The sequence below is a fragment of the Lactiplantibacillus songbeiensis genome (assembly GCF_005405125.1).
In the GTDB taxonomy this organism is placed as follows: Bacteria; Bacillota; Bacilli; order Lactobacillales; family Lactobacillaceae; genus Lactiplantibacillus; species Lactiplantibacillus songbeiensis.
Window position 1 is genome coordinate 1 of the sequence record NZ_BJDL01000017.1, and the last position, 115,343, is coordinate 115,343.

The window sequence follows — 115,343 nt, forward strand, 5'->3', positions numbered from 1 at the left end:
CACAAACGTGGCCACCACGTTCCAGCCGATTCTGGACCAACCAGAGTGGCAATTTAAACCAACTAGCACCAAGCATACTGATTTGGTAAACTTATCGTTAATTATTATTCAGTAGGTACGGAAATCTTTTATACAGGAGAAACAATGTATGAATACAGAACAAGCAATTGAAGTATTAATGGATATTCGTATCAAACCAGATGCAAGACTAAACCAATGGGGATTTCGAATTCAAATTCCCGGAAAAAAAGTTTTTATAAAGACCGGTTCAACTCCAAATGACGGGGTTAACTATACTCCAGGATTGACAACATTAATTGTATTTATCAAGGTTCTTCGGTTACTAAGCAAAAACAAATACAATACCAAGCCGTGTCATTTTATTAGTAATACTAGCGACCTAGAAACCGTTATTAAAGGAAAATCGTTTAAGAAGTATTTAAACGGAACAAAAAAGCTTAAATCCGTTCATTCACCAGAATGGGAAATGATTTTAAATTTATTACGCGACTTTCAGGATTTTACAGTTGACTGGCAATCTAGCAAACATAAGCATGTCGACTGGCTTAATAATCGAGTTGCCACTGACAACTCGATTATTAACGGACCCCACAATAAGAATCAACGAACAAACTTATAAAACCAATAAAAGAGATGAGATTACCCTACTAAGATAAGGCAATCCCATCTCCTTTATTAATCACTCCTCAATATATTGGTAACTCAAACAGATATCACATCAATTGGTTTATCCCAACTTCAACTGCGCCGATGCTAACGCTTGATCAACCACTGCCATAACTTGTTCCGAATGGCGTAATTGCGTCTTTACAAAAGCCATGTCGTGTTCCGTAATCACCCGATTAAAGATGGCGAATTCACTAAACATCCGATGGGGATGCCGATTATGGTTGACCATCTCAGCCATCCCGTCGCGACATTGTTCATCGAAGCTGGGAATCGTATTCGTTGGACCATTGACGACCATCGATCCAGCCGTTCCTTGCAAAGTTGACTTGACCGGTGCTTCGCAATCCTTGGCTCCGATGCAGACGACTTTAGTATTGGGATAATCCATGATCAAAACGCCTGACGTATCAATCTGGCGCTCAATATTGGCTAGATAATGGACCGCAGTTGGCGCACCTAGCAAGCCGACCACAAAATGAATATTATAAATATTCAAATCCATCAAGGCACCGCCGCCCAGCTTAGGATCAAAGGCTGGCAACACGGTGCCTGCTTTAAATTGATCATAACGCGATGAGTATTGTGAGTAGTTACATTCAACCACTTTCAAGTCGCCTAATGCAGGCAAGTCTTGCTTAATGGCTTGGTAGTTCGGTAAATACTGATTGGTAATGGCTTCAACCAACACCAAATCCTGACTTAACGCCAACTGTTTCAACTCGGTTAATTGATGCGCATTCAACGTAAACGGCTTTTCACAAATGACATTCTTACCCTGCTCCAACGCCTGCTTCGTGTAACTGTAATGTAACGAATTCGGCAAAGCGACGTAAATCGTATCAATATTTTGATCGGCCAATAACAAATCATAATCCGTATAGACCTTTTTAATGCCATACTTCGTCTGCAAGCCTTGTGCCTTCGTTAGACTCCGCGGCGTACTCAATATTCCGGCCAAATCAATATCTGGTAAATCACCGACCATCGTTAAAAAGTCAGCCACAATCTTGCCGGTTCCTAAGATTCCTAAGCGCATGCGGTCACACCTCCGTTTAGTGTTTAACTTGCTTGATCCCGGTTTCGAGCATCTCTAATTGTAAAATCGTTTCTTCATCTTTAACCGTCTTCGGCTGACCATTAATAATCGCTTGGTACAGGCCTTCATAAACCCGACTATAATCACCGGGAACCGAGACGACTTTTTCTTCATGATACTGATTATCCGCATCCATGTAGGTTTCCGTCCCATAATTTTCCGGTTGGTCTATCCCAAAATCGGGATGATCTGGCAAGTAGAAATGTTTCAAATCAACTTCTTGCCGATCTTTTTCGGCTTTAACGAACATCCCTTTTTTCCCGTAAACCACAAAGCTAGGTCGTGGCTTAATCCGGAAATAACTAGACTTGACGGAAACTTTCAACGTCCCGTAATACAAATCAATATCAAAGTAATCATTCATCCGGTCTGCCCCTAATAATTGGCGCACATCATAATGCACATCATCTGGCCGCCCAAAATAAGAAATCACTTGGTCCAAGGTGTGGCAGGCGTGCCCATAAAGGTAGCTGGACTCAACGGAGAAGTGATCCACATTGGTTGGCACTTCTGGCCGGAAATAATCAAACGACATCTCAACTTCTAATAAGTCGCCCAATTTACCACTCTCAATCACTTTTTGCACTGTTAAGAAGTCGGAATCATAACGCCGGTTTTGATAGCATTGTACTAATAAGCCTTTCTCTTTGGCTAAAGCAAAAAGCTCGCGAGCTTGTGCCGAAGTTTCAGTAAAGGGCTTTTCAACCAGTGCGTTCTTGCCGTGATTCAACACGTCTTTAGCCAATTGATAATGCGTTGACCCTGGCGTTGAAACGACAACCAACTGAATCTCAGGATCATCGTAAATATCATTGATATCAGTCGTATAATGCACCCCTTCAATGGGCGTCCAGTTCTGACGACCAGAACGTGAATAAATCGTTTTCACCTTGATTTTATCTTTCAACTTTAAAGCAAAAGGCAAGTGATATCTATTGGCACTCTTTCCGTTCCCAATATACGCAATTGTTAACATGTAAATTCCTCCATTTATAATGGGCTTAATTTGCCACTCTGGTTGGACCAGAATTGGCTGGAACGTGGTGGCCACGTTTTTGAGCCACAAAACGGTCTCAAAAGCCGGGCTTTGACTAAGTCGGAAAATCACTGACTAAGTCAAACGACACCACTGAGCCAATTCTAGCCCGCCCGGCGTTAATTCACAGGTACAATGAATTAATGGTTCCTCTAACCCTAAAATTCAACTAATAGGCTGATTAATCAATCTTCAAAAACTAATGTGTATGGTTCCCTTTAGATCGACTTTGGTCCACAATTTGTATTGGCATCGCTAACTCTAGTCGTAGTGACCAGGATGGTCGCCGTGTCGAGTCACTTTGACCGGTGATTTTCCGGTCTTAGTGACTGGGCCGCCTTTTAAGACGCAGGTTACGGCTTGAAAGCGCCCTGCAGACCGTTCTTTGGCTGCAGGTCCGCCCCACAGCGACTGTCCTGGTCAACGAAGACGGCTAACACCCATCCAAACCTGACTTGATGCTTTCATTATACTGAATCCGTTCTCATTTGACAGGGTTAACGGCTAGGTTGGTACGGATGTTCAACATTGTGACCGTCCAACTGAACAATTTGGACATAATATCCAATCTGCAACACTGATTTAGTACCGCAATGATTTATTTTGCGTTAAAATTAGACAAATTAACTAATAAAGGAGGCAACGAACTTGCAAACCGTTTTCTTAGTCTTACTACTGATTGCAGCTGTCGTGGGTGCCAATGCCATTTATGCCCGCTTCAGTCTAATACCAGTTGCTTTTCTCCAAATTGCGGCCGGGTTACTCTTAGCCTTAACGCCGCTCTATCGCCATTTTGAACTGGAACCGGAAGTCTTTTTATTCGCCATCATTTCGGTATTGATGTTTAATGATGGTCAAAATACCAGCATGCGCAAGCTCAGTCACCAGATCAGAACCACCTTATCATTAGCCGTGGTCCTCGCGATTGTGACGATTCTCATTGTGGGAACAGTCACTCATCTGATCATGCCACAATTTTCGCTAGCGCTCGCCTTGGCATTGGGCGCCATCATTACGCCAACCGATGCCGTCGCCGTCTCTTCAATTACCACCAAAGTATCCGTCCCTAAAGACGTGATGGATACTTTGGAAAATGAATCGCTATTTAATGATGCTTCCGGGATCGTCGCCTTTAACTTAGCCATTGCGGCATTGGTCACCGGTAAATTCTCAGTCGTTAGTGGCATTGGTAACTTTTTATACGTCTTTGTCGGCGGCATTCTAGCAGGCGCCATTTTAGGTTATATCATCGTGGCGATTCGTATTATGCTGATTAACATGCGCGTTGACACGCCGTCTGTCATCGTGCCTTATACGTTGCTGACGCCATTCGTCGTTTACTTATTAGCCGAGGCTATTGGTGTTTCCGGTATTTTGGCCGTCGTTGCTACCGGTTTAATTCACGGCTTGCAACAAGAACGGTTACGGTTAACGACCTCGCGGCTGCAAATCGTGATGTCCACGACCTGGTCAATTATTGCCAGCATCTTAAATGGGATCGTCTTTGTCCTCCTAGGCGTTTCATTGCCTAGCGTTATCAGTCATCTACAACAACGAGATACTGGATCCGTCGCCATTTTAGTTGGCGTCGGCATCTTGCTTTACCTCATCATGACGCTAGTCCGCTTCTTGTGGATTCAACTTGGCCTGGCCAACATTCGCGCTTGGACTAATCAGGAAAAAGCTTTAAATAGTCTCGTCGCAGCCTTAAGCGGCGTCCACGGGACCATTACGTTAGCGATGGCCTTTTCACTACCGCTAACCCTAGGCAACCATGCGTTTACGTATCGCAACGACATCATCTTTATTGCGGCCGTGGTCATCTTAGTCAGCTTACTGGTCCCGACCATTCTGCTGCCACTATTCTTGCCAAAGCAAGTTGATAAAGTCGCCGAAGAAGACATCGCCCAAGCCAAGATTGAAATGGTCACCGATGCCATCCACATGATTAATGCCCGCTATGGCGACACACCCAATGCCAGCCAAACGATTATGATTTTGGAAGGTCAACGGACCTTGGAAGGCCGCCCTAAGAAAGCCCGGTTAACGGAACTCTTTGTCAAAGCTTATGATTGTGAAGAACAAACGATTAACCAAATGGTAGCCACCGGTGAACTAACCCCCGACTTAGCAGATCGTTACTTACAGATTGCCGAAAAGACGCAACTTCAAAATCAACGGTCTTTCTGGCAACGACTATGGTTATTCTTTAGATTTGTCGTACTGGGACGTCGGTCAATGAGTAAACGCGCTCGCTTACGGCGTAAAAGGATGCAGGAATTCAAACGCCACGGTATGACCCGTGAACAAGCCCTTGCCAAAAACAAAGCCATCTGGAGTGAAATCCGCAGTACCGAACAAAAGCCGTACAACGCGGTGGTTAAGATGCTCAATGACAGTTACACTAAAGATAATCAACAAGAAGTGCTGATTGTCCGCCGGGCTTACGATGAACGTCATCGGCGCTTATCGGGCACCCGCGACTTCCAGCAAGCTCAAAACGAGCTTTTAATTGAAGCTTTCCAGTGGGAATATAACTTTATCCAAGCCCAATTGACCACTAAAAAGTATAATCGTGAATTAGGAAATGCGCTCTATGAACAAATTTCAACTGATCAATTAGTTTATTTACAATCCATTAATGCCGATTAAGCCTAAACGTCCCATTCAAATGACTCGCAAAGTCATTTGAATGGGGCGTTTTTAGTTTGAAATTTCATGTTCCAATAAAGCTTGTTCGCTTACTGCTCACGAATTATAACCTGTAGATTGAAACGCACTCAGAATTATCCCCTTAGTTAACGCCGGGCGGGCCAGAATGGCAATCTAATCCTAATAAGTCTTAGCTTCCATAAAAGTAAATCAATCCTAAGATAACGCAGATAATCAACCCTAACCCAACTAACAATAGAAAGACTTTTAATAATTTAGTCATCATCATTTCCCCAATAGTTAACCTAACTGAACACCCCAATGATACTTTAGTAACGTCAACGACACTACCAACTGTCACTCGCAGTTTTTTCTGACGACTTCCGGTAAACTGAAAGTAATCAATTAAGCAGTGGGGTGATGAGGTGCTGTTCCAACATTCGAAAGACCGGCTAGTTGCCATTTCCGATGGGGTCTTCGCCGTCGTGTTAACCATTATGGTCTTGGATATCAAGATTCCAACCGGCGCATTATCTCCAGCCGCTACCCACACTTTATTGCAAGAAATCTTCACTTATCTGATTAGCTTTGCGGTGGTTGCGCAATATTGGCAATATCACCAAGAGCTCTTCGGCCCAGGCATCCAAGTCCCGTCGTCTTTGTATATCCTTAATATGGATTACTTGTCGTTACTATGCTTGTTGCCGTTCGTGACCGGCTGGCTAAAAAATAGTCAAACGTCTCGGTACGCGGCATTGGCCTTTGCCGTGGTGATCGCATTGGTTGATCTTTGTCAGTTACTGATGTTCAAATTGATCATTCGGGCCAACTTAAGACCAGATCAATCGCTAGCTAATCATGATCACGAAGAATACCGTTCTGCTAAAGTGATGGTCGTTATTAGCGGCTTGTACTTGCTAGTTAGTCTGACTTACCCCCACCTACTGTTGCTAGTGATCTTTGCTGGCTTGATTTTCCGCGCTGGGACCACTTGGTTACTGCGCCGCATGACCGCTACTGCTTAATTGAGCTTGTGTTACCTCGCTGTGAAAGAGTTTGGAGACAATCCGAACTCTTTTTATGTATTACCTTCAACTGGACGACAAATAAGCAGGTCAGAAATTTTAAACTTTCTGACCTGCTTATTTTGAGTTTTATGCCAAATTATTCTTAGTGAACACGGCAACAAAAACTAGCTTGTTTGCGCCCGACGTGTCTGAATACCAGTAATCACATCTGCCAAGGTTTGTCGTGCCATCTCAGTTTTAGCGGCAGCTTGTATCCGGTCGTAAAGACCATCTAACGTCTGCTGAATATTGGCACCGATTGGACATTGCATATTCGTCCGCGGGTCCACGTGTAACAAGTCCTGATTGGTTTCAACCGCTTCATAAACGTCTTGTACCGTGATTTCATCGGCCGGTTTGGCTAACTGCGGTTGGGCTGATCCAGCTTGACTGATTAACAAGCCCGCTCGTTTCAAATCCGCCATTAGTCGGCGGACAACACTAGCATTAGCTTCAATACTGGCTGCCAGATCATTACTCGTGATCTTTTGATCATCAATAATGGCGACATACGCCAAAATATGAATAGCATCGCTCAATTTATAAGAATACTTCAACTGCCAGCCACCTACCCTTTTGACATCATCGCTGTTTCAAATCTACTTGTTTCATTGTACCCGAAGACCCATGTTAACGCCAAATCATAAGTTACTGCGCCAAAATTTCGTTGATTGCAGTTTCGATTGGGGTTAATGCGTGACCCAAAACTGTTGGCAGATCGTCAGAAGTAACATTTAATTCATTATCCGCCATCATCGTTTGCATGCCAACTAGTACGGGTGCCATCGTCGCATCCACGCCATTCGCAATCAAGTCGGCTTGATAATCAGCTGGGCTAACTGCTTTAAATTGAAAATCAGCGCGGCCCGTTGCCCGTTTGATAGCTTGTTCCAAATCGGCATATGACCGTGGTTGCCCACCGAATTCGTAGACGGCTTTTGGCGTTGACGTCAACAAGACTTTCGCGGCTGCTACCGCATATTCACGTTCCAACGCAAAACTAATTTTACCGTCACCCGCTGCATAAATCGCATCATGTCCAGCTGCCCCAGCTTGCAAGTATGAACTTTCATTTTCCAAATACCAAGCATTACGCAAAAATGAGTAGTCGATACCACTAGCCTTAATCATCTTTTCTGTCGCCACGTGATCAGTAGATAACCACGATTTTGCCGTATCAGCCTTGGCATAACTGGTATAAGCAATGTAACCCACTCCAGAAGCTGTAGCAGCCGTGACCACGTTTTGATGCTGTTGTTCACGGGCTACTTTACCACCCGGAACTGATGAAATAAATAAGAACCGGTCAATGCCAGCCAAGGCTTGTTCTAGCGCAGGTTCATCCGTGTAGTCAGCTTGACGGACTGTAATCGTGGTTGGTAAGACTTTTGCGGCCTTTTGAGGATTCCGAACGATGGCAATCACGTCCGTTGGCGCGACGGTCTTTAAAAGTTCTTGGATAACGATTTGACCAAAGTGACCCGTTGCTGCCGAAATTGCATATTTCATAATTAAACGTCTTCTTTCTTGATCATTTATTAGTTGTTGTCTTATTAAGCACAACTACACTTTAGCTAATTGTTACTTTATTGTCAACAGCTAAAGTCCTTACGCTTAGTGCTAGTTAAAACTGACGTCTGCTAATTAGTTTCTTGACTCAACGCTAACTTATAAATAACCAATAGTTAACGCCGGGCGGACTAGAATTGGCTCAGTGGTATCGTTTATCTTAGTCGTGACTTTTGCGACTTAGATAAAGCCCGGCTTTTGAGACCGCCCTTTGGCTCAAAAACGCGGCCACCACGTTCCAGCCGATTCTGGGCCAACCAGAGTGGCAACCTAATCCAACTAACACCAAACATGTGCTTTATAAAAATAATTTTATTTTTTCAGACAAAACACTTGTCTTCGACCTACTCTAAGCTGGTATCTTAGATAACGTTATCCAGAAACTAGCTGAAAGTGAGCATAAACAAAAAATGAATACACCAATTTTAAATACCATTGAATCACCAACTGATCTCAAAAAATTAACTTTGCCTGAATTAACAGCCTTAGCTGCTGAAATCCGCCAAGTCCTTTTGAACAAAGTTAGCCAAACTGGCGGCCACGTTGGTCCTAACTTGGGCGTCGTTGAATTAACGATTGCTTTTCATTACGTCTTTGATTCCCCAACTGACAAAGTCGTTTGGGATGTTTCTCATCAATCTTATACGCATAAAATCCTAACTGGCCGTAAACAAGCTTGGTTGGATCCTGCCCATTACGATGATGTCAGTGGCTATACCGCCCCTGAAGAAAGTCCACACGACTACTTCAACATCGGCCATACCTCGACTTCAATCGCCTTAGCAACCGGGATGGCCGTTGCGCGGGACTTACAAGCCAAGCAAGGTAACGTCATGGCCGTGATTGGTGATGGCTCGTTATCTGGCGGTCTCGCCTTAGAAGGCTTGAATACGGCCGCAACTTTGAAGTCAAACTTGATTATCTTGGCTAATGATAACGGGATGTCAATCGCCGAAGACCATGGCGGGTTGTATCAAAACCTAAAAGAACTTCGTGAAACCAATGGACAAGCCAGCAATAACTTGTTTAAAGCAATGGGCTTAGACTATCGCTATGTCGATCAAGGTAACGACCTTGCCACGATGATTGAGGCCTTTAAAGCAATCAAGGATATCGATCACCCGATCGTCTTACATGTGCATACTGAAAAGGGCCGTGGTTATGCGCCAGCTTTGGCAAATGAAGAAGCCTTCCACTGGCATGTGCCCTTTGACTTAAAGACTGGTCAAACCTTGCATCCAAATACCAAAGAAAGTTATACCGACACGATTCATGCTGTCTTGGAAGATGAATTAACTAACCAACACACGCCATTAACTGCCATTACAGCGGCGATTCCCGGCATGTATGACTTAAAACGTTTCGGCAACCGCCATCCGGAACGCTACTTCGATGTTGGTATCGCCGAACAAGAATCGATTACCTTTGCGGCTGGTCAAGCCCAACAAGGCTTACGGCCCATCGTCTTCCATTCTGGGACGTTCTTGCAACGAGCTTACGACCAGTTGTCACACGACTTAGGCATCAACAAGTTGCCCGTGACTATCATGGTCGCCGGTGGCAGTATTAGCGCCGGTGACCCGACCCATCAAGGTATCTTCGACGTGGCCATGTTATCCAACATTCCTGGCTTAACGTACTTAGCGCCAACAACTAAAGAAGAATTAGCCGCGATGATGCGCTGGTCCTTACATCAAACGACCGGTCCCGTGGCCATTCGCGTACCAAGCAACGCCGTTCATTCGGCCGACTTAACCGACTTCGACGTTCATCACTTACGGACCGTGCATGCTGGGCAACAAGTCGCGTTATTAGGTGTCGGTAGCTTATTGCCACTCGCTGAACAAGTGCAGGGTCAACTAGCCGAACATCAAATTGATGCGACCGTCATTGACCCGCGGAACTTATCTGATTTAGATGCAGCCGGGTTGACCGCTTTGCAAGCTCATCATCAATTAGTCGTGACTTTAGAAGAGGCCAGCTTAAGTGGTGGCTTTGGTGAAAAAGTCAGTCGCTTCTATGGTGATACGGACATGCACGTCTTAAACTTTGGGGCAGCCAAACGCTTCAATGATCGTGAAACGACCGCCGAACTCTGGCATGAATTTAAGTTAACACCAGATCAAATCGTCACTGCCATTCAAAAAGCCCTCGCTAAATAAGGACCACTCGCTTCAACAGCCGCCAGCAAATCGCTGGCGGCTGTTTGTGTGTTTAGAAAATGTCATTCTTTGACAGGCCGTACTTGAACCGACATACTGAATCCAAGTCAAACTCACGGAGGATTTTTTATGTCAGCTGATCAAGCCTTACTCATCATTGATTACACGAATGATTTTGTCGCCGATGCCGGTGCCTTAACCTGTGGCGAACCCGGCCAAGTCCTCGCACCTAACCTGATTGAACGGGCCAATGCCGTGCAGCAAAATGAAGGTTGGGTCCTACTGCCAACCGATGTGCATACCCCGCACAATCCGTATCATCCTGAAACCAAGCTCTTTCCGCCCCACAACGTTCGTGGGTCTTGGGGTCGTGAACTTTATGGCCCAGTCAAGCACTGGTTCGACCAACACCAAGCCGACGACCGGGTCTGGCTATTCGACAAGACGCGGTATAGCGCCTTTGCCGGGACAGACTTAGACTTGCGCTTGCGCGAACGCCATGTCACCACGCTAGAACTCGCCGGTGTTTGTACTGACATCTGCGTCTTGCACACCGCCGTCGATGCTTATAATCTCGGCTACCAACTCGTGATTCACCGCAACTGTGTGGCCAGCTTCAATCCAACCGGCCACAGTTGGGCGCTGCAACACTTTGCCAATAGTCTCGGTGCCACCGTGATCTAACAAAAATACCTTGTCAATCATTTCAACAATTGACAAGGTGTTTTTTATTTTCGTCGCATTAACTTGCTGTTCGACTAAATTACCAGTTAAAAATAAGTCGCCACTAACTCATCACAATGCTGCTATTTAACGACGAGCAGTCCAGCATTGACTCAGTGGTACCGTTTATCTTAGTCGTGGGTTGTCGACTTAGATAAAGCCCGGCTTGTAAGACCGCACTTTGGCTTGCAAACGCGGCCACCACGTTCCAGCCAATTCTGGGCCAACCAGAGTGGCAAGTTTAATCCTAACTAACTGCCGATTTAATAGCGCGCAACCATAATCAGGCCCCGCTTAACAACTGGCAACTTCAACACTGGACTCGTCTTGCGGTCAGCTTGCTTGGCGGTTGCCGTCACTTGATATTTCTTAGCCGTAATCCCATTCAGATGGAATAACGCTGGGGTACTGCTACAATACTGTTTCACTAACCGATGATCACGTTGATCGATCGTAATCACACTGGCTTTAGGGACATTGAGCGTGACTAATAGCGTATCAGGTACCCCGCTACGGTCAATTTGAACCATCGCCGGCGCTTTCGTAGCATAGCGGCTAGGACCATACGTGTAAACGTTGGTGACGCGTTGCCCTTTCTGGTTAACACCATATAGTTTAAAATCACGATAACCACTGAACGCTTTGGTCACTTTAAACTTCCGGGCCTTAACAGTGGCCGTAACTTTTTTAGTTTTGCCATATTGGAGTACGACTTTTTTCACTTTCGGACTAGCTTTCCCGACAAACGTAGCCGCCTTTTTAGCGGCATAATACGTCACCGCCATGGCCGACAATGCCGGCTTAGCACTGGCAGTCGCAACGGGCGCCCCCACGGCTAAGCCCATCACAATAGCGCCTAATAAACTACTGGTTAAAATCACTTTTTTCATGATAATCCCCCCAATTAATGCGGTACAACTAACTCTGGACGTCATTATAGCGAGCCATTATCCCAAGTACCAGTATTGTTGATCTAAACCAGTAAGTAAGTTAAGTATTAACTGATTCACGCAGTTACATCGCTTAACCTAACTAGTATAATTTTGACTTAGGGGGGGATTCACAATGACCAACACTAATCGCACCACTTTAATGCAAGCCATCGATACGGCTTACAATGGCGCTGAGGTTCAAAAGTTACCGGACTTAACGAAACTTTTATTAAAGTCCGCCCAACAACTTGAAAACGGCCGTGACGACCACAAAGTCGCCGGTGAACTACATCAAGCTTTAAAATATTGGGGGATGGCCCACTTACATGGACCGAAAGCTTTAGATCCATTATCACAACTTTTAACTGATGATAGCCGCGGTTTGGCTTATCAAAAGCCTTATGCACCACAAGATTAATTAAAACCGTCAAAAAAAACGTGTTCGGAAAAATCCGAACACGTTTTTTGACTCACTAATTAGCTGCGGTTTCAACCCACTTCTTCAATAAGAAGACGTTTAAAATGCTTTCAATCAAGATGACAACGGCCATTGCCGCTAGTGCCAACCAGAATTGACCCAAGTCAGTCCCATTAAAGGTAATCCGGGCAAACCAAGCAACCCCATGCACGATGAAGCCAGCAACGCGCATCGTGATGAAGATAACGATGACATATACGACCACGTTTAACGCCCGTTGCCGGAATTTCGGCAAGAAGTTACTGGTGGCACTCGTCACTAAATGCACAAATGAAATCGTGCTCCAAATGAGTAACGCGGTCATTAAGCTAACCAATAGCATCACTAGTACCGGCGTAGCAACATTCGTGTTCACCGCCATCATCGGTGGCAGCATGCCACTAATCCGTGACCAGCCTAACCAGAGTGTCAGGCCATATAGCACCGCCTGGACGATCATGAAATAAACCAATACGGCTAGTGATGACAATAAGTTCATCAGATAAAACCGCGTTTCTTCAATCGGAATCAGTCGGAACGTATCTGCCGTATACGCTTTTTCCGTGCTGACCGCCAGCAGGATAAACCCAACGACATAAGGCAGCATTGACCAGCTCGTGGTTAAGTAAAATAGCGTGGCTAAGTTAAAATGTCCCTTAATGGCCGTCCAAATCCCAGTAACCGCCACCGCAATCAGTTCCAGCAGAATCATTTGATTCATTTGCCGAAACTTCGTCCAGCCCATCGTTTTAAATAAAGCGCTCATCTTAGTCATGGTCGACACCCCCCGCATACAAACTTTCATAATAATCTTCAATATCCATCCCAGACTCACTCCGAATGGTATCGGTCTTTTGGTGTACCGCAATCGTCTGATCCTTAACAACCACGATTTCATCTAAGATTGGCGCGATTTCAGTCACATAATGATCACTGATTAGCATCGTGGCATTATCCGGCTTCCACTGAATAATACTACTAATGATTTTCTTACGACTCATGCTATCAATCCCGCCAAACGGTTCATCCAACAAGTATAAGTCAGTCTGGCGCGCTAACGTCAACGCAATAATTAACTTTTCACGCATTCCTTTAGACAACGCTAATAGCTTCAACTCGCCGTTCAGCTGTAAGAAATCAGCTAATTCATGATAACGGCTCAAATCGAAATCAGAGTAGACGGTTTGGTAGAAGTCAACGACGCGACTAATCTTCGTGTTCTTGTTGAAACCGTGTAACTGTTCAGAAAAGCTAACGTGCGCTTTACGCGCCGTGGCCGTCGTGGTATCACCGACCATTATATCGCCAGACCCTTGGGCACTCCCAGTAATCAAGCGCATCAGCGTGGTTTTACCGGCGCCATTTTCACCAAGTAACCCCACGATTTTCCCGGTCTCCAAAGTTAGATCAATATTTTTTAAAATTAATTTTTGATTGCGCTTATACGTCAATCCTTGAATAGCTAAAACATTAGACATTTTGCCCTGCCCCTTTCTGTTCGATATACCGTTTCAAACTCGCGATAATCTCCTCATCAGTTAAATTCAATGCGTGTAGTTGCTCGTAGACCTGTGCCAATTGCGTCATCACTAACTGCTCCTTTAGTTGGGCTAATCGGGTCGTATCGGCCGTGACAAAGTTACCTTTGCCCCGTTGCGATTCGATTGTTCCCTCCGTAATCATCTCGCTAAGCGCCCGTTGTACGGTATTGACATTGACTGTCAAGTCGACCGCTAATTGGCGGACTGCCGGCAATTTGTCGCCAGGATTCAACGTGCCCGTCAGCATCTCATGATACAGATAATTTTTGATTTGATAGTAAATCGGGATCTTGTCGTCAAATTTCAATTTGTTCTACCTCCCTAGTGTTATATTTTACTATTACACTATAACATCAGAGTGAACCCTTGGCAAGGATAAAGTTGCCGCTACGGTTGGGCTGGATTGACGCTGGAACGTGGCCACCACGTTCCAGCGTCAATCCAGCCCGCCCTGCGCTAATTTTCTTCCTTTAAATTATTTCAGCTAAATAATCTCTTCTCAACCAAAAATAACTGCTAATACTTGAACACAAACTCAAACTTTAGTCACTACCATTGTTATCTATCCTTACAGGACAGCTCCATGTCTCCAGTTAGTCAACGCCGGGCGGGCCAGCATTGGCTCAGTGGTGTCGTTTGACTTAGCCGGTGACTTTTCCGGGTTAGTCAAACGACACCACGTTCCAGCCAATGCTGGCCCAACCAGAGTGGCAAGCAACATCAACAAAAAAAACGAACCAGTTTCACCAACTAGTTCGTCATTAATTAATTCACATATTGGGCCAAAAACGCCCGCACATGCTGTTTATAAGTCTGATACCCATGCGTAATCGCTGTCGTGTGCGCCGCGCCTTTGACTAACCAGAGTTCTTTCGGTTGATGCGCATTGCGATAAAGCGTCTGCCCCATCTTAGTTGGCACAAAGGTATCCTTCGTTCCGCTAATAATCATAATTGGCAGATGGTTCTTGCGAATCTGTGCAACGGCATCGGCTTCACCGAATGTATAGCCAGCCCGTAACTTCGTAATGCCACTCGTCACATCGACCAATGGAAAGGCTGGTAAATGATAGAGTTGACCAGCTTGGTAACTAATGATTGCCTTGGCACTTGTGAACGGACTATCAACCACATAAGCTTTGATCTGCGGTAATTGTGGATCACCGCTCGCCATCGTCATCCCAGCCGCTCCCATACTGATGCCACTCATCACGATCTGCGTTGTCTTAGTCCGTTGAACCACCGTCTTCGCCCATTGCAAATCATCTTGACGTTCTAGCCAGCCATAACCCACGGCCTGACCTTGACTCGCACCGGCCGCGCGGGCATCTGGCACCAGGACATTGTAGCCCAGCTCATGATACATGCCAGCCCACGCGCCCATCAATGATTTATTGCCCGCAAAGCCATGCGCTAACACAACTGTCTTGTTTGACCCGGCCTTGGGAACGTACCAAGCCACTAACTTCAATTGGTCCTTTGAAGTGATGTGCCAAGTCTGCTTCTTAACATGCGCATACCAATACTTTTCCCGATAAACGGGGCTCCGCTTTGATAGCGTCGTACTCTGGGTCACAAAAGCCTTATCCCCGCGCGCAATCGCCACGTGATAAAAATAACTTCCGGCCCCAATCAGACCGCCACCAACAATTAAAATCAAGACGCCCAGCGTTATCCACCATTTTTTCATCATTTCCGCCAACCTTATGTCTTTTTCGATAGAAATATTGCCACTACCAACATGATAACGTTTATAATTGAAGATAACTAGAGGATGTTTGCGGTTAAGCCTTAGTCAACCACAACCATCCCGCATATCGGAGGACAAACGATGCATTATTCAGAAACGTGGGACTTAGACACGATCTTCGCTGGTGGTATCGACTCACCAGCCTTAGTCACTAAGCTGACCACCATTAAACACCAATTACATGATACGCAGACGACCTTAACCAACTGGCGCGCCGACGCTGATACGCCAGCTTACGACTGGTTTTTACAAATCGTGACGGACTTGCAACATATCGAAGCGGGATTACAGCAAAGTGAAGTCTTTGTCGTGGCAATCCAATCCGCCGATGCCAGCAACACCAAAGCGGGAACCGTTTTAAATCAGCTTTACCAACTTGATAATCAGCATGAAAACCTGATGACACAATTCAAGAAGAAGCTCGTTGCGCTATCACAAGAGACTTTCACGAAAATTATCGGCCAACCGGCACTACAACCAATTGCCTTTAACTTAACCGAAATGCGCAAACAAGGCTTGGCCTTACTCGATGACCAGACGGAAGCTTTGATCAACAACTTAGCGGTCGATGGCTTTCAAGGTTGGAGCGACCATTACGATACGTTAGTTAGTCAAATGACCGTTCCTTATAACGATGACGCGGGTCAAGTTCACCAGTTATCCGCGGGCCAAGCACAAAATATGCTGGCAGCCGCCATGCCAAATCAGCAACGCGCTAAGCTGATGGCCAACTGGGAAACGGCTTGGCAACAAAATGCCGCGCCTTTTGCGGATACGTTAAACCATTTAGCCGGCTTTCGACTGCAGAATTATCAAGCCCACGGGACAACCGACTTCTTACGCAAACCGCTTGAACTAAACCGGATGAGTCAAGCAACGTTGGACACAATGTATCAAGTTGTCGCCAACAGTCAGGAGCTATTACTACATTATTTAAAGCGCAAAGTCGCGTTAATGGGCAAGACCCAGCTCGACTGGCAAGATGTGGAAGCCCCGCTGACGCTAGGGACCGCCACTAATACGATGACTTATGATCAAGCGGCCGACTTCGTAATTACCCACTTCCAGACCTTTAGTCCTAAAATGGCTAAGTTAGCTAAGTATGCGCTTGATCATCGCTGGGTCGAAGCTGAGAATCGGCCGAATAAACGTCCGGGCGGTTATATGGATAACTTGCCAGAAACTGGTGAATCACGGATCTTTATGACCTTTACCGGCTCGCCGAACGATACCGCCACGTTAGCGCACGAACTGGGGCATGCCTTCCACGCCGACGTGATTAAAGACTTACCGCTTTGGCGTCAAGACTACGCCATGAACGTCGCTGAGACGGCCTCCACTTTTGCGGAATTAATCGTCGCCGATGCCAACGTTAAGGCCGCTCCCGATACTGCCACCAAGTTGAACTTATTGGATGCTAAGATGCAAAATCCATTAGCGATGTTCTTGGATATTCGGGCCCGTTATTTATTTGAAACCAGCTTTTATCAAGCTCGACAACAGCACGTGGTCACCCCGGCTGAATTGTCAGACCTGATGTTAACGGCACAAAAGACCGCCTATGGCAACGCTTTGACCACCTATCACCCAATGTTTTGGGCCAGCAAGCTGCACTTTTATATCGCCGATGTGCCGTTTTACAACTTCCCATACACCTTTGGCTATCTCTTTAGCCTGGGCTTGTATGCGCAAGCAAAGCAACAGCCGGACTTCGAAGACCGCTATATCGCCTTACTCCGCGACACTGCCAATATGTCAACTGAGGATCTAGCGAAAAAGCACCTCGGCGTCGACTTGACGAAACCGGACTTTTGGCAAGCTGGGGTTGCCTTGATCAAACGTGATATTGATGAATTTATGGCCTTATCCGCGCCATTATTATGATGAAGAAATGGATGTGAGTAGATGTTTCCAGAACGTTTAAGAGCTTTACGCCGCGGGCAAAAGATGACACTCGGCCAATTAGCCGAGGCCCTCAATCATTTGCCGGACACTGAATTAACCCATCGCAAAAACACCGCCGCTCAGATTGGTAATTGGGAACGCAATTTACGGACACCGTCTTACTTAGAAGTCCGTAAACTGGCCGAATTTTTCCACGTCACGACCGATTATTTATCTGGCCGGGCTGACCAAGAAGAATATGACTTAGGCCGGATTTTCTTATCCGGTAAGCCCCTAACCTTTAATCAAGAACGGTTATCGAGTGAAGATCGCTATGAACTCTTCCAATTAATGAACGGTTATCTCCATGGTCGTCAACAACGGGTCACCCCTGACGCTGATGGACAAGAAGAACTAGATTTACATTTTGATAATTAGGAGTTTTCCACATGAAACCCAAGCAACTCAAACAATTAAAAAAGCGACTTAAAAAAACGACCGCTAAAAAAGCCGTCCCTTATATTGCGCAAATGACCAAATACCGAGCGCTTTTTAAAGATGACCCACAAGTCCTCGTCTTAATTAACAACGTCCTCGAAGCAGATCGCTTGTTAGCAGCCGGCTTGGCACCGCAGCCGTTGCCGGTCTTACAAGTGCCAGACGACTTTCAAGATCAATTGATGACACGGATTAACGCCACTTACGCCCCCCACGATCCCGCTGGCGATGCGGAATGGGACCGGCTTTCAGCGGCCTTGCCAAAAGTCGACCAGTTGTTACGTGACTTTCGCGACTATATTGAAGATCAATACGGCATGTGGGCTTACATTAACGCACCGTTCTTAAAAGACCTCGCTGAATTCGTCGGCGACCGGCCTGTCTTGGAAGTCATGGCGGGGAATGGCTATATCTCTAAAGGCCTGCAAAACTTAAACCCGCAACAACGTATTATCACGACTGACTCCAAGGCTTGGACCAAGGAAGCTGATAATCAGACTGGCAAGCATCCGGTCACTACGATTGAAGGCCTTGATGCCGTTAATGCGTTTGAAAAGTATGCTGGCGATATCGATTACGTCATCATGTCGTGGTCACCCGATAAGCTGACCATTGACTGGGACTTACTTCAAGCAATACGTGCCAGTGACCACCAAGTGCCATTGATTTGTATCGGTGAACAGTATGGCGCTACTGGGTCCAAACAGTTCTGGGACCAAGCAATTTATCAAGACGGTGCTGCCGTGGACAAATTGAATGCTCACTACCGGCCATTTGATCTCATTCATGACCAAGTCTATGTCGTACGCTAAACTTTATTAGATTAAACGTCCACTCTGGTTGGTCCAGAATCGGCTGGAACGTGGTGGCCGCGTTTTCGAGCCATAGTGCGGTCTCGAAAGCCGGGCTTTCACTAAGCCGGAAAACCACCGACTAAGTGAAACGACACCACTGAGCCAATTCTGGGCCGCCCGTCGTTAATTAACAGGTGTCTATAATGGAACAATTATTTTTCACCAGTTACCTTACCCGTATTGTCAGTCTTAGCGCACATGGAATAAAACGAACTACTAAACAATGACCCATCTTTACAAGAAACGCTGGTTACGAAAGCTCAATGAGCTACCGTAACCAGCGCTTTTTCTATCTTTAATTCAAATCAAATGATGAGGTGGCCGATGTGCTAACCAGTACGCGTACCCAACTGCGCCCCCACCGGACAGCAATGCCAACCCAACCATCAATACCGGTGTTAAGGCAACATCCAAACTACTTAATGCAATACCTAATAAGCCACCTGCCACAAACAACCAACCGCCCAACGTGTTCGTTTTTCGCCAGATTGCTGGCGATTGATAGGTCCATGGTACCCGAATCCCCAGCGTATGATTGCGTGGCGCATCGACACAAAGTAAACCGGCGACACCAAATACCAAGCCTAGTCCGATCGCCGCCTGATTAGCGGTGCGAAACAAGCCCGGCAATAAAACGACGGCTAAACTATAAGCGGCCCAGCCGATTGCCCAGTGCATCGCCACTTGCCAGCGCTGCCACTGATAACTTTTAGCTAAGACAAACGGCGCAATTAAGGACAACAGATAGACCGTAGTGATTGGTACAAGTAAATGCAAGGTTAACGTCACTTTCGGTAAATGTAACTTTGCTGGCAACCATAACCAACCTAATAACATGATGTTTAAGCCACTTAGTAACACTGTCCATAACCGCCAGCGCGCTGCTTTCAACATATTCATCGCCTACTTTCAATTATGCCCCATCAAGTACAGGGCAACTAAAATCGCGACAATTTCCAGGCCAATTAAATAACCGTAAAACCACTTTTCACTAACTGAATACACCTTATCCCCCGAAACCATCTTAGGGATACCAACCACAAATATAGCAATAACCGGGTACACGCCTAGACTAGCTAAGCTCATCGCAACCAAGGAATCTCCATTAGCTTGACCTTGCAAATGTAACCACCAACCTAAACCCAAGATACCTATTAGCACCCCGGTTGGTAAAACCACCATTAACTTTCCCATGCCATCCTCCAAAGCTTGGCCCAACACCATTGTTACCCAGTGTTCAGCCAAGTAAGCTAAGCAACTAGCGACAATCAGCCAACCCCTAGCTGTGCCGATGCTATCCTAACCAAGTTTCCCCGGAGCATCGTTTAATTGTACACAATTAGATGATAACATAATCACTAATTTATTAACCAACATTTACGGTTACTAGGTCGCACAAATGGGTTTGAGCTTAGTATAAGGGCATTCCCTGATTATCACCCATCAACCGGACTTGTTAATTATCTTAGAATTAAAACCTAGTCTGTTGATAATTAAATTTTTAAGCCTGTATAATAATGGTAACTAAGTCCCAATCAAGGAGGCGTGCAGATGAAAGCAAACCCTGGTTTATGGCTACTACGCGACTATGCTCGTACGCTGCCACTTTTCATCATTCTTTTCTATTTCGTAACGGCTAATCCGGATGGTAGCTTTCACTTAACCTGGAATCTGGCCAATGGCTATCTAACCCTCACCTACCTAATCGCTTATCCGCTCTTAATGCATTGGTTTCCTAAATGGCGCCGTAACCACTTTAAAAGCCAATCATTGGCAACTAAATCTTCAGAACTTGAATTACAAGACAATCACAATAATGAGCTTAATCCCATTAAGAACAAATATGATCTGAACTTTCAAAATGAACGCCGAGATGACCTGATTAATATCTCTTTACGGTTATTTGTACATGGTCTTTTAATGGTGGTCGCCTTACCGCTTGTTTTAGGTATCGGCTTATATCGCGTCATTAAAACAAGTATCCATCATTAAGTTAAATTTAGTCAAAAAAGTCCGACAATTCTCGAAAGTTCAAGAATTGTCGGGCTTAATTATCCACAGTGGATAAGGTTTACTTTTTAACGTACTTGTACAAAAAGTCCACGGCCGCGGCATGCATCTTATGCGGCACATGGTGAACCCCACCATCAGCGTGGTGGAATTCGGTTTGCGCTAACGCTGGGGTATCCCCAAAACGTTGTTCAAAATCATGCACATATTTATAAGGGACCATCTGATCCGCCGTCCCATTAAAGAAAAACATCGGACGACCAGCTAACCGATCGGCATGCGCTGACAAATCAAATTGATCGATTTGCGCATACGTCTTAGTTAATAGCTCCGCTGGTAATTGAGCCAACAGTTCAGCCGGAATCTGCGCGACTTGGTCTTTAGCAAACGCCACCGGTTCCGGGGACCCAATCAATGACACCCCGGCCACAACAGTCGGCTGGGTCGCCATCACGCCTGCAGCGGTAATCCCGCCCATCGAAGTCCCCATGACCCCAATTCGGTCAGGATCGGTTAAGCCGCGACTTACCAGCGAGTCGACTAGTTGCGGGAATTCTGCCACTGAATGGCCAACAATTTCCCAAAAACGTTCGGGATGATGGTCTAAGTTCGTCCCATCAGTCCGACTGCCATGTAAGTAAGCGGTCGGTAAAATGACCCGAAACCCAGCCTGCACTAGTGGATAACTGGCCACTAATTCGGATGAGGTCGGCGTGGTCCAGCCATGATAATCAATAATGGTTGGAAGCTTCGTCTGAGCTTGACTAGCCGCAAACACGTGGAGTACCGGTAAGTCGTCGAGCGTCGTAGCGCGGACGATTACATCTTCAAAACTTGTCGTTGTCATTATTATCACCATTTCTTTGCCAGAATTAATCTTTAATAGTGTATCAGAGAATTTACGACAAACCAATCAAAAAGCGTTAATTGCGGATGAACTTATCCACAATTAACGCTTTCTTTAGTCTTATTTTTCAAGTGAATCTAAGAAATCTTCAACTTGTTTTTGGGTCTTGCGGAACTTATCCACATAACGCCCAGTTTCTTGGCCATCTTCAATCCCGACGAAACTTGGAATGCCCATCACACCCATATCTTGGGCGATATCAATGTTGGCGTCACGGTCAACCGTGATCCAATCATATTGGTCATACTTTGCTTCAATGTCAGGCATAACTGGCTTGATGAATGCACAGTCAGGGCACCAGTCCGCCGTGAAGAATAACATGTGCTTGCCGGTCTTAATGCGTTCGCGAATTTCTTCGTTGCTTAAAGTTGCTGTTGCCATTGTAAATGCCTCCGTATTGTCAATATCGTTTCAATAATCTAAGTTTACCACATACTAAAAGTAAGTAAAGGCTTTTGCCTAACACTTTTAGCTTATTTAGCAGCTTTAGCTAAAGCTTGCGCGATATCGGCCTCTAAGTCAACTGTATTTTCCAAGCCAGTGGATAATCGCAGCAAGTTCGCAGTAATCCCCTTAGCTTGGCGTTCAGCTTCACTCAAGTCCGCGTGTGTTTGCACGGCAGGTACGGTAACTAAACTCTCAACCCCACCTAGACTTTCCGCAAACGACACGATTTGTAAGGCTTGTAAAAACTTATCCACATCCACACCGTCAGCTAAGTAAAAGCTAATCATCCCACCGCGCCCAGGATATAACACTTTATCCACATGGGGATTAGCGGTTAACACGTTGACCAACGTTTGTGCATTAGCTTCATGCTGGCGAATCCGTAACGGCAACGTCTTCAAACTCCGGAGCAATAGCCATGAATCAAACGGATCAAGGACCGCCCCGGTCGTGACCAAGTTAAATTCAAGTTGGTCCGCATCGGCTTGGTGCTTCGCCACTACGGCCCCCGCTAAAATATCATTATGACCAGCTAAATACTTGGTGGCTGAATGCACTACGATGTCCGCTCCCAGATCAAGCGGCTTTTGAATTAACGGGGTATAAAACGTGTTATCCACAATTAACTTAATGCCATGCGCTTTAGTCGTCTTAGCAGTAGCCGCAATGTCGATCACTTTCATCGTCGGATTAGACGGCGTTTCTAGCCAGAGGGCCACCGTTTGCTCATCAATCGCATCGGCCAAGGCTTGTTGGTCTTGCCCATCCCACACGGAAAATTCTAAGTGATAATGGTCATGTAACAAGTCGAAGAACCGATACGACCCACCGTATAAATCATCAGAAATAATAATGCGGTCCCCACTATTAAATAAGGTAAAGACGAGTTGAATCGCTGACATTCCTGACGACAAGGCAAATGCGGCGACCCCATTTTCAAGTTGGGCTAACGTCTTTTCCAAGATACATCGGGTTGGTTGCGCTTCTCGTGGATAGTCAAAGCCCGTTGATTGGCCAAGACCGGCATGACGATATGCTGTGGATAAGTAGATAGGTGCGGAGATGGCGCCGGTCTTTTCATCGTCAGTTCGATTGCCGGCTTGAGCTAGTAAGGTTTCAATGTGCAGTTGATTGTTGGTTGATTTTGTCATAGTTGGGTCCTCTTTCTCTTTTTTGCTGGTTGGTGGGGAATTTGTGGGCTGAAACGTGTTCGCTCGGGCAGTTCCCTCCGCTTAGCTACGCCAGCCAACCATCCGGAAAACCACCGGATAATTGACTAGCTAGGCTAATGCTCAGAAACTCCCGCCCTCGCTCACACTCTATAAAAAAATCCCCAGTCCTAACAATCTAGGACCAGGGACGCACACGCGTGTTACCACCCAAGTTTTATAACCGGTCGCCCGGCTACACTTGTTAAGTTGCTTTCACAACTCGCTGGGGTATCGGCCAGTGCCGCTAGGACAGCATTGCTACCATCACTAGGCATTCCGAGCTCATCTTCATCATCTCTGACAACGCCGCTTCTCAGTTAGTACGGCTTCCTGTTGTTGCTTAACATGACTACTCTTCTCATCAACATGTTTTTTAATTATATTCTCATCTTACTCTAATCGTCAGATTCGTCAAGTTTTACCAATCCAAATCATTATCCGAACCAACTATCATTCAAAAACGACAGCAGCTAACTACTAACCACTGTCCGTCAAAAAAAGCCACACTTTTCATTTTTTCCTAAATAACTATCCTGCTAATTGTCGTTGTACTCGATTTAAGTCAGTTAACAAGGCTGCCAAAAGTTCACGGTTAACCTTAGCTTGACTTTGCAACTGTTGCAACCGCGCCGTTAAGATTAATTGTTGCTGCCGTAAATACGCATCACGACTATCACGCGCAACCATCCGAACTGGCTGCGCTGGCAGTTGCATCTGAATCACGGAACCTGTTTCAAAATTCACGGTAATTCACTCCCTCATCTCAATAATCTAAGTGTACCCCCTTAGACTTACTATAAGACAAGTCCTTTTTAACTTTTATCCTAAAGATCGTTCTAAATAAGCGGCCCGAATTAGGCGGTATGCGACGGGCGTTTGCAACTGTTCAAGCGTAAAAGTCGGACTTTCCACCTGACTGAGCCAGTACGCATCATTCGCTAATTCCCAACCAACCGCTTTTCCAGTAATACAACAATAGTCTAAGTCCGGCGTTTGTTCGATCAAGTGTGTCAAGAGCGTGGCTAACGGTTTATTGGTCGCAATCAATTGTAAATCACTCACCTGTGCCGCCAACAACCAACAGCGGGCTTGATCAGCCAAACCACGTAATTGTGATTGCGCGGCGGTGGCTAATGCTAGCGGTGGCGTTTTTAGTTGCAAAACCGTTAAGCTCAGCAAGGCGGCCGCCGTGTTCAGTAAGGACTGATGGCTAAATGCTGCCACATAGCTAGTCAAATACCACTGTCGCTGCAATGGTACCGTCACGGGTAGGCCTGCTTTGTCCACCATGGTTGCTAATCGTTCTAGCAACCGCGCATAGGCGGTGTGATCAACCTGTGTGACCAAATCGGCCAAGGTATACTGTGGATAAATGTCACTCGCATCCGTGGCCGTATTCCAAACCAATAAATCAACATCACCCCGGGCTTTCAGTTGTGCAATAGCGGCCTGTGCATCGCTAGCCCACTTGCTAATCGGCTCAAAATCATGACCAGTCTTTTGAACGGCATATTGCCACACGTTCATCACCACCCTACCTCAAATTTGATAATCCCAGCTTAGCACCTTAGGACTACTAGAAGGCAACTCGCAAGCTTTATTTCTTAGGAAACCTTAATCCAGTTTGATTAGACTTACTGTAACCAGAGGCTAGTTTTTAGATTACGGCCTAATGCTTGTAATCGTTGTGACGACGCGTTAGAATGATACTTATTGTTACTGTTATTTTTCGAGGAGGGTTCGAGTTGTCCTATTCAATTCAAGAAGTTGCTAAAAAGATGAACGTCTCAACTTACAGTATTCGCTACTATCACGATCACGGCATGTTACCATTCGTCAAACGTGACGCGAACAATAATCGGGTCTTTGAAGACTCCGACTTAGAATGGTTACACTTGATTATCTGCCTACGTTCAACTGGGATGCCCGTGGAACGGATTCAACATTACTTAGACCTTGTTCAAGAAGGCGAAAGTACCGTTCCTGAACGCTATGAAATGATGAAAGCCCAACAATCCCGAACACTAGAAGAAATCAATGATTTACAAAATCATTTGAAGACCATTAATGTCAAAGTTGATCATTACGCCGATGTACTGATCAATCATAAATCCGATGACTTTGTGCCTTCCAATGTTCGTGATGCGGAAGAAGTTCAACCATAGTTAAAACCGTTAGCCCAAGGATTCACGCTGGACTAACGGTTTTTATTTACTCTGCTTGATTAGCTGGATCTAAAACTAATGATTCCGCCAACAAGATTCCACTATACAACTTATAAATCGTCTTCGTATCAAACCGATGCTCCAAGGCTAAATCATACAGGTACTGCCGTTCCGCATCAAAGGCATACATCAACGCACGCCGCTCTTGTAGGGCTTCATCACCGGTAAATAACACCGGCTCCCAACGACTCTATCCCCACTGTTGTAAGAAGCGACTTAACTTATTTTGCCGTAATTGGTCGCATAAGTCATAAGTCACACTCGCCCACACGGCCGCCGTCAAGACCGACACGGATAGTGCCAAGGCTAATGTCACAGTGCCATGCACGCCACCTAGCGCAAAGATCACCGCGTGTGACTGGGCTAGATGAATCAGCCGTGCATAGCCATATCGTAAAACCAATGCCAGTCCATAAATTAATAGGCCTAACCACAGCCAACGCATCGACCCTGCTTGATACCCCATCATAATTCGGGCCAACAAAATCCCTAAAACCACAAAGACAAAACTATTCAAAATTTCAGTACCAAAGTTAATCAGTTGAACTGACAAATGAAATTGACGGGGATCAAAGAAGCGGCTACGTTGGGCCTCGCCATTGTAGACCAATCCCGCACTGACCACCGCAATGATGCCAGACAATTGACCTAGCTCAGCTACCAAATAAATAAGAATTGGTGTCATTAAGTAGGTAATAATTTGTGATGACGCAAAATTCCAGCGCGATCGCAACAACGCCTGTCGCGCTAACATGAGCAAAAAGGCCACGCCAGCGCCAAAGAGCACCCCACCACCAGCTGACCATAAAAAGGCCAACAGATTCTGACCCAATGCCAGATGCCCACTGGTGTACCACAAGACACCGGCCTGTAAGATAATCAAGCCGGTCGCATCATTGAACAATGCTTCCATTCGTAAGACTGTGCCAACGTGAGCAGGCAAGTCACGACCACCCGTAACGGAATCTAACGCGGTGGCATCGGTCGGCGCACTGATAGCCTATCAACGCTAACGGCCACGCAACTGCCGCTAAAACGTGCACGGCTAGTCCAACAATAATCGCAATTGCGACCGCCAAGCCGACTGCCGTACTTAAGATCAACTTTAACTTTCGTCGAACAATTAAAACCCGCGTATTCTGACCTTCAAAGAAAAGTAGCGGTGCAATCACAACCGTCATAAAGATCTCATTATCAAAGTTCAAGACGGTGGCATTCGTAAACGGCAATAAGCTGACCAAGATGCTGACTGCCAGATTGACATAGGTTGACGCTATTTTTTCAGTCCTTGCGCCAATAAATTACTGACAGCGACCGCAATTAAAATCGTAAAAGTCGATAAATATAAATTAGTTTCCATATGGTTATCCTCATCTCAACTAAAACTTAATTTAATTGTACGCGTTTAACGCTTTAATTGGCTAGTAACACCACCGATTAACAAAAGAAGCGAGGTGCCGGTTAAGCACCCTCGCAACTCAAAAGTAATGTTTTCTTTAGAATAATCGCTTAATTTCTTAGTTGATCACCCATCGCAAAGGCCGCTACACAACCAAAACCGGTATGGCTGGCAATCGTCATGCCAATCGGATAAATCTGCACATCCGCCGTACTGATAGTTTCGATAATCCGTGCTTTAACGACTTCGGCCGCCGCATAATCGCCACTAGTCGTTACAATCACTGGTTGATCAGGGTCACTTTGCATCGCCGCTAGCGTTTTATCCGCGAGTTCAAACAAGGATTTCTTCCGCGTTCTTGTCTTAAACACCTGGCGTAACTTACCATCGGGATCAACATCCAAGATGGGTTTAACTTTCAGTAACGTTCCTAACGCAGCGGATGTTCTGGAAATGCGACCACCGTGATACAAATAATTTAAATTATCAACCGTAAACCACGATTGCAGGCGTAGCTTATTCTCATCAAACCAATTGACGAATTGATCTAACGTCGCCCCAGCTTGTTGTAATTTGATGGCTTGTAACACTAACAACCCTTCACCACCACTAGCTGCCAAGGTGTCCACAATCCGAATATCGGCATCCGGATACGTTTCTAATAGCATTGCGCGGGCTTGATGAGCACTCGACATTGAACCACTGAGGCCACCAGAAAAGCCAACGTAGACAATCGGCTGTTGCCGTTCAACATATGGCTTAAAGAAGGCCACGTACTCTCCGATATTAACTTGGGTCGTCGTCGGCATCGTCCCGGTTCGAATCTTTTGATAGAACTCATTGATGTCATAACTTCTCCCAAAATCATTGATTAAATCTTGATTGCCTAGCTTGGTATGAAAACTAATCGCAGCCACATTACCCGCCGCTAAAACTGCCGCTGGTAGATCACACTCTGAATCAGTCAATACTTGATACATGTTTCATCCCCCTATAGTTAGGAAAGTCGTATTTTAATCCCCAAATCATCATACCATGGATTCTAGCACTTGGTCGTTTTTTAAATTAAGGCCGTTTCAATGACGACTGCATTAAAAAAGACGGCTGATTGAAAAAATTCCAATCAGCCGTCTTGATAAATAAAACAATAACGTACGCCCGGTACTGGTTAAAATTGCCGCCAATCCCTGCTTGTTAAAGCTTAGTCACCCACTGGATGCCAGCCATTTTTATCAGTTAATCGATTAAGCATCGTCATATCAGCATCGCTAATCTCAAAATCGAGCTTTGTGTTGGCTTCAACGTGCGCCATTGCCCGTGCTTTTGGTAAAGGCGCCACGCCATTTTGAATAATGAAGCGTAACGCTAATTGTGGCACTGAAACGTGGTACTTGTCAGCGACCCGTTCGAGTTCCGGACTGCTGAGCAAGCCGCCCGTTGCTAACGGCGAATAAGCTTGCACCACGATCTGATTGGCTTTCGCCGTTTCAACGATTGTTTCTTGCGTGTGGCCAACATAGTATTGAATCTGGTCAACAGTCGGCTTAACCGTCATCCCATCCCAAGTCAGTAAGTTTTCTAAATCAGCCGAATTGAAATTCGAAACCCCAATGGCTTTGGCCCGGCCGCTAGCATAAATATCTTGCATCGCCCGCCAGACCTCACGATTCTCCGCATCATGGTTAGACCCCATCTGTGCCCATGGCCATGGCGCGTGGATAATATAAGAGTCAACGTAATCTAAGTTCAATGCCTTTAAACTACTATCGAAATCCGCCAAAGTTTCTTCATAAGTCTTCGTCTCACCAGGTAACTTCGTCTGAACAAAGACATCATGGCGATCAGCATCGGCGTCCGCTAACGCTTCACCGACACTCTGTTCATTTTGATAAGCTTTCGCGGTATCGATAAACCGGTAACCCGCTTTCAAAGCATTGCTAACAGCATCGTAAGTTTCTTTCCCTGGCTTTGTCTGCCAAGTTCCAAAACCAACTTTTGGCATTTTTAAGCCATTATTTAACGTAAATGTTTCTGTAATTGTGGTCATTTAAAGTCCTCCTCTAATTAACTGTCCCTAGCTTAGGCCCTTAGTCCTACTCTAAGGCAACTAATTAGTCTCAATAATGACCAATTCCAGCGACTAGCAAAAAGTAAATGATCTCAATAACTGCTAAGCCAGCCGCCATAACCAACGCTTTCAGTTGCCCCCAGCGCGAAGTCGTCCATTTTAAATCAAAATAAAGCTCACAAGCAATAACACTAAAAATACCGATCACCATGCCGACACCTTGCTGCATAAAAAACATCACCCATGGTCCCAAGACCGCACAAATCAGCGTAACCCAACCAGATACCTGACGTGTCCCTTGAACAAACTTTTGCATCTCGTTCACCCCCAAGCATTCATTATTCACTACTCTGGCAGTAAACACAACCTACTCAGCTAACAACTCATCCTCGATATGCCCTACCAGTCGAAACCCAGCAATCAATTGACTCAAAAAATCAGTCATCACTAAACCTGCATTCAGTGATGACTGATTCTTAGTCTTTAGTAACTAATTTCATTAATTTTGATAAGTCCTTGAAACCACATCCCAATGAACGCCGGCATCACCAGAGTTTTCCAAATATCCCTGCTTACTAATTCGATAGTAAGCAATCATGGGATTAACATGGGGATCAGCACCTTGGGCTTTCATATCTTCAGTGTCATGATTTTCCCGCACATTGATGTAAACTAAGCCGTCATTTCTCATCTCAGTCTCAAATAAGAAGTCGTGGATCGTCATGCCTTTTCCTGCATAGTTTGACTGCAAATCTGACCAGACCCACTCATTCACCTGTTCAGTCGTTAAGTTCTTCGTATCAACTCCAGCCTGCTGAGTCGTGGTCGCCGTCGCCGGTTTATCTTTGGTTGTCCGGACATTGGACTTATCCACCGACTCCGAATGGCTGCTTGAAGATGACTTCATTGCTTTTGAACTGACTGACGATGAACTGCTAGTTGTTGATGACGATGATTTTTTGACTTTCGTGCTAGTCGCAGTCACCGGTTTAGTTGTCGCCGTTTGCCGTGGCCGTAAGATCAACCACCCACCTAAAATAACTAAAATTAATACAATTACGGTTATCCCAGCTTTTTTCAAAATACCGCCCCTTTTCTACTCCAGAACCAATTCAATTAACCCTAATTTTACTATAAGTCAGTCTTAAGTGACTGATTTTTTCGCAAAAAAAACGCGCCAGCTGTATAAATACAGTTGGCACGTTTAATCGCGGTATTGGTAAAAACCAGTAGGAGTGATGTGTTCCACAACATCAGTGACCCAAGCAATCCGAAATACGTCGGAAAAACATGCCCCGCTATCAATTTAGTCACTAGCCGCTCGCGCGGAACCGCCATTACTGACGATCTGACTCTATCGACTCATCGCAGTAGTAACTTTAACACCTTTTCAGAAATACCACAAGTTTTTAAAGTAATTATCAATTCATTTTTTCAATCCGGGGCTAACATAATTTTAATTATATACTAATTGATTTTAATACTTGCTGATTAAATCTATCATTTCAAGATATTAAAACTGATATACAGCTATTATTATCCTGTTTTCATTCATAAATATTAAGTACATACCTTTGGATTGTTTTATATAGTCAATAAGGTAAACTCACTGCAAAGTTTAAAACAAGTTGAATAATATTTATTTTTCAATATGACTTAAACATGGTATATTTAACCGGACACTAACGGGAGGGTATAACAATGACATGGTTGATGACCGTCATCACCATTTTTATGCGACCACTGAACTTTCTCGTCACCATCACGAATCAAATCGGTGGCTGGTCGTACGTGGTTTTATTCATGATTATCTTTTTAGAATCGGGTTTTCTGGCGTTTGCATTTCTACCTGGTCAATCTTTACTCTTTCTCAGTAGTTCGATTGCTGCTAACGCCGATTCAAAACTAAATATTTGGCTATTATTAGTCGTCTTTATCCTGTCAGCTACTGGCGGCGCGATGTTGAAATATCAACTCACTCGGCAAGCTGATCAACGCTATGCCCGTTTGAATCAAAGCCTTAATTCCAGCAAACTGGATACCACTAAAGCACTATTCGACCGCCATGAAAAGCCGTCGTTACTGTGGGGCCGCTTCATCCCATTTGTCGGCTTATTCGTCCCGGTCATTGCCGGCACAACCGACATGGATTGGCATCACTTTGAGATTTGGAACTTTCTTGGTGTCTTGCTCTGGGTCGGTAGTTGTTGTTTCTGCGGCTATTACTTCGGTGATTGGCCGTTTGTTCAAAACAACTTTACTTGGATCATGTTGGTCTTGATCTTCCTACCAATCACTGCGCGCTATGGCTACCAAGCAATCAAGCGTCATCATCTAACCACTAGCAACTCATAAAAAATACCCACCTTAACCAGTCGGCGCTTCACTTCCCTGGTTGGGTGGGTATTTTTTGTTAAATTGTATTGTCTTAGCTCTGACACAACTCATAGCATAACAGCTGATTGTAAAGCTATTATAAAGTTATTGTAAAAGTTTCGTCTATTCAGCCGCATCCATAATCGTATTCAACCGATCAATCTGGGCTTCGAACCACGGGGTCAATAATTTTAAAGCCCCCGCACGGTCCGCCAAGACATCATCGGCACTGCCAAGTTCATCAATTCGTAAGCCAGAACGAAAGGCTTCAGATTCAGCAATCATGTAAAGATTGATTGGCATCGTGTCTTCAGCGACCGTTACTTTTCCAATCTCAGTTAAATTCGCAAGTGGTAAGTTAATCACACTCGTTTCCAACCGAAAGCTGATTGCTGGGTCGTGTTCCGTGGTTAAGTTGGCTTGGACTAATTGATCCTTGGCAACCGCATCTAAAAAGCCGTTCAACCAAGTCGCCAATTGATCAGTTAACTGATCATAATCACCCTTAAGTGATGTCGTTGTTAGCTCTTCAGCAGTAACGGCATCAATAAAATCTTGCACATTGCGTTGCATCGTATCCCCCACTTTATGAATTTGTTTGCTTCCGCCAGCGCGTCAACAAGACAACTGTATAAAAGTTCACAGCCAAGCCAATCGCCGCCACCGCTTCTAGCAATAATTTAATTTCCATACCAGCCATGCTTTGATAGCCGGACACCAATGCACTAATCAACCCTAATGAATAGATCAACAATACTAGTCCCAAGGCATAGAACCCTAACATGCGATTAACATAAACCGCTAAAATGCCGATAAAGTACAGCACTAACGAGATTAGTAATCCTTGCCACATGTGAGCCGTTGAGACGTGCGTTGTCGATAAGTGTAGTTGACCAGCAGACATCAGCCAATTGACGATACCGTAACAAAAAAATGACACAAACGCAAATGCGACTAGCCGAGTTAACTTCACGCAACCACCCTTTCGTTTAGTCGGTGATTAACTTGGTAATATCAGCGGGCGCGATCCCCGTAAAGTACGTATTCAAGTCAAGCGTACCTAGCTTTTCAGCTACCGTATCATGATCATACCGTAGGCCCGTTAAAGCCGTCTCAACATCGTGCACATCACCACTACCAAAGAAATCACCGTAAAATTTAATTTGTTGGATATGACCATCTGCCACCAAGAGTCGCGCATCGATCGTCCCCATATCAAAATGTTGACGCCGTTTGACCGTGAATTCTGGTGACTTTCCGTAAACCCAATCCCAATTAGCATAATAGTCTTCATAGATTTTATCAATGGCTTTTTGTTGTTCTGGCGTGACTTGGTAGGCTTTATCAGCGATTTCTGCTAAATCATCGACCTTAAATAGTTTTTTCAATAAGGTATCTCGGAATTCAGGAACGGTAATCGCTTGATACTCTGGTGCCAGATAAGGCCGTAGATTTGTGACCCGACTGCGCACTGACTTGATCCCTTTAGACGCAATCTTATCAGTCGGCACGGTCAACGCATGCGGCACCACATCTAAGTCAACATTTAGCATTAACGTCCCATGTGAGAACGTCTTGCCGTTCCGTGAATACATGGCATTGCCAGAGAATTTCTTGCCATCGACTAACAAGTCGTTACGCCCGCTAACGGTCGCCGTAGTGGCTCCCATCGCATGCAGCGCGTCAATAATGGGCTTGGTAAACGTCTTAAAATCACCGAACTCTTGACTATCACTGTCGACCACAAAGCTGAAACACAGGTTACCGAGGTCATGATAAACGGCGCCTCCGCCAGATAATCGCCGCGTCACCGTGATGTGGTGTTCACGGACATAATCAGCATTGATTTCTTCCAAGGTATTCTGATTACGGCCAACAATAATGCTTGGTTCTTCATAATAGAACAGGACCAGTGGTTCATCAAAGTCAACATTATTCATCAAATATTGTTCCGTGGCCAAATTCCGACCGATATCATGATCTTTCATTGCAACGTAATACATCAGCTCTCAGCTCCTCAGCTATTTAGATAAGTTCATCATACCCTAAGACTAAAAAAAGGACCCACAAAGTGAGCCCATTTCTTGGAAGAATCACTAAAATTTAGTGTGGATTCTTCATCCCCCAAATATCATTTATCCACAATCCAGATCCTCGAGCGTATTGATTGGCGGCTAACGCTCTCCCCAGATATTTCGTGCCATCAATAGATGGAAGTTGGCCAGTCGGTTATCCGAAAATTAGCGGAAACGCTGTATACTGCACTAGCTATCACTTGACGGGTTTGTTACAACAATTGGGTAACGTTGATACTGACCTTAGATTCTTCCGATAGGTCAAATATAGCATACAATGTAAGCGATTGCAATAATTGTTGGATAATTGCTGGTTTATCGGTTGAGTTAGCTTTAAATACGCTTGATGCTAGATTGGATTAGATTGCCACTCTGGTTGGCCCAGAATCGGCTGGAACGTGGTGGCCGCGTTTGGAAGCCAAAGTTCGGTCTTCCAAGCCGGGCTTTATCTAAGTCGGAAGAACACCGACTAAGATAAACGACACCACTGAGCCAATTCTGGGCCGCCCGACGTTAGCTAACAGAGATTGAAAAATTATCAATTGATTATTTTCAGTTCAGTTATTTAGCCGAGGTGTTGAATTCTAAAATGCTCAGCCGTGTCGTTGTTCTTAACTCAGACTTAGGCCAAGGCCAGTTTTGAAGACCGTTGTTGGCTTCAAAACAGCCCATGGCGTTCCAGTATTTTAGAGTCCAACCGGTAGGCGGCAATTTTAACTAGCACCAAGCGTATTTAAATCAACTTATCGATAACCAAAATAGTTAAACTGATTATTGGCTGTGATACGGCTTTTTCTTCTTTTATTTGGCGAGCCAAAACGTGTTCGGGCCAACTGCTCCCTACGCTTGCTACGCGACTCAATCATACCGGAAAATCACTGGTATCATTGACTCACTAGGCAATGCTCAGGAGCAACTCGTTGGCCCGAACACTCTAAAAAACACCCCAGTCAGCTGACGCCAACCAGGATGCCTAAAATTAATAGCGGTCGTAATCGCTATCTATCTGATACTCATATTATAAGTCGTCGTGATAGCGCTGCCAAGTTTTAAGTTCGGTTAATAACCAAAAGATTCACCCCGCCCTTTACCGGGTTTGCTAAACTAAAAGGCTTACAGGTCACTAATTTAATGCTAAAATAGTGTTATTAATTAGCTACTAAAAACGGGGGTAACCATTATGTTACAACAATATCAAAATATCTTGGTACCAGTTGACGGCTCCAAGGTCACCGAAGAAGTGCTAAAACGCGGCATTGAAGTTGCTAAGCGCAATAACACCCATCTCGATATCTTAAACGTGCTTGAAGTTAACCAGTTCAGTGACACCTATGGCGGGGCAGTCAGTGGCGATGTCATCTACAAACTTTCAGAAGACGTTCAAAAACGCCTCGAGGAATTAAAACAAGAAGCTATTGACGCCGGTGTCAGTGACGTTGAAATGCACGTGCGGTTTGGTAATCCTAAGACCGTCATTGCCCGTGAATTTCCAGCCGACCATCACAACGAATTAATCATGATTGGCTCAACTGGCCTCTCTGCTGTTGAACGCTTAATGGTTGGTTCCGTCACCACTTACGTCAGCCGTAATGCGGTCTGTGACGTTTTAATTGTTAAACCAGACAAATAAGTAACCTCAAAATAACGCGGTGACGCGTTATTTTTTTATGCTACTTGGAAAGGCGGTTCGCTAACATGTACTGGACTAAAACAATCACAATTCCGGCTAACCTCAACCAAGCCACCGTTCGGACTTGTCTACAAACGTGGCTTTTACCTAAGCGGATTCAGGGTCAGTTACGTCAAGGCCGCCGCCTCTGGGTCAATCAGGTGCCCGCATCGGTGGCAACGGTAGTACAGACGGGAGATGCTTTGATGATGCAATTCATCCCAACTGACTTTCGCACGCCAATCTCCAGTTACCAGCCAGATTCTGCGGCGGGTATTGAGATTTTATATCAAAACCAAGACTTATTAGTCGTCAATAAACCGGCTGGCGTGAAGGCTCATCCAAACCAGCCAGCTGAAGTCGGTTCAATTCTAAACCACCTAGCCGCGTTCCTCCAGCCAACTAGGCAAGCGCCTTACATGGTTCATCGGCTTGATCAGCAAACGTCTGGGGCGATGTTAGTTGCCTTAAATCCGGTGGTCGTGCCGATTCTCGACCGGCTCATCAGCAGCAAGCAGATTCACCGAACTTATTATGCTTGGGTCTGGGGCCAGTTCACGACTGCCAGTGGCCAGTTCAACGATCCGATTGGTCATCATCCGACTGATAAGCGCAAACGTTGGATTAACACTGCCGATGCGCAATCGGCACTAACTGAGTACCAAGTTATCCGGCAAACAGCTGGTCAAACCCTAGTCAAGCTTGATTTGCAAACCGGCCGCACCCATCAATTACGAGTCCACTTAGCCGCCAACGGTCACCCTATCATGGGCGATCCACTCTATGACCCGCGCGCGGCTACCGTGCCACGATTAATGTTGTATGCCGTGCAATTACATCTACAGCTGCCATTCAGTACCGAACTCGTTACGGTCAAAGCGCCTTTGCCGAAAATTTTTCAATTAATGACTTAACAAAACTAACAGCCTTACCAATGATTGTTACCTGTTGGCAAGGCTGTTAGTTTTAGAACATTTTATCAATAAGTTTAACGCTGATAATCCATCTGATCGGCAGTCAACGGTCCGACTAATTCATGTGGTTGATAGGGTGCTTCCAAATAGTGAACATCGTCAGCGCTTAGGTGCAGATCTAACGCTTTAACTGCGCCACTCAAATGATGTGCTTTAGTCGCCCCAATAATCGGTGCAGTAACACCAGGCTTTTGCAGCAACCATGCTAAAGCCACTTGAACCCGATCCACGCCATACTTAGCTGCAACGTCACCAACACGCTTGATAATCGGCATATCTAACGCTTTGCTAGCATCATACTTCGAACGGGCAACCGTGTCAGTCGCGTAACGTTTCGTATCGCCAGCCCAATCACGAGTCAAGCGGCCAGACGCTAAGGGACTGTACGGGGTTACTGCAATCTTTTGGTCCAAACATAACGGCAACATTTCCCGTTCTTCTTCTCGATACAACAAATTCAAATGGTTCTGCATCGACACAAACTTCGTCCAACCATGTAATTCCGCGACTGCTTGGGCCTTTTCGAATTGCCAAGCAAACATCGCCGATGCCCCGATATAACGAACTTTACCAGCTTTAACCACATCGTTCAAAGTTGACATTGTCTCTTCAATCGGCGTTCTGTAATCCCAGCGATGAATGACGTATAAATCGACATAATCTGTTTGTAGCCGCTGCAAACTCTGATCAATTTGTGACATGATGGCTTTGCGCGATAGCCCAGCCAAATTTGGCACCTTTTCTGGGGTAAAAAATACTTTCGTTGCGAGTACAATCTGATCGCGGTGCGCTAGCTTTTTCAACGCTTGACCGACAAACCGTTCACTATCACCGTGTGAGTAAATATTAGCCGTATCAAAAAAGTTGATGCCTAAATCCAACGCCTGCTTGATAACTTGCTCACTCTGATCGGCATCAACAGCCCACGGAAACATCCCAGTTGACGGCTTGCCAAACCCCATTGTGCCCAAACACAGCCGTGAAACATCTAATCCCGTACCACCAAACTTCGTATATTCCATCATTAGACTTCTTTCTAATTGGTCAATTTCGACCAACTTACCACGCCAGTTGACCTACTAATGACGTTTAACTAGCTGTTAATACTTAAAGCATAGTGATGACCACTAAAAATGTAAAATGCTTAGTTTTCATGTTCCATCATACATTTTGCGTATAACTATTCAAAAAGGCATCTACAAAACACACGTTAATTAACGTCGGGCGGGCCAGAGTTGGCTCAGTGGTATCGTTTATCTTGGTCGGTGATTTTCCGACTTAGATAACCCCCGGCTTGTAGAAGACCGCACTTGGCTTCCAAACACGGCCACCACGTTCCAGCCGGTTCTCGGCCAACCAGAGTGGCAAGCAAAGCTCAAATTTAGGTCAACGTAAAAAGACGCCCACCAAAGTGAGCGTCTTTAATCAACTCTATTTCAAACCGGTCCATTGCCAATCATTAACTTCTGGCAAATCATCACCGGCATCCCGAATATAAGCAGCATGTTTAGCTAACATATCGTCCATCTGTTGGACGAACGCCGCCCCGATATTTTCCATAGCTGGTTGAGCAGCAATCGCTGCTTTAGCTAAATCGAAACGGTCCATTTGGTTCATCACCCGCACATCAAATGGCGTGGTAATATCCCCATTTTCACGATAACCGTGGACATGTAGATTATGATTGTGACGATCAAAGAAGATGTCACGCACCAAATCTTCATAACCATGGAACGCGAAGACAACTGGTTTGTCCTTAGTAAAGTAGTGGTCAAATTCTTGATCACTCAACCCTCGTGGATCCTTTTCAGGATGACGTAACTTCAATAAATCAACCACGTTGACGAAGCGAATCTTCATTGTTGGGAAGTGCTTGTGCAATAAGTCAATCGCGGCTAACGTTTCCAAGGTTGGTTCAGTCCCAGCCGCAGCGAAGACGATATCGGGTTCACTACCTTGATCAGTACTTGCCCAATCAACAATCCCTAGCCCATTGTCAACTAACTTCTTCGCTTCTTCAATCCCGAACCATTGCTGGCGTGGGTGCTTTGAAGTGACGACATAGTTAATCTTCTCTTGGCTCCGGAAGATCACATCACCAACGGCTAACAAGGTGTTCGCATCAGCTGGTAAATATTCCCGAATGTATTCGGGCTTCTTTTCAGCTAAATGCGTCAACGCCCCCGGATCTTGATGGGTGTACCCATTATGATCTTGTTGGAAAACAGTTGATGACGCAATGATGTTCAATGATGGATACTTTTGACGCCAATCAAGTTCATTGGCCTTCCGTAACCACTTGAAGTGTTGGGTCAACATTGAATCCACAACGCGTAAGAAGGCTTCGTAACTGGCAAACAAACCATGCCGACCAGTTAAGACGTACCCTTCTAACCAACCTTCTGCTTGGTGTTCCGACAATTGGGCATCCAAGACTCGGCCAGCCGGCGCTTCATATTGATCACTATCAGTATGGATGGGTTCCAACCATTGCCGATTAGTGGTTTCAAAGATCCCATACAACCGGTTCGACATCGTTTCATCGGGACCAAACAACCGGAAGTTATCCGGATTCTTTTTAATCACATCGCGCAAATAATCGGACCAAACTAACATATCTTGTTTAACGGTTTCGCCATGTTGCTGGTTATCAACCGCGTAATCCCGGAAGTTTGGTAAGTCCAACGCTTTCGGATTAACCCCACCATTTGTAATTGGGTTAGCCGCCATCCGGGCTTGACCTTGCGGGATAATTTCAGCGATTTCTGGCTTTAATTGCCCGTCTTCGGTAAAGAGTTCGGCTGGACGGTATGATTGTAGCCAATCGGTTAACGCATCGGCGTGTTGCATATCATTTTGGTCGACTGGAATCGGAATCTGATGGGCACGGAACGAGCCTTCGATCTTATCGCCATCCCATGATTTTGGCCCGGTCCAGCCTTTAGGTGCCCGGAAGACAATCATTGGCCAAGTTGGTAAGCTGGCATCATTGGCTTCACGCGCATGCTTTTGAATCGCTTGAATCTTTTCAATCGCGGTATCCATGGCTTTAGCCATTTGTGGATGGACCTTTTCAGGATCAGTCCCTTCAACAAAGATGGGGTCCCAATCGAGGCCTTCAAAGTATTGCGTTAACTTTTCATCAGACATCCGACTGAGTAAGGTTGGGTTAGAAATCTTGAAGCCGTTTAAGTTCAAGATTGGCAAAACCGCCCCGTCATTGATTGGGTTGATGAACTTGTTGGATTGCCAAGAAGTCGCTAATGGCCCTGTTTCAGCTTCCCCATCGCCAACAACTACCGCTGCGATTTGATCAGGGTTATCTAGGATAGCCCCCGTCCCATGCGATAAGGAGTACCCTAGTTCGCCACCTTCATGAATCGAACCCGGCGTTTCTGGGGCAGCATGTGAGGCGACCCCACCTGGGAATGAAAATTGCTTGAAGAGCTTTTGCATCCCAGCTTTGTCTTGGGTGATTTCAGGATAGATGTCCGTATAAGTGCCATCCAAATAAGAGTTGGAGACCATCACTTGGCCGCCATGACCAGGACCTTCAACGTAAAATAGGTTAACGCCATACTTGTTAATAACCCGGTTTAAATGGGCATACACAAAGTTTTGCCCGGCAATCGTCCCCCAATGGCCGATTGGATGAACTTTAACGTCACTGGCCTTTAATGGCCGTTGTAATAATGGATTCGCTTTTAAATATAATTGGCCGACTGATAAATAATTGGCTGCCCGCCAATATTGGTCAACCTTCTGCAAATATGCTGGTGATGAATAATCAGTTGTCATATTGTAATCCGCTCCTTAATTTGCCTAAGTGCCGTCAAGATGAATCTGACATCGTTTACAAGTACCATCTTATCAAGTTATTTTTTAAAGTCAACCTTTTTTATTATTGGAACGGTCCAATTATTAAATTTGGCAAATTGAAAGGACAATAAAACCGGCGATATTCGTACAATTACGCCGGTTAGGAGATACTGATTTTATTTTTTATGAATTGGCAATTTTTGGCAACTTAAGTAAGCTAGTTCAAATTGACGACTAAAGCATTGTCGTCTCGATTTAAAGGCGCCTTAACCCTATCAAACGCCGCTATTTCCAGCTCAACTCAGACTTTGACAAAGGTGGTATATTTCATATACCGATAATGCAGGCGCATGTTTGAGACTTCAAAGGGCGTCCCATCATCTAAGAAGAAGATCCCACTCATCACGCCAACGGGTTCAGTTGGCTTGAGCGCTAATAACTTTTGATCATTTTCATTCGACGCATCAACTGAAATCGATAAGAATGACTTAGTAACCGCAGCATGTTTCGTGGCTTGAACATAGTTAAAGATCGACCCACTAATGACTTCCCGATTCAATTCTGGCACTAACTTAATCGGAATATAGCCCGTCTCAATCATGAACGGTTGGTTATCGAGCAAGCGTAAACGCTTTATCTCATAAACAAACTCATCTGGCCCTAAAAATAGGTCCTGTTGCAACTCTTGACTTGCAGGAATGACCTGAAAGTCTAATAATTGAATACTAGGGTGTGCGCCTTCAGTATTCAGACTGTCGGTAATCCCCAAATTCGTCCCTTCATATTGAAAAGACGATTGGTTTTTAAGATATAATGGATTGATAAACGTTCCGGACCCGCGCTTCTTGAAGATCAAGCCTTGGTTTGCCAACACATTCAATGCACGCTTGATCGAACTGCGGCTCACTTGATATTGGTCACTGAGGCTCCGTTCATCTGGTAGCTTTTTATCAACGAATTCATTGGCCATAATCCGTTTTTTTAAATCGGTCATCACTTGTTGATAAACTAAATCGGCCATCCCGGTCCCTCCTTTATTTAATATAACTGGTTTACTGGGTATTAGAACTAATGCAACATCGTGCTTGTTTTCCGCTACGGTTGGTCTGGATTGATGCTGGAACGTGGTGGCCGCGTTTGTGAGCCAAAATGCGGTCTCACAAGCCGGGCTTTTACTAGGCTGGGGAAAAACCACCCAGCCTAGTAAAATGTCACCACTGAGCATCATCCAGCCCGCCCTACGCTAAACTTGTCGAGCCCCTTAGCTGGGTGAATTATCCCAGGTTAGGGTCTGGGCCGACTTTTAAGACGTGACTTTCGGCTTAAAAGCGCCCTGCAGACCGTCCTATGGCTGCAGGGTTGCCCCACCGCGAACCGGCTGGTCAACGGAGACGGTCATGCTCAGCATATCCATCAGCTGTAATTACTGATGGCTTGATGCATCTAATAGCTAGTAACCCGTTAGGACTAATTATACCTGTAGTATAGCAGAGTTTGGACCATGATGGCAGAATACCCCGGTCCATTTAAACAATTGGAACGCACTTTTATGATTGTGAGGAAGAGATTAGCATGTCAAAGAAGAAGAAAAAAGATCAATTAGGTAAAACTTTAGTTGAAAAGATTTTAGATAAAGCCAATGTCAGCTATCAACAATTCGAATTTCCGACCGAAACGGAAGGCGATGTTGAACAGTTGCAAGTTGACCATTTAGGCGTTGATGAACATCATATCTACAAGACTTTGGCGCTAATTGGTAATAAGACCGGGCCACTAGTTGGCGTCTTGCCTATAGATGAACATCTAAGCTACAAAAAATTAGCTAAATTATCTGGCAATAAAAAAGTCGGCATGATTCCGCTAAAAGACTTGGAACGTACAACCGGCTACCAACATGGGGCCAACACCCCCGTGGGGATTTGGGAAACTAAGAAATTTCCAATTTTTATCAATGATAGTGCTAAAAAGCAAGGTAAAATGCTCGTATCATCCGGCAAAATTGGTCGGTCAATTGAAATTGACGCTGAAGACCTACGCAAACTTGTGCATGGGACTTTTGGCGATTTAACGGAGTGATGCTTTGAAACAGCTCGTCATTAATTACGCGTTAGTCCTAGGCAACTTGCTAGGACTTCCCGCAGTGTTTGCCTGGTTACTCACCGTAGTCAACCGGCAGACTAAACGCAATCTCGTCACTAAATTCGGGATCAATAGTCAAGTTTACCTTGGCTGTTTAGGCATTATCATCCATGAAACGAGTCATTTAATCATGGCCCTCATTTTTCGTCATGGGATTCAGTCCGTCCGCTTACTGAAGTTACCTCATGTGAATCGACGCCACGGCGGTGATGACGACTTAGCACTCGGTTATGTCAATCATACTTGGAATCAACATAGCTTCTACCAAACAATTGGCAATCTATTCATTGGGGTCGCCCCCATCTTTGGTTGTACAGCCAGTTTGCTTGGCTTGGACTATCTCTTATTTCCAGGATTGGCGCACGCCATTTTAAAATTAGCTGCTAAGCCGATGCGTTTGGCCTGGACAGCTAGCTGGTCAGTCTTAACTCAGCAAGTCGGCAATTGGTGGCAATTATTATTACTACTCCTGTTGACCGTCTTAATCGTGATTGGCGGCTTTGACCTCAGTCCGGCCGACTATCAGAACAGCGCGTTAGGCTTATCTAGTACGATTGTTGTGCTAGTTGTCTTCACTACCATTATCACCTTACTAGACGCGCACGCTACGGTTATTCTCCAAGCAGTCACCACCTTTGGGCTAACGATGGCGATTATTCTCAGCTACTCACTGGTTGTATCCCTATTAGTCATGTTGATTACCCGTTTTTTACGGGCTTAAAAAGAATCTGAGACAAAACTCCCAGATCACATCAAAAAAGGTAGTTCTGAGAAATCAAATGATTTCTCAGAACTACCTTTTTAAGCTTATTTATACACAGAGATGACGATTCCTACTATTCTTAAGGCACTGAAACAAAAAAAGAAAAGAGATCGTCAAATAAGTGTCAATTACAATTGGCTATACTTTAAGAATAAAGCTAAAGAACAACTGACCAGTAAAACCGGCCATGATTTGTATGCCCAACACAAAATTGAAATTGAACCAATTTTTGCTGATTTAAAGACTCACTTGAAGTTCAAGCGCTTTTCGGTATGTGGTCTAACAGCCACCAGCAGCGAGATGGGAATAGTTTTAATGGCTGAAAATCTATCAAAATTATCTAAAATCGTTAAGCCACCGGATCTAAGGCCAAAGAAAAGTGGATGATCTAGTATTCGATAGTGAATATTGAAAGAAGTTAGTTTATCTAAAAACTGATTGGTTGTCATTAGCGTGGATTAACAATATCCCAATGTTCAGCGATACGATTGTTTTCTACTCGGAATAAGTCATAGTAAGTTTTTTCAATACCCTCAGCATGACCATCAGAAATAGTTAAAGCAAAGTTGCCATCAGCAATAACGTGGTTGATCTTAGTATAGATAGACTCTTTGCCCGCTGCTTTTAACATCTGAACACCTTTCATGACAGTGTCTAATCCATCAGGAACACCAACATGATGCTGAATGTAATCAGTATTCATATAGTCAGTAGCATGTTCTAAATGAGGGCCGCCCATCAATGTTGCGTTAATGGTTTCCTCAACTAGTTTTCCGGTTTCGTTAGCATTAAAATTTGCGTCAACATGCGTTGGACCGTCTAATTGAGTGTGACCTGATGGAGTGGGTGTTTCTAAATAAGGCGTTTCTGTGTGTAAATGTTGCTTGATGGTATCACCCTCAAATTCAAAAGCATCAAAGGTAACAGTCTTGTTACTTCCTACAGTTGTTAAAGTATGGAGAGCTAACCAGTTATTATCATTCAAAGTGCGGATTACTTCGACTTTAGTATTGTCTTTTTCTAGTTCAGCGAGTGCTAATTTAATTTTATTCATAATAAGTCCTTTCTGGGATTCTGCTTGGTTAAGAATTTGGTCAATCATATCTGCAAGAGTTGTTTCACTAAGTTGCTGTTTGACACCATCAGTAAGATTCTGATAGTAATCACCTAAGATGCTCTGAATATTGCCGCCAATAATGCAATTTAGATTGGTATTGGTATCAACATTCAATATTTGATGACCATCAACAGCAAGATAAATGTCTAGTAGTGAGATATCATGTGGATCTTTTGATAAAGTGATTTTTGATACGCCGCGCTGTGAATTTACTAGCCCAGCACTTTTTAAATCTCCAACTAGTTGACGAATCAAAACAGGATTGGTGTTTACGCTTTGAGCGATTTGTGTACTATTTAAATTCTCGTTATTTCTAACGTACAGCAATGATAAAGTGTGGATTGCATCACTAAGTCGCGTATTTAAGCGCATAAGTCCGCCTTGCCTTCATGTATTTATTGTTATTACATGTAACACTGTACTTCTTATTAGATGTAATGTCAATAAATACATCTAATCATTTTTTAGTTTATAGGTAGAACTACTTAACAAAACATGACATTTTTCCGGATATCAGTGGTGCATCCTTTTCTATTTAGGGTGCAGAAAGCTACTTGCCACGCCCTAATAAAAAGCTTATCTTTTTTGAGAATTAACTTAATTGAACGTGTCCAAAATAATATATGCACTCTTTTATACTTGTATGTACCGTATAATATTGGTATATCAACGTATTAATGTAATGGCATGATGGTAAATGATGGAATTAATCGGACAAATCAGACACCATATGTGAGTGCTGTATCCTGACATTTCTGACGCCCTAAAAAAGCTGAATAGTAATACTATGGGGTATGGGTATCATATAGGGTAGGCCAACCAGCTTAGAATACGTTCGACGAAAGGTAGTTAATCGATGTTAAGTGGAGTTGACTGCCTTTTGACGCACATTTCGACCATGTATAATCGGAGCACAAGAAGGGCCTGAGACGATTTTTGTCCCAGGCCCTTTTAATTATTGATCATCGGCATCCCATTCAGCTTTGAATTGGGTCACAAATTGACGCATCACTTGCGTGCGTTGGTGGGCCAATTGCTTCGCCGCCGCTGTATTCATTAACCCTTCCAGCTTAAACAACTTTTCATAAAAATGATTAATCGCGGTTCCTGGTTGATTCCGGTACTGGGCTTTGGTCATATGTTCACGTGGCGCTACCTTTGGATCATAGATCGCCTCGCCGACATGTCCAGAGTAATACAGGGCCCGCGCAATACCAATCGCCCCAATCGCATCTAAGCGATCCGCATCTTGAACGATCTGTCCCGCTAACGACAACGATTGGGTCCCGTTCAGTGACTTGCTGAATGACATATGGTCAATGATTTCAAAAATGGCTTGTTGGGCTGCTGCACTAACTTGCAAAGCCGTTAATTTGGTTGTCAGTGCGTGATGGGCTTGCTCTGGATCAGCCATTAACTTGTCATCAATCACATCATGTAGCCAAGCTGCTGCCAAAGTTAAGTTCAAATCCGCCTGTTCAGCCATTGCCAATCGGCGCGCTAACTTAACAACCCGGTGAAGATGGTCCGTCCCATGCCCGCTCTTATCTTGGGCTAATCGATCAGTCGCATACGTTGCAATCGCCGCTAATTGAGCATCCGTTATCATTTAATCATCCTATTCCTGAGCTTGATAATATGTGCGCAACTTCTTAATGGTACCACGGCTAAAGGACAAGCGGTCGCCGTTAGCCATGCTAACGAGCCCCTTGTTAAAGTTGACCGTGACAATCTTATCTAAGTTAATCGCATAACTCTGGAACTCGTTAAAGAAGTGAGTCGTCGGCAGTTGCGCCTTGATCGTACTTAAATTCTTATGCACAATATACGCTTGATTATCAGTGACAATCCGCGTGGTCCGCAACCCATGGACTTTCTCACAATACACGATATCCCGAAGCTTTAGCTTTAATAATAACGCGCCGCTCTTTAAAGTTAAAGTCGGTTCTGGTGCTTGCTTCAAGGTCACTAAACGCTGCTTAATGACTTGGAGTACCCGCGTCACCCGTGGCACAAACTTGGCTTCATCAAACATATCGGCTTTCGAAATAAACCCAGTTGGCGTGGTCATGGCACTCAACGTTTCCGGTAACATATCATCACGCACACTAACATAGATGATAAAACCATCTGGATCATAATTCCGAATGGCTGAAGCTAATTCAATCCCATTGGTTGCTTGTTTTAAAACAATATCTAAAAAATAAATATTCGGTCCGTTACTAGCCCGCACCATCCGTAACACATCGGCTGGTTGCCAAACCGGCGCCAATTCATAATCGAATTGCAATTGGTTTAACTGGGCAGTAATGATTTCGGTCAACCAGAGACGTTGTTGGTCATTATCGTCACTGATGAAAACCTGCATATCAATCACTCTTTCTCTTAGTAAAACAACTGTCCTAAAAGACAGCCATTCAACTTGCCTATTTTCTCATTCAATTGTTTACAATTTAGTATGACACCCCATCAATCATACTAGAAGAAATGGCTTCCAGCAACCAAAAAAAGGGCCGTTAACCCAATTAATTTGCGGTTTCACGGTCCTTCGACATAGATTGTTCATTTTTCAATCTGTTTTGGTTTTATGTGTGCTTGATTCAGTCGCATTAATTCATCAGTTCGTAATTTATCAACAATTAATTGGGCAGCAGCGACCGTTAAACTTCCACTTAGATCCTGATCAGAGACCTGGACCGGTTCATCTAAATGATGCAATCGTTTGACCAGTTCCGTGATGAAATTATCATAGGCCCGTTTCGGATAGCCGGTCGCCGTGACCTGATCGATGCCTTCGCGAATCATATCAAGCGGATAGCTAGGCTTTAACAAACTAATCACAATAATATCTGCCAATTGCATAATCTGATATTTCTTTTTGACTGGTGACAAGATCACTTTGTGTTTGACATAATTATTAATCATCGCAGCCGTCACTGGATCAACTCCTAGTGGCTGCAAAGTTTCATTAATCAGTAATAAGACTTGATCCATGTATAGATCAAAGTTCGGTAATTCCGTCCATTTGGGTAAAATGACTTTACTCATGCGTTGTTTCCAATCCGCATAGGTTATAATAGTTGCCATGCAAATTCCTCCTCGATCTTTTATCATCATTATATACAGATTAACTAGTCATGTAAACTAGCTCAGCTTATAAATGGCATTAAATTTACCCTTTGTGGTATCATTTAAATCGTTATGCAACGTTTAGGTTCAATCTAACGATAAATTCAATAGAAACGGTGGTTAGATAAGATGTATGAAATGACAAAGAAACACCGGACTGGTGAAGATGTTAAAGAACGTCTCCCCCAACCGGTGATTGATGGCTTATGGCACCGACTCAACGAGATGCGCAAAGAAAAGTTGCTCATTGATAAATCCATGGCGGTCATGTTCAGTGACGACTACGAAGATGCTAAGATTTTCTTTATGACCTTGCAAAAAGAAGGCGCCTTTGCCAATGAATATAACATGGCATACGATGGGCCTAAAGATTTCTTAGGTAAAGGCACGATCGTTATCTTTAAAGACCGGCCTAAGACGATCACCATGAGTATTTCTGAAGCCAATAAGGAACACGATGCGGCTGAAATCAGTACTGATGATTCTAAATAAGCCACTAAAAAAGCCACTAACCGCGATCAAAATCGTTGTTAGTGGCTTTTGGCTATTTGCATGTTTTGTTGGTTAAGATTAAACGGCTTATTGCACGTCAATCTTTCCCGCGTCATCCGTGACCTTTTTAGGTAGTGTGACCGTTAATAACCCGTCATGATAGTGCGCTTGAATCTGCTGACTGACGACATTCTTAAAGTAAAAACGTCGCGTCAGTGTATTAGTCTGACGTTCACGCCGTAAAACTCGACCGTCATCATCACGTTGACTGGCACCGTTGCCTTGGTCCGCGCTAAGCGTGAGCCAATCATCGGTATACTTAACCGTAATCGCATCCTTATCAAAACCGGGTAATTCAGCGGTTACCGTATAATCATCATCGTGTTCGACCACATCCGTCTTCATGACAAGATGAGCCGTTAAAACGGCTTGAGCTTCATGGTGCGCTCGTTTGAGTAATGCTACTGGTCCTAAGTCATCCAAGTGACTAAATAAATGCTGACGCATGGTCAGACCCCCTGTTAACGGATTGGTTTAGTACGCATTTTGCTTAATTGCTGCGGCTAAAAGATCTAAAGCATGTTCCCGGGTACCGACTTGATCCATATCAAAGATAATGGAGTCAATGTCGCCACCTTTAAAGTCAAATTGTTCAAAGTAAACGTATGGATCTTCGCCTTCAGACTTGATGAAGCCGTCTTCAATCTTCTTATCGAAGCCTTCAGCCCAGTCTACATCATCCATCTTGTTGAAGTCGGCACGAGTAACATACCCCCGACTCCGAATCAAATCCATCGCTTTCTTAACATCACTATCGTCATAGACCAATTTCTTCGAATCCTCATGAATCTTGGTTTTCGTTTCTACTGGCATCACAAAAGATCTCCTTTGACTTAATATACCTTTAGTTTAGCACCAATCTATGAAAACGTTAACCATTCTTTCTTAGATTGCAAATTAACGTGACTATCCTTATAATTGTAGCTACTTCGGTCGGTAGTTATTTTGCCACTCTGGTTGGGTCAGAATCGGCTGGAACGTGGTGGCCGCGTTTGTGAGCCTCAAAAGCGGTCTCACAAGCCGGGCTTTATCTAAGTCGGCAACCCACCGACTAAGATAAACGACACCACTGAGCCAATTCTGACCCGCCCTCCGTTGACTAGCTAATTGATTATAGTTGTTGTTCAGTGACCTAACTCTACTGACGTAACTGCTTTTACATCAGTCTATTAAGTGTCGTATTATTACTGTCACGATCGTTTATCAATCATCCAGTTAAATTTCGACTGACAAATCATGTGCTAATAATTAGCGCAGGGCGGACTGGATGACGCTCAGTGGTGAAATTTTACTTGGTCGAGTGATTTTTGCTCGGCCTAGTAAAAGCCCGGCTTGAAAGACCGCACTTAGGCTTTCAAACGTGGCCACCACGTTCCAGCGTCAATCCAGGCCAACCGGAGCGGCGTCTTTATCCAATCTCGGCCAACAATAACGAATAATCAGTACACCAAACTAAATCAGCGAATTTGAAACCTGACTGGCAACGATGGTCAACTTCGCGTTATAATTTAGGTATCAAATAAATGAAATGAGGAATGTTTCTTTGGACAGTGGCCAGATAATTTTAAATTTAGTCATTATTGTCATTACGTTCTGCGTCGCCGCTTTCTTTGTGGCCTGTGAATTTGCTTTAGTTCAGACCCGACCAAGCGCCCTCGAAGAAGAACAAAAAAAGCGAGATAAGCCTTCCAAACGGATCGCGACCTCCTTGCACATGGTGCAAAACTTAAACGAGTACTTATCAACAACTCAAGTTGGGGTCTCACTGGCTGGGATTATCTTAGGTTGGATTGGGGAACAAACAACTGAACATTTCGTGTTGCAGTTGTTAGATCTGTTCCACCTTTCTATCAGTACCTCGATTCTCCGAGGAATTAGTATTATCCTCGGGGTCTTCTTACTGACCTACTTAGAAGTCGTCTTGACCGAAATCGTCCCGAAGAATATCGCGATTGATATGCCATTGAAAGTTATGGCGGTCATCACGACCCCATTACGGTGGTTCCACGTCATCTTCTACCCATTCGTCTGGTTATTGAATACATCATCAACCGGTGTGGTCAAGATGTTAGGGATTCCCGTGGCTAATGAAGATAACGATGTTTATTCGCAAGCTGAAATCTTAAACTTGTCACGTAATGCCGTTTCCGGTGGTCAATTAGACCGTGACGATTATCTGTATATGGAACGGGCTTTTGAATTTAACGATAAAATTGCTAAAGATATCATGATTGATCGAACCCAATTGGTCGTCATTGATATTAACGATACCGTTAAACAAGCCATTCGCGTTTACTTACAGAAGCGTTTCAGTCGACTACCAGTCGTGGCGAACAACGATAAGGATAAGATTCTCGGTTACGTCTACAACTACGACTTGATTCGTCAAGGTGAAGTTGATGATGAGATCCGGGTCAACAAAGTGTTGCGCAATATCATTACCATTCCCGAAACCACCCCGATTCAAGCCATCTTACAAAAGATGATTGAAAAGCAAACGCCGATCGTGGTCGTCGTTGACGAATACGGTGGGACGAGTGGGATTGTCACGGATAAAGATATTTACGAGGAACTCTTCGGAACGGTCAACGATGAAATCGACAATGTGTCGACCGAATACGTTGAAAAGCAAGACAATGGCACCTATCGCATGAGCGGTAAAATGACTCTATATGATTTTGAACGGTTCTTTAAAACCGACTTGCAGGAATTTGAGGATTCCGATGTGGTCACTTTAACCGGCTACATTTTGGATAACTTTCCGAAAATTCAAGCGGGCGATACGATTCAGATTGCCGACTTCACTTTCAAGGCGCTCGATTTTGAGAATGCCTACATCAATTGGTTTGAAGTTAGTCGTCAATCTCCCGCACCAGCAGTAACTGCCAAAACGGATGATGATCAAGATTAATCATCACGTTAAGCGTCGAACTAACCTGGAAAATTCAGGTTAGCTTGGCGCTTTTTTTAGCGCCAAACGTATAATCTTAAATTATCTCAATTAAAAGTATATGCTTATTCTAAAATATCAAGCTGTACTCAAAACCATCGTTGTTTATGACCCATTAATTGGACCGGTATAAAATTAGTTATCAAGTGGCCATTGACTGTTACCGGTCACATTTTACAGTGGTCCTAGTAGTCAGTATCATAACTGTTGCCATTATCAGGTCAATAACTGTTCATAGTCGAAAAAATTATGAAACCCCTTTAAACTTTTACCTGAAGTTGATTGCAAAATAACCGCGTACAGCGTAAACTAAACGTATGTTAATACAGAAATGAGGAACCGGCCGTGAGTGAAAATGTCATTAATATTATTTATATTTCGATTGAAGGCAATACCCGTTCGTTTGTCACTGGGATGCAAGATTATGCCAAGACCCAACATGCAGCTGACGACAATAACCCTTTGATTACCTTAAAAGAAATTACGGATCAAACTGAGTTTGCGATTGAATCCAAACCGTATTTTGCCTTTGTCCCAACCTATCTAGACGGTGGTAACGGAATCGATACTGGGGTCAAAGAACTCATGACAAATACCTTAGGTGAATACTTAAACTACGACTTAAATCCAAGTCTTTGCCTTGGCGTCGTTGGTAGCGGAAACAAGAACTTTAATGAACAATATTGCTTGACTGCTCGGCGTTACGCGGAACAACTGGATACTGATTTAATCGGTGACTACGAATTACGTGGGACTTCCGTGGATACAGAACGTATCTATAACGTGATGAAAGAACGGTTACATGCCTTTAGTAAGTAAAGAAAACGGATCTGCCCAACCAGTGGGTGATCCGTTTTTTCGTTATAGGTTCACTCAATAACCACGCTTGATGCTAGTTGAAATTGCCGCCTGCCGGTTGGTTCCTAAAATGCTGGAACGCCACACGGCTGAGCATTCTAGGAACCAACGACTCGGCTAAATGAGTGGACTAAGAATAATCAATCGTTAATTTTTTAATCCCCGTAGTTAACGGCGGGCGGGCCAGAATTGGCTCAGTGGTGTCGTTTATCTTGGTCGGCGATTTTCCGACTTAGATAAAGCCCGGCTTTCGAGACCGTTCTGTGGCTCGAAAACGCGGCCACCACGTTCCAGCCGATTCTGGCCCAACCAGAGTGGCAATTTAAACCAACTAGCACCAAGCGTAATAACCAGATAGTTATAAAATGAACGCTATTTTTCAACGCTCATCTTAATCATCAGGCCCCAAACAAAAAGATCTCACAAGTAACGAGCATCACCTGTAAAGACCTTGAATTCATTTACCCATTTAACAACTGTTCCCGCGCGGCCCGCCATAAAACAATACCCAATGTAACCAACATTAAGACGGTTACGGTCATAAATAAAATTGCATATGAGAACTGGGCCACCATCATCCCACCGAATAATGGTCCGACCGCTCGACCTAGTGAGAGCGCCATATTGAAACGTCCTTGATACTTACCGCGCTGATCCACTGCGGCCATATCATCGACCCACGCTGGCACAATTGGCAAGCCAATCACCTCACCAAGTGTTAACACAACCATAATCACAATGAAATCTACATATTGCCGGGCAAAAACCAGGCCTAGAAATGATAAGGCAAATAAGGTAATCCCAAAACCAATCTGCGTGCCAATCTTAAAACGTTCGTTAAATAACGTTACGATTGGCTGACTCAAAATGATTAACAAGCCGTTAATCGTCCAGACTTCACTGTACCGCCGAAATGGAATGCCCAGATTAGTCATATGCACGGACAATAAACTTTCCCACAGGGCATAACTCAAATAAATTGAAAAAATCATCAAACAAATCAACCAGATCAATTGCCGTTTATTATGGGGTGTTTGATCCGTTGTTTTCGCTTTGGCCGTGGTGGTCGTCTTCGCCGCTAATTGAACATTGAACGTACTTAACACAATAATCATCAGCCCGACATAACAAGCCGTCGTCACCATAAAGACCACGTTAATCCCCAAGTCTAACAAGTAACCAACTAGCAGCGTCCCAATCACGACCCCGACATTCAACGCTAAGTACAACATGTTAAAGACATACCGATTGGATTTCGTCGTCACGGTGGCCGCATAAGCATTAACCACCGTCATACTGATGCCATCACCGAACCCGACAATAATCAAACCCAAGGCATACGGCCATAAGCTATGCCAAAAGATCAGCGTTGCTAAGGTCGCCGTCGAAATAATCACGCCTAAAATTGCCGTCCGATAAGGCTGCCAGTGATCAAATAAATGACCACCGACATAGTTTCCCAGAATCATCGCTAGCGACATACAAAATAGCACGACCCCCGAGAACGTCAAGGTCTGCTTCAAATAATTGTGCATATAGACCGTCGTTAACGGCCACATAAAAGCGGCGCCGGCGTTATTCAACAAATTTGCTAAAAACAGCCACCGCAGCCGAACTTCTTTTTGCATTGTCCTCACCTAAATTTTCCATTTTCTTCAGTATACGCGCTCACCTGGCCACCGCCTACTAAAACTTGTGTTGAATCCGCGGATGCCAGATGGTGTAACACGATTCACTGACCAAGACAATCGCCAGTGAACAAAATAAGCTTAACTCCTGAGCTGACTTCGCATTTAATTGGCCCCTAATCGAGCGACCTTGTCGGCTAATCTGATAGACTGACAAGCCTAAGACGCGTAGGTTAAAATGCGTAGCCGGTAATAAATGCGTTAAAAAATAACCGACCACTACCCCAATAAAAATAATCATCATCGCCACTGGTATCCCCGCCAATAGTTCAATACTAAGTCGTAACCACCGATGTGTCATAAGCTGTCCCCTCGCTTTACTTTCATTATCGCGAGTTTCTGGCAGCAACCAAGTCATTTTATCGATGATCAGCACTTTTTTCACCAAACGAACGCGGTCTTTCTTTAGTTAAGTTAACGCAAAAAAGACGGCCACCATCGCCTTTGCGATCGGACCGTCTTTCAACTAATGTCATCTAACTAAACTTAGAAGCTTAAAACACTAGATTTGCTGCTGGTAGCAACTTTCGTATAAGTGAAGTAGTTAGCCCCTTGACCGAGGTTTTCCTTCAAACGAACATTTTTACTGTTAACCACGTAGAATGTCTTGCTGCTCCGGAAACGTAAGTAGAAGTTTTCAGTCTTCTTACCAACCTTGGCATCAACTTTCCAAAGATGCTTGTTGCTAGAACTTGCGGTATAAGTCCCGCTTAACAAGGTCTTGGTCTTAGCACCTGACTTGTAACGTTTAACGGTGATCTTCTTACCACTCGTTAACGTCCATTTCGTGTAGTAGCCTTTGTAGCTAGATGACTTCCAAGTCCCAGCAACGCTGCTGACCGTACCATAGTTTTTCTTAGCCGTGGTCTTTTTAGCAGTCGTCTTCTTGGTCGTAGTGGTCGTCTTTTTAGTCGTCGTGGCTTTCTTAACGGCGGTTACCTTAACAATCCGGTACATGTATGAATACTTACCTTGAGTGGCGTAAACGTATAAATCAGTACCCTTTTTGTAAGTCTTAGGTAATTTAACCGTAAACTTACCAGTCTTTGATGATGCTGTTGCTGAAGCAATCTTGCTCTTTCCAGCGTTGGAATCCTTAGCACCCTTCTTAGCGTAAACCGTTACCTTGGCACCCTTAGTGGCAGTCCCGGTAACGGTTTTAGCGCTACTTGTTACACCGTCGACCGCAATGGTGGTCTTGGCGGCTTTCTTAGTTGCGGCTTGGGCAACTGTTGCTTGACTATTGGTTCCTAATGCTGCTGGGGCAAACAATGAAACGGCCGTAACCGTTGCTAATAAACCTGAGATTAACTTCTTTGAAGTTTGCATCAAAAATAACTCCCTTTCTTATTTCAGTCCATATTATAACCTCTTCGTTAAAATCAAGCTAGCTATCTGAATGAAACGCAACAAAGTTTTTAATAATTTTTCACAACTTAGGTGACTTTCTTAAACTGAATATCGACGATACCTAATAATGATTGTTATAATGTGAGTTAAGCGCAACCATTTAGCGTTAATTTGGAAAAAGGCGAGGCATGTTCATGATGCTTAATCAATACGGCCTAACCGGCTGTTTCTTAATCTTTCTACTTGTATGGGGCTATCAGTGGCGGCACATGCCAAAATTTCGATCCTTATGGGGTTATACCTCACGGCGAGCTGGTCAAAATAAAACGACTTGGCAGTTTGCTCAAAATTTCTACGCCATGCTCGGTGTTGAAATCTTCGGCCTGCTGACCATCGCCTCACTGGTCGGCCTTTTATTGCAGATTGCTTGGCTACAAAGTTCAACGTTACAAGTACTTGGCTTAGCATTAGGTCTGATTATGCAAAACGTGGCGACCGAACGCGAATTACGGCATCAATTTCCTAGTAAGCCTACACCTAAAGTCTAGGACCCTAACCTAAGAACTTAATAATTGACCCGGGTAGTTTATCGCTTAGTATTAGTAATGGTGGCTTTTCGGGTTAGTCAACATCCGGCTTATGCGTAGGCCCTTTGGCTCATAAACGTAGCCACCATGTTCCAGCCGATTCTGGACCAACCAGCGTGATAAAGACTGGCAACATCCAAACTAATGACAGCTGACTATCAGTACCAACTAAAACTAATTTTTATAATTCTAAGTAAAGAAGTGAATTTGATGAGTAAAGAAAAGATTGCCTTGTTCACCATTTTTGGTGGGACCGGCGACTTGGCCCAACGGAAGCTCTACCCCTCATTATTTAAACTATATCAAAAAGGTTATTTACAAGACCATTTTGCGGTGATTGGGACAGCACGGCGGCCTTGGACCGATGATCATTATCATCAAGTTGTCGCCGACGCCCTCGCATCATTACACGCTGACGCTGATCAAGTGACTGCTTTTGCCAGCCATTTTTACTACCAGTCACATGACGTGACGGATGTGCAACATTACATCACCTTAAAGCGACTCTCTGAAAAGCTGGATGCGCAATACGGCTTACAAGGCAACCGGATTTTCTACTTGGCAATGGCACCGAACTTTTTCGGGACGATTGCACGGCATCTCAAATCTGAACACATTTTAACTAAAAACGGCTTTAACCGCGTCATCATCGAAAAGCCATTCGGCCATGATTTTGAAAGCGCCAAGACGTTAAATGATGAATTAGCTGAAACGTTCGACGAAAACCAAATTTATCGCATTGACCATTATCTCGGTAAAGAAATGATTCAAAACATCGCGGCCATTCGTTTCGGCAACAATATCTGGGAATCTTTGTGGAATAATCGTTACATCTCTAACGTGCAGATTACGTTAAGTGAAAAGTTGGGCGTTGAAGAACGTGCCGTTTACTATGACAACAGTGGTGCATTGCGTGACATGGTCCAAAACCACATCATGCAGATTCTAAGTCTGCTCACAATGGATCAACCGGTGGAATTTACCGAAGATGACATCAATATCGAAAAAGTTAAGGCATTACGCAGCTTGCGGCCTTATCAGCCCGATGAAGTTGCCAGGAACTTTGTCCGCGGACAATACGCCCCAACTGAAACGGTCAAGGGCTATCGGCAAGAGGACAAGATCTCGCCAGAATCCAATACAGATACGTTTGTTGCCGGTAAAGTAATGATAGATAACTATCGTTGGTCAGGCGTACCGTTCTACATTCGGACTGGTAAACGCTTAGCTGACAAATTCACACGGATCGATATTGTCTTTAAACGTCCAGTGATCAACATCTTCAATCATGACTTGGCTGATGATAAGACTGCTGATAACGGCTTAGCACCGAATATCTTAACCATCAACGTGGAACCCACGGAAGGCTTTGAATTACGGATGAATGCTAAGAATGTCGGCCAAGGCTTTGCAACGACACCAGTACAATTGAACTTTGACCACGATGCGACCGCTGCGGCTAACAGTCCTGAAGCATATGAACGGCTTCTACACGACATCTTAAACGGCGATGCCACCAACTTCACCCATTGGCAAGAAGTGGCTTACTCGTGGAAGTTTATTGATGTCATCCAACGCTATTGGGACGAGCATCAACCAAGCTTCCCGAACTACAAGCCTGGCACCATGGGGCCACAAGCGGCAGCCGATTTATTGGCAAAAGATGGTCATCGTTGGGTCTATCAAGGCTAGACGACCATTCATTAAAAGAAAACATGGGCCTAAAGTAGCCACCAACCTGCCAGGCCCAACCATACTAAAACGAAAGACATCAAACTGATCGGTACTAACCAGTCAGCTTGATGTCTTTTTCATTGTCCTAAACGTTCACAAATCGCAATCAACCGTGGCAACGCCACCTCTAAGTCCGCTAGACTTACGGCTGTAAAGCCTAACAAATAATAGTCATGGCTCGGCATCGCCTGCCAATTGGACTCTAACGGATAAATCCGAATATCAGCCTTGATTAACGCCGCCAATAAAGCAGGTTGCGAAATTTCAGGAATCCGAATGACCATCTGTAGACCAGCGCCCGTCGCAATTGGCTGAATTCGATCGGTTGTTGCCAACAATTGTGTCAATCGCTGATATTTGCGCCGATTTAAGCCCCGGCTGCGGCTAATATGTCGATAGTAGGCACCACTGTCAAAATAGTTCACCATCGCTTGCTGCAGTAGTCCCGCGACCATGGCCGAGTGATACTGATATTGACGATGATAGGCTGCCACTAAATGGGCCGGTAAGACTAAATACCCCATCCGTAACGTGGGATCGATCCCTTTAGCAAAAGTTCCTAAGTAGGCAACCTGGTCAGCTGTCGCGACCGATTGCAGGGCGGGCAATGGCTGCGTATGGTAGCGATATTCGCTATCGTAATCATCTTCAATAACTAAGCGTGATCCGGTAGCGGCCCACTGCAACAACTCTAATCGCTGGGCAATCGGCAACACATAGCCCAACGGAAACTGATGCGCCGGCGTCGTGTAAACATACTGCGGCTGGGCCGCCTTGATCGCCGCTAACGAAACCCCTTGCGTCGTCACTGGCAGTGCCACCGTCGCCTTACCAGCCGCGGCTGCTAATTCCGTCAGGCCACGATACCCGGGATTTTCAATGCCTAAAGTCCCTGCAGGTAAGATGCTTAACAGTAATGCCAGTCCTTCTTTCGCTCCAGTCGTAATCACAATCTGATCCGGTTGACACTGTACGCCGCGAGTTGTGCGTAAAAAAGTCGTTAACCGTTGGCGTAACGCTGGCAACCCTTGCGCATTCGGATAACTCACCGGGTTCACCTCAGCTTGGCGTAACGCGTCACGAACAGCTTTTTTCCAAGCATTCCAACTGGGCTTCAATAATTTAGTCGCTCCATATCGAAAATCATAAGTCACTGGCTTAGGCGGCGTTGAGACTGGCATCGGTGCTGACTTGGAAACCGGGGTTGGCCAGGTTTTTAGCGTATTAAAAAAATAACCACTCCCCGGGACAGTGTGAACATAGCCTTCTGCCAATAACTGGTCATAAGCTTGCTCAACCGTCGTTTTTGACACATTCATGGTTTGCGCCATGCGCCGAATCGACAACAATTGTTGCTGGTTACCCGACTTGGGCAAATAACTGGCTTTTAATAACTGATAAAGTTGCAAATATAATGGCGTCTTTGAATCCCGGTCTAATGGCATCACACAACTGTCCTTTCATTTTTGATAAAATTGTCACTTTCAAGCCAGACAATTGTTCTTTATTATAACCAATAACTAGAACGAGAGGAAGTTGTTAGCTATGGCTGATACAAATCATATTATTAAAAACATTCAAGTCTCCGGCATTCGCCGTTTTGACGAGGCTATCAGTGATATCCCCGACATCATCAAATTAACGGTCGGCGAACCGGATCTTCCCACACCGGCTCACGTCAAAAAAGCTGGTATTCAAGCCATCCGCGACGACTTCAGCCACTATTCACCCTTAATGGGGTTTCAAAAACTACAAGCCGCAGCCAGTCGCTATTTTAATCAAAAATATCAATTAAATTACGCGCCTAGTGAAATCATTGCCACGGTTGGCGCCACCGAAGCCGTGGCAACGGCCTTAATCACGTTACTCAATCCTGGTGATGCGGTTCTATTACCAACACCTTGCTATACCAGCTACGAACCAGTAATTGCCATGGCCCATGCCAACGTGATTCCCATTGATACGACAACAACCGGTTATAAGTTAACCCCGGCAGGATTGGCGACCGCGATTCAGACGAATCATGACCAGCATTTAAAAGCAATTTTACTCAACTACCCGACTAACCCGACTGGTGTGACTTACACGAAAGCTGAATTAGCAGCCTTAGTCACCGTCATCAAGCAAGCTGGTTTAATCGTTATCAGTGATGAGATTTATAGTGAGATCACCTATGAACAACCACATACTGCGCTAGCAACCTTGTATCCTGAACACACCGTCACGATTAACGGACTATCAAAATCTCATGCTATGACGGGCTGGCGTTTAGGCTTTATTATGGCACCATTGGCATTGATTACTGAGATGAAGAAGACCCATCAGTACCTCGTCACATCGACAAGTTCCATCAGCCAAGTGGCCGGGATTGAAGCCCTGACCCATGGCCTCGATGATGGTCAAAAGATGCGGGCCATCTACCAAGCCCGACGCGATTACTTAGTCACCCGGCTCAGTGAAATTGGCATTAACTATATTTATCCAACCGGCGCTTTTTACTTATTCGCACAAGTCCCTGCTGCATTTAAAGGCACTAGTTGGGCCTTTGCCACGACACTAGCCCAACAAGCCCACGTGGCCGTAATTCCCGGATCAGCTTTTGGTGATGCCGGCGAAGGCTGGTTCCGGATTAGTTATGCCGCCAGTCAAGACGCTTTACGTGACAGCATGAACCGCTTAGCAACTTGGCTGACACAACTACAAGTTTAATTTATGGAGGATTTAAAATGAATTTCGATCAAGCCCACTTAATCACCGCCATGGTCACCCCATTTGATGATGACCAACAACTCGACCTAACCCGGTTAGCCGGTTTAATTGAACATTTGCTGGCCCACCAGACACAGGGAATTTTAGTTGGCGGCACGACTGGTGAAGGCCCCACCTTGAGTACCAATGAAAAGCTAACGTTATTTCAGGCAACTGCTAAGATTGTGGCTGGACGAGTGCCAATAATTGCCAATACCGGTTCGAACAACACCGCCGCAACCATTGCCTTTACGCGCCAAGTCAGTCAGATTGTCGGGATTGACGCTGCTTTAGTGGTTGTACCGCCTTACAACAAGCCTGATCAAGCTGGGATGTTAGCCCACTTTACCGCGATTGCTAATCAAGGTGGGTTACCTATCATGATTTATAATATTCCTGGTCGCGTCGTCGTCAAGATGGCCGTTGAGACGGTCGTTAAGCTCGCCCAACATCCTAATATTATTGGGGTTAAGCAATGCACCTCATTGGAAGAATTGGCAACGATTGTTGAACAAGCGCCAGCTGACTTTTTAGTCTATACCGGTGAAGATAGTCAGACTTTGACTGCTCAGGCTTTAGGCGCTCAAGGCGTTATTTCAGTTGCCAGTCATCTCTTTGGCGATGACATGGCTACGATGCAGCAAGCCCTAGCCACTGGACAAGTACCGGTAGCGGCGAAGCTTCAGCGCCAATTATTGCCTAAAATGGCTGCCCTTTTCAGTTCGCCATCACCGTCCCCAGTAAAGGCCGCTTTAAATACACAGCACCTGCTGGTCGGCGATCCGCGGTTGCCAATCTTGCCGCTAACCAACGCACAAACCATGACTTTAACTAACCAATTAAAATAACTTGCTGGACTGAATCGCGATTGCTATAATGATGGCAAATACTAAGGAAAGCGGTGACGTCAATGTGCGGTGGTTGGGTTAACAGCGGCATGCCCTTCATGTGGATGGGCGGTTCCTTTTGGTTCTTTACGTTACTAGTCATCATTGCCATCGGTGCTTTAGTGGCCGTCAATCGTTCTCAAAACAAAAAATGAAGTCTAAAAGATGGTCCCAGTTTAACAACGACTGGAACCATCTTTTTTAATCCTTATTTAGCTTGTTTAACTGCCGTGGCAATCGGCGTCTCACCATTAATTAACGCAATCGTCTGCCCAATTGTGGTTGGCGTGCTGAGCGCTTGCACGGCAAACGTTGCCACATCGTCACGCGTAATTTCACCGCCGACCTCTGGATTAACGGTTACTTTACCGGTTCCAGCATCGTTCACTAGCGTCCCAGGCTGTAAAATCGTGTAGTCCAACTGGGTGCGTGTCTTCAACCACTCATCTGCATAGTACTTCGCAACGTAATATGGCTTGAGACTATTTGGCCATTTAGCCCGATCAACGGTAAATTCGGCACTAATGATTTCGTAACGTTTGACCCCCGCGATTTCCGCAGCTTGCATCGACTTAACCGCCCCGTCCAAATCAATCATCAACGTCATGTCATACCCGGTCGAGCCACCGGAGCCAGCCGCAAAGACGACCGCATCCATACCTTTAAATGCCAAGGCCAATTCTGATGGTTGGTCTAACAAGTTAAAGGCTACCGGTTCCGCCCCGGCATCTTCAAAGGCTTCCGCCTGATCCGGACGCCGAATCCCGGCAAAGACCTGATCGCCTTGTGCGACTAACTTTGAAACGATTTTCTTACCGATTTGACCATGTGCACCAATTACAAATACTTTCATCGTCTTCAACTCCCACTGTTTGTTAAATCATATTATAAAGCTAATCATGTGTGCACTCTACCAATCTGTTTTACAAGTTGTCGCTAGCATCAAAACCGCCTATAATAATAACCATTCTACGTTTGGTGCTAGTTGAAATTGCCGCCTGCCGGTTGGTTCCTAAAACGCTGGAACGCCATGGGCCATTTTGAAGCCAAAACCCGGTCTTCAAAACTGGCCTTGGCCTAAGTCCGAGCAAACCACTCGCACTAAGACCAACGACACGGCTGAGCATTTTAGGAACCGACCTCTCGGCTAAATGACTGAACTGAAAATAACCAATCGTTAATTTCTTAATACTCATTATTTAACGGCGGGCGGCCCAGAATTGGCTCAGTGGTGCCGTTTATCTTGGTCGGTGATCTTCCGACTTAGATAAAGCCCGGCTTTCGAGACCGCACTTCGGCTCGAAAACGTGGCCACCACGTTCCGGCCGATTCTGGACCAACCAAAGTGGCAATTTAAACCAATTAGCATCAAGCATAACTATTCTTATAAGAGAGCTGTGATTTGAATGTCTAAATATGTTCGTGCGGCCACCAGTGCCGATCTGCCAGCCATGCTGGCCACTATCGATGCTGGTCGCCAAGCCCTAGCCGCTGATCAGATTCCGCAATGGCAAGGCACTTACCCCGCTACGCCTGATTTACAAGCCGACCTAGACGCTGACCGGGCCTGGGTTCTAATCGTCGACGGCCAAATTGCTGGTACTGCAGCCTTGCTGACGACTCCTGATCCTAACTATGCCCAAATCTATCAAGGCAGTTGGGCGCCACATACCGATGATCACTACGCCTCCATTCATCGGATTGCCATTGCCAGTGGGTTTCATGGTCAACATTTAGCAGATTTTTTCTTCAGTAACTTGATGACTATCAGTTACCAACAAGGGTTTCACCAATTACGGATTGATACACATCGTTTAAACCAACGAATGCAACACGTGATTACGAAAGCGGGCTTCACCTATCGTGGCATCGTTTATATGGCTGGCGATGCTCAAGATCAACGTAACGCCTATCAAATTTTACTTTAAGCAATCAAAAACGCGACGCTCATTTTTGAGAATCGCGTTTTTTGATGGCTTAACTAATTAACCAATACCAACTCCTGATGCACTAACGAATACAAATACTGTTGCGCAATGGGCTGTTGATACATTGACGCTAAGGCTTGCCCATATAACTTCACTTGGCCAGCGTACTTAGTCAATAAATCAGTGGCTTTAGCAACATGATCCGTCTTGTAATCGAATAAAATCAATCCTTGTTCAGTCGCCAAATACCCATCGATAATCCCATGAATCAAGATTTTGCTATATGGGTCAGCTTCAAAGCCTTTAAACAACCGCTGCGCTGGTAGTAACAGTGAAAACGGTACTTCCCGATGAACCTGGGCTGGCGCTGCCAAAATCCGTTGCCCCAGTGAACTGGCATAAAATCCAACCACCTGATCGATTTGAATCCGTTGGGCTACGGCTGGTATCAACACGTGCTTGGCTACCAAATCATCAATAGTTGCTTGAACGGTGGCAGCGGTCACTGCTTGCGTGACATCCAATTGTTCTAAGACCAAATGCGTGGCACTACCGACTTCGGCACCAGTTGGCGCTTGAATCGTCTGCAAGAACTGTGGACCGTCTAAGCGATCACTCACATAACGACTATGCACGCGAGCTTGTTGATCACTGATCGTTGGGTTCGCATTCATCAATGGTGTATCTGGATCTTCAAAGACCCGTTTCACTTCCGAAACCGATTGGTACGCAGTAGTTGTCGTGGCAACTTGTTGCGGATATTTGAAATTCAAGATGCGCGTGATTGCTTGCTGAGTCAACTCATCAACATCGATGCTGACCCCAGCTTCAACGCGTTCTAACGCAGTTGGCTGCTCATCTTCATCGGTCCCAGCAGTCTCAGTCTGACCAATCGAGGATGCATCCCCTAATTCAACAGTCAGTTTCGTCTGATCAGCCTTAAACGAATACAAAGGTCGCTCGCCATCCCAATAAGCTGCTAAATCAGGATGCCGAATCAGACTCATTCCAACCCAGTCAAGCTCACTTTTTGCAGCCGTTCTGGCTGTTGCTGGCAGTAGTCGTTGGTCATCAGTAAAGACTTGCCGCCACTGCTTACTGGCCGTGTCAATATCTTCAATCGTCCCGACTAAGTACAACTGTTGTTCTGCCCGCGTAATGGCCACGTAAAGCTTTCGCATTTCTTCAGCGCGTAATTTTTGACTAACCACTTGACGCGTGACTAGGCGTGGCAAAGTTGGATATTTGATCCGCGTTTCTGGATCAAGATACGTAATGCCAATCCCAGCTTCACGATCTAATAAAGCCGACTGACTCGTATCGGTTTGATTGAAACGTTTACTCATATCCATAATGAAGACGACCGGATATTCCAGTCCTTTACTCCCATGAATGGTCATCACGCTCACCGCTTCGGTCTCAGTCTCGGCGACCGCCTCAGCCAAATCTTGATCTTTTTCCTGCATTCGCTTGATGAACCGGACAAACTGGAACAAGCCTTTAAAGCTACCTTCTTCATACGTATGGGCCCGCTCGTATAACGCATGCAGGTTAGCTTGACGTTGCGGTCCAGCTGGCATCCCACCCACGTAATCCAAGAAACCGGTGCGCTCATAGATTCGCCAAATCAGCGTCACTAATTGGTTACGCCGCGCTAAATCACGAAATTCAGTTAATTCAGTCATAAACTGCGTTACTTTTTCATACACTGCCGCACCATAATCATCCGTTGGCACTGGCCGATTGTAAAAGTCGCGTAGTGCTTGGAAATAGTCACTCGTCTTATTTTGAATTCGTAAATAAACCAGCTGATTTTCATCTAAGCCAACCATCGGCGACCGTAACACAGCCACTAACGGAATATCCTGATACGGATTATCAATAACACTCAACATTGACATCATGATTCGAATTTCAGTCGTCTGAAAATAATTCTGGGCATCATTGACCACAATTGGAATATGCAAGCGTTTAAAGATATCAATAATTGTTAAATTATGATTCCGCGTTGGCACTAGTAGCGCCACATCGCTATAACGAAATGGCCGATACGTCTTCGTAGCCCGATCATAGATGGGCCTATCCTGCGCCTTTAATTCGAGAATCTTTTGTGCAACCATCGTAATACTACCTTCGGCGGGATCATCGATGGCAAAGCCAGCGTCATCTTCCGTATCTGCAGCTGCTTCTTTTTGTCCAGTCTGATACAGCAATAGACTCGTTGTCTGTGGCATATCAGCCGGATAGTCCTTGGGTCCATACTTCAAATACGCCGCCTGATCATACTCAATCTGACCCACAGGTGCATCCATTAGCTGACTAAAAATTAAGTTGGTTAACTGGTCCACATTCTCAACGGACCGGAAGTTTTCCGCTAAAACGATCCGGTCCCCATGTTCGGGATGCTCGCCAAAATCTTGATATTTATGCAAGAACAAGAATGGATCAGCTAGTCGGAATTGGTAGATTGATTGCTTCACATCGCCGACCATAAACATGTTGCCAGGCTTGTTTTGAGCTAGTAATTGTAGGATGGTCTCTTGCAAACTATTAATATCTTGATATTCATCGACCATCACTTCCGCAAACTGAGCTTGCAGTTGGGTTAACGCCGCCTGCCCGCTTTCATTTTCACTCGTCAAAATGGCTAAACTCAAATGTTCCAAATCATTAAAGTCCAATACATGGCGACGCCGTTTTTCTGCCGTAAAGGCTTGTTTGAAGGCTAGCGTGGCATGAACCAACTCACGTACCAAAGCCGATGCCCCCGCCATAATATCCAATACCGCTTGTTCATCACTCACAAAAACATCCACGTTTAGGGCGGTAATCTGATCGCGAACGGCCTTAACTTGACCATTAACAGCCGTGCCAATCGCAGTCCGCACCTCATCATCTTTATAGGTTTTCTTAATCGCCTTAATCTTAAAAGTCTGACAAAAGGCCCGCAACTCATTCCAGGCAATCGAATCTAATCGGCTCGTCATATCAGTCAACGTCGCCTGCGCGGCCTGCAATGCGGTCAACGTTTTCGGATCCAGATCACTATTAGTAGCTTGTTCAAGCGCTTGCGTAATCGTCGTGGTCATCTGTGTAAAGGTCGTCCGCAATTGTGGTAACAATTGTTGTTGGTAAAAATCAGACGCAGTCAGGTGATCCGTCCCCAACTCATAGCTCGCTGGCAATTGTTCCAGCCAAGCTGTCGGGTCCGGGGTTGATTGCGCAAAGTCATAAAGCCGCATAATCAAACGACTAAGACCGTCATCACTGCGGTCATTGGAGAAATTTGCCGTTAATGCCGCAAATAACTCACCATCGTCACCATACAAGTCTTCACGAACAGTATCCCAAACTTGATCACGAATCAATAACCCTTCCGTATTGTCCGTCAATAATCTAAAAACCGGGTCCAAATCAATGACATAGTAATAACGTTGAATCAGGCGTAAACAAAAGGCATCCAATGTACTGATATTGGCAACGCCCAACAGCGTCAACTGCTGACGTAGCCGCTGAACTGCTGGACTAGTTGTCGTCGCTTTCGGATTCGCTGCTAACTGGTCTGAAATCCGTTGATTAAGCTGTTTTTCCAGCTTTTGCTTCATGTGCTTAGCGGCCAAATTCGTAAAGGTCACGACTAACAATTGATCAATATTCAACCCAGCATCTAATTTGCGCATAATGCGTTCAATCAGGACCGTAGTCTTACCGGAACCAGCTGAAGCTGAAACTAATAAGTTATTACCGTGCTGATCAATCGCGGCTTGTTGACTGGCTGTAAATTGCGTACTCATGCTTGTTCATCTCCTAACTGCGCTTTAATCCGATCTAAGACTTCACTGGGTGTCAACGGCGGTAAATCGCGATAATTATTTTCTGGCAGCATCGCATCAAACGCCATAATCGCAAGATACGGTGAATATTGCAATGCCGTGGTTTTATCATTAAGTCGTACCGGATTTAAAGCCAATGCCCCGGCAAAAATCGCCTGTGCGGCATCAACAATCAATTTTCGATTATTCGCCAATAGCTGATCCAGCTCTTTTTCAGTGACTAACGGCGCCGTCTTACGACTGTGGTACTCGCCCGACTTCACCCGTGAAAATGGATAGATTTTAGAATCACCACTTTGCTTTTGTAGTTCCGTATCTAGATGCGTCAATAACTGCGGATCATCAACAATGACCCCGCGATACTTATTCGCTTTTAATAACGCATCCTCAAAGCCAGCCCGTGCATCTTTAGGTTTTAAAGTCGGATTTTGAATATGCATATACAAGGCACCCGCTAATTTCACTTTGTCGGTTCCAGCTGGAACTAACGCGTCTTCGTTAACCAGCACCGCATTTAGATAGGTCAGCATCTGCATCGCCAACCCATAATAAGCTTGTTGAAAATCAAAGCGATGTTGCGAGGATTTGTAATCGACAATTCCTAAATAGCTTTGGTCAGCAACCTGAATTCGATCTAAACGATCAATCTTTCCCCGAACATGAACACTATGCTGCGGATCAACTTGGAAATCCAAGGCTTTTAGCCCATGGTCTTTACCGACATTGCCGAATAGCAATTCCGTTTGTTGTGGCGTCGCATCCGAGCGTTGGCTCTGCTTTTGAATGGCAAAGGCAATCTGACGCACCGTATTAATTAACTGTTGCCGCAAATAGCCCATCCGATTGGAACTTGATAGAATCATAAACTGCGGCTGTTCTAGGACTTGCAACGTGACTTGATCTAATAAAGTCCCCAAGTCAGCTTGATCAATCGTTGCTAAGCTCAAATGCTGCGCTTGCAAGGCTTTGATCATCCCATCTAGGACCGCATGGAAGAATTCCCCGGTGCTGGCCGCTGACAATTCAAACACATCGCGTTCCCGCAACCGTAAGCCGTATTTTAAAAAGTACGCATATTGATTTCGATAAAACTCTTCCAGCTTTGAGATTGAGGTGTAAATCTGCTTGCCATATAACGCTTGCACACTTTTAGGTGACAATGCAACCGGCACATTGCGATAACTCAAGCTGGCTAATAATTGTTGGGCCAGCTGACCAAACTGCGGATCGGCAGTTAATTGCCGTCGCAACCAGACCCAAATTGGGGCTGGGCGTAGTGGCGCGCCCACTCGATTACGGTCTGCATTAGCGGTCAACACATCTCGATAGACTTGAACCACATGCGTAATGGTCCGCCGTTTAGACCCAATAAAAGGAGCCACTTTGGGTTGCGTCGGGTCAGGCGTTGCCAAATACGTCGCCATTGGCAAGTTAAAGTGTTGTTGAATCTGTTGAACATAATTTGATAATTTTAAATCAGCTTCCTGATCATCTTTTAATGGTGCGCTCAGGTACAACTGATCAGTCGCATTCAAGAAGGCCAAGTAGTTTAGATACCGCTCATCACCTAATTGCACCACGGCTGAGTCAGCCAAATAATGGTCACCATCCAATTGTTGCAATTCTGGTTGCAATGCATTCTTATCCACATCACTAAGGAGATCATTCGTCATAATTCGGTCTGGCATCACCAGATCCGTTGCACCAATTAACATCACAACTTTTCGATTCTGGCTCTGTTCACGGCCACTCTCGGAAATCGTGACCTGATCTAAGGTCGACGGAATCTGAGCATAGCCTGCACCTTCGAACCCGGCTTGCAAGAGCGCTAAGAAATCATCGGTCACAAACGGGCCATCACCTAGCATTGTGACAAAGTCATCAAGCATTTCACAAAAAGTCTGCCACGTCTGTTCCGGTTCACTGGCTGCCGTCATATCGCCTTGCTCAATTGCTTGGTCCCGCCAAGCTAGCAGCTGCGTATCCACCCCATGCGTCATTAAAAAGTTGACCAAAATTGTCGCCGCCGCCCGGCCATCTTTAGCTGCCGCTAACTTTTTAAAGAATGGTGGCAATAAAGTTGCGATAAAGTGATGAATCAGATTAATTTGCTTAGTAATCGCAATATTTTCGTCAGTCTCAATGCCAGCATCGCCAGCAGTAAATTGAAAGTATTGCCAATCCTCTGCTTGCGTCCAACGCCGACCACTATAACCACTCTTTAAAATAAAGTTTTCCGTTAAATCGACCGCTTGGCGATACGCTTGCCGCCCCATTGGTTGCCCATTCACTTGTGGTAACAATAATTCAGTCTTTAATAACCGCATCACATCACGGTATTGATACTGTTTCGTATTCAAATCAAAGAGCGCACTGATCAATTCTACCAGCGGATGATCCGCCATTGATCGCCGTAAATCCAAGAAATACGGAATTTCCATCGCATGAAAAATTGGGGCAATCATGGTTTGATAGCTTGCTAAATGACGGGTCACAATCAAGAAGTCACGATAGTCATAGCCCTTTTCGGCGACTAGATAACGAATCTGACGGGCGACTTGCGCCAACTCGGTCTGCCGGGTATCTGTTCGGAATAGATGCAACTCCGATTTCAACACCTCAGCAGTCGGTGATTGTTGAACCCGATCACGCCATAAATCGTCCAATGCCGCTAAGCTCGGACTTACTCGCAGCGAGGTTGCGAACTGGTCTGGCAAACACTTAATCTGACGAATCTTGGCATACTGAACCAATCGATAATAAAGGCGACCCGTCTGATAAAACAACGTTCCGTTCAACGGCGGCTTATCGGTGTAAGCCTGATCTAAAATCAAACTAATCGTTATTTCTGCCCCACGTTCCAGCATCGTTGTGATAACGCCTTGTTCCTGCGATGACAACTGTGAAAACAATTCCAAGTAAATATGCGTGCCATGCAGATCTTGCTGCTGCAAATAGTGACTTAACTGCGCCAAAACGTCCGCATTTTTTAAATATTGACCATCAGTTGCTGCCGCAAAGTCTGTATACACAATTGCTAAATCATGCAGCTTGGCTTTTAAATCACCTGCAGGGGTCTGTTCAGCCAGTTGCAGGACATCTTCTGGTGCCAAATTAGCTAATTGCAATTCATTGATCTCTTTAGCTAACTGCGTCACAAAACCAGTCTGTGAAATTTCGCCACCAAATAATCGTAATTCATCTGCGTGCGCTTGCAAGATTTTAAACAGTAACATATTAATCCCAGCCGCTGACAACCGTGGGACCTGATAGGCCGCTTCATTCTTCATCAAATACCAAGCCAAGCGAGTAAATGAAAAGATCTGCACTTGGCTTTGGGCATACAGCCCCGGCTGATTGAATGCCCGTGCTAGCCGATTTAAGACATCAACTTCGGTATCAAACTTCACATGGTTCGGGACCAAATAAAAGAATTGATCATGCGGATTGGCTTGCAAACTGGTGACTAAATTGGCCACCAACTTTTGTCGATGGTCTCGCTTAGCGGCACCCAAAATAAACTGTAGACTCACACTAGTTCCTCCTCTTCAGCTGAACAAACGTTCTGATTTCGATACTTAATTATCGCATACTTAAAGTCGCAAAAAAAGAGCGCCAACTGGAAAGTCGCACCCTTTACAATAACTTTATATTTCAATTTTTACCGCTTCGAATTGTCACGTTAGTTGCTTTTTTAGTCCCCGTCAGGCAACTAATTATCTGAAAACCTAATCGTTACAATGAGCATGCTTGGTGCTAGTTAAAATTGTCGCCTGCCGGTTGGTTTCTAAAACACTGGAACGCCATGGGTTATTTTGAAGCCAAAGTCCGGTCTACAAAGTTGACCTTGCCCTAAGTCCGAGCAGACTACTCGTACAAAGGCCAACGACACGGCTGAGCATTTTAGCAACCAACGGCTCGGCTAAATTTATGGTCGATAATAGATAGTCATTAATTCCCGTTAATTAACGACGGGCGGGTCAGAATTGGCTCAGTGGTGTCGTTTATCTTAGTCGGTGCTTTGCCGGCTTAGATAAAGCCCGGCTTGGAAGACCGAACTTTGGCTTCCAAACGCGGCCACCACGTTCCAGCCAGTTCTGGCCCAACCAGAGTGGCAAATTTAAGCTGACTACTACTAGAGCTATTTCAATGATTATCTGTGTTGTTGACCCCAAGTCGCTGGATTCTGTCGCCAAGCATGTAAGGACGCCAAGTCGGCATCGTTAATGTAGTCAGCTTGCCGGGCCACTTCAATTAAAGTCGAGTAATTCGATAAACTGAATAGTGGTAACTTGGCCGCTGCAAAGTTCGTCGTGGCTGCCGCTAATTGATAGCTGAAGACGGACCCAACTGCCAGAATATCACCACCTGCAGCTTGGACTGCTTTGGCCGCTTGCAACACGCTGCCACCAGTTGAAATCAAGTCATCTAACATCACCACTTTTTGCCCTGGCTTTAAGACGCCTTCGATTTGACGACCAGCCCCATGATCCTTTGGTTTCGAGCGGACATAAATCAAAGGCAAATCTAATAATTCAGCGACCCAAGCTGCATGCGGAATTCCCGCTGTAGCCACGCCAGCAATGACTGCTGTCGTTGGATATTGCTCACGAATAATAGCCGCAATCCCGTTCGCGATATCACGTCGAACTTGTGGATATGAAATTGTTAAACGATTATCTGTATAGATGGGACTGTGAATCCCGCTGGCCCAAGTAAACGGTTCATTCGGTCGTAAAGTGACTGCTTCAATCGATAATAAATCTTTCGCAATTGTTGCTGCAATTTCAGTCATTAGCGTTACTCCATTCTTTGACAATTTCAGTATAGGCAGCGACTGGATCATTAGCTTGGGTAATTGGTCGGCCAACGACTAAGCCATTACTACCGGCTTGGGCGGCCGCTGTAGGCGTCATCACCCGTTGTTGGTCATCAGTTGCCGCCGACAATGGCCGAATGCCCGGCGTAATTCCAAGAAAGTCCGCCCCCACCGCCTGGTGAATAGCGGCGACCTCTTGCGCTGAACAAATCACGCCATCACAATCACTAGCTTGCGCTAACTGGGCGTAATGGACGACGCTGGCCTGCACACTACCCGGAATCTGCTGATCCGTATTTAACATGGCTTGATCCGTTGACGTTAACTGGGTAATCGCCAGTAATTTAGGTGCTGGCAAACTGGCTGCGGTTGCACCAGCCACCAAGCCACGTTTGGCCGCAGCCAACATGACGTGACCACCGGCGGCATGTACCGTTGTGTAGCGAACGCCTAATCGACCGATAACACGCATCGCTGATTCAACCGTATTCGGAATATCATGTAATTTTAAATCTAAGAAGACTGCATGGCCCCGCGCCTGTACCGCTTTAACAATCGCGGGTCCAGCCGCATAAAATAGTTCCATCCCAATCTTAACAGTGACCGGAGTCGTCTGTGGAAATTGATCCAGAAACGTTAATGCTTGGTCGCTGGTTGGAAAGTCCAAGGCAATAATGACTGGTCGACTCATCCTTGCACCTCCGTAATTAATTGTTGCAAACTAGTAATCCCATATTTATCCATTTCGGCTGGTAGCCCGGTAATAATATCGGTACAAGCAGTCGGATTACCGTAAGTCGCGGCGCCGACTTCGACCGCATTGGCACCGGCTAAGTAGAATTCCAACACGTCCGCCGGGGTGAAGACCCCGCCGACGCCAATAATGGGCAGCTTAGTCTGCTGCCGGACTTGATGAATCATCCGAACCGCTAACGGATGGATGGCTTTACCGGATAGACCGCCCGTGCCATGCGCCAAGATTGGCTGCCGTGTCTTTAAATCAATGCCCATTCCAGTTAACGTATTAATCATCGTTAACCCCGCTGCACCACCAGCTTCCGCAGCCGCGGCAATCGGAACAATATCAGTCACATTGGGCGTTAACTTCATAAAGACTGGCTTATCAACGGCCATCACGATCTCACGCGTTAAGTTCTCCACCATCGCAGGATCCGTTCCAAAAGCCAATCCGCCTTTTTCAACATTCGGACAAGAGATATTGATTTCTAATAAGTTAACATTGGGAGCGGTCGCCATTTGAGTCGCGACCGTGACATATTCATCAAAAGTGGTGCCCGCGACACTACCCACAATCGGTAATTCTGGATAATTCGTCGCTAACCATGGTAACTTATCTGCTAAAACCACATCGATGCCAGGATTCTTCAACCCGATGGCATTCAACCACCCGGCCGTGGTCGCCGCCGTCGTAGGCCGCGGATTGCCGACTTTGGGAGCCGCAGTCGTCGATTTGATGACCAAGCCACCTAACGCACTTAAATCTAATTGTTGGGCCATTTGTTGCCCATAAGCTGCCGTGCCGCTCGCTGGCATGACGGGATTTTGTAACGTCACCCCTGCTAATTCAACCGTTAACCGTCCCATACTTGACCCTCCTACAATGCTTGTGTGACAAACGACTGTGATTCTAAGACTTGTAAAATTGCGGCGACCGTATCAAGCGCCGTAAATAATGGCACGCCATGAGCAATCGAGGTATTTCGAATCAAAGTACCATCATCGGCCGCTTGTTCTTCATCTGAAACCGTATTGATGACCACTTGAACTTGTCCGGCTTCCATCTGATGTAGCAAATCATGTTCGCCGGCGTCAATCTTATCGACCACTTGCACATCCAATGCATGTTGCGTCAAATAAGTCGCCGTCCCGCTCGTCGCCATTAACTGATAGCCAAGTGCGTGGAACCGTTGCGCCAGCTTTAACGCTTCCGGCTTATCATCATCCCGCACCGTAATTAACACATTACCATGCGCTGGTACGTGTAATTTAGCTGCTTCAAACGCTTTATAAAGTGCTTTAGCCATCGTTTGATCACTGCCCATGACTTCCCCAGTTGACTTCATTTCTGGTCCTAACAAACTGTCAACTCGATTCAACTTCGAGAAGGAGAAGACGGGCGCTTTCACATGAACTAATGGCCCAGCCTTAACTAAGCCCGTCTGATAACCTTGGTCACTTAACGATTGACCTAAGATAACCCGGGTGGCAACTTGCGCCATGGGAATCCCAGTGACTTTACTTAAGAATGGCACCGTCCGGCTCGCCCGTGGATTAACTTCAATCACATAGACTTGTTCTTCATGAATGACGAATTGAATATTCATCATCCCGATACAATTCAAGGCAATCGCCAATTGTTCCGTATAATCAACAATCTTTTGTTGAACATTGGTCGATAGCGATTGTGGCGGGTACACCGCCATTGAATCACCCGAGTGAACTCCCGCGCGTTCAATATGTTCCATAATGCCTGGAATAACGACCGTTTTACCGTCACAGATGGCATCGACTTCACATTCCTTACCCACTAAATAGCTATCGATTAACACCGGATGGTCATGTGAAACTTTAACAGCATTGTGCATGTAATAATCTAAGTCGGCCGGTTGCTTCACGATTTCCATGGCACGGCCACCCAAGACATAACTTGGCCGGACTAAGACCGGATAACCGATCTTGTCAGCAATTCGCATCGCCGTAGCTTCATCGCTAGCCGTATCACCAGCGGGTTGTGGAATTTGTAACTGTTTGATAACTTTATCGAATTCATCACGATCTTCAGCGCGGTCGACATCAGTCACACTCGTCCCGAGGATCTTGACACCATGGGCCGCTAACGGTGCCGCTAAGTTAATTGCCGTTTGACCACCGAACTGTACGATGACCCCCATCGGCTGTTCCAAATCAATCACATTCATGACATCTTCAATCGTCAATGGCTCAAAGTAAAGCTTGTCAGAAATTGAGAAGTCCGTTGAGACCGTTTCTGGATTACTATTCATGATAATGGCTTCGTAACCCGCCTTTTGAATCGCTTTAACCGAATGCACGGTGGCGTAATCAAATTCAACCCCTTGTCCAATCCGAATCGGCCCAGAACCTAAAACTAATACGGATGGACGATCACTAACCACACTTTCATTTTCCGTCTCATACGTTCCGTAATAATACGGCGTGGTCGAAGCGAACTCGCCAGCACAGGTATCGACCATCTTATAGACTGGCGTCAACTGATGTTGCTGCCGGAAGTGACGCACCTCATCAATGGTTTCATCCCAGAATTCAGCGATGGTTTGATCCGCAAAACCGTTCCGTTTAGCCGTGGTTAGCAAGTCTAAATCATCAACGTGAGTCTTGAGCGCCGTTTCAATTTCGATTAAATGTAATAACTTATCCAAGAAGAACACATTAATCTTCGTGATTTCGGCTAGTTCTTCAATCGTAAAGCCGCGCCGGATCGCTTCCGCTAAGTAGAAGAGGCGGTCGTCTTGGGCATGAATCAGCTTGTCGCTCAAGGTATCATCATCAACTTGTGCCAACGCCGGTTCATCAATATAAGTCACCCCAATTTCGAGTGACCGGACCGCTTTTAACGTGGCTTCTTCGATATTGCGCCCAATCGCCATTACTTCACCGGTCGCCTTCATCTGGGTTCCTAAACGACGATCGGCATGGGTGAACTTGTCAAATGGCCAGCGTGGAATCTTGCAAACAACATAATCTAAGGCTGGTTCAAATTCAGCGTAAGTCGTGCCGGTCACTGGGTTTTTAATCTCATCCAGATGCAATCCAACCGCAATCTTAGCCGCCATCTTGGCAATCGGATAACCAGTCGCTTTAGAAGCTAAGGCTGATGATCGACTGACCCGCGGATTAACTTCAATAATATAATAGTTGAAACTATTCGGATCTAAAGCTAACTGTACGTTACAGCCACCTTCAATTTTCAAAGCACGAATAATCTTTAAAGCAGCGTCGCGTAGCATTTGGACTTCGCGATCCGCTAACGTTTGGACCGGCGCATAGACGATTGAATCCCCTGTATGAATCCCCACCGGGTCGAAGTTTTCCATGTTGCAAACGACCATCGCATTATCAGCGGCATCGCGCATCACTTCAAATTCGATTTCTTTATAGCCGGCAATACTTTGTTCAATCAAGACTTGGGTCACTGGTGACAAAGCCAAGCCATTCTCCGCAATCGTCCGTAATTCCTTAGCTGTCTCAGCAATTCCGCCGCCGGTGCCGCCCATGGTAAAGGCGGGCCGCACGATCACTGGATAACCAGTCTTTTCGGCAAAGGCTAAGGCTTCTTCGGTCGTATGAGCGATTCCAGAAGCGGGCACTGGTTCACCAAGCTTTTCCATTAAGTCTTTAAATTGCTCCCGATCTTCCGCCTGGTCAATGGCACTTAACTTTGTCCCAAGTAGTTCTATCTTTAATTCTTTTAAGATACCTGAATCGGCTAATTCCATCGCCATGTTCAAGCCTTGTTGCCCACCTAATGTTGGTAAAATGGCATCAGGATGTTCTTTACGCAGAATCTGCGACACAAATTCTAACGTAATAGGTTCTAAATATACTTGATCGGCGATTTCTTTATCGGTCATGATTGTCGCGGGATTCGAATTGACCAGGACCACTTCATAGCCTAACTCTTTGAGGGCTAAGCAAGCTTGGGTCCCGGAATAATCAAATTCGGCCGCCTGACCAATGATAATGGGACCAGAACCGATGACCATGATTTTATGAATATCTGTGCGTTTAGGCATTGAAGTGGCTTCCTTTCCGGGCGACTTGGTGGGCCGCCATTAAGTCAATGAATTCGTCAAAAATATGATCCGCATCGTGAGGACCTGGCGCCGCATCTGGATGATATTGCACCGAGAAAGCTGGGTAGTTGCGGTGCCGAACCCCTTCGACCGTGCCATCATTAATTTCTTCATGAGTGATCATCAAGTCCGTCTTCGCGAGCGACTCACGATCAACAGCGTAGCCATGATTTTGTGAGGTAAAGTCAATCCGACCAGTCGCAATTTCACGGACTGGATGGTTGAAACCACGATGACCAAACTTCATCTTAAAAGTATCGGCGCCATTAGCTAGTGAGAAGAGTTGATGACCGAGACAAATCCCGAATAACGGCACCTGTTGTTCAACTTCACGAATCATCGTTAAGGCCTCTGGCACATCTTTGGGATCACCAGGGCCATTTGTTAACATCACGCCATCTGGATTTAAAGCCAAGATTTGGCCCGCCGTGGCATTGTATGGCAAGACGGTCACGTTACATTGACGCTTAGCCAATTCGCGCAAGATAGAATGTTTCAAGCCGAAATCTACGACGACCACATTGGGGCCAGTTGCTGGATTAGGATAAGCATTCGTGGTTGAGCTTTCTGCGACGACCGCCGGATTTAAGACTGTCGCCTGTAGCTGACTCACTGTATCCGGCTTAACTTCATCAACAATCGTCGCTTTGAGTGCGCCCTTGGTCCGAATATGTTTCGTCACTGCCCGCGTATCGATATCGGCGATGCCCGGAATCTGATTTTGCTTCAAATAATCATCTAAGGACATCTCACTACGCCAATTACTGGCGCGCCGAGCTAATTCGTGCACGACGACCCCTTTACAAGTCGGCGTAATCGATTCATGATCATCACGATTGATGCCGTAATTACCGATTAATGGATACGTAAACATCAAGATTTCACCGTTATAAGATTGATCAGTAATGGATTCTTGGTAGCCGCTCATTCCGGTGCTGAACACCAATTCGCCAACTGCAACGCTGCTGGCACCAAAGGCCGTGCCGGGATAAATCGTGCCATCTGCTAAGACTAAATATCGTTTCATGCGTGCTGATCCTTTCCGTAGACGACTTGGCCGTCAACTAGCGTCATTAAGACATTGCCGTACACTTGCCAACCAACAAACGGCGAGTTATGCCCTTTTGATAACATCTGATTAGCTTTGATTTCATAAGGATGGGTTATATCTAAAATAGTTAAATCTGCGGGGACACCAACTTTTAACTGACCAGCTCCGGTTAACCCGAACAATTCAGCCGGCCGCGTACTCATTAAAGCGACCAATTGACTCAAGGTTAACAAGCGCGTTTTGACTAAAGTCGTATAAAGGGTGGCAAAGGCTGTTTCCAAGCCAGTAATCCCAAAAGCAGCCGTCCGCATTGAGCCCACTTTTTGGGCATCGGTATGAGGCGCATGGTCAGTCGCAATCATATCAATCGTGCCATCCAACAATCCAGCAATTAACGCGGCACGGTCTTTGGGCGACCGCAATGGCGGGTTCATCTTCAACATCGGATTGTCCATCGTGATATCTTCATCCGTTAATAACAAATGATGGGGTGACACTTCACAAGTCACGTTAATCCCAGCCCGTTTGGCATCGCGAACAACCCGGACGCTTTCAGCCGTTGAAATATGACAAACATGATAATGGACCCCACTGGCTTCAGCCAGTAACACATCACGCGCAATTTGGGCGGATTCAGAGATACCAGGAATTCCTGGCAAGCCTAACTTATCGGCAACCGGGCCGGCATTCATGACCCCATCCAGCTTCAAAGATTCGTCTTCAACATGCGCGGCCAGTGGCAACCCCGCTTTAGCCGCGCCGCACATTGCCTGATACATCGTCCCAGCCGTTTGGACGCCCGAACCATCGTTACTGACAGCAAAGGCCCCGGCTTGTTTGACACCCTCAAAATCAACCAGTTCATCGCCGGTGCGATTTTTCGTGATGCTGGCATATTGAGCCACATGGACATGCGCTTTTTGCGTATTTTCAGCAACCATCAAAGCGACCTTGGCCGGCGTATCGGGAACTGGTTCAACGTTTGGCATCGCACCAACCGTCGTAAACCCACCGTGCGCTGCTGCCATCGTCCCCGTATCGATGGTTTCTTTATCCGTCAATCCAGGTTCACGTAAATGCACATGCACATCGACTAGACCAGGAATAACCACATGCTGATCGGCACAAATTACTTGATCAGCGGCCCCGTATTGCTGGTTCAAGTCATGCCCAATAGCCTTAATTCGACCAGCTTGAATTAAAATGTCTTGTGGCGTTAATTGCCCAGCTTGTAGGACCTGAGCGGCTTTAATTAAAGTTGACATGGGCGACCTCCTCGATTGGCTTAGCGTCTAATAGCCCTTTTTGCACCAGTAATTGGGCAATCATGGCCATCCGAATATACATCCCGTTCGTCATTTGTTGAAAGATCCGCGATTGCGGCGCATCCACCAAATCACTGGCAATTTCGACACCGCGATTGACTGGCGCCGGATGCATGATAATGGCTTGGGCTGGCATCTTAGCTGCACGCGCTTCTGTTAACCCGTACTGTTGATGATAGCTAGCCGCATCAAACGTCGCGTCTTTATCAGCCGTCAATCGCTCATGCTGGACCCGCAGTAACATCATGACATCCATCTCACCGACTAACTCATCAATAGGCCGATAATCACCATACTTAGCAAAGTCCGCATTGAACCAAGCTTTAGGCCCACTGAAGTAAACGGTCGCACCTAATTGCGTCAACAACATCATATTGGAACGTGCCACGCGTGAATGCTGCAAATCACCGACAATTGCTATCTTCAACCCGTCAAAATGACCGAATTCTTCATAAATCGTCAACATATCTAGTAAGGATTGCGAAGGGTGCTGCCCGCTACCATCGCCAGCATTGATCAAGCTCATGTCCAGTCCCGCTTCAATCAACGGTTGGTAATATTGATCATGGGGATGCCGAATCACAGCTAGATCCACCCCGATGGCTTGAATCGTTTTTAAAGTATCCAGTAAGCTCTCACCCTTAGTCACGGAACTCGTCTTCGGGTCAAAGGGAATCACTTGCATTCCCAGTTGCCGTTCTGCCATCTCAAAGCTGGTATGCGTTCGGGTACTGTTCTCAAAAAATAAATTCATCGCATACGCCGGTCGCTTTAGCGTGACCGTCAAGCCCTGCTTAAAAGCTTGGGCCAAGTGGATATAATGGGTGACATCGGCGTTACTGAACTGATCAACACTGACTAAATAATTCGTGGTTTGCATGCTCTTTTGCCGTCTCCTTCTGTTTTTTTCCAAAGAAAAAAGTCTAGCTCCTGCAAAATTGCTTGCAAAGAGGCTAGACTCCGATTAAAACGGCCACGCATGGCCAAACCGTTTCGTTCCTCTCTGGAAACAATTAAATGGTTAAAGATTCAATTTATCACTCTAATTTTTCAATACTAATCCCGTCGTGACCATCATGTTCTTCTAAGGCCACGGCAACTTGTTCATCTAATGCAGTTGGAATATTCTTCCCAATAAAGTCTGGGCGAATCGGTAATTCACGGTGACCGCGATCAACTAATACCGCGAGCGAAATCTTCGCTGGCCGACCTTGATCCATCAAAGCATCTAAGGCAGCTCGCACTGTCCGACCGGTAAATAACACGTCATCGACTAAAATAATATGCTTGCCATTAATATCGACTGGAATTTCAGCGCCGTTTAACTCCGCTTGGCCCTCAACATCGATTGCATGGTGATCATCACGATATAATGTAATATCGAGCGACCCAACTGGCACATCGACGCCTTCTAACTGCTTCAACCGTTGTGCTAAACGTTGGGCCAAATAAATGCCTCGGGTTTTGATCCCGATAAAGACCAAATTGCCGACCCCTTTATTCTGTTCGATAATTTCATAAGTGATCCGCGTTAATGCGCGGCGCATTGTCATTGCATCGACGACTTCACGTGCCATGCTAGTCAGCTCCATTTCTGTTTGATTGACCACCTGGGGATGCAAAAAAAGTCCCCCCGTTTTTCCTGCGAAAAAGCGTGGGAGACTCCTAGTTACCGTTCCCCTTGTTAGCCTCACAGGACTAATTTAAAGGTGCTTGTTTAATTGCAATAAGTGTAACTAAATGCTGCCCGCGTGTCAAGCCAAATTCCGATTCAACTGACAATTATATGGAATCAATGGTTATACGGTTAATTTATCCCTAATTGCTGCGATCGACTATCAAGATTCGGTTAAGTTCTTGTAAAGATAAAACTGCCACTCTGGTTGGCCCAAAATCGGCTGGAACGTGGTGGCCACGTTTGGAAGCCAAAGAACGGTTTTCCAAGCCGGGCTTTATCTAAGTCGGAAAACCACCGACTAAGATAAACGACACCACTGAGCCAATTCTGGGCCGCCCGTCGTTAAATAGCCTACTTACTTTAAAACAACCGTCACTTATGATTAATAGCCACGATACCTCACGCTTAGTTAACCTATATAGCTAACTAATGTTTTTTGTGACGATAACAAAGACTAAGCAACACTAACGGTAGAACAACTAACAATGCTCAGTTAAACGCCCCGCACCATCAAATAATTAGTCAGTTGGCAACCATCTCGTTCAACTTGCTGCGCATGTATGACGCGAAAATTTTGGCGTTCAAAAAATGGCCGCGCGGTAATCGACGCTGCCGTCGTATACGTTTTAACCGACACGGCCGCAATCAGCCCATCGACTAACGCCGTTGCCACCCCTTGACGTTGATAAGCTGGCTGAACATATAACCGATCCAAATAGCCAGCATCACTCATATCTGCGAAACCCACAAGCTGCTCATCTTGAATAGCCACGAGCGTTACATGTGCCAATAACGATTGTTGCCAGGCTGTCAACGTCACCTGATCATCATTCCCAATCCAAGCCGCCAATTGTTCAGCCGAATAATCACGCGCATTCGTAACCCGTATCGTGTGTTTGAATAGGGCTCGAATTGCTGGAAAATCAGTTGACATATACTTTCGAATAAACATTTTAATTTACCTCTATCAATTAACGACAACTACATGCATCCATTAGCATACCTGATACCAGCACCATTTTCTATTTAACCGTTAATTAACGCCGGACGGCTCAGAATTGGCTCAGTGGTGTCGTTTCACTTAGTCGGTGCTTTTCCGACTTAGTGAAAGCCCGGCTTTTGAGACCGCCCTATGGCTCAAAAACGTGGTCACCACGTTCCAGCCAATTCTGGGCCAACCAGAGTGGCACCTTAACCACCAACTAGATTTTTATCTCAAAAAACAAATCATTTCATTTTATTTTAATCTATTTTTCATTTAATTATAGTCAAACTGCCAAATTATCGGTATACTACTTGTGAAAGATAACCAAATATTAGGGGGACATTCCATGCGTTTACAAACATTATTACAAACACCGACACTGCAACACATGCGGGTAATTGCGGGTGAACGCGGTCTCAATCGGGAAATCAACAACATTGGGATGATCGAATCACCCGATATCGCGGACTTTTTAAAAGCCCATCAATTTTTAATTACGAATGGCTTTCCCTTCAGCAACGAGACGACTGATCCTAAAGCGCTCATTAAAGCAATGCAACAAGCAAACTGTGCTGGTCTCGGCGTGAAGGATCAACGTTATATCGATCACGTTCCCAGTGACGTACTCGCGTTGGCCGACAAACTCGATTTCCCCATTATCGTGACTCCCGCTGACGAATTAATTTCGGAAACGATGCGCAACATGCTGACGATTATTTTAAAATCGCAAACGGATGAACTCAGCCGAATCGTGCAGGTAAATCAAACTTTGGCTGACCTGCTCCTAAAGGATCCATCGCATGCCACGGTTTTAAACAAATGTACCGAATTAATTGGACATCCACTCTTTCTTATGGATAGTCATTTTCGGGTTGTCAGTGCCGCCCAAAATCTTCCCATGACACGGGCGAGCTTGACGGACTTCCTACGTAACCAAACTCAGATTGACTATTTCAATCTACATACTCGGCTCACAGTACCTTATAACCAGACCCAGCTCACGATTATTCCCTTATTTTCAGCTTACAAAGAAAATAAGGCCTTTGTGGGTGTTTTAGACTTGGATCCAAAGAATTCAACTGATCAAATGTTGGCGCAAGTCGTCATCAACACCCTAAGTTTTGTTAACAGTCGAGTCGACATGTTGAACGAATCAGCCTTTCGTAATCAAAGTGGCTTCTACTTAAATGTGATGGATGGCGGCATCTCTAATGAGTTAGTCAATAAGACCTTAAAAGCCCGCGGCACCGAACCCACGACCAAATTTCACTGTGCGACCATTTTAGTGACCACTCATCATCAGGCTCTGCTCAGTAACCATTTACTCGAACAAGTCCAACAACTGACACTATGGTTTATTAAGGAATATCAAGCTTCCGTCATCGCCTTTTCATTAAAACAACAACTCGTCTTATTAATCAACGATGACCAAAATGCACAAGATTTCTTAACCGCACTCGTGAACTTTATTCAACCAAAATTGGATAAACAAGCCCGCTTAATTGCTGGTTACAGCTATTCGACCTTACCGTTAACCGAACTTGCAACTATTTATAACGAAGCGGCCGAAGCGTTAGCGCTCAGCAAGAATAGTCCACATGCCGTCACAATTTATCGACCAAAATACGTCAAAGAATTGATTTCGCTGATTCCGGATAATGAAGCCAAGTCATTCGTTGAACGGGTCTTAGGCGGCTTAGTCGGTGGCGTTAGTGCCAATGAACAACTCAATTTGCTCAATACGTTGTACGGCTATTTCTATTACCACCAAAATATCGCGGAAGTGGCTGGTCACCTCGCCATTCACCGTAACACCGTGATTTACCGTCTGAAAAAGATTGAAAAAATGCTCACACTCAACCTGGATGACCCCGAACAAACACAAACGCTCGAAATGGCCGTTTTGTTGTGGCATAACCAGCAGCTACAAAAGTGAACGTTTACATTCCTAGTTTTGCTAAAATTCATGTTTTTACGAACATTATTTTGTCCGGTTCTAATTGTATTCGGTTTTCATCTATGTTAAAATTATCCCATTCAAATACGAGTAATTGCCTATATAATGTCATGATATGGATGACGAGTTTCTACCCAGCGCCGTAAACGCTGGACTATAAGCAGACGAGACCATCCCGTTTGCCGGGGTGGTCTCTTTTTTCAGGCATATTCGCAGAATTGAGGAGGACGATTTTTTTGAAGGAAGTAACGCGTACACCAAAAATCTCCAACGTCAAAGCGGCGATTTTAGGGTTTCAGCACTTATTAGCCATGTATTCTGGCGATGTCTTGGTCCCCTTATTAATTGGGGCAGCCTTGCATTTTAGCCAACAACAGATGACTTACTTAGTTTCAATCGATATTTTCATGTGTGGGATTGCCACATTCTTACAATTAAAGCGCACGCCGATGACCGGGATTGGATTACCGGTCGTTCTAGGGTGTGCCGTGCAGGCTGTTAATCCGCTGATTCAAATCGGAAAAACTTACGGCCTAGGCACCATGTATGGCTCAATTATTGGCGCCGGTATTTTTATCTTTTTAATTGCTGGCCTTTTCTCTAAGATTAAAAGTCTCTTTCCGCCCGTTGTTACCGGGTCATTGATTACCATTATCGGTTTCACATTAATTCCAGTCGCCTTTGAAAACTTAGGCGGTGGGAATGCCAGTGCTAAGGACTTTGGTAGTTTACCTGCGTTAGGCATTGGCTTTCTAACTATTGCCATTATTTTATTGATTAACGTTTTCGCCAAGGGCTTTATGAAGTCAGTCGCCATCTTAATCGGGATTCTAGCCGGAACTTTATTAGCTGGGGCTTTTGGTATGGTTTCCTTAGCACCGGTCGCAGCAGCTAGCTGGTTCCACTTACCGACCCTCTTTTACTTTGGCACGCCGAAGTTTGAATGGTCATCGATCTTGACCATGATTCTAGTGTCACTCACCACGATGGTTGAATCAACTGGAGTCTTCTTCGCACTAGGTGATATCACTGGTCGTAAGATTGAAAGTGACGACTTAAAACGCGGCTACCGGTCAGAAGGGATTGCGGTTATTTTAGGTGGTTTGTTTAACACCTTTCCTTACTCAACCTTCTCCGAAAATGTCGGCGTCCTACAATTATCCGGCGTTAAAACCCGTAAACCGATTTACTTTTCAGCCGCTTTTTTAATCGTCTTGGGCTTACTCCCTAAGATTGGCGCCCTCGCCACGGTTATTCCCGACCCTGTTTTAGGCGGTGCTATGGTCGTGATGTTCGGAATTGTCGGCATTCAAGGGATTCGGATGCTCGCCCAAGTTGACTTCCGTAACAATAATAATTTGTTAGTCTCAGCCGTTTCCATTGGGTTAGGCTTGGGGGTCACGGTTCAAACCAACATCTTCCAATTCTTACCTGGCGCCTTACAAATCATGCTCAGCAATGGCGTGGTCGTTGGCAGCTTAGCAGCAGTACTCTTAAACCTACTCTTTAATCGCCATACAGTCGAGAAGACCGTTGACGAAGAATCAGTCGGACTAAACGAAACCGAAAATTAAATTAATTATGATTAAAAGTCACCGGTCTGGTCGCATTACTGCTGCCAGGCCGGTTTTTTTGATTGCTGTTTAATTGTAGACAACTAAAAAAATTTCCACCGCAAAAACCAGTATGTTATACTGAATAATTGTTGAATTGTTAACTTTTTATTATGTTGGGAGCGGGACATTATTATTGAGCATTTATTTCAGTTAAAGCAGCGCCGGACATCTATCCGGGCTGAACTCGTGGGTGGGTTAACAACCTTCTTAGCGATGTCATATATTTTAGCCGTTAATCCCGAACTATTGGGAAGTGCTGGGATGGATAAGCGAGCGGTCTTCACAGCCACCGTTTTAGCAGCTATTGTCGGTTGCCTGTTGATGGGATTAATCGCTAACTTTCCAGTTGCCCTGGCCCCTGGGATGGGTCTGAATGCCTTCTTCACCTACACAGTCGTACAAGAATGGCACATTCCATGGCAAACAGCCCTAGCTGGGGTCTTTGTAGCCGGGTTATTATTTATCTTATTAACATTATCCAAGCTACGTGATACCTTGATTAACTTAATCCCCAGTGCCTTAAAATATGCCGTTTCAGCTGGGATTGGCCTCTTTATTGCCTTTTCCGGATTACAAACGTCTGGGATTATTGTTGCTAACAAGTCCAATGCCGTGGCTTTGGGTAACTTGCACAGTCCAACCGTTTTGTTGGCTATCTTTGGGATTATCATCGGTGTCATCTTAGTAACGGCTAACGTTACCGGGGGCATTTTCTGGGGCATGTTTATTACCGCGGCTGTTGGGATGATTTTCCAAGTCATTCCGTTACCTACTGGGATCGTTAGTGGCGTGCCTAGTGTTCAACCAATTTTCGGTCAAGCGCTAACGCACATAACTGACATTAACTCATTTCAAATGATTATCGTCATTTTAACCTTCTTTATCATCGGCTTGTTCGATACCTCGGGTACGTTGGTCGGGGTAGCGACGGAAGCTGGGATGGTTAATCACGACACTGGTGAAGTCAAAGGCGTCGGTAAGGCCTTATTCAGTGGTGCGTTAGCGACAACTATTGGTGCAATCTTTGGGACCTCACCAACGACGGCTTACGTTGAATCCACGTCTGGCGTCGCAGTTGGCGCACGGACCGGCTTATCATCGGTCGTGGCAGCTATTTTATTCGCCATTGCCGCTTTCTTCTCACCGGTACTAACCGTGATTACCTCGGCTGTAACGGCTTCAGCCTTGATTATCGTCGGAATTTTGATGTTATCAAATGTCCAATATATTGACTGGACGAAGTTTGAAATCGCCGTGCCTGCCTTCTTTACCATGATTATGATGCTGTTAACTTACAGTATCTCAGAAGGGTTAGCAGTCGGTTTCATCTTCTATCCAATCACGATGACGGTCAAAGGTCGCTGGCGTGAAGTCAACGCCTTAATGTGGGCCATGATGATCATCTTCATTCTTTACTTTGCGTTTGTCGCTTAATAGACCAGAAAAAGTGCGTCGATCAACATCCAAATTCACGGATGCTGATCGACGCACTTTTTTATTAACGACTTACCATTAAGCGCCCCAGACTTCAGTTGCAATTGATTTAACGAGGTCAATCTTAGCCCATTGTTGCGCAGGCGTTAAAACATTGCCTTCTTCAGTCGACGCAAACCCACATTGAGTACTCAAGCAGAGCCGGTCCAATGGCACATACTTAGCCGCTTCATGAATACGGTCAATAATCGTTTGGCGTGCTTCCAATTCACCTGACTTGGACGTAATCAAGCCAAGTACGACGAATTTATCATCACTGACCAGCTTCAAGGGTTCAAACCCCCCCGCCCGATCACTATCATATTCTAAGTAATAAGCAGTGACATTTTCTTGATTAAACAACGGATCAGCCACTGAATCATAACCACCAGCTGAGGCCCAAGTAGAATGGTAATTGCCCCGGCAAACATGGGTATTGATCGTTAAATCAGCCGGTAAATCCTTAATGGCTTCATTATTAACCGTTAAATATAGTTGCTTATTCTCATCTAATACCGCATCATTGCGTGCTGAGACATCGCCAGTCTCAGCGCCCTTAGTGTGATTACCAGCTAACATCCCCCAAGTACAATCGTCTAATTGAATCGTCCGTGCCCCAGCTGCATACAGGTCTTCAAGGACCTGGTGATAGGCTGCGGCTAAATCCTTGACGACTGCCGCATCGGTTGCGTAGACCTGCCGTAACGCCGCGACGTTTTCGGGTCGTTGTAATTCAGCTAGACATTGCGCCGGTGCTGGAATCGTTTGTTTAACTTGAATGCCAGCACTAACATGAGCTTGTACAAATTTAAAATGATCGACAAACGGATGATTTTCTCCACTAATTTTACCAGTAACGGTGGCTGATTCCGCCCGGGTTTCTTCAGCATTAAAGACGTAACCTTGAGTTAATTGCTTTTTAGCAATACCTTGTAACCCCCAGAAAAAGTCTAAATGCCACCAACTACGCCGAAATTCACCATCTGTCACGGCCTTTAAGCCAGCCGCTTCTTGTTCTTGAATGAGTTTAATAATTTCGCGATCTTCCACAGCTTTCAGGTCAGCGGTATCCAAAGTACCGGCTACGACTTGCGCCCGCGCTGCCTTTAAGGCTTGTGGTCGTAAGAAACTGCCGACGACATCGTACCGAAATGGTGAAACCGTCCGTTTGGAAAAGCTTGTTTGTGTTGTCATTTAATAAAACCCCCGTCTAATAGTTGTCAGTCTCTTTAATCGCAAAAAAACGTCCCTTCTAATCACCAATGTGATTAAAAGGGACGTTTTTTAAACGCGTTGCCACCCTGCTTCGCTGCTAGCTTACACTAGTAGCCTCAACGGTACCTGTTGATACCGCGCAAGCTAACGGTTGCAACCGCTCAGCCAGCGTGAACCGGCTGAGATGCTCAGAGCTCATCTTCATTAGCAGCAATTAGACCCGTTTTCACTAATCCGGGCTCACTATCACTAACTGCTCATAACTACTCTTCTCTTCAACGCAAATTAGAATACGATTAAATTCAATGGTTAAATCATAAATCGTTCTCTCATAATTGTCAAGCTGACTTTAAACTTTTTTTACGGCTAACCCTTTGGCACCAATATCAGTCCGATAAACCAAGTCCCCCGTTGATAGTTGGGCTAGTTTCGCATACGCGGCCGTTTTAGCTGCCGCCAATGATGCCGCGTGAGCGGTGACCATCATCACACGACCACCTGCACTAACTAATCGGCCCGGTTCACCAGCAACACTGGCATAATCGGCGCCAGCTAGTGTTGGCACAGCGGTGCCTTTAACGGGGTGGTTGGGATAACCAGGCGCCGCCAGCACGATGCCCAAATAAGTCGCTTGCGTTTGCCAGGTTGCGGCTGGTTCGCGATGATGTAATAAATCCACGATTAATTGATAAAAATCACTCTGTAATTGTGGCAACAAAATCTGCGCTTCCGGATCACCTAACCGCAAGTTATATTCAATCACTTGCACCCCTTGCGCCGTTAAAATACCCCCAACGTAAATGACCCCTTCAAAGCTAAGACCATCACTTTGTAAACCGGCCAAAGTTGGTTCAATAATCGTTTTAACAGTTGTCGCAATAATTGCTGGCGTGATCTGCGGTACTGGCGAATACGCCCCCATCCCACCAGTGTTAGGCCCCTGGTCATCATCTAAGAGCCGTTTATGATCTTGGGCAGTCGGCAACAGGCAATACTTATCCCCACCAACCAAAACCATCTGTGAGAATTCAAACCCATCAACATAGACCTCAATTAAAACCGTATCGGTCGCCGCAAACGCTTGGGTCAACGCGGCCACTGCTTGGTCGTGGGTCGTCGCGACCGTGACCCCTTTGCCAGCTGCTAAGCCGTCAACCTTTATCACTTGTGGTAAGGCTGCTTGCGCACTGTAAGTTGACGCAGCTGTTAACTCATGAAACAACTGATAGTCAGCCGTTGGAATCTGATGTCGACGCATAAATTCCTTGGCAAAGACTTTGGAACTCTCCAGTTGAGCCGCCGCTTGATTCGGACCAAAGACTGCTAACCCGGCTGCTTGAAAGTAATCAACAATGCCCGCTGCTAGTGGTACTTCGGGACCAATAAAAGTTAACTCAATTGTATTTTGACGTGCAAAATCAACTAAAGCCGCAAAATCCAATTCATCAATTGCAACCGTCTGAATACCATCTAATTGCATGCCCGGATTTCCCGGGGCACAAGTGACTGTCGTGACTTGGGGACTAGCCAACATGGCCTTAGCAATGGCATGCTCACGACCACCACCACCAACGACTAATACTTTTGCCATTTTCGTACCGTCCTTTCAGCTTAATGCCGGAAATGCCGGACACCAGTTGTCACCATGGCGATGCCATAGCGATCAGCCATATCAATCGAATCTTGATCCTTGATACTGCCACCAGGTTGGATAATTGCTCGAATTCCATGTTGGGCTGCAAACTCGACACAATCATTCATTGGGAAGAATGCATCGGAAGCTAAAATAGCATGTTCATAGCCTGGTTTGCTCATGGCTTTTTCAATCGCAATCTTCGTCGAATCAATACGGTTCATCTGACCAGAGCCAACCCCTAATGTCCGATCAGCAGTTGTCACGACAATCGCATTACTCTTCACGTGTTTCACAACTTGCTGCCCAAAAGCGAGGGCTTTTAATTGTTCAGTCGTTGGTTGTTGCTTCGTGACGACCGTAAAGTCGGCTGGCGCCTCAAAGGCAGCATCGACTTCTTGACGTAATAAGCCGCCGCCAACCGAAATCGTTTCAAACTTATCGGCAGTATGCGCCTGGTCAAAATCAACTGTCAATAACCGTAAATTTTTCTTCTTGGCTAAGACGGCGTAAGCATCATCATCAAAGCTTGGCGCAATGATAATTTCCAAGAATAACTGATGCATCTTCTCAGCGGTTGCCAGATCTACCGGCCGATTAGCCGCAATAATGCCGCCAAAAATGGAAATTGAATCAGCCGCATACGCTTTATCCCACGCTGCTTCCAAATGATCAGCTAAGCCCACCCCACAAGGGTTCATATGCTTCATCGCCACAATCGCTGGTTGATCATATTCACTGACCATCCGTAACGCCGCATCCGCATCTTTAATATTATTGTATGAGAGCTCTTTACCATGCAATTGCTTAGCCGCGGTGATTGAGAATGGCGTTGGCAATGCATTTTCATAGAAGGCCGCTTGTTGATGACTATTTTCACCATAGCGTAAAGCTTGCTTTTTATCATAGGTCAACGTTAACTTCGCTGGGAATTCATCAGTCGTCAAGTATTGCGCAATCAAGGCATCATAAGCCGCCGTATGCTGAAAGACTTTCGCTGCTAGTCGTTGCCGCATCGTTGGTGTCACTTCATCAGCTTGCAAAGCCGTTAAAATAGGCTGGTAGTCGGCAGGATCCACAATGGGTAAAACCGCCGCAAAGTTTTTGGCTGCTGACCGCAACATGGAAGGCCCACCAATGTCAATTTGTTCAATTGCTTCAGCCTGGGTGACATCTGGTTGCTGAATCGTCGCCTTAAAGGGATATAAATTCACCACGACCATATCAATTGGTGTAATCCCAGCTTCCTTTAATTGCGCCATATGGGCTGGCAAGTCCCGCCGCGCTAATAGGCCAGCATGGACTTTTGGATGCAAGGTTTTAACGCGACCATCCAACATTTCAGGAAAGCCAGTCACATCCTCAATCCCAATCACTGGAATTCCCGCAGCTTCTAAGGCCTTTTTGGTCCCACCGGTTGAAACTAATTCATAATCTAATTCCACTAACCCTTTAGCAAAGTCGGTTAATCCTTGTTTATCAGAAACGCTTAATAATGCTCGTTTTGTCATTAGATTGCTCCTTCATTGATGAGTGACTGTAACACGTCTGGATAAAATTGATGTTCTACTTGATGAATCCGTGTCGCTAAAGTCTCAACGGTGTCAGCTGCTTCAACTGGAACCGTTCGCTGGGCAATAATCTGCCCCGTATCGATACCGGCGTCAATATAATGAATCGTGACCCCAGTCTCAGTAACTCCTGCAGCAAAGGCATCTTCAATCCCATGCCGCCCAGGAAACTTCGGTAATAAAGCCGGATGTAAATTAATGATGTGATGCGGATAGGCCGCAAGCAACGTCGGCCCAATAATCCGCATATATCCCGCTAACAAGACCACTTCGACTTGATGAGCCTGTAGTGCCGTCAGAATAATGGCTTCGGCCGCAGCCTTGTTGGCATAATGCTTAAAGTTGACGACCAAAACCGGTATGTTAACGGCTTGTGCGCGTTTTAAGACGGGGGCATCTTCATGATCACAAACCAGTAACACGATTTTGGCCGGTAATGACCGGGTCGCAATCGCTTGTTGCAATGCTGTAAAGTTGGTCCCATTGCCAGAAGCAAAAACTGCTAACTTTTTAAGCATGTTTAGCCTCCTGGAATGCGACCGGCGTGGTCCCTGCAGCCACCCGGCCAACCCGATAAGCTGGCTGATGTTGGGCTGCTAAAACCGCTAACGTTGCATCTACCTGGTCTGGATGGACAATCAACACCAGGCCTAAGCCAAGGTTGAATGTACTGCGAACATCTGCCGCACTTAAACGGCCTAGTCGTGCCAATAATGGCATCACGGCTGGCACTGGCCAACTCCCCAATTCAAACGTAGCACTGAGTTGTGCTGGCAAAGCCCGGGCGACATTTTCAATTAGCCCGCCACCCGTAATATGGGCGATGCTAGCCACTAATTTTTGTTGGAGTAATGGCAGCACACTCGCGGTATAAATCTTGGTTGGTCGCAATAGCTCCGTTTGTAAGTCATGTCCCAATTCTGGAAAAACGGTGCTTAGCTCATAGTCATGTTGTTTGAATAAGATATCGCGAACTAAGCTAAAGCCATTTGAATGTAAGCCATTTGAAGGCAGACCAATCAGAACGTCACCCGCCTGGACATTTTGAGGCGTCAATAAATCTGACCGATTAGCGATGCCCACTGCAAAGCCTGCTAAATCATAATGCTCTTGACCATACATATCTGGCATTTCAGCCGTTTCGCCACCAATTAAGGTCATACCAGCCTGTTCACAACCGGCCACTACGCCTTGTAAAATGGCTTTAACCCGTGCCTGATCAGTATGACCTAAGCCTAAATAATCCAAGAAGAATTGTGGGCGGGCACCTTGGGCTAAAATATCATTCACACACATCGCAACCAAATCAATCCCAATTGTCGTATGCTGATGAGCCGCAATCGCAATTAAAAGTTTGGTCCCCACGCCATCCGTCCCAGCAACGAGGACTGGCTCATTGGCAACCGCTTCGGCTGCTAATGGAAAGGCCCCGCCAAAGCCGCCTAATTGGGCATTGCCACTCAGCTGCTTTACTGCTTTGAGCACTTCGTAACCGGCATTGATATCGACACCGGCTTTTTTATATGCATCGCTCAAGTCCGTCACCCTTTCCTAGTTGGCTTGTCGCTTTAACTGTTGAATTTCCGCATCATACTCAGCTTGATAATCATAGAGTGGTGTTGGATAGTCCCCATTAAAGTACGCCATACATAAACCACCATAAGGCGCATCGCACTTTAATCCGACCGCATCAATGACCCCTTGTTCACTCAAGAATCCTAATGAATCGGCCCCAAATGTTTTGCACATAGTGGGAATCGTTTCTTGCGCAGCAATAAGTTCCCGCGTCGTCTGGATATCGATTCCATAAAAGCAAGGGTAACGTAATGGTGGTGAGGCAATTCGTAAATGTACCGACTTCGCACCGGCATCCTTTAACAACTTAACGATCCGCCGACTCGTTGTACCCCGAACAATCGAATCATCGATCAAGACCACTCGCTTACCAGCAACAACGCCTTTAACGGCCGATAACTTCATCCGAACACCTTGTTCGCGTAACGCTTGGGTTGGCTGAATAAACGTGCGTGAAGAATATTGATTTTTGATTAGGCCCATTTCATAAGGCAACCCGCTAGCTTCCGCATAACCGGTTGCCGCTGATAGTGACGAGTTTGGTACCCCGACCACGATATCGGCATCAACCGGCTGTTCTTTCGCCAACTGGGCGCCCATCCGTTTACGCGCCGAATGGACATTCACGCCATAAATATCTGAGTCGGGCCGAGCAAAGTAAATGAACTCCATCGAACAAATCGCTAGTTGCGTCTGCGTCGTATAATGATCGATCTTAAGTCCCTCATCATCAATCGTCAGTAATTCTCCCGGATGCACGTCTTGGATAAACGTTGCGCCAACGGTATCTAAAGCACAAGTCTCACTACAAACGACGTAACCACCCGCTGGTAATTTACCAACTACTAATGGCCGGAAACCATTCGGATCAAGCGCCGCATACAACCGATCATTCGTTAGTAAAATATAAGCAAACCCACCATGAATCTGGCGCAACGCTGCTTTAACTTGCTCGGTTAACGTTGGGGCTTGGCTCCGCCGAATCAAATGCATCAAGATTTCACTATCCGAACTAGCATGGAAGATGGCGCCATCGGCTTCTAGTTGCCGCCGTAAAGAGACCGCATTGGTTAAATTACCGTTGTGCGCTAAAGCAAATTGGGAATCACTGAAATTAAATTCTAACGGTTGAATATTTTCAACCCCGTGATTACCGGCCGTCGCGTAACGAACATGCCCGATAGCAGCCGTCCCAGTCAACCGGTCTAGCCGGCGTGGATCACGGAAAACATCTGCCAATAGTCCCAAGCCACGTTCAGACTGTAATTGACCGTGGTCGTTAGCTGTAATTCCGGCCCCTTCTTGACCACGATGTTGTAAGGCATGGAGACCAAAATAAGTTAAATTGGCCGCGTCAGGGGTGCCCCAAACGCCGAAAACACCACATTCTTCATTTAAGCCTTTTACTTCAGTAGGCATGGTAGCGCCCCTTCCCATAACCGCTGCGCAAAGCTGACTTTGATGTCGAAGGCTTGATCAGCGGTTTGAATAAACAGCCGGTCATCGGCAGTTGTCGTTCCTAGATAAGTCGCATACGGTTCCATTAAGTTCGCAAACGCCGCTTGCTTATCCGGTGTGACCGAAATCACAAAACGCGATTGGGTCTCAGCAAAGAAGTTCATCGATGGTAAGTCACTCGTCAACTTCACACCAAAGCCCTGTCCAAAGCAAGATTCAGCAATAGTGGTGATTAAGCCACCTTCTGAAACATCATGGGCACTCGCCACTAACCCTTTTTGAATCGCCCGTAACAAGAGCCGCTGATTTTGATTTTCAGTGACTAGATCAAAGTCGAACAGCTCACCACTGATTTTTCCGGTCAGCATCTTTTGAATCTCACTACCGTTAAAGTCGGCACCAGTATTACCTAGCACATAGACAGCATCGCCAGCATGCTTAAAGTCTTGCGTCGTAATATCTCGTTGATGCTTGATCAACCCAACCATCCCAATCATCGGCGTTGGGTAAATAGCTTCACCATTAGACTCATTATTTAACGACACATTACCAGAAATCACTGGCGTGTTAAATAACTGACAGGCCCGCGCAATGCCTTGCGCGGATTCGTCTAAATCATAAAATTGTTCCGGTTTCTCTGGATTGCCATAATTCAAACAATCAGTAATTCCTAACGGTAAACCACCGCTTGCCACAATGTTTCGAGCCGCTTCCGCGACAGCAATTTCGCCGCCAACACGTGGGTTCAAATACAAGTAACGACCATTAACATCGGTCGTTACCGCCAAAGCTTTGTCAGTATGGCGAATCCGAATCACCCCAGCATCTGATCCTGGCTTCACAACCGTATTCGTCTGCACTTGCGAGTCATATGTTTCGAAGATGGCTTTTTTGGATGCAATCGTTGGTTGTTGTAACATCTTTTTAAGGGTGCCCGTTGCATCGACTAAACGTGGCATAAATTGATGATGACTTTGCTTATTCAAACGCGTTGGCCGCTTCTTTTCACGCTGATAGACCGGCGCCTTGGTTGCTAAGGCATCGACTGGTACATCGGCGACCAGTTCCTGATGATGGAATAATTGATACTGATGACCCGCGGTAACTTTCCCAATGGTGACGGCATCTAAACCATACTTTTCAAAGACCGCGTAGATTTCATCTTCGGCCCCTGCCTTCACACAGAGCAACATGCGTTCTTGAGATTCTGACAACATCAATTCAAACGGCGTCATGCCACTTTCACGTTGGGGCACTAAGTCTAAGTTCAATTCCAAACCACTGCCGGCTTTAGAAGCCATTTCTGCTGATGAAGATACTAACCCAGCCGCACCCATATCTTGAATCCCAATCAAGACATCGCGATGATCACGAATGACTTCTAGACACGCTTCCATTAATAGTTTTTCCATAAATGGATCACCGACTTGCACCGCTGAACGTTGTGACGCCTTGGCATCGTTGAATTCAGCGGAAGCAAATGAAGCCCCGTTAATCCCATCACGCCCGGTCTTGGCGCCAACATAAATGACACTATTCCCAATCCCGGTTGCTTGCCCTTTTTGAATATCTGCTTGATCTAGAATACCGACACACATCGCATTCACTAACGGGTTTTTTTGATAACTGGCGTCAAAGACCGTATCGCCACCAATCGTCGGGATCCCGATACAGTTCCCATAACCGCCAATCCCAGCGACGACTTGTGAAATCAAATATTTGGTATGGGTATCATCCGGTTCACCAAATCGCAAACTATCCAATAGTGCAATTGGTCGCGCCCCCATGGAGAAAATGTCTCGAATAATCCCCCCGACCCCAGTCGCTGCCCCTTCATAAGGTTCAACGGCAGACGGATGATTGTGACTTTCAGCTTTAAAGACGACCGCCTGACCATCGCCGATATCAATAATCCCAGCACCTTCACCCGGACCTTCTAGGACTTGTTCACCTTGGGTCCAAAACTTCTTTAAGACCGGTTTAGAGTTCTTATACGAACAATGTTCACTCCACATTCCTGAAAACAACCCAGCTTCAGTATAATTAGGCAACCGACCGAGGACCTCATCCGTTAATAATTGATATTCAGCATCAGTTAAGCCCCAGTCACGGTACGCTTGCGTGTCGCGCAAAGCTTCCGGTGATAATTCAGGATTCTTAAGCATGGGTGACCTCCTGTCCTTGATTAGTGAGTAATGAGTTAAATAAGCCTAAGCCATCGATTGACCCTAAGATGGCTTCAACCGCGCGTTCTGGATGGGGCATCATCCCCAGTACATTACCGGCCCGGTTAATAATACCGGCAATATTGGCGACACTCCCATTCGGGTTATCAGCATATTCGAAAACGATCTGATGATGGGCTTGTAATTCAGCCAAGGTCGCGGCATCGCAATAATAATTACCTTCACCATGTGCAATTGGCAATTGAATGTGTTGATTCTCAGTGTAAGTCGTTGTAAATTGCGTCTGTGTGTTACGGACAATCAATTCACTCGTCTGACAAATAAATTTAGCAGAACGATTGGCTTGCAAGGCACCTGGCAATAACCCCGCTTCCGTTAAGATTTGAAAGCCATTGCAGATTCCCATAACCGGTTTACCGGCGGCTGCAAATGCTTGGACGGCTGTCATTACGGGGGCAAAACGAGCAATCGCGCCACTGCGTAAGTAGTCCCCATATGAAAAGCCACCGGGTAAAATCACCGCGTCATAAGTGGATAAATCACTGGTCGTTGCTGGGACTAACTCAGCTTGAGCGTGCAAAACATCACGCAAAGCATTGACCATATCGTGGTCACAATTGGAACCTGGAAAAACTGGGACGGCAAAAATCATGTTATAACGCCTCCAGCTCAGTGATGTCGTAACGATAAGTTTCCATATTGACATTAGCTAATAAGCGGTCGCACATCTCATCCACTTCGGCTTCGATTGGGCGACTGCTAGCTGTTAATCTCAGTTCAAAATATTTACCTAATTCAACTGATTGCACATTCGTATAGCCGAGTCGATGTAAGGCATCATTCACGGCTTCTCCTTTAGGGTCTAAGATTGATTCTTTGTAGGTCACATACACCTTAACTAAGTACATTATTGTTGGCCTCCTTCGACGCTGGCTAATCGCCGCAATACTTCCTGATAGACCGTCGTTAAATCACCCAGATTCTTCCGAAACACATCTTTATCTAACGATTCATGGGTCGTCAAGTCGACTAAACGACAACTATCTGGCGAAATTTCATCCGCTAGTAAGACTTGTCCAGCCGCCGTCATCCCAAATTCAATCTTGAAATCGACTAACTGAACATTCATTTCTCCAAAGATGGTCTGTAAACGTTGATTAACTAATAAAGCTTGGCGCCGCATTTCAGTTAACGTGGCCGCCGTTGCAACCCCCAGTGCTTCAATCTGCGAATCGTTAATAAAGGGATCATCCAATTGATCACTCTTATAGAAGAATTCCATGACTGGCGTCGCAAATTCGGTTAAATGCGGCACCGCAAATTTACGTTCAAAACTACCAGAAGCCGCATTGCGAACCACGGTTTCTAATGGAATCATGCTGACACGGCGCACTAATTGCACGTGGTCTGAAAGTTGGTCAATAAAGTGGTTCTCAATCCCATGTTGGGCTAAATCCTGAAAAATCAGGCTGGAAATGCGATTATTCAACAAACCTTTTTGGTCAATTGCGACTTTGCGCTTGCCGTTTAAGGCTGTCGCTTGATCTAAATACTCGACCCAGAGCACTTCTGGGTCATTAGTCACATACATTTCCTTCGCTTTACCGGTATATAATAAATCGCCTTTTACAAATTCAGTCATCTTATTGTGCTCCCTTCAAACTTGCCAGCGATGCCATGGCAGTGTTCACGTCGTCAGCTAATACGGTTATGTGTCCCATCTTGCGCTGGGCTTTGATCTCAGCTTTGCCATAATCATGAAAATGCCATTCTGGATGTTCAATTAATTGTTGCCGAGCCAACGTTAAATCAGCACCTAATAAATTACGCATCACTGCTGGCTGATACTGGTGGACTGGTGGAATCGGTAGGCCACAAATACTACGAATATGGGCCTCAAATTGTGAGATATTGCACGCTTCAATCGTATAATGCCCAGAATTGTGGGGTCGTGGTGCAAGTTCATTCACTAATAAGTGATCATCTGGTAACACAAAGAATTCAATGCCGAGAACACCGCGCAAACTTAACGCTTCCGCAATCGAAACGGCGATTTTACGGGCGTCAGCATGGACTGCTGGTCCGACATTCGCCGGGGCAATCGTGGTGTGTAAGATATGATGTTGATGTTGATTTTCAACTAAAGGAAAGGTCGTAATGACGCCAGCAGCACTGCGCGTCACCATCATGGAAACTTCTGCCCGAAAGGTTTGCCGAGCTTCCAAGATGCACGGCTGCGTCAATAATGCCAGACTGGCATCCGTTGGTGTCGTGGTATTTAAATCAGCTTGACCGTGACCATCATAGCCGCCAGCTGCTGTCTTTAAAATGGCCGGCGTGCCGACACGTTGTAACGCATAGTTCAAAGATTGTTGATCTGTGACCGGAGCAAACCCAGTCACGGGAATTCCGTGGTCGTGTAAGAATTGTTTTTCATTTAACCGATTACCGGTGATGTGTAAGAGTTGAGTACCTTGTGGTAATTGGGCATAACGTTGAGCGGCTTGTAGGGCCTGCTCATCAACGTTTTCAAATTCATAAGTCAAGACGTCGCTACGTTGCGCCAAGCTGATTAAGGCTGCTTGATCTTGATAATCTGCGACAATCTGAAAGTCGGCAACTTGGCCGGCCGGGGCTTGTGGCGTCGGGTCTAAGACACCGACCTGATAGCCCATTGACTTCGCACTTAAAGCCATCATCTGACCGAGTTGTCCCCCACCAACAATCCCAATCGTTGCGGGTGGTAAAATTACTTGCTTAGAATTGGCGTTCACTTTGTTCAGCCTCCTGCCGTTGTTGTTGCCGAAAATCAAGTATCGCTTGCTGAATTTTTTGATCATGTAATCCTAATATTTGAGCGGCCATTAAGGCGGCATTCTTGGCGCCAGCTTTACCGATGGCCATCGTTGCCACCGGAACTCCACCAGGCATTTGCACAATTGATAATAGTGAATCTAAGCCATTCAAAGCCCGTGATTGAATCGGTACCCCAATGACTGGAATCACCGTATTCGCTGCCAGCATCCCTGGTAAATGGGCTGCCCCGCCAGCGCCTGCAATAATGACGTCCAAGCCACGTTCCTGAGCTTGTTCACCATATGTTTGTAAAGTTGCCGGCATCCGGTGGGCCGAAATCACCCGCCGTTCATACGTAACTCCTAAATCAGCCAACAATTCAGCCGCTAACTGCATCGTTGGCCAATCAGAAATCGAGCCCATCACCAAACCAACCTTCGCCATCTCAATCCCTCTTTCCTTGTTTTCATGATAAGTTTAGCAACTTAGGTCGTCACTGTCAACGAATTTCTTAACTTTACCGATAAATTAACATTTTAATGTTCGTGTTTATTAAAATAAGCCGTACAAACTAGCCGCCAATTATTAATATATTTTTAGCCGGTTTGACGGACTTTTATTAAGTCACCGAACTAATCCCGGCAGTAAGGTGATATTTCGCAATAAATATATTTATTGTAGAAAAAGCGAACAATCCATTTAAGTCACTATCATCGCAATCGACTGTATAAAAAAACAGCCACTCATCAGAATGACTGTTTCAAAATCTTATTTAGCTGTTAGCAGAAGCGCCGGAAACTTCATCTGGTTTTTCTGGTTCAGCGGTCGCTGGTTTTTCAGGTTCCGTATCAGCCGACGCGCCAGAAACGGCATCCGTCTTTTCTGGCTTCGTATTCGTTGAAGCTCCGGAAACGGCATCGGTATCCGCATCAGGATCTTTAACTAACATTTGACCCGTGTGCTTCAAGTAATATTGAACGATTGGCATAATATCTAAGACCAATTCATTGATCCCTTTGTATTCACCCTTCGCATCATGCATGGCCTTGTAGTAATGCATCACATACTTGTCAGGCCCCATTCCGGGTACAGGTAAGCGGAACATATCCGTCTGACCGGTCCGCAACATATGAATAACTTGTTGAACGTGTGGAATCGCCCGTTTAGGATGGCAATCAGCCATTGGGTTACCCGCTTGGCCTGGTGTCCGTGCAGCCAACATATCTTTAGCTTCCAAGAAATGGTTGTAATAGATAAATTGGTTGTTCGCATCTGCATAGGTCAATTCAATCGGCATTGAATTTAAGAAGTAATTCAATTGATTGACGGTTAAAAGCCCACGATCTAACTTAACGTAGTCGTCACCTTCAGCGGCATTCGTCTTTTCAGCCGCCTTTTCAACCCAATCAGCAGCATGCATATCAACGCCTTCAACGGTCGTTTCAACTTTACCATGCGATTCCAGGTCTTCTGACTGCCAGCCTGGATCTTCTTTCTCATTCATTTTATTGATCACCTTTACAAATTTAGTGAATTTACCAAGGGTTTCTTTTAAGAAGGAAACGGTCCGATCATCTTTTAAGTTATCATTTTCGTCAAAGACCGTCTTAACATTCGCCAATAAGAATTCATTACCAGGCATCACAATCGCATCAACACCAGGTGATTCTAGGATTTGACGTAAGTTTAATTGGGCCCGTGATGAGCCTTGATCATAATATGACGCGCCAACAATCATAACGGGTTTGCCAGACATTGGATGGATATTGAAGGATAACCATTCAATCAAGCTCTTCAAACTAGCTGTGATCGTATGATTATGTTCTGGCGTCGCAATGATGACCCCGTCAGCGGCCAAAATCTTATTGCTGATGGCTTGAACCGCTGGACTATCAGTCTGGTCGTCACTTTGGTTAAACAACGGCACATCATTGATATCCAAGACATCAAGATCAACAACATCTTTAAATTCACGTGCAATATACTTTAATAGTAACCGATTGTAGGATTTATCTGCTACTGAACCGGCAATTCCAACTAATTTCATTTAACTGCTTGCTCCTCTCTAACGGTTCGCCCAATCAATATCATGGATTTCTTGTTTGTTAGCCGCATTAGCATGATTCAATTGCTTGGTAATGTCGACAAATGTCTGGAAATCAGCAAACAAGTCCTCTAACTTAGCTAATTTGGTTTGGTCAACTAAATTGCCGTCATCGTCAAAGGCTTGTAACGAATGGCCTAAGAAGAATTCAGAGCTTGGCATGATCCGCGCACGTAATTCTGGTGAATCCAGGATTTGACGGAGATGTTCTTGCGCCCGTGATGTTCCTAAGGACCCATATGAAGCCCCAGTAATCATCACTGGTTTATCCGCAAAGGGATTCACATAGTAGGATAACCATTCTAAGGCATTCATCAATGCAGCTGGTGCGGAGTGATCATACTCAGGAGTACTAATAATCACACCATCAGCCTGATCGATTTGTTTCGCCATTGCCTGAGCTTGGGCAGGAATCTGCTTGTCTTCAGGCTTATTGAACATCGGTAATCCTTTAATCTCAACGAGTTCAATCGTCGCTTGATCGGCAAAGTGCTTTTGCATAAACTGTAATAACTTTCGATTGGTCGAATTATCTGAATTAGTACCGACAATCGCAACAAACTTGTGCATTTTAAATAACTCCTTTTTATAATTGAATTTTAACAATATATTATGCTTATCGTCCCCTATATTGTAAACGATTTCACGATATAAAGCAAAATAATATTTTTTAGTTATAAGTCGACATTAACTGATTAATCTAGGTAAAGATGCCGTAAATCGGCCAATTCAGTTTTGGTCAATTTCAGTTCCGTCCGTAAGTAGTGTTGCATGTTGCCCGACTGTCGTTTGATCTCAGCTAAAGCAGCATCCAAATAATCACTATTGACTGACCACAAGGCTTTAACACTCGCAATCGTCGCTGCGGAAGCCCCTTGTTTCGTTGCTTCCTTGACCATACTCTCAATCCGTTTAACCGAGGTCTCATTACTCATCAAATAATCCGTCCGAATCGTCTGTGGATCGACACCTAACGCACTCAACAAGTATACCGCGCCCATCCCAGTCCGATCTTTACCAGCCGTACAATGGAACAACAACACTTCATTGGGTTGATCATTAGCTAACAAATTATCAAAGAAACGCCGATATTCCGCTTTAGAATGGTCTTCAGTCGCAATCATCCGATAAACTTTGAGCATGTGCCGATAACCACTGTCTGGATGCTTCTCTAAGTTTGCAGTCATCTTATCCGTTCCATCGGAATTACGGGTTTCATCAACATTGAAGACTGGTGCAAATTGATATTTGGCATTTCCCGGCACCCGGTCTGGTTCGTCTAAAACTTCTTTCGGTGAACGAAAATCAATATCATAGCGCACACCGTAGTCATCTAAGAATTTCAAATCGGTTGCCGTTAATTGGCTCAAGTTCCCCGTCCGAATGACTTTATGCCACTTAAGCGTATGGCCGTCTTCCGTGGCGTAACCGCCCAATTCCCGGAAATTGATTCCTTGTTGCATTGTTAATACCCGTTGATTTGCCATTTTATCGTCCACCTATTCTTTGAGATTATCTACTTGCTATTCTACCATTGTCGGCCACCCTAGCGATTATAAATCTGCGCCATTAATTGACAAAGTTGGTGTCCGTGAGAAAATAGGAAGTAGTTATTTTTGGAGACTAGTACTGATTTCCAACATACTTACCCGTAGCATTTGCGACTGTTTCACCTGAATTACCAAGGCAAGTATTTTAGGACCCAACTGGTAAACACAATCAACACTAGCCTCCAAATACGACATCATTAAATCAAAGAACACCATTAAATAACTATCGGAGGATTTCAAATGACATTAGACTATGCAACTCAATCGACGTGGCAATTCGTTGGTGGTCAACAACAGTCACCGATCGACATTAACACAAAAACGACCGTTGTTTCTCAACTATCAGCTATCAGTTGGCGGGGACTCTACCAAGCTAAAACCATTGCCGGTGAAGCCACCACGCTTAAAGCCAGCGGGACCGGTAAGGCTTACTTAAATGACCGCGACTTCGACTTTCAACAATTACATTTTCATACACCCGCTGAACATTTATTAGATGGCGTGGCCGCACCAATTGAATGGCATTTGGTCCATCGCAGTGCGACTGGCCAATTAGCCGTCGTCGCCGTCTTCGGCCGTATCGGCAAACCCAATGCCAGCTTCCAAGGCTTATTAGACCAAGTCACACCTAATGCGAGTCATGACCTAACGGAACCCGTTGATTTGACTGAACTTTTACCAGATACCGGGACGGTCTACCATTACTTAGGGTCATTAACAACCCCACCATTGACGGAATCGGTCGAATGGTACGTGTGCGCTGACACCGTTATGATTGGTGAACAACAATTAGCTGCTTACCAACAGCGCTATCAGGCCAATCATCGGACAGTACAACCATTAAATGATCGACCAATTATTGCTGAACGCTTTTAATTTCGGCTAATAAGGGGGCATCCACATGTCTAAAAAAGTAAAATGGGGTTTACTAGCTTGTGCCGCTTTTCTCCTATTAATTGTTGGTTTGGGGTTAGCCAATCAGTTACAAAGTGACCGCACCAGCCACGTGATCTTGACCCAGCGGCGACCGCTGATCTTAATTCCCGGTAGTGACAGTTCCCCACATGACTTCGACAACCTAGTCAAACAGCTTAATGCGCAATCACAGCATCCCGTTGTCCGACTGACGATTACTGCCAACCATGCCATTACCTTTAGTGAGACGAGAACCAAAGACTCCCCATTAAATGAAACAGTGGTGGTCATTCATTACGAAAATAGTACGGACACCAATGCCACTATAATTGACCAAACGCAAGGTCTGGCTAAAGCCATGGCTTACCTTAATAAGCGCTTAAAGATGCGAGATGCTAATGCGCTAGGCTATTCAAACGGTGGCTTGATTCTAAGCCGTTACTTAGCGGGCATGGCCACTAGTCAACCCGTTACCGTAAAAAACGTGATGCTTGTTGGCACACCATTTTTAGGTACCAACACCAAACGTCCCGATCGTGAGTTATTTACCCCCTTGCTTGCTAAAAAAGCCCAATTCAAGTCGCTCCATGCCGTCGTCAATGTGGCGGGCGATACTGGTCGTGGCAATGATGATGTCGTCCCAGTCAGCAGTGTGACCGCTGGTGGCCAGCTCTTTATGAACCAAGCTGATCGCTATACACAGATGACGGTTAATCAGGCTGGCATCACCCACGCTAAGCTGATTCAAGAACGCTACGTGGCCCGCCTCGTTCGCCAGAATTTACTGAATCAATAAGGCTAGTTAGCGTAAATTGCCATTCTGGCCCGCCCAGCGTTTTAGGCGCCGCAATTTCATCTAGCACCAAGCGTGGTGACCAGCTCAGGCGCAAACTTGCAGCCACCACGATTCAATTAGCTTAACGAACAAGCTTAATCTCAAAAAACACCAAAGGAGCCAACGACTAATATCAGTCGTCAGCTCCTTTTATGAATGGTCATACATTTAGTCTTAATTAAAATTACCGCTCACCGGTTACAATGAATTGACGTTAGTTTATAAATAGCCGATTCTGGACCAATCAAAGTAGTGGCTTAATCCAATGAATTCCAAATGTATTGATCACGCTATTTTTACTGATTAAGAATTGGCAGTCCCGACAAACCGGGCTAATTCATCGCCGGACATGCCAGCACTAACCCCAACTAATAACTTAATCCGGGCTTTTTGACCGTTCAAGCCTTGGCAGAAGATCACGCCCATTTGTTTCAACTGGACGCCCCCGCCTTCATAATCGTAGACATCTTGGGCAATACCGTTGAAGCAACGTGACACTAAGACAACTGGAATCCCCATATCTAGCAAGGCTTGGACCGCTGGTAAAGTCACCGGTGGTAAGTTGCCGGCACCCAAGGCTTCAATCACGACCCCATTAGTTGACGGTTGCGTGATAGCTTCTAGTAATTCTGGTCCCATCCCAGCGTAAGCTTTCACTAAGAAGACATTATCAGCGACCGTTTGAATAGGACAGACGGTTGAGCGTAATAATGATTCAAAGAAGACCACACCATGCTTTGCCACTAAGCCGATTGGACCAAATGTCGGGGTCCGAAAAGTGGCCACATTGGTCGTGTGGGTCTTTGTCACATAGCGAGCAGAGTGAATTTCGTCGTTCATTACAACCAAGACGCCTTTATCCGCGGCATCCGGCGTGCTAGCCGTCTGGATTGCCGTTTCCAAATTATGCAGACCATCAGAACCAATTTCGTTAGCGGAACGCATTGCTCCAGTAACAACTACTGGTAATTCGTTCGGTAAGGTCAAATCTAAAAAGTACGCCGTTTCTTCCAACGTATCTGTGCCATGTGTCACGACAACCCCATCGATGCCTTCATGAGCAGCCTTAGCAATCCGTTGCTTTAAAGCCAACATTTGCACCGGAGTAATATGTGGTGACGGCAAGTTAAAAATATCTTCAGTCGTTAATTCGATTTCATCCGCAAAGGGATAGTTGTAATCATCCAGTGGATTTTGAGCACCGGGCGCCATATTGCCAGCTTCATCGGCCGACATTGCGATCGTCCCACCCGTATGTAACACTAAAATCTTTTTCAAAACGCGTTTCCTCCTATATTGAGCAACCTAACATCAGTAAGCTTCACTAGTATGCTTCATTTTAGGGTACGGACGAAGTGATTGCAATCACTAAAACCACTTACCCGTTAATTCACCGTAACCCAGCTGTAACATTTGTACATAAATTGTTACCTGCCTGTCGTGGGTCTGCAACTTGTACACGATATACTAGAAACAATTATTAATTCGGCATAACTTACTTTGGAGGAAAACACTTTTTATGAAATCACTCGTTAAAATTTTCGTTATCGCGTTCTTTGCCACGGTTGGTTGCATCACCATCCAGAACTTTTCTAATCAACTAACACCCTCAGTTGCCGCTGCTAGTCGGTTAAAGAAAGGTAAGACTTACCATGTTAAAGCAACCGGCTATGACGCAGTACGCTTAGGCGGGCGGACGGCTTCTGGTTATTTCGTCAATAGTAAAAAGAAAAAAGTGATTGCGGTCGATCCACGCGTGATTAAGCTTGGTTCTAAGGTAAAGGTCAACGGTTACGGGACAGCAATTGCTGCGGATACAGGCGGTTTAATCAAAGGCCGTCGCATTGACCTGAACATGAGTACCACCAAAGCCATTCGCTTTGGGTATCAGACCGTTAAAGTCACGGTTGTTAAATAACGCTCATCAGCATCGGCTAAGCCCCCCGCTTGGCCGATGATTAATCTATTCAAACGGTGTTACCAATTAACTTGGTAGCGCCGTTTTTTGTTTTCAATCCAGCCTTGCCATTCTGGTTGATCCAGCATTTTAGAACTCAACCGGTAGGCGGCAAGCTTAACTAATACCAAGCATTATGCTTATATTTCTGCCTTTTCATGGAAAAGGTCACGAAGGCATCGAAACAACCGGTCAGATTGTTAATCGTTGATAATTATTTTTTAGCGTGTAAAATGCTTTTATTCTATAGTTTGGATTGGAGTTCATTATGGCAGATAAAATCTTGGTAATTGGCGGAACCGGTAATATCGGTTGGCCTTTAATCGAATACTTAACTCATCAACACGTCAAGGTCGTTGCTGGTACACACAACATTGATAAAGCAACGATCAAATTCGCTGGATTTGACAACGTCGAAATTAAATATTTTGATTTCTTAGATCCAAGCTCTTTTGAAGATACGATGACTGGTGTTAATAAAGTCTTTTTTGTTCGACCACCACAATTAGCCAAGCCAAAACAAGATATGTTACCTTTTTTAACTTACATTAAACAAAAACAGATTCAACAATTAGTCTTCATTTCCCTCTTAGGTGTCGAAATACTGCCAATAATGCCACACCATAAGATCGAAAAAATGATTCTTGATCTGGATATTCCTTATACTTTCATCAGACCAAATTATTTCATGCAGAATCTCAATACAACGCATCATGAAGACATCTACAACCATCACGATCTATTCATTCCTGGAGGCAATTCTCGAACTAGTTTTATTGATACACGGGATGTTGGCGAAATCGCGGGAGTGACCTTATTAGACCCCCAATACCTTAATCAAAAAATAGACATCACCGGTCCAGAAGCTTTTTCATATCAGAAAATAGCTCAAACAATGACTGAACTTCTTGATGTTCAGTATACGTACAGTAAGCCTAGCTTGTTGAAATTCCGCAAAACAATGCTACAACGTGGACTCAACAAAACGTTTGCGAATACTTTAGTGCAGATTTATGTTATTGAGCAAGTTGGCACGATTACTGCCAGAAAAGTCAACCACAACGCTGAAAGGCTACTGGGTCACGCCCCTCGCACGATGCAGACTTATATTAAAGACTATCAAAAATATTTCAAATAAGAAGTGAAACCAGCTAACTTTGCTTTACCATCTATGCTTCCTTCGTTATTGTCAAATGACCAATACTCGGTCACCGGACAATAACGAAGGAATTTTTGTATGACATCGCAATTACTGGACGCAGTTGATCAGTATTATTCAACACCCAGCATAGGCCATAACTTAGTTACACGCCCTCAAAAGCTCCCCACTAACTAACCTCATTTCTCCCCAAATAACTTTCAAAATATAATCCTCAATCATACGGATCCTTGGTACCGTTGACTTCATCGCCTTAATCAAAACCAAAATAAAAAGACAGCATTGACAAAATGGCAGACTGCCTTTATAGTTAGTTACATAAGTAATTAACTAAATAACAAACGAAGCGTTAAAAGGAGAACTGATTATGCCTAACACACCAATTATGACGGTTGCCAATCTACACAAGACTTACGGGAAAGCCGGCAGCAAACAATATGAAGCCTTAAAGGGCATCGATTTTACAGTCAACGAAGGGGAATTCGTTGGTATCATGGGAGCTTCTGGCTCTGGGAAGACAACCTTACTGAATATGCTAGCAACTTTGGACCAACCCACTAGTGGCGAGGTCACCATTCATCAACAGCCGATTACCCATTTAAAGGGAAATCAATTAGCAGACTTCCGGGCCAAAGAAATCGGCTTTATCTTCCAAGATTTTAACTTACTCGAAACGATGACCGCTTATGAAAATATTGCCTTACCATTAACGTTACAAAACGTGGCCATGAAGCAGATTAAGCCGGCCGTAGAAAATGTCGCTAGTCAATTGGGGATCGCTGAATTCTTGACCAACTATCCGAATGAACTTTCCGGTGGTCAAAAGCAACGGGTCGCTGCGGCTCGGGCCCTCATTAACCAACCAGCCATGTTATTCGGTGATGAACCTACTGGGGCATTGGACTCCAGCTCAGCGCGCGAATTACTCGACTTATTCAGTAAAATCAATCGTGAACAGGCCGTTTCCATCTTGCTGGTTACGCATGATCCTTTTTCCGCCAGCTACTGCCAACGCATCTTATTCATTAAGGATGGTCGAATTGGCCAAGAACTAAAACGCGGCGACTTGCCGCGTAAAGACTTTTACCAACAAATTCTTGACACTTTAGGGACGTTTGAACAATAGAAAGGAGCCTTTCCATGTTAACTAAACTTGCCATGACCGGCTTCAAGAACCGCTGGCGCGACTACTTAGTCCTTTTTTCTGGCTTAATCATGTCCAGCGCTATCTTCTATATGTTTGAAGCCTTAGCCACTAACCAAAGCTTTTTAAAAGCCAACACCGGCATCAGTCTAGTCAGTATCATTTTCCAATTTGGGTCCGTGTTACTAACCATTATCACCTTAGTCTACATCGGCTATGCCAATTCATTCTTACTCAGTATGCGCAAACGTGATTACGGTCTCTTTATGCTCGTTGGGGCCCGTAAAGGTAAGATTGGCCAACTGATTTGGCTTGAAACGCTACTCGTTGGCGTCGTGGCGACATTAGCCGGTATCTTGTTCGGCACCCTCTTAACGATGGGCATTAGTCAGCTACTAATTAACAGTCTGGGCCTGACCTTGCACCACTTGGCCGCCTGGTACTTCCCGGCTGCTTTAAAGACATTGATTTTATATGTCGGCTTATTCTTGCTGGCTGGCTTATTTAACTTAATCACCTTGACTAAGACCCCGGCCTTAAAACTATTACACAGTAATGACCAACCCAATCGGCCACAACTTAAGCCCGTTTGGCAGGCCATCCAAATTATTGGTGGCACCTTGCTCATCGCGGTTGGCTATTGGTCCATGGCCAACTTAGATAAGCTGCAAATGCTCGGCATTGGGATTGCGTTAGTCACAATTGTCATGGGGACTTACTTCCTCTTCAATGCAATCTTTGTTGGCTTGATTGTTTGGCTGAAGCACTTCGCTGTTGCTCATCGTGGCTTGAATAACTTTACGTTATCCCAATTGAGTTTCCGGATTCATAACTATACGAAGATTCTCTCAATCGTGGCTTTATTATTTGCCTTAGCTTTAGGTGCCATTACAACCGGGATGGGCTTCCATCGCCAAGTGCCAATGATGGCTAACGCCAGCAACGCGTATGATCTCGCTTTGGTTAATCCAACTAAAACGGAACGTGATCAGATCCGCGCTTTAAACCCAAAGACACAAACCGATTATCACTTTAAAGTTGCTAAAAAAGCCGTTTACTACCAAGCTAGTGAATTCAATGCGCATCCTTTTACCACGTTAAACATGCGCGGTAAAAATCAGTTAGCCTTTAAAGCCGTCGATAATTCAGCTAAACAATTACAAAAGAGTCAGTACAGCTATCAGTTAGGTCAATTGCAAACCGATGGCAATCAACTAAAGGCCGCTGTCTTCTTAACACCTAGTGCTTATCACAAGTTGGCCCAACCCGAAAAAACATTAACGGTATTTGCTACGAAAGACGTCATCGCCAACTTACCAGCACTCAAACGTTTGGTTAAAACGGCAGCTAAACATGACGCCAACTACAAAGTCGCGACGAACTTAGGTGGTCGTTACGCCGCTTACTTACAAATCAATAGTATGTATTCCGGCTTGCAATTTATGGGCTTCTTCTTGGGCGTGGCCTTTCTTGCCATGTTAGCCAGTTGCTTAATGTTCAAGATCTTGTCTGGCGCCGCCGCTGACCAACATCGCTACCAGATGCTCGATAAGTTAGGCACCACCCATCGACAATTGACGGGTGCAATTCGCAAAGAAATCGCCGTCTTATTTATCTTGCCAGGTATCGTTGGCGTCGTTCATGTTTTGTTCGGCTTACAAATGTTTAAATTTTTAATGGTCACCTCACCTTATACGGGAATTTGGTTACCATTCCTCATTTTTGCTGGTCTGTATTTAATTTACTATCTGATTACCGTCAAGATCTATCAACGAATCGTCTTGCAATAACCTTTTGGAGGAGGGATGAATCATGGTATACTTTGGATTAGTCGCGTTATTAATCGTTATTACCCCGCTGCATCGCTATGGTTTAGCGAATCGGCACGCATTTTGGCTGGGGAGCCTGATGCCGTTGCTTTGGCTAGGCACTAATGGGCTATTAGCCAGTTTGACCGTTTTTGAACATCAAGACAGCTTATTAGCAGTCTTGGGGCTGTTACTCTTACTATCAAGCTGGGTCGCCGCCCGCATTGATCGCGCCGAACGGCAATTAACCAACCCGCATCACCACAAGCTGGCAGCTAAATAACGGTTATCCCACTGCAATGAGGTGAAAATATGCAGTTCAATTTTAATAGTACCGAACCGATTTACTTGCAAGTTGCCGATCAAATCGAAGAAGCCATCTTCGCCCAAAGCTTTGCGGAAGGTGAACAGGTCCCTTCGACGACCGAAATTTCCAAAGAGTTCCATATTAATCCCGCCACCGTCTTAAAAGGCATGAATATTCTCGTCGACGCCCAGCTGATTGAAAAGCGACGTGGCGTGGGGATGTTCGTTGTCCCTGGCGCCCAAGCCCAAATCGTTGAGAAACGGCGCAATCAATTTTATGACGACTACGTGAAAAACTTAGTCAGTGAAGCCCGTAAGCTTCATATTACGAAACAAGAATTAGCACAATTAATCGAACGGGGGTTTACCACACAATGAGTATTCAACTGCAAGCTATCACTCAGCAGTTCCATGGGCAGACAGTCCTTGACAATCTTAACCTGACCATCGAACCGAAAAAGATCTATGGGCTCTTAGGCCGCAATGGTGCGGGCAAAAGTACGTTGCTGAACATTATCAGCAATCGTCTCTTTCCCACTAGTGGTACTGCAACCCTAGACGGTGAAACGTTGCACGACAATGACCAGACTTTGGGCCAACTATACTTGATGAGCGAAGTGAATATGTACAATGACCATAGTCGCTTAAAAAAGTTGATTGACAGCACGGCTTTATTCTACGGTGATTTTGACCGCGCCTATGCCACCCAATTAGCCGCTAAATTCGGGCTGAATTTGACGCAACGTTTTGGTAAGCTGTCAACCGGCTATCGCACCATCTTTAAGCTGATCATTGCTTTGTGTGTCCCCGCCGATTATATCTTTTTAGACGAACCCGTCTTAGGCTTGGATGCCAATCATCGTGAACTTTTCTATCAAGAACTTATTGACAGCTATACGAACCGCCCGCGGACTTTTGTGATTTCAACCCACTTAATCGAAGAAATCGCCAACTTGATCGAACACGTCTTTATCTTGGATCAACACCAAATTATAGTGAACGGTAGTGTCAGTGATATTTTAGACCGGGCCTACATGATTACGGGACCCGACGCCGATGTGACCGCGTACACAAGCGGCCTGAATATCATCGGTCAAGATCACCTCGGTGGCATTACCGCCAACTATGTCTATGGTGCTTTGGAAGATAATCGGCCAATTCCTGATACAGTCACCGTGGAACGACTCGACTTGCAAAAGCTCTTCGTCAACTTAACAAATGCTAAGGAGGCCGCAGCACATGTCAACTAAACGCTGGGCAGTCACCCGTTATCTCTTCATGGAGCAACTCCAATTGTTGTGGCGGACCTATGCGTTTATCTTAGTCGCATTCGTCATCTTACCATTGTTATTTGCTATTTTGACCGGTAATTTAAGCCACTATTCATTTGGCAGTACCTTAACAGACCTCGGTATCGGTGCCGTCTTTGGCTTCTTTATCCTGGTCACAATGTCTTTGACCTATGATAACTTCAAGCTATTTATTCAAAATGGCATTTCACGGAAGACTTATTGTCAAGCCAAAGTCATCAATCTGATTGGCTTGAGCTTCGGGATGGAAATCATCTCAGCTTTATACAATTTCTTAGTAACCGCACCAGCGCGTGGTCACAGTGGTCAAGCTTTTTTAGACACAACCGTTTATAGTTTGTATGACCACTTTCTAGGCACAAACTTATTCGTCAATATTTTAGGCTATATGGCCTTTAACTGGATCTTCTTCATTGGTCTAGGGCTAACCGGGATGGCCATTGGCAGTATCTTTGCCCTACTAACCAAGTTCGCCCGTAATATTGCCATTATCGCCATTCCTGTTTTGGGTTTCTTCTTGTTGGTCTTTCTTTCCAATACGTCGACCAGCCCTTCCGATTATAATTTAGACGGGCTTGTCAATTTTCTGAAGTTCTTAATGGGCTACCACGCTAATGCGCAGCCGGGCTACTTTAATCCGACTATGCCGATGCTCACCATGATGGTTGGTTGCGTCATCATGGGCGCCATTGCCTATTACTTTAATCAAAAGCTTAAGCTTAAAAAATAGCCTCAAAAAAAGTTCTGGCCGCCAATGGTCAGAACTTTTTTTGAGGCTATTTTGCTAATTGCGTATTATTTAAATCAGTTTTAACGACAATGACATCAGTTAAGGCATTGCGTTGCACATAAGTGGTAACGGAACCTTCTAAGACCCGTTCCATCGCATTCAACCCAGTAGCACCCATCATGATTAAATCATTGTGATGATCACGGATGAAATCTTGCGAAATGATTGGTTTCGGGCTCCCCATCCGGATATGAAATTCAATATCATCAAAGCCATCTTTTTTAATCTGGTCAACGGCTTTTTGTAAATAAGCTTCTGAATCTTGAACGAGTTGATACGTAATATCACCATCAGCTAAACCGGCTAAATTGTAACCGAACTGACCGGGATCGATCACTGATAAAACGTCAATATGGGCTTGGTTACGCTTGGCAACTTCAACGGCCTTGTTTAACGCAGACTCCGCCTGCTTGGAACCATCCATGGGAACTAAAATATTCGTATATTCTTGTAACATGTGCGCCACACCCTTTCAATCTACTATCTTTATTTTAACATTTATCGTTCATGAATGCGTTCTCAAATGTTAGATTTGCTTGTTACCAACAGTTAAGTGGCCGAACAACCGCTTTTACACAACATTTACACAAACAAAGTGGTTAATTTACATTGAGCGCCTACAATGAGGATATTCCATGAGGAGGCGGTCCCATGTTAGCAACACTTAAAGTACCCAATGGCGTTATTGTTAGTCAAACCATCGTTATTAATGGTGAGGTCACCTATCAAATCATTCTGGCACTAAAACGCCATCGTGCACGGCCGTTCAGCGTTAAAGTTCAAGCCTTAACCACACTCGGCCACACAACCGTTGCCGTCGAACATTTTACGGAATTAAGTGATGCCCAAGCCACTTTTGAAGCTTATTTTAACGATTTAGCTGAAAAGTAATCGTTCGCCACTTTTATCCCACTCAAATTGTGCTAGGATTAAAATATTAATAAAAACGGTTAGTGCTAGTTGAATTTGCCACTCTGGTTGGGCCAGAATCGGCTGGAACGTGGTGGCCACGTTTGTGAGCCAAAGAGCGGTCTCACAAGCCGGGCTTTATCTAAGTCGGAAAAACACCGACCAAGATAAACGACACCACTGAGCCAATTCAGGCCCGTCCGGCGTTAAATAACTGACTATATTTTGGTTAACGACAAATCAGTCATTGTCACTAAACTCGGACTAACCGCGACTAAATGAGTTGGGGTAACGACATGATAAAATTAATCACACAGCTATGGCAACGCTATCACAGCGTTTTAGCTTATCTAATCTTTGGTGGTCTGACGACTGTCGTAAACTTTGTGGTTTTCTGGTTATTTAATGATTTAATCCAATGGCCTTATTGGCTCAGCAACGTCATTGCCTGGCTATTATCCGTCCTATTCGCCTATGTAACAAATAAGCTGTGGGTCTTTGACGCTAAGACACCGACTTTAAGCAGTCTCTTAAAAGAAGCCAGCTCGTTTTTCGGCTTTCGCTTATTAAGTTTGGGTGTTGATGAAGCCATCATGGTCATTGGGATTTCCGTCTTACATGGTAATCCTTTACTAGTTAAGTTAATCGATCAAGTCGTCATTGTGGTCATTAACTGGTTCTTTAGTAAGCTATTTATTTTCAAAAAACGAACCGAATAAAAAATAAAGGTCTGCGGTTTAGCGTAGACCTTTTTGTGTGCCCCGAGTAACATTAACCACTAGCCGAGCTTCTTATTTTCAGTATGTAGCATCTCTAACGTCTGTAAGACTTCATCAATGTTAATACTATCCCAGTTATAAAAGTTGAACTGGCGACCGCCCTTCATCTGGATTAACAAATGGCGCGCCGTCGTCTCATAGCCATTCCGAAGTTCATTTTGAGTCGTTGACATCTCATAGTATTGCACTTGTGCCAGGTTAATGACAATTTCACCAATCCGCACAAACCGGGGTCCCCCTGGCGTATTCGTAACCGGAACGACCATCCGGGTCCCATCATGATGATGTTGCTTGATCTTAACCGCCGTTAAACCAGCCGCCGTTAGCTCAGGGGTAAAATAAAATTCTTCACCTAACTGAATTGGCCCGACTGGTGGTGCCGCTGACAACGCAAACTTAAAATGCCGTCCATGAAAATCGGTTAAAATGCCTTGATTCAGGCTAATGTTTATTTTAGTCACATGCCCAATCATCCTAATCTCCTCCCTTCACCGATTACCGATAATCTACCACGATTCTTGATCAAGTTCTCACGATTTCCCCGGATTCACATCTTTTTGAGTAGCTTGTTAATAATGATTGTTTCGGCGAACTAACCAATCATGTAATTGTGCTACACTAAAGTTTAATAAAACCTAATCTGGAGGGATTTTGATGACATTTTCCGCTGACGAAAGCGATTATTTAATCGAACTATTAACCACTCATTTATTCACCCTACTTAGTCGAGTGACCCGCTGGCAGACCCATAGTCTGTCCCAAGCCCAATATGATCGGCAAGTTACCGAAACCTTGACCCCTAATGTGAAAATGTTGCAAAGTTTATTGGCTAAATTAGCTGCAACGGCTGGTGATCAAGAACAGTTGGCCGCTTTAAAAGTTGGTCTCACAAAATTAGTGGCTGCCCAAACTTACCAACTGACAACTGAACAATTGGCTTTGGCCAACGAACGGCGGTTGAGTCGACATCGGCGATAGGACTTGATTGGGCTAAATAATGCCATTCTATTTTATTTGTCGAAACATGCTTTGATCAACTGACCACTGCGCTTGCTACGCCAAACAACCATCCGGAAAAACACCGGATAATTGTTTGGCTAGGCCATGCTCATGGTCAACCCGTTGATAAAAGCACTCTTAACAAAAAATTCAAATTTCAATCACGAGATAGCAATTTTTACTCGTTACAATAGACTCATAAACTTGAAAAACGTCGACATGAAAGAAGGAGGG

110 protein-coding genes, 1 riboswitch and 1 other annotated feature are annotated in these 115,343 nt (G+C 45.1%); of the genes, 41 read left to right on the top strand and 69 right to left on the bottom strand.

What is annotated here, in order from left to right; translation table 11 throughout:
• Nucleotides 1-148 precede the first annotated feature (148 nt).
• Nucleotides 149-640 carry a hypothetical protein gene (locus tag FFM77_RS06560; RefSeq protein WP_137634968.1) on the top strand — a complete coding sequence of 164 codons (492 nt, stop codon included), beginning with the start codon at nt 149-151 and terminating at the stop codon, nt 638-640.
• A gap of 108 nt (nt 641-748) precedes the next feature.
• Here the strand turns inward: FFM77_RS06560 and FFM77_RS06565 are convergent, their stop codons facing one another.
• The gene (locus tag FFM77_RS06565; RefSeq protein ID WP_137634969.1) at nt 749-1,726 is read right to left on the bottom strand and encodes a Gfo/Idh/MocA family protein; all 978 of its coding nucleotides are present in this window, start codon (nt 1,724-1,726) and stop codon (nt 749-751) included.
• Between the two features lie 16 nt (nt 1,727-1,742).
• The gene (locus FFM77_RS06570; protein WP_137634970.1) at nt 1,743-2,762 is read right to left on the bottom strand and encodes a Gfo/Idh/MocA family oxidoreductase; all 1,020 of its coding nucleotides are present in this window, start codon (nt 2,760-2,762) and stop codon (nt 1,743-1,745) included.
• Between the two features lie 708 nt (nt 2,763-3,470).
• On the opposite strand from FFM77_RS06570, the gene FFM77_RS06575 reads away from it, so the two are divergent.
• On the top strand, nt 3,471-5,474 hold the full coding sequence (locus FFM77_RS06575; RefSeq protein WP_137634971.1) for a Na+/H+ antiporter: 2,004 nt from the start codon (nt 3,471-3,473) through the stop codon (nt 5,472-5,474).
• Nucleotides 5,475-5,899: 425 nt separating this feature from the next.
• Nucleotides 5,900-6,499 carry a TMEM175 family protein gene (locus FFM77_RS06580; RefSeq protein ID WP_171001569.1) on the top strand — a complete coding sequence of 200 codons (600 nt, stop codon included), beginning with the start codon at nt 5,900-5,902 and terminating at the stop codon, nt 6,497-6,499.
• A 167-nt stretch (nt 6,500-6,666) separates the two neighbouring features.
• On the opposite strand, the gene FFM77_RS06585 is transcribed toward FFM77_RS06580, so the two are convergent.
• On the bottom strand, nt 6,667-7,098 hold the full coding sequence (locus FFM77_RS06585) for an Rrf2 family transcriptional regulator (RefSeq protein WP_137634973.1): 432 nt from the start codon (nt 7,096-7,098) through the stop codon (nt 6,667-6,669).
• A gap of 91 nt (nt 7,099-7,189) precedes the next feature.
• Entirely contained in the window at nt 7,190-8,050 is an 861-nt protein-coding gene (locus FFM77_RS06590; protein ID WP_137634974.1) for an NAD(P)H-binding protein, read from the bottom strand.
• Nucleotides 8,051-8,520: 470 nt separating this feature from the next.
• On the opposite strand from FFM77_RS06590, the gene FFM77_RS06595 reads away from it, so the two are divergent.
• Together FFM77_RS06595 and FFM77_RS06600 are read left to right on the top strand one after the other, a co-directional pair.
• Nucleotides 8,521-10,272 carry a 1-deoxy-D-xylulose-5-phosphate synthase gene (locus FFM77_RS06595; RefSeq protein WP_137634975.1) on the top strand — a complete coding sequence of 584 codons (1,752 nt, stop codon included), beginning with the start codon at nt 8,521-8,523 and terminating at the stop codon, nt 10,270-10,272.
• A 129-nt stretch (nt 10,273-10,401) separates the two neighbouring features.
• Nucleotides 10,402-10,956 (top strand): cysteine hydrolase family protein, encoded by a 555-nt coding sequence (locus tag FFM77_RS06600; protein WP_137634976.1) that lies wholly within the window; start codon nt 10,402-10,404, stop codon nt 10,954-10,956.
• 302 nt (nt 10,957-11,258) lie between these two features.
• On the opposite strand, the gene FFM77_RS06605 is transcribed toward FFM77_RS06600, so the two are convergent.
• Nucleotides 11,259-11,885: a hypothetical protein gene (locus FFM77_RS06605; protein ID WP_137634977.1), complete on the bottom strand. Its 627-nt coding sequence runs from the start codon at nt 11,883-11,885 to the stop codon at nt 11,259-11,261.
• A 175-nt stretch (nt 11,886-12,060) separates the two neighbouring features.
• Here FFM77_RS06605 and FFM77_RS06610 point away from each other — a divergent pair, with 175 nt between their 5' ends.
• Nucleotides 12,061-12,345: a bacteriocin immunity protein gene (locus tag FFM77_RS06610; protein WP_137634978.1), complete on the top strand. Its 285-nt coding sequence runs from the start codon at nt 12,061-12,063 to the stop codon at nt 12,343-12,345.
• Between the two features lie 55 nt (nt 12,346-12,400).
• Here the strand turns inward: FFM77_RS06610 and FFM77_RS06615 are convergent, their stop codons facing one another.
• The 4 genes from FFM77_RS06615 to FFM77_RS06630 form a co-directional block, all read right to left on the bottom strand.
• The gene (locus FFM77_RS06615) at nt 12,401-13,159 is read right to left on the bottom strand and encodes an ABC transporter permease (protein WP_137634979.1); all 759 of its coding nucleotides are present in this window, start codon (nt 13,157-13,159) and stop codon (nt 12,401-12,403) included.
• Nucleotides 13,152-13,862, bottom strand: a complete 711-nt coding sequence (locus tag FFM77_RS06620) for an ATP-binding cassette domain-containing protein (protein ID WP_137634980.1) — start codon at nt 13,860-13,862, stop codon at nt 13,152-13,154. Before FFM77_RS06620 ends, FFM77_RS06615 begins: the two co-directional genes overlap by 8 nt.
• Entirely contained in the window at nt 13,855-14,232 is a 378-nt protein-coding gene (locus FFM77_RS06625; RefSeq protein ID WP_137634981.1) for a GntR family transcriptional regulator, read from the bottom strand. The genes FFM77_RS06620 and FFM77_RS06625 overlap by 8 nt, the downstream gene beginning before the upstream one ends.
• Nucleotides 14,233-14,690: 458 nt before the next feature.
• Complete coding sequence (locus FFM77_RS06630; RefSeq protein WP_137634982.1) at nt 14,691-15,614, bottom strand: alpha/beta hydrolase; 924 nt, start codon at nt 15,612-15,614, stop codon at nt 14,691-14,693.
• Between the two features lie 141 nt (nt 15,615-15,755).
• Here FFM77_RS06630 and FFM77_RS06635 point away from each other — a divergent pair, with 141 nt between their 5' ends.
• From FFM77_RS06635 to FFM77_RS06645, 3 genes are read left to right on the top strand one after another with little or no spacing between them, the layout of a single operon-like run.
• A complete protein-coding gene (locus FFM77_RS06635; RefSeq protein ID WP_137634983.1) occupies nt 15,756-17,558 on the top strand; it encodes a M3 family oligoendopeptidase in 1,803 nt (600 codons plus the stop codon).
• Nucleotides 17,559-17,579: 21 nt separating this feature from the next.
• Nucleotides 17,580-17,996 carry a helix-turn-helix domain-containing protein gene (locus tag FFM77_RS06640; RefSeq protein WP_137634984.1) on the top strand — a complete coding sequence of 139 codons (417 nt, stop codon included), beginning with the start codon at nt 17,580-17,582 and terminating at the stop codon, nt 17,994-17,996.
• 11 nt (nt 17,997-18,007) lie between these two features.
• A complete protein-coding gene (locus FFM77_RS06645) occupies nt 18,008-18,868 on the top strand; it encodes an SAM-dependent methyltransferase (RefSeq protein WP_137634985.1) in 861 nt (286 codons plus the stop codon).
• Between the two features lie 342 nt (nt 18,869-19,210).
• Here FFM77_RS06645 and FFM77_RS06650 read toward each other — a convergent pair whose 3' ends face one another.
• Both FFM77_RS06650 and FFM77_RS06655 read right to left on the bottom strand, forming a co-directional pair.
• On the bottom strand, nt 19,211-19,804 hold the full coding sequence (locus FFM77_RS06650) for an SdpI family protein (RefSeq protein ID WP_171001570.1): 594 nt from the start codon (nt 19,802-19,804) through the stop codon (nt 19,211-19,213).
• A 15-nt stretch (nt 19,805-19,819) separates the two neighbouring features.
• Nucleotides 19,820-20,104, bottom strand: a complete 285-nt coding sequence (locus FFM77_RS06655; RefSeq protein ID WP_137634987.1) for a LasU family protein — start codon at nt 20,102-20,104, stop codon at nt 19,820-19,822.
• A 357-nt stretch (nt 20,105-20,461) separates the two neighbouring features.
• Here FFM77_RS06655 and FFM77_RS06660 point away from each other — a divergent pair, with 357 nt between their 5' ends.
• A complete protein-coding gene (locus FFM77_RS06660) occupies nt 20,462-20,902 on the top strand; it encodes a hypothetical protein (RefSeq protein ID WP_137634988.1) in 441 nt (146 codons plus the stop codon).
• A 79-nt stretch (nt 20,903-20,981) separates the two neighbouring features.
• Here FFM77_RS06660 and FFM77_RS06665 read toward each other — a convergent pair whose 3' ends face one another.
• The 5 genes from FFM77_RS06665 to FFM77_RS06685 form a co-directional block, all read right to left on the bottom strand.
• Complete coding sequence (locus FFM77_RS06665; RefSeq protein WP_137634989.1) at nt 20,982-21,767, bottom strand: alpha/beta fold hydrolase; 786 nt, start codon at nt 21,765-21,767, stop codon at nt 20,982-20,984.
• Nucleotides 21,768-21,887: 120 nt separating this feature from the next.
• Nucleotides 21,888-22,208 (bottom strand): thioredoxin family protein, encoded by a 321-nt coding sequence (locus tag FFM77_RS06670; RefSeq protein WP_137634990.1) that lies wholly within the window; start codon nt 22,206-22,208, stop codon nt 21,888-21,890.
• Nucleotides 22,209-22,300: 92 nt separating this feature from the next.
• Nucleotides 22,301-23,425 (bottom strand): PLP-dependent transferase, encoded by a 1,125-nt coding sequence (locus FFM77_RS06675; protein WP_137634991.1) that lies wholly within the window; start codon nt 23,423-23,425, stop codon nt 22,301-22,303.
• Nucleotides 23,426-24,013: 588 nt separating this feature from the next.
• Nucleotides 24,014-24,229, bottom strand: a complete 216-nt coding sequence (locus FFM77_RS06680; protein WP_137634992.1) for a hypothetical protein — start codon at nt 24,227-24,229, stop codon at nt 24,014-24,016.
• A gap of 75 nt (nt 24,230-24,304) precedes the next feature.
• The gene (locus FFM77_RS06685; protein WP_137634993.1) at nt 24,305-25,015 is read right to left on the bottom strand and encodes a hypothetical protein; all 711 of its coding nucleotides are present in this window, start codon (nt 25,013-25,015) and stop codon (nt 24,305-24,307) included.
• Nucleotides 25,016-25,230: 215 nt separating this feature from the next.
• Between FFM77_RS06685 and FFM77_RS06690 the strand changes: the two genes are divergently transcribed.
• Nucleotides 25,231-25,650, top strand: a complete 420-nt coding sequence (locus FFM77_RS06690) for a MerR family transcriptional regulator (protein WP_137634994.1) — start codon at nt 25,231-25,233, stop codon at nt 25,648-25,650.
• A 46-nt stretch (nt 25,651-25,696) separates the two neighbouring features.
• Here the strand turns inward: FFM77_RS06690 and FFM77_RS14160 are convergent, their stop codons facing one another.
• The 7 genes from FFM77_RS14160 to FFM77_RS06715 all read right to left on the bottom strand — a co-directional run bounded on the left by FFM77_RS14160 (nt 25,697) and on the right by FFM77_RS06715 (nt 30,258).
• Entirely contained in the window at nt 25,697-25,885 is a 189-nt protein-coding gene (locus FFM77_RS14160) for a hypothetical protein (RefSeq protein ID WP_223876796.1), read from the bottom strand.
• 15 nt (nt 25,886-25,900) lie between these two features.
• Nucleotides 25,901-26,653 carry a cation:proton antiporter domain-containing protein gene (locus FFM77_RS14165; RefSeq protein ID WP_263390725.1) on the bottom strand — a complete coding sequence of 251 codons (753 nt, stop codon included), beginning with the start codon at nt 26,651-26,653 and terminating at the stop codon, nt 25,901-25,903.
• 1 nt (nt 26,654) lies between these two features.
• Nucleotides 26,655-26,951, bottom strand: coding sequence for a hypothetical protein (locus FFM77_RS14170; RefSeq protein ID WP_223876797.1), 297 nt, complete (start codon nt 26,949-26,951; stop codon nt 26,655-26,657).
• 268 nt (nt 26,952-27,219) lie between these two features.
• Entirely contained in the window at nt 27,220-28,089 is an 870-nt protein-coding gene (locus tag FFM77_RS06700; protein ID WP_137634995.1) for a DegV family protein, read from the bottom strand.
• A gap of 221 nt (nt 28,090-28,310) precedes the next feature.
• The gene (locus tag FFM77_RS06705; RefSeq protein WP_137634996.1) at nt 28,311-29,156 is read right to left on the bottom strand and encodes an aldo/keto reductase family protein; all 846 of its coding nucleotides are present in this window, start codon (nt 29,154-29,156) and stop codon (nt 28,311-28,313) included.
• Nucleotides 29,157-29,226: 70 nt separating this feature from the next.
• Nucleotides 29,227-29,493, bottom strand: coding sequence for a hypothetical protein (locus FFM77_RS06710; protein WP_137634997.1), 267 nt, complete (start codon nt 29,491-29,493; stop codon nt 29,227-29,229).
• A gap of 183 nt (nt 29,494-29,676) precedes the next feature.
• Entirely contained in the window at nt 29,677-30,258 is a 582-nt protein-coding gene (locus tag FFM77_RS06715) for a hypothetical protein (protein WP_137634998.1), read from the bottom strand.
• A gap of 620 nt (nt 30,259-30,878) precedes the next feature.
• Here FFM77_RS06715 and FFM77_RS06720 point away from each other — a divergent pair.
• Nucleotides 30,879-31,532 (top strand): VTT domain-containing protein, encoded by a 654-nt coding sequence (locus tag FFM77_RS06720; protein ID WP_223876798.1) that lies wholly within the window; start codon nt 30,879-30,881, stop codon nt 31,530-31,532.
• Between the two features lie 144 nt (nt 31,533-31,676).
• Here FFM77_RS06720 and FFM77_RS06725 read toward each other — a convergent pair whose 3' ends face one another.
• From FFM77_RS06725 to FFM77_RS06735, 3 genes are read right to left on the bottom strand one after another with little or no spacing between them, the layout of a single operon-like run.
• Complete coding sequence (locus FFM77_RS06725; protein ID WP_137634999.1) at nt 31,677-32,126, bottom strand: hypothetical protein; 450 nt, start codon at nt 32,124-32,126, stop codon at nt 31,677-31,679.
• A 13-nt stretch (nt 32,127-32,139) separates the two neighbouring features.
• Nucleotides 32,140-32,526, bottom strand: a complete 387-nt coding sequence (locus FFM77_RS06730; protein WP_137635000.1) for a hypothetical protein — start codon at nt 32,524-32,526, stop codon at nt 32,140-32,142.
• A 16-nt stretch (nt 32,527-32,542) separates the two neighbouring features.
• The gene (locus tag FFM77_RS06735) at nt 32,543-33,556 is read right to left on the bottom strand and encodes a lipoate--protein ligase (protein ID WP_137635001.1); all 1,014 of its coding nucleotides are present in this window, start codon (nt 33,554-33,556) and stop codon (nt 32,543-32,545) included.
• A 1,252-nt stretch (nt 33,557-34,808) separates the two neighbouring features.
• On the opposite strand from FFM77_RS06735, the gene FFM77_RS06740 reads away from it, so the two are divergent.
• Both FFM77_RS06740 and FFM77_RS06745 read left to right on the top strand, forming a co-directional pair.
• On the top strand, nt 34,809-35,258 hold the full coding sequence (locus FFM77_RS06740; RefSeq protein WP_137635002.1) for a universal stress protein: 450 nt from the start codon (nt 34,809-34,811) through the stop codon (nt 35,256-35,258).
• Between the two features lie 65 nt (nt 35,259-35,323).
• The gene (locus FFM77_RS06745; protein WP_137635003.1) at nt 35,324-36,211 is read left to right on the top strand and encodes an RluA family pseudouridine synthase; all 888 of its coding nucleotides are present in this window, start codon (nt 35,324-35,326) and stop codon (nt 36,209-36,211) included.
• Between the two features lie 74 nt (nt 36,212-36,285).
• Here FFM77_RS06745 and FFM77_RS06750 read toward each other — a convergent pair whose 3' ends face one another.
• The 3 genes from FFM77_RS06750 to FFM77_RS06760 form a co-directional block, all read right to left on the bottom strand.
• Nucleotides 36,286-37,293, bottom strand: a complete 1,008-nt coding sequence (locus tag FFM77_RS06750; protein ID WP_137635004.1) for an aldo/keto reductase — start codon at nt 37,291-37,293, stop codon at nt 36,286-36,288.
• A gap of 409 nt (nt 37,294-37,702) precedes the next feature.
• Nucleotides 37,703-40,069 (bottom strand): phosphoketolase family protein, encoded by a 2,367-nt coding sequence (locus FFM77_RS06755; protein WP_137635005.1) that lies wholly within the window; start codon nt 40,067-40,069, stop codon nt 37,703-37,705.
• Nucleotides 40,070-40,391: 322 nt separating this feature from the next.
• Nucleotides 40,392-41,111 carry a GntR family transcriptional regulator gene (locus FFM77_RS06760; RefSeq protein WP_137635006.1) on the bottom strand — a complete coding sequence of 240 codons (720 nt, stop codon included), beginning with the start codon at nt 41,109-41,111 and terminating at the stop codon, nt 40,392-40,394.
• Nucleotides 41,112-41,662: 551 nt separating this feature from the next.
• On the opposite strand from FFM77_RS06760, the gene ybaK reads away from it, so the two are divergent.
• From ybaK to FFM77_RS06775, 3 genes are all read left to right on the top strand, one after another.
• Complete coding sequence (ybaK, locus tag FFM77_RS06765; RefSeq protein ID WP_137635007.1) at nt 41,663-42,166, top strand: Cys-tRNA(Pro) deacylase; 504 nt, start codon at nt 41,663-41,665, stop codon at nt 42,164-42,166.
• 4 nt (nt 42,167-42,170) lie between these two features.
• A complete protein-coding gene (locus tag FFM77_RS06770; RefSeq protein ID WP_137635008.1) occupies nt 42,171-42,950 on the top strand; it encodes a hypothetical protein in 780 nt (259 codons plus the stop codon).
• A gap of 102 nt (nt 42,951-43,052) precedes the next feature.
• Complete coding sequence (locus tag FFM77_RS06775) at nt 43,053-43,379, top strand: transposase (RefSeq protein ID WP_137635009.1); 327 nt, start codon at nt 43,053-43,055, stop codon at nt 43,377-43,379.
• A 61-nt stretch (nt 43,380-43,440) separates the two neighbouring features.
• Here FFM77_RS06775 and FFM77_RS06780 read toward each other — a convergent pair whose 3' ends face one another.
• The 4 genes from FFM77_RS06780 to FFM77_RS06795 all read right to left on the bottom strand — a co-directional run bounded on the left by FFM77_RS06780 (nt 43,441) and on the right by FFM77_RS06795 (nt 47,196).
• Nucleotides 43,441-44,481, bottom strand: a complete 1,041-nt coding sequence (locus FFM77_RS06780; RefSeq protein ID WP_137635010.1) for an Rrf2 family transcriptional regulator — start codon at nt 44,479-44,481, stop codon at nt 43,441-43,443.
• A 583-nt stretch (nt 44,482-45,064) separates the two neighbouring features.
• Nucleotides 45,065-45,718 carry an HD domain-containing protein gene (locus tag FFM77_RS06785; protein ID WP_137635011.1) on the bottom strand — a complete coding sequence of 218 codons (654 nt, stop codon included), beginning with the start codon at nt 45,716-45,718 and terminating at the stop codon, nt 45,065-45,067.
• 9 nt (nt 45,719-45,727) lie between these two features.
• Complete coding sequence (locus tag FFM77_RS06790; RefSeq protein WP_137635012.1) at nt 45,728-46,477, bottom strand: LytR/AlgR family response regulator transcription factor; 750 nt, start codon at nt 46,475-46,477, stop codon at nt 45,728-45,730.
• Nucleotides 46,478-46,671: 194 nt separating this feature from the next.
• On the bottom strand, nt 46,672-47,196 hold the full coding sequence (locus FFM77_RS06795) for a DUF1836 domain-containing protein (RefSeq protein ID WP_137635013.1): 525 nt from the start codon (nt 47,194-47,196) through the stop codon (nt 46,672-46,674).
• A gap of 171 nt (nt 47,197-47,367) precedes the next feature.
• Here FFM77_RS06795 and FFM77_RS06800 point away from each other — a divergent pair, with 171 nt between their 5' ends.
• Complete coding sequence (locus FFM77_RS06800; protein WP_137635014.1) at nt 47,368-47,730, top strand: hypothetical protein; 363 nt, start codon at nt 47,368-47,370, stop codon at nt 47,728-47,730.
• Between the two features lie 87 nt (nt 47,731-47,817).
• Here the strand turns inward: FFM77_RS06800 and FFM77_RS06805 are convergent, their stop codons facing one another.
• Nucleotides 47,818-48,237, bottom strand: a complete 420-nt coding sequence (locus FFM77_RS06805; RefSeq protein WP_137635015.1) for an Hsp20/alpha crystallin family protein — start codon at nt 48,235-48,237, stop codon at nt 47,818-47,820.
• 27 nt (nt 48,238-48,264) lie between these two features.
• Entirely contained in the window at nt 48,265-48,606 is a 342-nt protein-coding gene (locus FFM77_RS06810) for a hypothetical protein (RefSeq protein ID WP_137635016.1), read from the bottom strand.
• Between the two features lie 727 nt (nt 48,607-49,333).
• Between FFM77_RS06810 and FFM77_RS06815 the strand changes: the two genes are divergently transcribed.
• Together FFM77_RS06815 and nrdI are read left to right on the top strand one after the other, a co-directional pair.
• The gene (locus FFM77_RS06815; protein WP_137635017.1) at nt 49,334-50,701 is read left to right on the top strand and encodes a hemolysin family protein; all 1,368 of its coding nucleotides are present in this window, start codon (nt 49,334-49,336) and stop codon (nt 50,699-50,701) included.
• Between the two features lie 384 nt (nt 50,702-51,085).
• On the top strand, nt 51,086-51,559 hold the full coding sequence (nrdI, locus tag FFM77_RS06820; protein ID WP_137635018.1) for a class Ib ribonucleoside-diphosphate reductase assembly flavoprotein NrdI: 474 nt from the start codon (nt 51,086-51,088) through the stop codon (nt 51,557-51,559).
• Nucleotides 51,560-52,059: 500 nt separating this feature from the next.
• Here the strand turns inward: nrdI and FFM77_RS06825 are convergent, their stop codons facing one another.
• The 3 genes from FFM77_RS06825 to FFM77_RS06835 all read right to left on the bottom strand — a co-directional run bounded on the left by FFM77_RS06825 (nt 52,060) and on the right by FFM77_RS06835 (nt 54,615).
• Nucleotides 52,060-53,226, bottom strand: a complete 1,167-nt coding sequence (locus FFM77_RS06825) for an MDR family MFS transporter (RefSeq protein ID WP_137635019.1) — start codon at nt 53,224-53,226, stop codon at nt 52,060-52,062.
• A gap of 58 nt (nt 53,227-53,284) precedes the next feature.
• Nucleotides 53,285-53,587, bottom strand: a complete 303-nt coding sequence (locus FFM77_RS06830; protein ID WP_137635020.1) for an LlsX family protein — start codon at nt 53,585-53,587, stop codon at nt 53,285-53,287.
• 185 nt (nt 53,588-53,772) lie between these two features.
• Entirely contained in the window at nt 53,773-54,615 is an 843-nt protein-coding gene (locus FFM77_RS06835; protein WP_137635021.1) for an Ig-like domain-containing protein, read from the bottom strand.
• Between the two features lie 215 nt (nt 54,616-54,830).
• Here FFM77_RS06835 and FFM77_RS06840 point away from each other — a divergent pair, with 215 nt between their 5' ends.
• Together FFM77_RS06840 and zwf are read left to right on the top strand one after the other, a co-directional pair.
• Nucleotides 54,831-55,184: an SdpI family protein gene (locus FFM77_RS06840; protein WP_137635022.1), complete on the top strand. Its 354-nt coding sequence runs from the start codon at nt 54,831-54,833 to the stop codon at nt 55,182-55,184.
• A 249-nt stretch (nt 55,185-55,433) separates the two neighbouring features.
• Entirely contained in the window at nt 55,434-56,915 is a 1,482-nt protein-coding gene (zwf, locus tag FFM77_RS06845; RefSeq protein ID WP_137635023.1) for a glucose-6-phosphate dehydrogenase, read from the top strand.
• Between the two features lie 119 nt (nt 56,916-57,034).
• On the opposite strand, the gene pdxR is transcribed toward zwf, so the two are convergent.
• A complete protein-coding gene (gene pdxR / locus FFM77_RS06850) occupies nt 57,035-58,402 on the bottom strand; it encodes a MocR-like pyridoxine biosynthesis transcription factor PdxR (RefSeq protein WP_137635024.1) in 1,368 nt (455 codons plus the stop codon).
• A gap of 100 nt (nt 58,403-58,502) precedes the next feature.
• Between pdxR and FFM77_RS06855 the strand changes: the two genes are divergently transcribed.
• Nucleotides 58,503-59,666 carry an aminotransferase class I/II-fold pyridoxal phosphate-dependent enzyme gene (locus FFM77_RS06855; protein WP_137635025.1) on the top strand — a complete coding sequence of 388 codons (1,164 nt, stop codon included), beginning with the start codon at nt 58,503-58,505 and terminating at the stop codon, nt 59,664-59,666.
• A 17-nt stretch (nt 59,667-59,683) separates the two neighbouring features.
• Nucleotides 59,684-60,553 (top strand): 4-hydroxy-tetrahydrodipicolinate synthase, encoded by an 870-nt coding sequence (gene dapA, locus FFM77_RS06860; protein ID WP_137635026.1) that lies wholly within the window; start codon nt 59,684-59,686, stop codon nt 60,551-60,553.
• Between the two features lie 247 nt (nt 60,554-60,800).
• Here dapA and FFM77_RS06865 read toward each other — a convergent pair whose 3' ends face one another.
• Nucleotides 60,801-61,445, bottom strand: a complete 645-nt coding sequence (locus FFM77_RS06865) for an SDR family oxidoreductase (RefSeq protein ID WP_137635027.1) — start codon at nt 61,443-61,445, stop codon at nt 60,801-60,803.
• Between the two features lie 553 nt (nt 61,446-61,998).
• On the opposite strand from FFM77_RS06865, the gene FFM77_RS06870 reads away from it, so the two are divergent.
• Nucleotides 61,999-62,520, top strand: coding sequence for a GNAT family N-acetyltransferase (locus FFM77_RS06870; RefSeq protein WP_137635028.1), 522 nt, complete (start codon nt 61,999-62,001; stop codon nt 62,518-62,520).
• Between the two features lie 53 nt (nt 62,521-62,573).
• Here the strand turns inward: FFM77_RS06870 and addA are convergent, their stop codons facing one another.
• From addA to FFM77_RS06925, 11 genes are all read right to left on the bottom strand, one after another.
• Nucleotides 62,574-66,314: a helicase-exonuclease AddAB subunit AddA gene (gene addA, locus FFM77_RS06875; protein ID WP_137635029.1), complete on the bottom strand. Its 3,741-nt coding sequence runs from the start codon at nt 66,312-66,314 to the stop codon at nt 62,574-62,576.
• Nucleotides 66,311-69,886 carry a PD-(D/E)XK nuclease family protein gene (locus FFM77_RS06880; protein ID WP_137635030.1) on the bottom strand — a complete coding sequence of 1,192 codons (3,576 nt, stop codon included), beginning with the start codon at nt 69,884-69,886 and terminating at the stop codon, nt 66,311-66,313. The genes addA and FFM77_RS06880 overlap by 4 nt, the downstream gene beginning before the upstream one ends.
• 620 nt (nt 69,887-70,506) lie before the next feature.
• Nucleotides 70,507-71,148, bottom strand: a complete 642-nt coding sequence (pyrE, locus tag FFM77_RS06885) for an orotate phosphoribosyltransferase (protein ID WP_137635031.1) — start codon at nt 71,146-71,148, stop codon at nt 70,507-70,509.
• Nucleotides 71,141-71,863: an orotidine-5'-phosphate decarboxylase gene (gene pyrF / locus FFM77_RS06890; protein WP_137635032.1), complete on the bottom strand. Its 723-nt coding sequence runs from the start codon at nt 71,861-71,863 to the stop codon at nt 71,141-71,143. Before pyrF ends, pyrE begins: the two co-directional genes overlap by 8 nt.
• Entirely contained in the window at nt 71,860-72,777 is a 918-nt protein-coding gene (locus FFM77_RS06895; protein WP_137635033.1) for a dihydroorotate dehydrogenase, read from the bottom strand. Before FFM77_RS06895 ends, pyrF begins: the two co-directional genes overlap by 4 nt.
• Before the next feature lie 11 nt (nt 72,778-72,788).
• Nucleotides 72,789-75,965, bottom strand: coding sequence for a carbamoyl-phosphate synthase large subunit (carB, locus tag FFM77_RS06900; protein WP_137635034.1), 3,177 nt, complete (start codon nt 75,963-75,965; stop codon nt 72,789-72,791).
• Nucleotides 75,958-77,052: a carbamoyl phosphate synthase small subunit gene (locus tag FFM77_RS06905; protein ID WP_137635035.1), complete on the bottom strand. Its 1,095-nt coding sequence runs from the start codon at nt 77,050-77,052 to the stop codon at nt 75,958-75,960. The genes carB and FFM77_RS06905 overlap by 8 nt, the downstream gene beginning before the upstream one ends.
• Entirely contained in the window at nt 77,049-78,341 is a 1,293-nt protein-coding gene (locus FFM77_RS06910) for a dihydroorotase (RefSeq protein WP_137635036.1), read from the bottom strand. The genes FFM77_RS06905 and FFM77_RS06910 overlap by 4 nt, the downstream gene beginning before the upstream one ends.
• Complete coding sequence (locus FFM77_RS06915; protein WP_137635037.1) at nt 78,325-79,281, bottom strand: aspartate carbamoyltransferase catalytic subunit; 957 nt, start codon at nt 79,279-79,281, stop codon at nt 78,325-78,327. Before FFM77_RS06915 ends, FFM77_RS06910 begins: the two co-directional genes overlap by 17 nt.
• 157 nt (nt 79,282-79,438) lie before the next feature.
• Nucleotides 79,439-79,978, bottom strand: a complete 540-nt coding sequence (gene pyrR, locus FFM77_RS06920) for a bifunctional pyr operon transcriptional regulator/uracil phosphoribosyltransferase PyrR (RefSeq protein WP_137635038.1) — start codon at nt 79,976-79,978, stop codon at nt 79,439-79,441.
• Between the two features lie 594 nt (nt 79,979-80,572).
• Nucleotides 80,573-81,031 carry a GNAT family N-acetyltransferase gene (locus tag FFM77_RS06925; RefSeq protein ID WP_137635039.1) on the bottom strand — a complete coding sequence of 153 codons (459 nt, stop codon included), beginning with the start codon at nt 81,029-81,031 and terminating at the stop codon, nt 80,573-80,575.
• Between the two features lie 379 nt (nt 81,032-81,410).
• Between FFM77_RS06925 and FFM77_RS06930 the strand changes: the two genes are divergently transcribed.
• From FFM77_RS06930 to FFM77_RS06940, 3 genes are all read left to right on the top strand, one after another.
• Nucleotides 81,411-83,000: a PucR family transcriptional regulator gene (locus FFM77_RS06930; protein ID WP_137635040.1), complete on the top strand. Its 1,590-nt coding sequence runs from the start codon at nt 81,411-81,413 to the stop codon at nt 82,998-83,000.
• A 99-nt stretch (nt 83,001-83,099) separates the two neighbouring features.
• Nucleotides 83,100-83,198, top strand: a riboswitch (purine riboswitch).
• Nucleotides 83,199-83,257: 59 nt separating this feature from the next.
• A complete protein-coding gene (locus FFM77_RS06935; protein ID WP_137635041.1) occupies nt 83,258-84,595 on the top strand; it encodes a nucleobase:cation symporter-2 family protein in 1,338 nt (445 codons plus the stop codon).
• Nucleotides 84,596-84,763: 168 nt separating this feature from the next.
• Nucleotides 84,764-86,071, top strand: a complete 1,308-nt coding sequence (locus FFM77_RS06940; protein ID WP_137635042.1) for an NCS2 family permease — start codon at nt 84,764-84,766, stop codon at nt 86,069-86,071.
• 78 nt (nt 86,072-86,149) lie between these two features.
• Here the strand turns inward: FFM77_RS06940 and FFM77_RS06945 are convergent, their stop codons facing one another.
• From FFM77_RS06945 to FFM77_RS07015, 15 genes are all read right to left on the bottom strand, one after another.
• Entirely contained in the window at nt 86,150-87,304 is a 1,155-nt protein-coding gene (locus tag FFM77_RS06945; protein ID WP_137635043.1) for a 5-methyltetrahydropteroyltriglutamate--homocysteine S-methyltransferase, read from the bottom strand.
• A gap of 76 nt (nt 87,305-87,380) precedes the next feature.
• Nucleotides 87,381-87,613 (bottom strand) — a binding site (T-box leader).
• A 61-nt stretch (nt 87,614-87,674) separates the two neighbouring features.
• Complete coding sequence (gene purD / locus FFM77_RS06950; protein WP_137635044.1) at nt 87,675-88,916, bottom strand: phosphoribosylamine--glycine ligase; 1,242 nt, start codon at nt 88,914-88,916, stop codon at nt 87,675-87,677.
• A 20-nt stretch (nt 88,917-88,936) separates the two neighbouring features.
• Nucleotides 88,937-90,469 (bottom strand): bifunctional phosphoribosylaminoimidazolecarboxamide formyltransferase/IMP cyclohydrolase, encoded by a 1,533-nt coding sequence (gene purH / locus FFM77_RS06955; protein WP_137635045.1) that lies wholly within the window; start codon nt 90,467-90,469, stop codon nt 88,937-88,939.
• The gene (gene purN, locus FFM77_RS06960) at nt 90,469-91,047 is read right to left on the bottom strand and encodes a phosphoribosylglycinamide formyltransferase (protein WP_137635046.1); all 579 of its coding nucleotides are present in this window, start codon (nt 91,045-91,047) and stop codon (nt 90,469-90,471) included. The genes purH and purN overlap by 1 nt, the downstream gene beginning before the upstream one ends.
• Nucleotides 91,040-92,065: a phosphoribosylformylglycinamidine cyclo-ligase gene (gene purM / locus FFM77_RS06965; protein WP_137635047.1), complete on the bottom strand. Its 1,026-nt coding sequence runs from the start codon at nt 92,063-92,065 to the stop codon at nt 91,040-91,042. The genes purN and purM overlap by 8 nt, the downstream gene beginning before the upstream one ends.
• A 15-nt stretch (nt 92,066-92,080) precedes the next feature.
• The gene (gene purF, locus FFM77_RS06970; protein ID WP_137635048.1) at nt 92,081-93,523 is read right to left on the bottom strand and encodes an amidophosphoribosyltransferase; all 1,443 of its coding nucleotides are present in this window, start codon (nt 93,521-93,523) and stop codon (nt 92,081-92,083) included.
• Nucleotides 93,508-95,727 (bottom strand): phosphoribosylformylglycinamidine synthase subunit PurL, encoded by a 2,220-nt coding sequence (gene purL, locus FFM77_RS06975; protein ID WP_137635049.1) that lies wholly within the window; start codon nt 95,725-95,727, stop codon nt 93,508-93,510. Before purL ends, purF begins: the two co-directional genes overlap by 16 nt.
• On the bottom strand, nt 95,720-96,400 hold the full coding sequence (gene purQ, locus FFM77_RS06980) for a phosphoribosylformylglycinamidine synthase subunit PurQ (RefSeq protein ID WP_137635050.1): 681 nt from the start codon (nt 96,398-96,400) through the stop codon (nt 95,720-95,722). The genes purL and purQ overlap by 8 nt, the downstream gene beginning before the upstream one ends.
• A gap of 1 nt (nt 96,401) precedes the next feature.
• Complete coding sequence (purS, locus tag FFM77_RS06985; protein WP_137635051.1) at nt 96,402-96,656, bottom strand: phosphoribosylformylglycinamidine synthase subunit PurS; 255 nt, start codon at nt 96,654-96,656, stop codon at nt 96,402-96,404.
• Complete coding sequence (gene purC / locus FFM77_RS06990; RefSeq protein ID WP_137635052.1) at nt 96,656-97,390, bottom strand: phosphoribosylaminoimidazolesuccinocarboxamide synthase; 735 nt, start codon at nt 97,388-97,390, stop codon at nt 96,656-96,658. The genes purS and purC overlap by 1 nt, the downstream gene beginning before the upstream one ends.
• Before the next feature lies 1 nt (nt 97,391).
• A complete protein-coding gene (gene purK, locus FFM77_RS06995) occupies nt 97,392-98,522 on the bottom strand; it encodes a 5-(carboxyamino)imidazole ribonucleotide synthase (RefSeq protein ID WP_137635053.1) in 1,131 nt (376 codons plus the stop codon).
• Nucleotides 98,506-98,988 carry a 5-(carboxyamino)imidazole ribonucleotide mutase gene (purE, locus tag FFM77_RS07000; protein ID WP_137635054.1) on the bottom strand — a complete coding sequence of 161 codons (483 nt, stop codon included), beginning with the start codon at nt 98,986-98,988 and terminating at the stop codon, nt 98,506-98,508. Before purE ends, purK begins: the two co-directional genes overlap by 17 nt.
• Before the next feature lie 328 nt (nt 98,989-99,316).
• The gene (locus tag FFM77_RS07005; RefSeq protein WP_137635055.1) at nt 99,317-100,591 is read right to left on the bottom strand and encodes an NADPH-dependent oxidoreductase; all 1,275 of its coding nucleotides are present in this window, start codon (nt 100,589-100,591) and stop codon (nt 99,317-99,319) included.
• Nucleotides 100,592-100,609: 18 nt separating this feature from the next.
• Entirely contained in the window at nt 100,610-101,218 is a 609-nt protein-coding gene (locus FFM77_RS07010) for an NADPH-dependent FMN reductase (RefSeq protein WP_137635056.1), read from the bottom strand.
• Nucleotides 101,219-101,343: 125 nt separating this feature from the next.
• Nucleotides 101,344-102,135 (bottom strand): tyrosine-protein phosphatase, encoded by a 792-nt coding sequence (locus tag FFM77_RS07015; protein WP_137635057.1) that lies wholly within the window; start codon nt 102,133-102,135, stop codon nt 101,344-101,346.
• Between the two features lie 303 nt (nt 102,136-102,438).
• On the opposite strand from FFM77_RS07015, the gene FFM77_RS07020 reads away from it, so the two are divergent.
• Entirely contained in the window at nt 102,439-103,074 is a 636-nt protein-coding gene (locus FFM77_RS07020) for a carbonic anhydrase family protein (protein WP_137635058.1), read from the top strand.
• A 25-nt stretch (nt 103,075-103,099) separates the two neighbouring features.
• A complete protein-coding gene (locus FFM77_RS07025) occupies nt 103,100-103,909 on the top strand; it encodes an alpha/beta hydrolase (protein WP_137635059.1) in 810 nt (269 codons plus the stop codon).
• A 342-nt stretch (nt 103,910-104,251) separates the two neighbouring features.
• On the opposite strand, the gene FFM77_RS07030 is transcribed toward FFM77_RS07025, so the two are convergent.
• Nucleotides 104,252-105,226, bottom strand: coding sequence for an asparaginase (locus FFM77_RS07030; protein ID WP_137635060.1), 975 nt, complete (start codon nt 105,224-105,226; stop codon nt 104,252-104,254).
• 241 nt (nt 105,227-105,467) lie between these two features.
• Here FFM77_RS07030 and FFM77_RS07035 point away from each other — a divergent pair, with 241 nt between their 5' ends.
• From FFM77_RS07035 to FFM77_RS07070, 8 genes are all read left to right on the top strand, one after another.
• Nucleotides 105,468-105,866: a 3D domain-containing protein gene (locus tag FFM77_RS07035; protein WP_137635061.1), complete on the top strand. Its 399-nt coding sequence runs from the start codon at nt 105,468-105,470 to the stop codon at nt 105,864-105,866.
• A gap of 307 nt (nt 105,867-106,173) precedes the next feature.
• Entirely contained in the window at nt 106,174-107,043 is an 870-nt protein-coding gene (locus FFM77_RS07040; protein ID WP_137635062.1) for an NmrA family NAD(P)-binding protein, read from the top strand.
• 388 nt (nt 107,044-107,431) lie between these two features.
• Nucleotides 107,432-108,190: an ABC transporter ATP-binding protein gene (locus tag FFM77_RS07045; RefSeq protein ID WP_137635063.1), complete on the top strand. Its 759-nt coding sequence runs from the start codon at nt 107,432-107,434 to the stop codon at nt 108,188-108,190.
• 14 nt (nt 108,191-108,204) lie between these two features.
• Complete coding sequence (locus FFM77_RS07050) at nt 108,205-109,998, top strand: FtsX-like permease family protein (RefSeq protein ID WP_137635064.1); 1,794 nt, start codon at nt 108,205-108,207, stop codon at nt 109,996-109,998.
• A gap of 22 nt (nt 109,999-110,020) precedes the next feature.
• On the top strand, nt 110,021-110,299 hold the full coding sequence (locus FFM77_RS07055; protein WP_137635065.1) for a hypothetical protein: 279 nt from the start codon (nt 110,021-110,023) through the stop codon (nt 110,297-110,299).
• A 29-nt stretch (nt 110,300-110,328) separates the two neighbouring features.
• Nucleotides 110,329-110,700 carry a GntR family transcriptional regulator gene (locus FFM77_RS07060; RefSeq protein WP_137635066.1) on the top strand — a complete coding sequence of 124 codons (372 nt, stop codon included), beginning with the start codon at nt 110,329-110,331 and terminating at the stop codon, nt 110,698-110,700.
• The gene (locus FFM77_RS07065; protein ID WP_137635067.1) at nt 110,697-111,572 is read left to right on the top strand and encodes an ATP-binding cassette domain-containing protein; all 876 of its coding nucleotides are present in this window, start codon (nt 110,697-110,699) and stop codon (nt 111,570-111,572) included. Before FFM77_RS07060 ends, FFM77_RS07065 begins: the two co-directional genes overlap by 4 nt.
• Nucleotides 111,562-112,362: an ABC transporter permease gene (locus tag FFM77_RS07070; RefSeq protein ID WP_137635068.1), complete on the top strand. Its 801-nt coding sequence runs from the start codon at nt 111,562-111,564 to the stop codon at nt 112,360-112,362. The genes FFM77_RS07065 and FFM77_RS07070 overlap by 11 nt, the downstream gene beginning before the upstream one ends.
• 46 nt (nt 112,363-112,408) lie before the next feature.
• Here FFM77_RS07070 and FFM77_RS07075 read toward each other — a convergent pair whose 3' ends face one another.
• Entirely contained in the window at nt 112,409-112,879 is a 471-nt protein-coding gene (locus FFM77_RS07075) for a universal stress protein (protein ID WP_137635069.1), read from the bottom strand.
• Between the two features lie 194 nt (nt 112,880-113,073).
• On the opposite strand from FFM77_RS07075, the gene FFM77_RS07080 reads away from it, so the two are divergent.
• Both FFM77_RS07080 and FFM77_RS07085 read left to right on the top strand, forming a co-directional pair.
• The gene (locus tag FFM77_RS07080) at nt 113,074-113,313 is read left to right on the top strand and encodes a hypothetical protein (protein WP_137635070.1); all 240 of its coding nucleotides are present in this window, start codon (nt 113,074-113,076) and stop codon (nt 113,311-113,313) included.
• A gap of 314 nt (nt 113,314-113,627) precedes the next feature.
• Complete coding sequence (locus FFM77_RS07085; RefSeq protein WP_137635071.1) at nt 113,628-114,050, top strand: GtrA family protein; 423 nt, start codon at nt 113,628-113,630, stop codon at nt 114,048-114,050.
• A gap of 59 nt (nt 114,051-114,109) precedes the next feature.
• Here the strand turns inward: FFM77_RS07085 and FFM77_RS07090 are convergent, their stop codons facing one another.
• Nucleotides 114,110-114,583 (bottom strand): hypothetical protein, encoded by a 474-nt coding sequence (locus FFM77_RS07090; protein ID WP_137635072.1) that lies wholly within the window; start codon nt 114,581-114,583, stop codon nt 114,110-114,112.
• 181 nt (nt 114,584-114,764) lie between these two features.
• Between FFM77_RS07090 and FFM77_RS07095 the strand changes: the two genes are divergently transcribed.
• A complete protein-coding gene (locus FFM77_RS07095; protein WP_137635073.1) occupies nt 114,765-115,088 on the top strand; it encodes a hypothetical protein in 324 nt (107 codons plus the stop codon).
• Nucleotides 115,089-115,343 lie beyond the last annotated feature (255 nt).

Coding starts and splice junctions, on each gene's coding strand:
- FFM77_RS06560 (WP_137634968.1), top strand. CDS start 149: ATGAATACAGAACAAGCAATTGAAGTATTAATGGATATTCGTATCAAA.
- FFM77_RS06565 (WP_137634969.1), bottom strand. CDS start 1,726: ATGCGCTTAGGAATCTTAGGAACCGGCAAGATTGTGGCTGACTTTTTA.
- FFM77_RS06570 (WP_137634970.1), bottom strand. CDS start 2,762: ATGTTAACAATTGCGTATATTGGGAACGGAAAGAGTGCCAATAGATAT.
- FFM77_RS06590 (WP_137634974.1), bottom strand. CDS start 8,050: ATGAAATATGCAATTTCGGCAGCAACGGGTCACTTTGGTCAAATCGTT.
- FFM77_RS06595 (WP_137634975.1), top strand. CDS start 8,521: ATGAATACACCAATTTTAAATACCATTGAATCACCAACTGATCTCAAA.
- FFM77_RS06600 (WP_137634976.1), top strand. CDS start 10,402: ATGTCAGCTGATCAAGCCTTACTCATCATTGATTACACGAATGATTTT.
- FFM77_RS06605 (WP_137634977.1), bottom strand. CDS start 11,885: ATGAAAAAAGTGATTTTAACCAGTAGTTTATTAGGCGCTATTGTGATG.
- FFM77_RS06610 (WP_137634978.1), top strand. CDS start 12,061: ATGACCAACACTAATCGCACCACTTTAATGCAAGCCATCGATACGGCT.
- FFM77_RS06615 (WP_137634979.1), bottom strand. CDS start 13,159: ATGACTAAGATGAGCGCTTTATTTAAAACGATGGGCTGGACGAAGTTT.
- FFM77_RS06620 (WP_137634980.1), bottom strand. CDS start 13,862: ATGTCTAATGTTTTAGCTATTCAAGGATTGACGTATAAGCGCAATCAA.
- FFM77_RS06630 (WP_137634982.1), bottom strand. CDS start 15,614: ATGAAAAAATGGTGGATAACGCTGGGCGTCTTGATTTTAATTGTTGGT.
- FFM77_RS06635 (WP_137634983.1), top strand. CDS start 15,756: ATGCATTATTCAGAAACGTGGGACTTAGACACGATCTTCGCTGGTGGT.
- FFM77_RS06640 (WP_137634984.1), top strand. CDS start 17,580: ATGTTTCCAGAACGTTTAAGAGCTTTACGCCGCGGGCAAAAGATGACA.
- FFM77_RS06645 (WP_137634985.1), top strand. CDS start 18,008: ATGAAACCCAAGCAACTCAAACAATTAAAAAAGCGACTTAAAAAAACG.
- FFM77_RS06650 (WP_171001570.1), bottom strand. CDS start 19,804: ATGTTGAAAGCAGCGCGCTGGCGGTTATGGACAGTGTTACTAAGTGGC.
- FFM77_RS06655 (WP_137634987.1), bottom strand. CDS start 20,104: ATGGGAAAGTTAATGGTGGTTTTACCAACCGGGGTGCTAATAGGTATC.
- FFM77_RS06660 (WP_137634988.1), top strand. CDS start 20,462: ATGAAAGCAAACCCTGGTTTATGGCTACTACGCGACTATGCTCGTACG.
- FFM77_RS06665 (WP_137634989.1), bottom strand. CDS start 21,767: ATGACAACGACAAGTTTTGAAGATGTAATCGTCCGCGCTACGACGCTC.
- FFM77_RS06670 (WP_137634990.1), bottom strand. CDS start 22,208: ATGGCAACAGCAACTTTAAGCAACGAAGAAATTCGCGAACGCATTAAG.
- FFM77_RS06675 (WP_137634991.1), bottom strand. CDS start 23,425: ATGACAAAATCAACCAACAATCAACTGCACATTGAAACCTTACTAGCT.
- FFM77_RS06700 (WP_137634995.1), bottom strand. CDS start 28,089: ATGTATCAAGTATTGACTGATTCAGAGTGTGATCTACCAGCGGCAGTT.
- FFM77_RS06705 (WP_137634996.1), bottom strand. CDS start 29,156: ATGACCACAATTACAGAAACATTTACGTTAAATAATGGCTTAAAAATG.
- FFM77_RS06710 (WP_137634997.1), bottom strand. CDS start 29,493: ATGCAAAAGTTTGTTCAAGGGACACGTCAGGTATCTGGTTGGGTTACG.
- FFM77_RS06720 (WP_223876798.1), top strand. CDS start 30,879: ATGACATGGTTGATGACCGTCATCACCATTTTTATGCGACCACTGAAC.
- FFM77_RS06725 (WP_137634999.1), bottom strand. CDS start 32,126: ATGCAACGCAATGTGCAAGATTTTATTGATGCCGTTACTGCTGAAGAG.
- FFM77_RS06735 (WP_137635001.1), bottom strand. CDS start 33,556: ATGTATTACGTTGCAATGAAAGATCATGATATCGGTCGGAATTTGGCC.
- FFM77_RS06740 (WP_137635002.1), top strand. CDS start 34,809: ATGTTACAACAATATCAAAATATCTTGGTACCAGTTGACGGCTCCAAG.
- FFM77_RS06745 (WP_137635003.1), top strand. CDS start 35,324: ATGTACTGGACTAAAACAATCACAATTCCGGCTAACCTCAACCAAGCC.
- FFM77_RS06750 (WP_137635004.1), bottom strand. CDS start 37,293: ATGGAATATACGAAGTTTGGTGGTACGGGATTAGATGTTTCACGGCTG.
- FFM77_RS06755 (WP_137635005.1), bottom strand. CDS start 40,069: ATGACAACTGATTATTCATCACCAGCATATTTGCAGAAGGTTGACCAA.
- FFM77_RS06760 (WP_137635006.1), bottom strand. CDS start 41,111: ATGGCCGATTTAGTTTATCAACAAGTGATGACCGATTTAAAAAAACGG.
- ybaK (WP_137635007.1), top strand. CDS start 41,663: ATGTCAAAGAAGAAGAAAAAAGATCAATTAGGTAAAACTTTAGTTGAA.
- FFM77_RS06775 (WP_137635009.1), top strand. CDS start 43,053: ATGACGATTCCTACTATTCTTAAGGCACTGAAACAAAAAAAGAAAAGA.
- FFM77_RS06780 (WP_137635010.1), bottom strand. CDS start 44,481: ATGCGCTTAAATACGCGACTTAGTGATGCAATCCACACTTTATCATTG.
- FFM77_RS06785 (WP_137635011.1), bottom strand. CDS start 45,718: ATGATAACGGATGCTCAATTAGCGGCGATTGCAACGTATGCGACTGAT.
- FFM77_RS06790 (WP_137635012.1), bottom strand. CDS start 46,477: ATGCAGGTTTTCATCAGTGACGATAATGACCAACAACGTCTCTGGTTG.
- FFM77_RS06795 (WP_137635013.1), bottom strand. CDS start 47,196: ATGGCAACTATTATAACCTATGCGGATTGGAAACAACGCATGAGTAAA.
- FFM77_RS06800 (WP_137635014.1), top strand. CDS start 47,368: ATGTATGAAATGACAAAGAAACACCGGACTGGTGAAGATGTTAAAGAA.
- FFM77_RS06805 (WP_137635015.1), bottom strand. CDS start 48,237: ATGCGTCAGCATTTATTTAGTCACTTGGATGACTTAGGACCAGTAGCA.
- FFM77_RS06825 (WP_137635019.1), bottom strand. CDS start 53,226: ATGCAAAAAGAAGTTCGGCTGCGGTGGCTGTTTTTAGCAAATTTGTTG.
- FFM77_RS06830 (WP_137635020.1), bottom strand. CDS start 53,587: ATGACACATCGGTGGTTACGACTTAGTATTGAACTATTGGCGGGGATA.
- FFM77_RS06835 (WP_137635021.1), bottom strand. CDS start 54,615: ATGCAAACTTCAAAGAAGTTAATCTCAGGTTTATTAGCAACGGTTACG.
- FFM77_RS06840 (WP_137635022.1), top strand. CDS start 54,831: ATGATGCTTAATCAATACGGCCTAACCGGCTGTTTCTTAATCTTTCTA.
- zwf (WP_137635023.1), top strand. CDS start 55,434: ATGAGTAAAGAAAAGATTGCCTTGTTCACCATTTTTGGTGGGACCGGC.
- pdxR (WP_137635024.1), bottom strand. CDS start 58,402: ATGCCATTAGACCGGGATTCAAAGACGCCATTATATTTGCAACTTTAT.
- FFM77_RS06855 (WP_137635025.1), top strand. CDS start 58,503: ATGGCTGATACAAATCATATTATTAAAAACATTCAAGTCTCCGGCATT.
- dapA (WP_137635026.1), top strand. CDS start 59,684: ATGAATTTCGATCAAGCCCACTTAATCACCGCCATGGTCACCCCATTT.
- FFM77_RS06865 (WP_137635027.1), bottom strand. CDS start 61,445: ATGAAAGTATTTGTAATTGGTGCACATGGTCAAATCGGTAAGAAAATC.
- FFM77_RS06870 (WP_137635028.1), top strand. CDS start 61,999: ATGTCTAAATATGTTCGTGCGGCCACCAGTGCCGATCTGCCAGCCATG.
- addA (WP_137635029.1), bottom strand. CDS start 66,314: ATGAGTACGCAATTTACAGCCAGTCAACAAGCCGCGATTGATCAGCAC.
- pyrE (WP_137635031.1), bottom strand. CDS start 71,148: ATGACTGAAATTGCAGCAACAATTGCGAAAGATTTATTATCGATTGAA.
- pyrF (WP_137635032.1), bottom strand. CDS start 71,863: ATGAGTCGACCAGTCATTATTGCCTTGGACTTTCCAACCAGCGACCAA.
- FFM77_RS06895 (WP_137635033.1), bottom strand. CDS start 72,777: ATGGGACGGTTAACGGTTGAATTAGCAGGGGTGACGTTACAAAATCCC.
- carB (WP_137635034.1), bottom strand. CDS start 75,965: ATGCCTAAACGCACAGATATTCATAAAATCATGGTCATCGGTTCTGGT.
- FFM77_RS06905 (WP_137635035.1), bottom strand. CDS start 77,052: ATGAAACGATATTTAGTCTTAGCAGATGGCACGATTTATCCCGGCACG.
- FFM77_RS06910 (WP_137635036.1), bottom strand. CDS start 78,341: ATGTCAACTTTAATTAAAGCCGCTCAGGTCCTACAAGCTGGGCAATTA.
- FFM77_RS06915 (WP_137635037.1), bottom strand. CDS start 79,281: ATGCAAACCACGAATTATTTAGTCAGTGTTGATCAGTTCAGTAACGCC.
- pyrR (WP_137635038.1), bottom strand. CDS start 79,978: ATGGCACGTGAAGTCGTCGATGCAATGACAATGCGCCGCGCATTAACG.
- FFM77_RS06925 (WP_137635039.1), bottom strand. CDS start 81,031: ATGTTTATTCGAAAGTATATGTCAACTGATTTTCCAGCAATTCGAGCC.
- FFM77_RS06930 (WP_137635040.1), top strand. CDS start 81,411: ATGCGTTTACAAACATTATTACAAACACCGACACTGCAACACATGCGG.
- FFM77_RS06945 (WP_137635043.1), bottom strand. CDS start 87,304: ATGACAACACAAACAAGCTTTTCCAAACGGACGGTTTCACCATTTCGG.
- purD (WP_137635044.1), bottom strand. CDS start 88,916: ATGGCAAAAGTATTAGTCGTTGGTGGTGGTGGTCGTGAGCATGCCATT.
- purH (WP_137635045.1), bottom strand. CDS start 90,469: ATGACAAAACGAGCATTATTAAGCGTTTCTGATAAACAAGGATTAACC.
- purN (WP_137635046.1), bottom strand. CDS start 91,047: ATGCTTAAAAAGTTAGCAGTTTTTGCTTCTGGCAATGGGACCAACTTT.
- purF (WP_137635048.1), bottom strand. CDS start 93,523: ATGCCTACTGAAGTAAAAGGCTTAAATGAAGAATGTGGTGTTTTCGGC.
- purL (WP_137635049.1), bottom strand. CDS start 95,727: ATGCTTAAGAATCCTGAATTATCACCGGAAGCTTTGCGCGACACGCAA.
- purQ (WP_137635050.1), bottom strand. CDS start 96,400: ATGATTTTTGCCGTCCCAGTTTTTCCAGGTTCCAATTGTGACCACGAT.
- purS (WP_137635051.1), bottom strand. CDS start 96,656: ATGTACTTAGTTAAGGTGTATGTGACCTACAAAGAATCAATCTTAGAC.
- purC (WP_137635052.1), bottom strand. CDS start 97,390: ATGACTGAATTTGTAAAAGGCGATTTATTATATACCGGTAAAGCGAAG.
- purE (WP_137635054.1), bottom strand. CDS start 98,988: ATGGCGAAGGTTGGTTTGGTGATGGGCTCGATTTCTGATTGGCCAACG.
- FFM77_RS07005 (WP_137635055.1), bottom strand. CDS start 100,591: ATGAAATTAGTTGGAATTGCCGGTTCAGTAGCAGATAAATCCTACAAT.
- FFM77_RS07010 (WP_137635056.1), bottom strand. CDS start 101,218: ATGCACAAGTTTGTTGCGATTGTCGGTACTAATTCAGATAATTCGACC.
- FFM77_RS07015 (WP_137635057.1), bottom strand. CDS start 102,135: ATGGCAAATCAACGGGTATTAACAATGCAACAAGGAATCAATTTCCGG.
- FFM77_RS07020 (WP_137635058.1), top strand. CDS start 102,439: ATGACATTAGACTATGCAACTCAATCGACGTGGCAATTCGTTGGTGGT.
- FFM77_RS07025 (WP_137635059.1), top strand. CDS start 103,100: ATGTCTAAAAAAGTAAAATGGGGTTTACTAGCTTGTGCCGCTTTTCTC.
- FFM77_RS07035 (WP_137635061.1), top strand. CDS start 105,468: ATGAAATCACTCGTTAAAATTTTCGTTATCGCGTTCTTTGCCACGGTT.
- FFM77_RS07040 (WP_137635062.1), top strand. CDS start 106,174: ATGGCAGATAAAATCTTGGTAATTGGCGGAACCGGTAATATCGGTTGG.
- FFM77_RS07045 (WP_137635063.1), top strand. CDS start 107,432: ATGCCTAACACACCAATTATGACGGTTGCCAATCTACACAAGACTTAC.
- FFM77_RS07050 (WP_137635064.1), top strand. CDS start 108,205: ATGTTAACTAAACTTGCCATGACCGGCTTCAAGAACCGCTGGCGCGAC.
- FFM77_RS07055 (WP_137635065.1), top strand. CDS start 110,021: ATGGTATACTTTGGATTAGTCGCGTTATTAATCGTTATTACCCCGCTG.
- FFM77_RS07060 (WP_137635066.1), top strand. CDS start 110,329: ATGCAGTTCAATTTTAATAGTACCGAACCGATTTACTTGCAAGTTGCC.
- FFM77_RS07065 (WP_137635067.1), top strand. CDS start 110,697: ATGAGTATTCAACTGCAAGCTATCACTCAGCAGTTCCATGGGCAGACA.
- FFM77_RS07070 (WP_137635068.1), top strand. CDS start 111,562: ATGTCAACTAAACGCTGGGCAGTCACCCGTTATCTCTTCATGGAGCAA.
- FFM77_RS07075 (WP_137635069.1), bottom strand. CDS start 112,879: ATGTTACAAGAATATACGAATATTTTAGTTCCCATGGATGGTTCCAAG.
- FFM77_RS07080 (WP_137635070.1), top strand. CDS start 113,074: ATGTTAGCAACACTTAAAGTACCCAATGGCGTTATTGTTAGTCAAACC.
- FFM77_RS07085 (WP_137635071.1), top strand. CDS start 113,628: ATGATAAAATTAATCACACAGCTATGGCAACGCTATCACAGCGTTTTA.
- FFM77_RS07090 (WP_137635072.1), bottom strand. CDS start 114,583: ATGATTGGGCATGTGACTAAAATAAACATTAGCCTGAATCAAGGCATT.
- FFM77_RS07095 (WP_137635073.1), top strand. CDS start 114,765: ATGACATTTTCCGCTGACGAAAGCGATTATTTAATCGAACTATTAACC.